The sequence below is a fragment of the Streptomyces goshikiensis genome (assembly GCF_014650555.1).
GTDB classification, from domain to species: domain Bacteria; phylum Actinomycetota; class Actinomycetes; order Streptomycetales; family Streptomycetaceae; genus Streptomyces; species Streptomyces goshikiensis.
This window is the reverse complement of record NZ_BMVE01000002.1, coordinates 172,743-288,085: the sequence shown is the minus strand read 5'-3', so window position 1 is coordinate 288,085 and position 115,343 is coordinate 172,743. Positions and strand designations below refer to the sequence as shown.

88 protein-coding genes and 1 pseudogene (1 of these 89 only partly in view) are annotated in these 115,343 nt (G+C 71.7%); 39 read left to right on the top strand and 50 right to left on the bottom strand.

Annotated features, from left to right (window positions below; all coding sequences use genetic code 11):
* Nucleotides 1-234 precede the first annotated feature (234 nt).
* The 4 genes from IE248_RS06610 to IE248_RS06595 form a co-directional block, all read right to left on the bottom strand.
* A complete protein-coding gene (locus IE248_RS06610) occupies nt 235-1,503 on the bottom strand; it encodes a sugar ABC transporter permease (protein WP_008742908.1) in 1,269 nt (422 codons plus the stop codon).
* On the bottom strand, nt 1,500-2,288 hold the full coding sequence (locus tag IE248_RS06605; protein ID WP_037794522.1) for an ATP-binding cassette domain-containing protein: 789 nt from the start codon (nt 2,286-2,288) through the stop codon (nt 1,500-1,502). The genes IE248_RS06610 and IE248_RS06605 overlap by 4 nt, the downstream gene beginning before the upstream one ends.
* A 206-nt stretch (nt 2,289-2,494) precedes the next feature.
* Nucleotides 2,495-3,607: a sugar ABC transporter substrate-binding protein gene (locus tag IE248_RS06600; RefSeq protein WP_190030161.1), complete on the bottom strand. Its 1,113-nt coding sequence runs from the start codon at nt 3,605-3,607 to the stop codon at nt 2,495-2,497.
* Between the two features lie 118 nt (nt 3,608-3,725).
* Nucleotides 3,726-4,940 (bottom strand): ROK family transcriptional regulator, encoded by a 1,215-nt coding sequence (locus tag IE248_RS06595; protein ID WP_073796544.1) that lies wholly within the window; start codon nt 4,938-4,940, stop codon nt 3,726-3,728.
* 569 nt (nt 4,941-5,509) lie between these two features.
* On the opposite strand from IE248_RS06595, the gene mgtA reads away from it, so the two are divergent.
* The gene (mgtA, locus tag IE248_RS06590) at nt 5,510-8,230 is read left to right on the top strand and encodes a magnesium-translocating P-type ATPase (RefSeq protein ID WP_190030160.1); all 2,721 of its coding nucleotides are present in this window, start codon (nt 5,510-5,512) and stop codon (nt 8,228-8,230) included.
* Between the two features lie 67 nt (nt 8,231-8,297).
* On the opposite strand, the gene IE248_RS06585 is transcribed toward mgtA, so the two are convergent.
* The 5 genes from IE248_RS06585 to IE248_RS06565 all read right to left on the bottom strand — a co-directional run bounded on the left by IE248_RS06585 (nt 8,298) and on the right by IE248_RS06565 (nt 16,043).
* On the bottom strand, nt 8,298-9,221 hold the full coding sequence (locus IE248_RS06585) for a carbohydrate ABC transporter permease (protein ID WP_190030159.1): 924 nt from the start codon (nt 9,219-9,221) through the stop codon (nt 8,298-8,300).
* Nucleotides 9,222-9,233: 12 nt separating this feature from the next.
* Nucleotides 9,234-10,178 carry a carbohydrate ABC transporter permease gene (locus tag IE248_RS06580; RefSeq protein WP_190030158.1) on the bottom strand — a complete coding sequence of 315 codons (945 nt, stop codon included), beginning with the start codon at nt 10,176-10,178 and terminating at the stop codon, nt 9,234-9,236.
* Nucleotides 10,179-10,198: 20 nt separating this feature from the next.
* Nucleotides 10,199-11,659, bottom strand: coding sequence for an N-acetylglucosamine/diacetylchitobiose ABC transporter substrate-binding protein (ngcE, locus tag IE248_RS06575; protein ID WP_100580492.1), 1,461 nt, complete (start codon nt 11,657-11,659; stop codon nt 10,199-10,201).
* Between the two features lie 344 nt (nt 11,660-12,003).
* On the bottom strand, nt 12,004-14,733 hold the full coding sequence (acnA, locus tag IE248_RS06570) for an aconitate hydratase AcnA (protein WP_073777891.1): 2,730 nt from the start codon (nt 14,731-14,733) through the stop codon (nt 12,004-12,006).
* Nucleotides 14,734-15,023: 290 nt separating this feature from the next.
* Nucleotides 15,024-16,043: a LacI family DNA-binding transcriptional regulator gene (locus IE248_RS06565; RefSeq protein WP_190030157.1), complete on the bottom strand. Its 1,020-nt coding sequence runs from the start codon at nt 16,041-16,043 to the stop codon at nt 15,024-15,026.
* Nucleotides 16,044-16,127: 84 nt separating this feature from the next.
* Here IE248_RS06565 and IE248_RS06560 point away from each other — a divergent pair, with 84 nt between their 5' ends.
* From IE248_RS06560 to IE248_RS06535, 6 genes are all read left to right on the top strand, one after another.
* Nucleotides 16,128-18,068, top strand: a complete 1,941-nt coding sequence (locus tag IE248_RS06560; protein ID WP_229895157.1) for an amidohydrolase — start codon at nt 16,128-16,130, stop codon at nt 18,066-18,068.
* A 125-nt stretch (nt 18,069-18,193) separates the two neighbouring features.
* The gene (locus tag IE248_RS06555) at nt 18,194-19,723 is read left to right on the top strand and encodes a helix-turn-helix domain-containing protein (protein WP_008742896.1); all 1,530 of its coding nucleotides are present in this window, start codon (nt 18,194-18,196) and stop codon (nt 19,721-19,723) included.
* Nucleotides 19,724-20,591: 868 nt separating this feature from the next.
* A complete protein-coding gene (locus IE248_RS38125) occupies nt 20,592-21,410 on the top strand; it encodes a dienelactone hydrolase family protein (RefSeq protein ID WP_008742893.1) in 819 nt (272 codons plus the stop codon).
* 9 nt (nt 21,411-21,419) lie between these two features.
* Entirely contained in the window at nt 21,420-21,908 is a 489-nt protein-coding gene (locus IE248_RS06545) for an NUDIX domain-containing protein (RefSeq protein WP_190030156.1), read from the top strand.
* Nucleotides 21,909-21,989: 81 nt separating this feature from the next.
* Nucleotides 21,990-22,664, top strand: a complete 675-nt coding sequence (locus IE248_RS06540) for an excalibur calcium-binding domain-containing protein (protein ID WP_229895156.1) — start codon at nt 21,990-21,992, stop codon at nt 22,662-22,664.
* 97 nt (nt 22,665-22,761) lie between these two features.
* Complete coding sequence (locus IE248_RS06535) at nt 22,762-24,159, top strand: cytochrome P450 (protein WP_190030155.1); 1,398 nt, start codon at nt 22,762-22,764, stop codon at nt 24,157-24,159.
* A 30-nt stretch (nt 24,160-24,189) separates the two neighbouring features.
* Here IE248_RS06535 and IE248_RS06530 read toward each other — a convergent pair whose 3' ends face one another.
* Nucleotides 24,190-25,671: an MFS transporter gene (locus tag IE248_RS06530; protein ID WP_063781066.1), complete on the bottom strand. Its 1,482-nt coding sequence runs from the start codon at nt 25,669-25,671 to the stop codon at nt 24,190-24,192.
* Between the two features lie 175 nt (nt 25,672-25,846).
* Between IE248_RS06530 and IE248_RS06525 the strand changes: the two genes are divergently transcribed.
* Nucleotides 25,847-27,913, top strand: coding sequence for a S9 family peptidase (locus IE248_RS06525; protein ID WP_190030154.1), 2,067 nt, complete (start codon nt 25,847-25,849; stop codon nt 27,911-27,913).
* Between the two features lie 107 nt (nt 27,914-28,020).
* Here the strand turns inward: IE248_RS06525 and IE248_RS06520 are convergent, their stop codons facing one another.
* The 5 genes from IE248_RS06520 to IE248_RS06500 all read right to left on the bottom strand — a co-directional run bounded on the left by IE248_RS06520 (nt 28,021) and on the right by IE248_RS06500 (nt 33,825).
* Nucleotides 28,021-28,938, bottom strand: a complete 918-nt coding sequence (locus IE248_RS06520) for an ABC transporter ATP-binding protein (protein ID WP_229895219.1) — start codon at nt 28,936-28,938, stop codon at nt 28,021-28,023.
* Nucleotides 28,939-29,030: 92 nt separating this feature from the next.
* Complete coding sequence (locus IE248_RS06515) at nt 29,031-30,119, bottom strand: ABC transporter ATP-binding protein (protein ID WP_190030153.1); 1,089 nt, start codon at nt 30,117-30,119, stop codon at nt 29,031-29,033.
* Entirely contained in the window at nt 30,119-31,105 is a 987-nt protein-coding gene (locus tag IE248_RS06510) for an ABC transporter permease (RefSeq protein WP_073796557.1), read from the bottom strand. The genes IE248_RS06515 and IE248_RS06510 overlap by 1 nt, the downstream gene beginning before the upstream one ends.
* A complete protein-coding gene (locus IE248_RS06505) occupies nt 31,102-32,052 on the bottom strand; it encodes an ABC transporter permease (RefSeq protein WP_008742883.1) in 951 nt (316 codons plus the stop codon). Before IE248_RS06505 ends, IE248_RS06510 begins: the two co-directional genes overlap by 4 nt.
* Before the next feature lie 21 nt (nt 32,053-32,073).
* Nucleotides 32,074-33,825 carry an ABC transporter substrate-binding protein gene (locus IE248_RS06500; protein WP_190030152.1) on the bottom strand — a complete coding sequence of 584 codons (1,752 nt, stop codon included), beginning with the start codon at nt 33,823-33,825 and terminating at the stop codon, nt 32,074-32,076.
* A 318-nt stretch (nt 33,826-34,143) separates the two neighbouring features.
* On the opposite strand from IE248_RS06500, the gene IE248_RS06495 reads away from it, so the two are divergent.
* Nucleotides 34,144-34,671, top strand: a complete 528-nt coding sequence (locus tag IE248_RS06495; RefSeq protein ID WP_073796559.1) for a hypothetical protein — start codon at nt 34,144-34,146, stop codon at nt 34,669-34,671.
* 142 nt (nt 34,672-34,813) lie between these two features.
* Here IE248_RS06495 and IE248_RS06490 read toward each other — a convergent pair whose 3' ends face one another.
* The 9 genes from IE248_RS06490 to IE248_RS06450 all read right to left on the bottom strand — a co-directional run bounded on the left by IE248_RS06490 (nt 34,814) and on the right by IE248_RS06450 (nt 45,035).
* Nucleotides 34,814-35,530 (bottom strand): GntR family transcriptional regulator, encoded by a 717-nt coding sequence (locus IE248_RS06490; RefSeq protein ID WP_037798293.1) that lies wholly within the window; start codon nt 35,528-35,530, stop codon nt 34,814-34,816.
* 54 nt (nt 35,531-35,584) lie between these two features.
* Complete coding sequence (locus IE248_RS06485) at nt 35,585-36,505, bottom strand: ornithine cyclodeaminase family protein (RefSeq protein ID WP_190030469.1); 921 nt, start codon at nt 36,503-36,505, stop codon at nt 35,585-35,587.
* A gap of 23 nt (nt 36,506-36,528) precedes the next feature.
* On the bottom strand, nt 36,529-37,569 hold the full coding sequence (locus tag IE248_RS06480) for a proline racemase family protein (RefSeq protein ID WP_229895155.1): 1,041 nt from the start codon (nt 37,567-37,569) through the stop codon (nt 36,529-36,531).
* Complete coding sequence (locus IE248_RS06475; RefSeq protein ID WP_190030151.1) at nt 37,566-38,570, bottom strand: proline racemase family protein; 1,005 nt, start codon at nt 38,568-38,570, stop codon at nt 37,566-37,568. Before IE248_RS06475 ends, IE248_RS06480 begins: the two co-directional genes overlap by 4 nt.
* 16 nt (nt 38,571-38,586) lie before the next feature.
* Complete coding sequence (locus tag IE248_RS06470) at nt 38,587-39,504, bottom strand: dihydrodipicolinate synthase family protein (protein ID WP_037798287.1); 918 nt, start codon at nt 39,502-39,504, stop codon at nt 38,587-38,589.
* Between the two features lie 76 nt (nt 39,505-39,580).
* On the bottom strand, nt 39,581-41,005 hold the full coding sequence (locus tag IE248_RS06465; protein ID WP_073796562.1) for an FAD/NAD(P)-dependent oxidoreductase: 1,425 nt from the start codon (nt 41,003-41,005) through the stop codon (nt 39,581-39,583).
* Nucleotides 40,986-41,315: a (2Fe-2S)-binding protein gene (locus tag IE248_RS06460; RefSeq protein WP_229895153.1), complete on the bottom strand. Its 330-nt coding sequence runs from the start codon at nt 41,313-41,315 to the stop codon at nt 40,986-40,988. Before IE248_RS06460 ends, IE248_RS06465 begins: the two co-directional genes overlap by 20 nt.
* Before the next feature lie 16 nt (nt 41,316-41,331).
* On the bottom strand, nt 41,332-42,525 hold the full coding sequence (locus IE248_RS06455; RefSeq protein WP_190030150.1) for an NAD(P)/FAD-dependent oxidoreductase: 1,194 nt from the start codon (nt 42,523-42,525) through the stop codon (nt 41,332-41,334).
* Between the two features lie 119 nt (nt 42,526-42,644).
* Complete coding sequence (locus IE248_RS06450; protein ID WP_008743073.1) at nt 42,645-45,035, bottom strand: collagenase; 2,391 nt, start codon at nt 45,033-45,035, stop codon at nt 42,645-42,647.
* Between the two features lie 193 nt (nt 45,036-45,228).
* Here IE248_RS06450 and IE248_RS06445 point away from each other — a divergent pair, with 193 nt between their 5' ends.
* Nucleotides 45,229-46,614: an aminopeptidase P family protein gene (locus tag IE248_RS06445; RefSeq protein ID WP_190030149.1), complete on the top strand. Its 1,386-nt coding sequence runs from the start codon at nt 45,229-45,231 to the stop codon at nt 46,612-46,614.
* Between the two features lie 37 nt (nt 46,615-46,651).
* Here IE248_RS06445 and IE248_RS06440 read toward each other — a convergent pair whose 3' ends face one another.
* From IE248_RS06440 to IE248_RS06430, 3 genes are all read right to left on the bottom strand, one after another.
* On the bottom strand, nt 46,652-47,089 hold the full coding sequence (locus tag IE248_RS06440) for a hypothetical protein (RefSeq protein ID WP_190030148.1): 438 nt from the start codon (nt 47,087-47,089) through the stop codon (nt 46,652-46,654).
* Nucleotides 47,090-47,195: 106 nt separating this feature from the next.
* Nucleotides 47,196-47,594 (bottom strand): RidA family protein, encoded by a 399-nt coding sequence (locus IE248_RS06435; protein WP_008743076.1) that lies wholly within the window; start codon nt 47,592-47,594, stop codon nt 47,196-47,198.
* Entirely contained in the window at nt 47,591-48,715 is a 1,125-nt protein-coding gene (locus IE248_RS06430) for an acyl-CoA dehydrogenase family protein (RefSeq protein WP_037794703.1), read from the bottom strand. The genes IE248_RS06435 and IE248_RS06430 overlap by 4 nt, the downstream gene beginning before the upstream one ends.
* 157 nt (nt 48,716-48,872) lie before the next feature.
* On the opposite strand from IE248_RS06430, the gene IE248_RS06425 reads away from it, so the two are divergent.
* From IE248_RS06425 to IE248_RS06415, 3 genes are all read left to right on the top strand, one after another.
* Complete coding sequence (locus tag IE248_RS06425; RefSeq protein ID WP_190030147.1) at nt 48,873-50,492, top strand: AMP-binding protein; 1,620 nt, start codon at nt 48,873-48,875, stop codon at nt 50,490-50,492.
* 4 nt (nt 50,493-50,496) lie between these two features.
* Nucleotides 50,497-51,300 carry a PaaX family transcriptional regulator gene (locus tag IE248_RS06420; protein ID WP_008743079.1) on the top strand — a complete coding sequence of 268 codons (804 nt, stop codon included), beginning with the start codon at nt 50,497-50,499 and terminating at the stop codon, nt 51,298-51,300.
* 102 nt (nt 51,301-51,402) lie between these two features.
* Nucleotides 51,403-52,248 carry a GNAT family N-acetyltransferase gene (locus IE248_RS06415; protein ID WP_100583358.1) on the top strand — a complete coding sequence of 282 codons (846 nt, stop codon included), beginning with the start codon at nt 51,403-51,405 and terminating at the stop codon, nt 52,246-52,248.
* 13 nt (nt 52,249-52,261) lie between these two features.
* Here IE248_RS06415 and IE248_RS06410 read toward each other — a convergent pair whose 3' ends face one another.
* Nucleotides 52,262-54,571, bottom strand: coding sequence for a bifunctional salicylyl-CoA 5-hydroxylase/oxidoreductase (locus tag IE248_RS06410; protein WP_190030146.1), 2,310 nt, complete (start codon nt 54,569-54,571; stop codon nt 52,262-52,264).
* A 3-nt stretch (nt 54,572-54,574) separates the two neighbouring features.
* Complete coding sequence (locus IE248_RS06405; protein WP_008743082.1) at nt 54,575-55,402, bottom strand: enoyl-CoA hydratase family protein; 828 nt, start codon at nt 55,400-55,402, stop codon at nt 54,575-54,577.
* Nucleotides 55,403-55,551: 149 nt separating this feature from the next.
* Between IE248_RS06405 and IE248_RS06400 the strand changes: the two genes are divergently transcribed.
* Nucleotides 55,552-55,992 carry an ATP-binding protein gene (locus IE248_RS06400; RefSeq protein ID WP_073796569.1) on the top strand — a complete coding sequence of 147 codons (441 nt, stop codon included), beginning with the start codon at nt 55,552-55,554 and terminating at the stop codon, nt 55,990-55,992.
* Nucleotides 55,993-56,015: 23 nt separating this feature from the next.
* Here IE248_RS06400 and argF read toward each other — a convergent pair whose 3' ends face one another.
* The 3 genes from argF to IE248_RS06385 form a co-directional block, all read right to left on the bottom strand.
* On the bottom strand, nt 56,016-57,038 hold the full coding sequence (gene argF / locus IE248_RS06395; RefSeq protein WP_008743084.1) for an ornithine carbamoyltransferase: 1,023 nt from the start codon (nt 57,036-57,038) through the stop codon (nt 56,016-56,018).
* A 133-nt stretch (nt 57,039-57,171) separates the two neighbouring features.
* Nucleotides 57,172-58,398 (bottom strand): arginine deiminase, encoded by a 1,227-nt coding sequence (locus IE248_RS06390; RefSeq protein WP_073777969.1) that lies wholly within the window; start codon nt 58,396-58,398, stop codon nt 57,172-57,174.
* A 45-nt stretch (nt 58,399-58,443) separates the two neighbouring features.
* A complete protein-coding gene (locus IE248_RS06385) occupies nt 58,444-58,956 on the bottom strand; it encodes a hypothetical protein (protein ID WP_008743086.1) in 513 nt (170 codons plus the stop codon).
* Nucleotides 58,957-59,367: 411 nt separating this feature from the next.
* Between IE248_RS06385 and fabV the strand changes: the two genes are divergently transcribed.
* Nucleotides 59,368-60,579 carry an enoyl-[acyl-carrier-protein] reductase FabV gene (gene fabV, locus IE248_RS06380; RefSeq protein ID WP_190030145.1) on the top strand — a complete coding sequence of 404 codons (1,212 nt, stop codon included), beginning with the start codon at nt 59,368-59,370 and terminating at the stop codon, nt 60,577-60,579.
* On the opposite strand, the gene mmuM is transcribed toward fabV, so the two are convergent.
* From mmuM to IE248_RS06350, 6 genes are all read right to left on the bottom strand, one after another.
* Nucleotides 60,569-61,444: a homocysteine S-methyltransferase gene (mmuM, locus tag IE248_RS06375; protein ID WP_190030144.1), complete on the bottom strand. Its 876-nt coding sequence runs from the start codon at nt 61,442-61,444 to the stop codon at nt 60,569-60,571. The genes fabV and mmuM overlap by 11 nt on opposite strands.
* 25 nt (nt 61,445-61,469) lie before the next feature.
* Nucleotides 61,470-62,393 (bottom strand): LLM class F420-dependent oxidoreductase, encoded by a 924-nt coding sequence (locus IE248_RS06370; RefSeq protein ID WP_008743089.1) that lies wholly within the window; start codon nt 62,391-62,393, stop codon nt 61,470-61,472.
* Between the two features lie 104 nt (nt 62,394-62,497).
* Complete coding sequence (locus tag IE248_RS06365; RefSeq protein WP_008743090.1) at nt 62,498-62,983, bottom strand: DUF6099 family protein; 486 nt, start codon at nt 62,981-62,983, stop codon at nt 62,498-62,500.
* Nucleotides 62,984-63,107: 124 nt separating this feature from the next.
* Nucleotides 63,108-63,503: a nucleotide pyrophosphohydrolase gene (locus tag IE248_RS06360; protein ID WP_047960728.1), complete on the bottom strand. Its 396-nt coding sequence runs from the start codon at nt 63,501-63,503 to the stop codon at nt 63,108-63,110.
* Nucleotides 63,500-64,666: an AAA family ATPase gene (locus IE248_RS06355; RefSeq protein ID WP_073796573.1), complete on the bottom strand. Its 1,167-nt coding sequence runs from the start codon at nt 64,664-64,666 to the stop codon at nt 63,500-63,502. The genes IE248_RS06360 and IE248_RS06355 overlap by 4 nt, the downstream gene beginning before the upstream one ends.
* Nucleotides 64,667-64,894: 228 nt before the next feature.
* Nucleotides 64,895-65,290, bottom strand: coding sequence for a cell division protein SepF (locus tag IE248_RS06350; RefSeq protein ID WP_073777979.1), 396 nt, complete (start codon nt 65,288-65,290; stop codon nt 64,895-64,897).
* A 162-nt stretch (nt 65,291-65,452) separates the two neighbouring features.
* On the opposite strand from IE248_RS06350, the gene IE248_RS06345 reads away from it, so the two are divergent.
* On the top strand, nt 65,453-66,172 hold the full coding sequence (locus tag IE248_RS06345; protein WP_100583354.1) for a DUF2470 domain-containing protein: 720 nt from the start codon (nt 65,453-65,455) through the stop codon (nt 66,170-66,172).
* 65 nt (nt 66,173-66,237) lie between these two features.
* Nucleotides 66,238-67,158, top strand: coding sequence for an NADP-dependent oxidoreductase (locus tag IE248_RS06340; protein WP_037794709.1), 921 nt, complete (start codon nt 66,238-66,240; stop codon nt 67,156-67,158).
* 96 nt (nt 67,159-67,254) lie between these two features.
* Here the strand turns inward: IE248_RS06340 and IE248_RS06335 are convergent, their stop codons facing one another.
* The 6 genes from IE248_RS06335 to IE248_RS06310 form a co-directional block, all read right to left on the bottom strand.
* Nucleotides 67,255-68,580 (bottom strand): LLM class flavin-dependent oxidoreductase, encoded by a 1,326-nt coding sequence (locus IE248_RS06335; protein ID WP_073796576.1) that lies wholly within the window; start codon nt 68,578-68,580, stop codon nt 67,255-67,257.
* Nucleotides 68,581-68,773: 193 nt separating this feature from the next.
* Complete coding sequence (locus IE248_RS06330; protein ID WP_229895152.1) at nt 68,774-69,688, bottom strand: ABC transporter permease; 915 nt, start codon at nt 69,686-69,688, stop codon at nt 68,774-68,776.
* A complete protein-coding gene (locus IE248_RS06325) occupies nt 69,685-70,515 on the bottom strand; it encodes an ABC transporter ATP-binding protein (RefSeq protein WP_008743098.1) in 831 nt (276 codons plus the stop codon). The genes IE248_RS06330 and IE248_RS06325 overlap by 4 nt, the downstream gene beginning before the upstream one ends.
* 9 nt (nt 70,516-70,524) lie before the next feature.
* Nucleotides 70,525-71,556, bottom strand: coding sequence for an ABC transporter substrate-binding protein (locus tag IE248_RS06320; protein WP_073796577.1), 1,032 nt, complete (start codon nt 71,554-71,556; stop codon nt 70,525-70,527).
* Nucleotides 71,557-71,591: 35 nt separating this feature from the next.
* A complete protein-coding gene (gene ssuE, locus IE248_RS06315; protein ID WP_008743100.1) occupies nt 71,592-72,149 on the bottom strand; it encodes an NADPH-dependent FMN reductase in 558 nt (185 codons plus the stop codon).
* Between the two features lie 22 nt (nt 72,150-72,171).
* Nucleotides 72,172-73,095: a TauD/TfdA dioxygenase family protein gene (locus IE248_RS06310; protein ID WP_190030143.1), complete on the bottom strand. Its 924-nt coding sequence runs from the start codon at nt 73,093-73,095 to the stop codon at nt 72,172-72,174.
* A 731-nt stretch (nt 73,096-73,826) separates the two neighbouring features.
* Here IE248_RS06310 and IE248_RS06305 point away from each other — a divergent pair.
* The 4 genes from IE248_RS06305 (at nt 73,827) to meaB (ending at nt 80,152) form a co-directional block, all read left to right on the top strand.
* A complete protein-coding gene (locus IE248_RS06305) occupies nt 73,827-74,996 on the top strand; it encodes an ROK family protein (protein ID WP_190030464.1) in 1,170 nt (389 codons plus the stop codon).
* A 62-nt stretch (nt 74,997-75,058) separates the two neighbouring features.
* Nucleotides 75,059-76,969, top strand: coding sequence for a methylmalonyl-CoA mutase family protein (locus tag IE248_RS06300; RefSeq protein ID WP_190030142.1), 1,911 nt, complete (start codon nt 75,059-75,061; stop codon nt 76,967-76,969).
* Complete coding sequence (scpA, locus tag IE248_RS06295) at nt 76,966-79,161, top strand: methylmalonyl-CoA mutase (RefSeq protein WP_190030141.1); 2,196 nt, start codon at nt 76,966-76,968, stop codon at nt 79,159-79,161. Before IE248_RS06300 ends, scpA begins: the two co-directional genes overlap by 4 nt.
* Nucleotides 79,162-79,171: 10 nt before the next feature.
* Nucleotides 79,172-80,152 carry a methylmalonyl Co-A mutase-associated GTPase MeaB gene (meaB, locus tag IE248_RS06290; RefSeq protein ID WP_190030140.1) on the top strand — a complete coding sequence of 327 codons (981 nt, stop codon included), beginning with the start codon at nt 79,172-79,174 and terminating at the stop codon, nt 80,150-80,152.
* Nucleotides 80,153-80,535: 383 nt separating this feature from the next.
* Here meaB and IE248_RS06285 read toward each other — a convergent pair whose 3' ends face one another.
* The gene (locus IE248_RS06285) at nt 80,536-81,537 is read right to left on the bottom strand and encodes an asparaginase (protein WP_073796581.1); all 1,002 of its coding nucleotides are present in this window, start codon (nt 81,535-81,537) and stop codon (nt 80,536-80,538) included.
* A gap of 134 nt (nt 81,538-81,671) precedes the next feature.
* On the opposite strand from IE248_RS06285, the gene IE248_RS06280 reads away from it, so the two are divergent.
* The 10 genes from IE248_RS06280 (at nt 81,672) to IE248_RS38365 (ending at nt 96,865) form a co-directional block, all read left to right on the top strand.
* Nucleotides 81,672-82,127: an Lrp/AsnC family transcriptional regulator gene (locus IE248_RS06280; RefSeq protein ID WP_037798281.1), complete on the top strand. Its 456-nt coding sequence runs from the start codon at nt 81,672-81,674 to the stop codon at nt 82,125-82,127.
* A 147-nt stretch (nt 82,128-82,274) separates the two neighbouring features.
* Nucleotides 82,275-84,368, top strand: a complete 2,094-nt coding sequence (locus IE248_RS06275) for a serine/threonine-protein kinase (RefSeq protein ID WP_190030139.1) — start codon at nt 82,275-82,277, stop codon at nt 84,366-84,368.
* Between the two features lie 251 nt (nt 84,369-84,619).
* Nucleotides 84,620-85,567, top strand: a complete 948-nt coding sequence (locus IE248_RS06270) for a protein kinase family protein (RefSeq protein WP_190030138.1) — start codon at nt 84,620-84,622, stop codon at nt 85,565-85,567.
* Between the two features lie 5 nt (nt 85,568-85,572).
* Complete coding sequence (locus IE248_RS06265; protein ID WP_190030137.1) at nt 85,573-87,729, top strand: serine/threonine-protein kinase; 2,157 nt, start codon at nt 85,573-85,575, stop codon at nt 87,727-87,729.
* 155 nt (nt 87,730-87,884) lie between these two features.
* Entirely contained in the window at nt 87,885-88,172 is a 288-nt protein-coding gene (locus IE248_RS06260) for a hypothetical protein (RefSeq protein ID WP_037793110.1), read from the top strand.
* A 193-nt stretch (nt 88,173-88,365) separates the two neighbouring features.
* The gene (locus IE248_RS06255; protein ID WP_008741310.1) at nt 88,366-88,521 is read left to right on the top strand and encodes a DUF7196 family protein; all 156 of its coding nucleotides are present in this window, start codon (nt 88,366-88,368) and stop codon (nt 88,519-88,521) included.
* A 744-nt stretch (nt 88,522-89,265) separates the two neighbouring features.
* Entirely contained in the window at nt 89,266-94,746 is a 5,481-nt protein-coding gene (locus IE248_RS06250; RefSeq protein WP_190030136.1) for an Ig-like domain repeat protein, read from the top strand.
* Between the two features lie 436 nt (nt 94,747-95,182).
* Nucleotides 95,183-95,335, top strand: coding sequence for a hypothetical protein (locus IE248_RS38375; protein WP_308438130.1), 153 nt, complete (start codon nt 95,183-95,185; stop codon nt 95,333-95,335).
* A gap of 212 nt (nt 95,336-95,547) precedes the next feature.
* On the top strand, nt 95,548-95,823 hold the full coding sequence (locus tag IE248_RS38370; RefSeq protein WP_308438129.1) for a hypothetical protein: 276 nt from the start codon (nt 95,548-95,550) through the stop codon (nt 95,821-95,823).
* 16 nt (nt 95,824-95,839) lie between these two features.
* Nucleotides 95,840-96,865 (top strand): hypothetical protein, encoded by a 1,026-nt coding sequence (locus tag IE248_RS38365; protein WP_308438128.1) that lies wholly within the window; start codon nt 95,840-95,842, stop codon nt 96,863-96,865.
* Nucleotides 96,866-96,923: 58 nt separating this feature from the next.
* Here the strand turns inward: IE248_RS38365 and IE248_RS06240 are convergent, their stop codons facing one another.
* The 3 genes from IE248_RS06240 to IE248_RS06230 form a co-directional block, all read right to left on the bottom strand.
* Nucleotides 96,924-98,144, bottom strand: a complete 1,221-nt coding sequence (locus tag IE248_RS06240) for an McrC family protein (RefSeq protein ID WP_190030135.1) — start codon at nt 98,142-98,144, stop codon at nt 96,924-96,926.
* On the bottom strand, nt 98,141-99,988 hold the full coding sequence (locus tag IE248_RS06235) for a DUF4357 domain-containing protein (protein WP_190030134.1): 1,848 nt from the start codon (nt 99,986-99,988) through the stop codon (nt 98,141-98,143). Before IE248_RS06235 ends, IE248_RS06240 begins: the two co-directional genes overlap by 4 nt.
* Nucleotides 99,989-100,366: 378 nt before the next feature.
* Entirely contained in the window at nt 100,367-100,768 is a 402-nt protein-coding gene (locus tag IE248_RS06230) for a GIY-YIG nuclease family protein (protein ID WP_190030133.1), read from the bottom strand.
* A gap of 207 nt (nt 100,769-100,975) precedes the next feature.
* Between IE248_RS06230 and IE248_RS06225 the strand changes: the two genes are divergently transcribed.
* The 4 genes from IE248_RS06225 to IE248_RS06210 all read left to right on the top strand — a co-directional run bounded on the left by IE248_RS06225 (nt 100,976) and on the right by IE248_RS06210 (nt 111,231).
* A complete protein-coding gene (locus IE248_RS06225) occupies nt 100,976-101,665 on the top strand; it encodes a hypothetical protein (protein WP_190030132.1) in 690 nt (229 codons plus the stop codon).
* Nucleotides 101,666-101,773: 108 nt separating this feature from the next.
* Nucleotides 101,774-103,042: a serine/threonine-protein kinase gene (locus tag IE248_RS06220; protein ID WP_190030131.1), complete on the top strand. Its 1,269-nt coding sequence runs from the start codon at nt 101,774-101,776 to the stop codon at nt 103,040-103,042.
* A 67-nt stretch (nt 103,043-103,109) separates the two neighbouring features.
* Nucleotides 103,110-106,082 carry a DEAD/DEAH box helicase gene (locus tag IE248_RS06215; RefSeq protein WP_190030130.1) on the top strand — a complete coding sequence of 991 codons (2,973 nt, stop codon included), beginning with the start codon at nt 103,110-103,112 and terminating at the stop codon, nt 106,080-106,082.
* Nucleotides 106,083-106,095: 13 nt separating this feature from the next.
* Nucleotides 106,096-111,231, top strand: a complete 5,136-nt coding sequence (locus IE248_RS06210) for a class I SAM-dependent DNA methyltransferase (protein WP_190030129.1) — start codon at nt 106,096-106,098, stop codon at nt 111,229-111,231.
* Nucleotides 111,232-111,321: 90 nt separating this feature from the next.
* Here the strand turns inward: IE248_RS06210 and IE248_RS06205 are convergent, their stop codons facing one another.
* Together IE248_RS06205 and IE248_RS06200 are read right to left on the bottom strand one after the other, a co-directional pair.
* Entirely contained in the window at nt 111,322-111,585 is a 264-nt protein-coding gene (locus tag IE248_RS06205; protein WP_190030128.1) for a DUF397 domain-containing protein, read from the bottom strand.
* Nucleotides 111,582-112,424: pseudogene (locus tag IE248_RS06200) on the bottom strand (helix-turn-helix domain-containing protein). The gene IE248_RS06205 and the pseudogene IE248_RS06200 overlap by 4 nt, the downstream one beginning before the upstream one ends.
* A gap of 148 nt (nt 112,425-112,572) precedes the next feature.
* On the opposite strand from IE248_RS06200, the gene IE248_RS06195 reads away from it, so the two are divergent.
* From IE248_RS06195 to IE248_RS06185, 4 genes are all read left to right on the top strand, one after another.
* Nucleotides 112,573-113,028 (top strand): ATP-binding protein, encoded by a 456-nt coding sequence (locus tag IE248_RS06195; RefSeq protein ID WP_229895151.1) that lies wholly within the window; start codon nt 112,573-112,575, stop codon nt 113,026-113,028.
* A gap of 100 nt (nt 113,029-113,128) precedes the next feature.
* Complete coding sequence (locus IE248_RS06190; protein ID WP_229895150.1) at nt 113,129-113,536, top strand: effector-associated constant component EACC1; 408 nt, start codon at nt 113,129-113,131, stop codon at nt 113,534-113,536.
* Entirely contained in the window at nt 113,533-114,861 is a 1,329-nt protein-coding gene (locus IE248_RS37180) for a caspase family protein (RefSeq protein ID WP_229895149.1), read from the top strand. The genes IE248_RS06190 and IE248_RS37180 overlap by 4 nt, the downstream gene beginning before the upstream one ends.
* Before the next feature lie 21 nt (nt 114,862-114,882).
* On the top strand, nt 114,883-115,343 hold the start of the coding sequence (locus tag IE248_RS06185) for a DEAD/DEAH box helicase (RefSeq protein WP_229895148.1). It continues 2,065 nt past the right edge of the window; 461 of the gene's 2,526 nt are visible here — the first part of the coding sequence; the start codon lies at nt 114,883-114,885; its stop codon lies off the right edge, out of view.

The following is a 115,343-nucleotide window of genomic DNA, read 5'->3' as shown; positions in this document are numbered from 1 at the left end:
CTCCTTGCAGTTGCTTGCTGGTCTGTCGAGTCTAATGTTCCGCCCGCGGCGGCGGTCATCGGGCGGTCCCTGACGGGTCACACCTTCGTCATACATGTACACCCCGCCGCGTGGTCACACATCACAAACGGGCGTATACCCGCACAGCTGTGCGCACACATGTACGCACAGGTGCCCGGCGCCACACGAAGTGGCGCCGGGCACTGTGACCGGTCTTACCGTGCCGGGGCGCCGTCAGGCGCGTCCGGCCGTCTTCTGGGTCTTGCGCGTGACCGAGTCGATCACCACGGTGGCCAGCAGCACCGCACCGGTGATCATGTACTGGATCGGCGTCGCGATTCCCTCCAGAGCCAGACCGTACTGGATCGAGGTGATGACCATGACGCCGAGGAGGGCGTTCCAGGTCCGGCCCCGGCCGCCGAAGAGGCTGGTGCCGCCGATCACGGCCGCCGCGATCACGTTCATCAGCAGGTCGCCGGCGCCGGCGCTCTGGTTGGCCGCCGCGATCTTGGAGGCCCAGAAGAGCCCGCCGATGGCGGCGAAGGTGCCGGAGATCGAGAAGACCGCGATCCGGATCCCGGTGACGTTGATGCCGGCGCGGCGCGAGGCCTCGACGCTGCCGCCGAGGGCGAAGACGTTCCGGCCGAAGGAGGTACGGCGCAGGACGAAGTCGGTGCCGACCAGCACCACCACGAACAGCACGACCGCGAGCGGCAGGCCCTTGTACTGGTTGAACACCGCGGCGGGACCGAAGGTGAACAGCGCGAGCAGGCCGGTGCGCAGCAGGATCTCGCCGAGGGGGCGGGAGGGGACGCCCGCCGCCTGGCGGCGCTTGCTGTCGGAGAAGGAGGCGAGGAAGTACGCCACCACCGCGACGGCCGCGAGGCCGTAGCCGGCCGCCACGTCCGAGAAGTAGTACGTGGTGAGCTTGCCGACCACACCGTCGGAGTCGATGTTGATCGTGCCGTTGCTGCCGAGGATCTGCAGCATCGCGCCGGACCAGAACAGCAGGCCCGACAGGGTGACGGCGAAGGCCGGGGCGCCGATCCGGGCGAAGAAGAAGCCGTGGATGGCGCCGATCAGGGCGCCGCCCGCGACGGCGGCGAGGATGGCCAGCCACTCGTTCACGCCGTGGGTGACGGCGAGGACGGCGACGATCGCGCCGGAGACTCCGCTGACCGAGCCGACCGAGAGGTCGATCTCGCCGAGCAGCAGCACGAAGATGATGCCGACGGCGATCATGCCGGTGGCGACCATCGTGATCGCGATGTTGGTGAGGTTCTCCGGGGAGAGGAAGTTCGAGTTCAGCCCCTGGAAGATGCTCCAGATGACGACCAGACCGATGACGACCGGTATGGAGCCGAGGTCACCGGCCTTCATCTTGCGGCCGAACTCGTTCAGGTAGCCGGAGAAACCCTGCTCGCGCACGAGCAGGCGCGGGTCCACGGCCGGGATCGCGTCGTGGGCGGCGGCCGGGTTGACCGGGTCGATGTGGGTGCTCACTTGTGGGCCTCCCCGGTACGGGCCGCCCGGCGGGTCACGGCGTTTTCCGTGGCACCGGTGATGGCGGAGATGATCTCTTCCTGCGAGGTGTCGGCGACGGTGAAGACGCCGTTGTTGCGGCCCAGCCGCAGGACCGCCACCTTGTCGGCGACGGCCTTCACATCGGCCATGTTGTGGCTGATGAGGATGACGGCGTGGCCGCGCTCCCGCAGCCGCTCCACGAGGTCGAGCACCTGTGCGGTCTGCTCGACGCCGAGGGCGGCGGTGGGCTCGTCGAGGATGACGAGCTGCGGCTCGCCCAGCATGGAGCGGGCGATCGCCACGGTCTGGCGCTGACCGCCGGAGAGCGAGGCGATCGGGATCCGGACGCTGGGGATCCGGATGGACAGGGTGGTCAGGAGCTCGCGGGCGCGGCGCTCCATCTCCACCTCGTCGAGGACACCGCGGCGCTTGAGCTCGCGGCCGAGGAAGAGGTTGCCGACGACATCGATGTTGTCGCACAGCGCGAGGTCCTGGTAGACCGTCGCGATGCCCAGGTTCTGGGCGTCGTGGGGCTTGGTGATCGAGACCGGGCGGCCCTGCCACTCGATGACGCCGTCATCGATGGGGTGCACGCCGGCGATCGTCTTGACCAGCGTGGACTTGCCGGCGCCGTTGTCGCCGACCAGGGCGACCACCTCACCGGAGTGGACCTCGAGTTCTACGTCGGTCAGGGCCTGAACGGCGCCGAACCGCTTCGAGACCCCTCGCAACGCCAGCACGGGCGCAGCGGACACATGAACCATCTCCTTCGCCGCCTGACCGGCGGGGATGTCGTGCAAAAGAGCAGGAGCGGGGCGAATGGGGGGAAGAGCGGGGCTTGACGGAGCAAGCGGGAGAAGCAGGGGAATCGTTTCTGCCCGGCGCCCCGCGGGTGGCGGGGAAGAAAGGGCGGGGCGCCGGGCAGGCGCGGGGGCACCTCACCGAGGGGAGGGCCCTGCTTCGGGGGGCCTTACTTCAGGCCGAGGGTGGCGCAGGCGGCCGCGTACTTGTCGGTGCAGATCTCTTCGACCTTGTAGACGCCGTCCTTGACGACGGTGTCCTTGATGTTGGCCTTGGTCAGGGAGACGACCGGGATCAGCACGGACGGAACGCCCTTGGCGGTCGGGCTGTCGACCTTCTGGTTGATGATGTCGTCGATCTTCTCGCCCTTGGCGAGGGCGACGGCCATCTCGGCCGCGGCGGTGGCCTCCGGCGCGTACGGCTTGTAGACGCTCATGAACTGCTCGCCCGCGACGATGCGCTGCACACCGGCGAGTTCGGCGTCCTGGCCGGTGACCGGCGGCAGGGGGTTCACGCCGGCGGCCTTGAGGGCGGTGATGATGCCGCCCGCCATGCCGTCGTTCGCGGAGTAGACGCCGATGACCTTGTCCTTGCCGAGCGCGGAGAGGGCGCCCGCCATGTTGGTGTTGGCGTTCTCCGGCTTCCACTCGACCGTGTCGTACTCCTTGCCGACGTTCACCTTGCCGTCGAGGACGGAGTGCGCACCGGACTTGAAGAGCTTGGCGTTCGGGTCGGTGACCGAGCCGTTCATCATGACGATCTGGCCGTCCTTGGCCTTCTCGCCGAGCGCCTCCAGGAGCGCCTTGCCCTGGACCTTGCCGACCTCTTCGTTGTCGAAGGAGGTGTAGGCGTCGATCGGGCCCTCGGCCAGGCGGTCGTAGGCCACGACCGGGATGCCGGCGTCCTTGGCCCTCTTGACCGCGCCCGCGATGGCCTTGGAGTCGACCGCGTCCACGATGAGGACGTTCACCTTGTTGGTGATCATCGTGTCGACCTGGGAGTTCTGCGTGGTCGCGTCCTGCTTGGCGTTGGCGTAGATCACCTCGCCCTTGCCGCCGGTGAGGTCGGCGACCTTCTTCTCGATCAGCGGCTTGTCGAACTTCTCGTACCGCGCGGTCTGGTTCTCCGGAAGAAGGAGGCCGACCTTGATCGCGTCACCCTTGGCGGCACCGGACTCCTTGGAGCCGCTGCCGGACTCCTTCGCACTGCCACAAGCGGCGAGCGATACGGCCATGGCACCAGCGGCGACGGCTACGGCGGCTCTACGCATACGCGTGTTCATTACTTGAACCTCCCTGACGAGGCCGCAACGTTGCGGCCGAGGTGGATGTGAGTCAACCCCGGCCGCAAGTTTGTCGTCAAGGAGTGAATCCTTAACGAGATGACAACGGTGCCATCCGTTATCTAACTGAAGACATGACGGCAGGAGCTCGCACCCCACTGCTATTTTCCGCCAAAAGCGTCGAATCGCCCATTTCGCTGAGTACGAGGGCCAGTGCTCCGAGTACCTCCGCGCGGCCGCCCAAAGACCCCGTCAGTACCGACAACTGACGGGCCGCGCTCGGGATCGCGTACCTCCCCACGGATTCACGGATGGGGGCCAGGACGAGTTCACCGGCCTCCGCCAGCGAGCCGCCCAGCACCACCCGGCTCGGGTTCAAGAGGTTGCACAGGCTGGCCACTCCGCTGCCGACGTGACGGCCCACGTCCGCGATGACCCGGCGGCACCCGGGGTCCCCCTCGCGGGCCAGCTCGACCACCCGCTCCATCGTCAACTCCGGCCCGTGGCTGCCCTGGAGGAGCGGCAGGACGTAGCGCGCGGCGGCGAAGGTCTCCAGGCAGCCGCGGTTGCCGCAGCGGCAGACCGGACCCGACTCGTCCAGCGTGATGTGCCCGATCTCCCCGGCGGTGCCGCCCGGTCCCCGGTAGATCTGGCCGTTGATCACCAGGCCCGCGCCGACACCGCTGGCCACCTTGATGTACGCGAGGTCCTTGACCCCCCGGCCGCTCCCCCAGACGAGTTCGCCGAGCGCGCCGAGGTTCGCGTCGTTGTCGACGTAGACGGGCACGCCGAGGCGCTGCGAGAGTTCCTGGCGGGGGTTGATCCCGGCCCAGCCCGGCAGGATCGCGGTCGAGCCCAGGGTTCCGGACTCGACGTCGATCGGGCCGGGGACGCCGAGGCCGACCCCGATGACCTTCTCCCGGCCCACCCCTATGCCCCGGATCAGCCGACCGACCAGGGCTTCCGCCCGGTCGAAGCCGTCCACCCAGGAGGCGTCCACGTCGAGCGGCTCGGACTCCTCCGCGAGGACCTGGTGGGCGAGGTTCCCGACGGCCACCCGCAGATGGGTGTGGCCGAAGTCCACCCCGATCACGATGCCCGCGTCCCCGCTGAGCGAGACGCTGCGCGCCCGGCGCCCGCCGGCCGAGGTGTCGGTGACCTCGACGGTCCCGGCTTCCTTCAGTTCGCGGACGATGTTGGAGACCGTGGCCGCCGACAGTCCGGTGGCGCGGGCGATCTCCGCCTGGGTCAGCGACCCGGCGAGCCGCACGGCGCGTACGACCCGTTCGAGATTCGCACGATGCAGCGAGGACTGCGATCCGGGAGTCTGCACGACTCATCCACTCCTGCCCATTAGCGACGGCTGACCGTCGCCCCCCGGCCGGCCGTCGCGGCTTGGTGCTCCGAGACCCCGGCGTCTCTCCAACTTGTGAACCTTAAGTCGAGCCTTTGGGCCTCCACACGTCAAGAGGCTGACGCAGCACGAATCGGCCTCTATCGCTCATAAGAGGAGAGAAGGACCTCCTGGATCGTGCTACGGTCGCTGAGGCGCCGGTCCTCTGCGGCCTTTCCGGCCGGACCGCGCCGTGTTCTGACGGCGCTATGCAAGGAGGTGTTCGGGATGAGTCCCGATCGAAGTCTTTGCAGCGCTCTCGTTCGCTGATCCGCGCCCGTACTCCGCGCTGACCAGCTGACCTCCGTACGCACGGCCGCGGATCACCGCTGTCTCCGTGCATTTTTCCACTCCTTCCGCATGTCCCGCACCTCGTGACGGGACCTGCGTCTCCATGCCCACCGGCGCAGCCCGCGGCCACCGCGTGCCGCTTTCGCGCCGACCCATGACCACTCCACGTGACCGCGCGGCTCCGCGCTGCCCGGACACCGTGGAGGGAGGTATTCGTCATGACCATGCTCACCCCTCGTACCCCCACGAAACTCGCACCGCCGGGCCGGATCCGCCGCGAGCGCAAGGCCGCCGAGCTGGAGTCCCGTACCCGCCTCGCCGCCGAACGGCTCGCCGGGTACAGCGCGGCACCCGGCTCCGAGGTCCTGCGGGAACTGGCCGTCACCCGGGACGGCCTCAGCCACGCCGAGGCCACGCTGCGCCTGGAGCGGCACGGCGCGAACACCGTCGCCCACGAGCGCGCCCCGCGCTGGTGGACCCAGCTGGCGAAGGCGTACGCGAACCCCTTCATCGCCGTCCTGGTCTTCCTCGCCGCCGTCATGTGGTGGCAGGACCCCTCCGACCCCGGCGTCGTGATCCTCTCCGTGATGGTGGGGGTCAGCGGGCTGCTGCGCTTCTGGCAGGAGTTCCGCTCGGGCCGCGCGGCCGACGCCCTGAAGCGGCTCGTCACCACCACCTGCTCGGTGCGGCGCCGGGCCGGCGGCGGCTCGGCGCCGGCCACCGTCGAGGTCGCGATGGACCGGGTCGTCCCGGGCGACCTGGTCAAACTGGCGGCGGGTGACCTGATCCCCGCCGACCTGCGGATCCTGACCGCCAAGGACCTGATGGTCAGCCAGGCCGCGCTGTCCGGCGAGTCGTTGCCGGTCGCCAAGGCGGACACCCGTACGGAGGACCTCGGCCAGCACGGGACCACGGACCCGGTCGAGGCCGACAACCTGGTCCTGATGGGCACCTCGGTGACCTCCGGGACCGCCACCGGAGTCGTCGTCGCCACCGGCTCCGACACCTACTTCGGTTCGATGGCCGGCTCGCTCGTCGGCGAGCGCCCGCAGACGAACTTCGACACCGGCGTGCGCCGGGTCAGCTTCCTGCTGATCCGCTTCATGCTGGTCATGGTCCCCGTCGTCTTCATGATCAACGGGTTCACCAAGGGCGACTGGAACGAGGCCTTCCTGTTCGGTGTCGCCGTCGCCGTGGGACTGACCCCCGAGATGCTGCCGATGGTGGTCTCCGCCAACCTGGCGCGCGGCGCGGTCGCCATGTCCCGGCACAAGGTGGTCGTCAAGCGGCTCAACGCGATCCAGAACCTCGGCGCGATGGACGTGCTCTGCACGGACAAGACCGGCACCCTCACCGAGGACCGGATCGTCCTGGACCGCTACCTCGACGTGCACGGCGAGGACGACGGCGAGGTCCTGGAGTACGGGTACCTGAACGCGCACTTCCAGACCGGTCTGCGGAACCTGATGGACCAGGCGGTCCTCGACCGCGTGGACGAGGCCGAGGAGGTTGTCGTCGACGCACGGTTCTCGATGGTCGACGAGATCCCCTTCGACTTCGCCCGGCGCCGGATGTCCGTGGTCCTGGACCGCAGGAGCGCGGCGGGCACGGGAGGCCGGCCCGAACACATCATGATCACCAAGGGCGCGGTGGAGGAAGTCCTCGCCCTGTGCACCCACATGAGGGACCGCGGGGAGCGGGTGGAGCTGACCGAGCGGCTGCGGTGGCACGTCACCCGGATCGCCGAGGACAACAACCGGCGGGGCCTGCGGGTGCTGGCCGTCGCCACCCGTACGGTCACCGCGCCGCGCGACACCTACTCCGTGGCGGACGAGGGCGGGCTCACCCTGGTCGGCTTCCTCGCCTTCCTCGACCCGCCGAAGGCCGACGCCGCCCGGGCCCTGCGGGGCCTGGCCGACAAGGGCATCGCGGTGAAGGTGGTCACCGGGGACAACGAACTGGTCGCCGCCCGGGTCTGCGCGGACGTCGGCATCGACGTCGGACACGTGGTCAGCGGCACCGAGATCGACGTCCTCGACGACCCGGCGCTGCGCCGGCTGGCCGCCCGTACGACGGTCTTCGCCAAGGTCAACCCGGTCCAGAAGGCCCGGATCGTACGGGTCCTGCAAGCGGAGGGGCACACCGTCGGCTTCCTCGGCGACGGCATCAACGACGCCGCCGCGCTGCGCGACGCCGATGTCGGCATCTCGGTGGACACCGCCGTGGACATCGCGAAGGAGTCGGCGGACATCATCCTGCTGGAGAAGGACCTGACCGTCCTGGAGCAGGGCGTGGTGCAGGGCCGGACCACCTTCGGCAACACGATCAAGTACATCAAGATGACGGCGTCGTCGAACTTCGGCAATGTCTTCTCGGTGCTGGTGGCGAGCGCGTTCATCCCGTTCCAGCCGATGCTCGCGATCATGCTGCTGGTGCAGAACCTGGTGTACGACATCTCCCAGCTGGCGACGCCGTGGGACCGGATGGACGAGGAGTACCTGCGCAAGCCCCGCAACTGGGACGCCAAGGGCATCGGCCGGTTCATGGTCACCATCGGCCCGGTCAGCTCGGTCTTCGACATCTCGATGTTCCTGATCATGTGGAACGTCTTCGGTGCGGACAGCGAGGCGAGCCAGTCGCTCTTCCAGTCCGGCTGGTTCATCGAGGGCCTGCTCTCGCAGACCCTGATCGTCCACATGATCCGCACCCGGAAGATCCCCTTCATCCAGTCCCGCGCCTCCTGGCCGGTGATGGTGATGACGGTCCTGGCGGTGCTGACCGGGCTGTACCTGCCGTTCTCCCCGCTGGCTCCCTCGCTGGGCTTCGTGGCCCTGCCGGCGAGCTACTTCCCCTGGCTGATCGGCGTACTCCTCGCGTACTGCACGCTCACGCAGTTCGTGAAGACCTGGTACATCCGCCGCTTCGGCACCTGGCTGTGAGCCCGCGGCGCCGATGAGCGCGGCCGCCGCCGGGGGACGGGCGTCCCCCGGCGGCGGCCGCGGCGTGCTACTTGAGGGTGGCGGAGGTGAGGCCCGCCTGGATCTGGCGCTGGAAGGAGAGGTACACCACCAGCATCGGGATCATCGCGATGGTCACGCCGGCGAAGAGGACCGGCAGGTCGGTGGCGTAGCCCTGCTGCTGCTGGAGCTGGATCAGGCCCTGGGTGAGCAGGTAGCGCTCCGGATCGGCGCCCGTCTGCGGCTGCATCAGGACCGACGGCAGGATGTACTGGTTCCACTGGCCGAGGATGTTGAATATCCCGACGCTGATCAGGCCGGGCTTGGCCATCGGCACCATCACCTGGAAGAAGATCCGGGTGTGGGAGGCCCCGTCGATCACCGCCGCCTCGTGGACCGCGGCCGGCAGCGTCCGGAAGAAGGAGTGCATGAAGAAGACGGTGAACGGCATCGAGTAGGCGACGTACACCAGGATCAGGCCCTGGTAGGTGTTCAGCATGTCGAACCGCTTGACCATGAAGAACAGCGGGACCAGCGCCAGGAAGACGGGGAACATCGCCCCGCTGACGAAGAAGTAGTAGATGAACCGGTTCCCCGCGAAGGGGTAGCGGGCCAGTACGTACGCCGCCATCGAGCCGAGCAGCATGGTCAGCGGGACCGAGAACACCATCACGATGAGCGTGTGGGCGAAGTAGTCGCCGATGCCCTTGTCCCAGGCCCGGCCGAACGCGTCGAGGTGCCAGTTCGCGGGCCAGCTCAGCGCCGAGCCGCCGATCTGAGCGTCGGTCTTGAAGGAGCCGAGGGCCAGCCAGATCAGGGGCAGGACGATGAGCACGGCCCAGAGGGCGAGGAAGCCGTGGGAGAAGACGTTGAGGACCATGCCGTCGGAGCCGCGCTTGGCTCCGCCGTCCGGCCGGCCGGCACCGGCGCGCTCGGCTGCCGCCTCGCCCGGTGCCTTGATGACTGTGGTCATGGTGTCTCCCGCTCAGAACTCGATGCGCTCGCGGCGGGTGGCGCGCAGCGTGACGAGGGAAAGGATCATGGTCAGGGCGAGCATGACGACGCCCATGGCGCAGGCGTAGCCGCTCTTGCCGAAGTACAGGAAGTTGCGCATCAGCACCGTCGCCATGACCTCGCTGTGGTGGTCGGGGCCGCCGCCGAACTGGCCCGAGGTCATCGTCGAGACCAGGACGAACATGTCCATCGCGGCGATGCCCAGGTAGACCGCGGAGGTCTGCACGGAGTCCCACAGCAGCGGCAGCGTGACCTTGAAGAAGGTCTGTGCGCGCCCCGCGCCGTCGAGCAGGGCCGCCTCGTAGATGTCCTTGGGGATGGACTGCATGGCGGCGGAGAAGAGGACGAGGTAGAAGCCGACCCCGTGCCAGACGACCACCAGCAGCAGGCACCAGAGAACGAACTTGGGCTCGTTGAGCCATTCGACGGGTTTCTGCGGGTCGACCAGGCCCGCCCGGGTGAGGATCCCGTTGAGGAGGCCGCCGCCGTCGCTGCGGTACACGGCTCCGAAGAGGACCGCGAGGATGGCGAGGGAGAGGACCTGCGGGAAGAAGTAGACGATCTTGTAGAAGGCCGACCCGCGCACGCCCTGCACCCCGCCGGCGCCGCCCCGCCCGCCCGCGTTCACCATGAAGGCGAAGAAGAGGGCGAGCAGGATGGTGACGGTCGGGACGAACACCAGGAGGAGCAGGTTGTGCCACAGGGCGCCGCGGAAGACCTCGTCCTTCATCAGGGCCGCGTAGTTGTCCAGTCCGACGAAGTCGAAGGTCGGTGACTGGCCGCTCCAGTTGGTGAAGGAGTAACCGAACGTCTGCACGTACGGCCAGATGACGAAGGTCAGGTACAGCGCGAGGGGCGCGAAGAGGAAGCCGGCGATGAAGCCGCCCCGCCCCCTGCCCTGGGCTACGTGGCTCATGGTGTCCGTCCCTGGTGGCGTCAGCTGCGACGGTTGTTCTTGGCGTTCGGGTCCTGGGCCGCCTTGTTCACCGCGGCCTGGGCCCGCTTGATCCACTCCTTGGGCTGGATCCGCTTGGCCATGAGCTCATTGGACGCGTCCTGGATGGAGCTGTCCATCTCGCTGTACCAGTCGGGGTACAGGTAGTTGAAGGTGTTCGTACCGGCCTGCTTCAGGGCGGCCACCGCCGACTGGGTGCCGGGCCTGAGCTTCACGCCGGGGTCGACGCCGTCCTTGACCACGGTGAGCGAGTTGGCCTGCTGGGCGAAGATGGTCGACCATTCGCGGGACAGCATCGACCGGATGAACTCCAGGCCGCCGGGCTTGTTGGCGGCCTGCTCCGGGACGATGAACGGCTCGCCGGCGCCGGCCCGGATGGCCTCGAAGGGCAGGGCGCTGTCCGGGAGCAGCGGCATCGGCAGGAACCGCATGTCGAAGTCGTCCGGGGTCTGCTTGATCTGCTCGTTCTCCAGCCAGGAGCCGGAGGGGATGAAGGCCGCCTTGTACTGGTTCCAGGCCGTCTGGGACTCGGTGTGGGTCAGGCCGTTGGTGCCCGGCATCAGCAGGCCCTTCTCGACGACCTCGTAGAGCGCCTCGACGGCGGCGAGCGCGGCCGCGCTGCCCTCGAAGGCGTTGGGCTCCAGGTTGTCGATGGCCTTCATGGCCTCCAGACCGCCCTTCTTGGCGATCAGGTCCATGATGACGACGTTGATGTAGTACGGGAACTTGCCCTGGTGGGCGAGACCGCCGATGCCGGCTTCCTTGGCCTTCGTACAGACGTCGAGGAACTCGTCCCAGGTCTTGGGCGGGGTCCAGCCCTTCTCCTTGAAGAGCTTGCCGGAGTACCAGAAGCCGAAGACGGTGTAGACGTAGTTGAGCGAGACGCATTTGCCGCCCTGCATGCCCTGCTCGACGGTGCCGGGGATGAGCAGGTCCCGGACCTTCTTGTCCGGGGCGTCGAGCGAGGGGGCGTCGAGCACCGGGGTGAGGTCGGCGAGCTGGTTGCTCTTGGCGAGCACGTCCAGCTTGATTCTCTGGGCGCCGGAGTTGTCGACGACGTCCGGCGGGTTGCCGCCGTTGAAGCGGGTCTGGAGCTTTCCGGTGATCTCCGGGGTGCCGAGGTGGGTGCTGCTGGTGCCCCACTTCTTGTCGAAGGCGGCCTCCCAGGCCTTGGCGTAGTCGTCGCCGAAGCCCCCCTTGAAGACGACGACGTCCAGCTTGGTGCCCTTGGCCAGGCCGAAGGGGTTCTCCTTGGTGACGGCCGCCTTGGCGCCGGCCGCCTTGGGGGCGTCGCCGCCGGAGGCGCACGCGGTCAGGAAGCTCATGGTCGGGACGGAAATCAGGCCGAGTGCCGCGGAGCGCTTGATCAGATCGCGGCGGCCGGGTCCGGCGCCGCTGCCGGTGCCGGTGCCGGTCTCGCCGTGGGCGGAGGTGGATCCCATGCTCAAGTCCTCGCCTTCGTCAGGAGTGTGAAGGAGGCAGGACATACCCGGCAGTTGCCGTGCATGCGGGCATCACCGCAGGTCCCCGCCGTCCCCCGGTCCGGGACCGCTGGTGTCGCGGCGGTCCGGACGGCCACAGGTATAGTCCACTTCCGCTCGGGTGAGCAAGATCGTGCACAAGTATCTGCCCCGGCTTTTCCGAGTTGAGACCTCACCGTCACCTGCCTGGCCGATAAGCGCTGCTCCGGATAAGCGGAAGGGCCGTACCCCCTTGTTGGGGGTACGGCCCTATGGTGCCGAAAAGCGGGGCGGAGCCGAATGATTCGGCTCCGCCTGGCGCGCCCTTAGCCTCGGATGAGGTTGCGGAGCACGTACTGCATGATGCCGCCGTTGCGGTAGTAGTCCGCCTCACCGGGGGTGTCGATGCGGACGACCGCGTCGAACTCCACGCCGGTGTCGGTGGTGACCTTGACCGTACGGGGGGTGGTGCCGTTGTTCAGCTCCTCCACACCGGTGAAGGCGAAGGTCTCCTCGCCCGTCAGGCCGAGCGAGGCGGCCGAGGCACCCTCGGGGAACTGCAGGGGCAGGACGCCCATGCCGATCAGGTTGGAGCGGTGGATGCGCTCGTAGGACTCGGCGATGACGGCCTTGACGCCGAGCAGCGCGGTGCCCTTGGCGGCCCAGTCGCGGGACGAGCCCGAGCCGTACTCCTTGCCCGCCAGGATGACCAGCGGGATGCCGGCGGCCTGGTAGTTCTGCGAGGCGTCGTAGATGAAGGCGACCGGCGCGTCCGCGACGGTGAAGTCGCGGGTGAAGCCGCCCTCGGTGCCCGGCGCGATCTGGTTGCGCAGGCGGATGTTGGCGAACGTACCGCGGATCATGACCTCGTGGTTGCCGCGGCGGGAACCGTACGAGTTGAAGTCGCGGCGCTCGACGCCGTGCTCCGTGAGGTACTTGCCGGCCGGGGTGTCGGCCTTGATCGCACCGGCCGGGGAGATGTGGTCGGTGGTGACCGAGTCGCCCAGCTTCGCCAGCACGCGGGCGCCGGCGATGTCGGAGACCGGGGTGGTCTCCATGGTCATGCCCTCGAAGTAAGGGGGCTTGCGCACGTAGGTGGACTGCGGGTCCCACTCGAACGTGTTGCCGGTCGGGATCGAGAGCGCCTGCCACTGGGCGTCGCCCGCGAAGACGTCCTGGTAGGACTTGCTGAACATGTCCTCGCCGATGGCGTTCGCCACGACGTCGTTGACCTCGGCCTCGGAGGGCCAGATGTCCGCGAGGAAGACCGGCTTGCCGTCGGTGTCGGTGCCCAGGGCGTCCTTGGTGATGTCCACCTTCATGGAGCCCGCGATGGCGTACGCGACGACCAGCGGCGGGGAGGCCAGGTAGTTCATCTTGACGTCGGGGTTGATGCGGCCCTCGAAGTTGCGGTTGCCCGAGAGCACCGAGGTGACCGCGAGGTCGGCCTCGTTGATCGCCTTCGAGATCTCCTCGTCCAGCGGACCGGAGTTGCCGATGCAGGTGGTGCAGCCGTACCCGACGAGGTTGAAGCCCATCTTGTCGAGGTACGGGGTCAGGCCGGCCTTGTCGAAGTAGTCGGTGACGACCTTCGAGCCCGGGGCCAGGGTGGTCTTGACCCAGGGCTTGCGGGTCAGGCCCTTCTCGGACGCCTTCTTGGCCACGAGCGCCGCGGCGACCATGACGTAGGGGTTCGAGGTGTTGGTGCAGGAGGTGATCGCGGCGACGGTGACGGCGCCGTGGTCGATCTCGAAGGAGGTGCCGTCGGCCAGGGTCACCAGGGTGGGCTTGGTGGGCACACCGTTGGAGGACGCCGGGGCGTCGGACGCCGGGAAGGACTCCTTGCCGGCCTCCTCGTCATCGCTGACGTAGTTGCGCACGTCCACGGCGAACTGCTCGGCGGCGTTCGCGAGGACGATGCGGTCCTGCGGGCGCTTCGGGCCGGCGATGGAGGGGACGACCGTGGAGAGGTCGAGCTCCAGCTTCTCGGAGAAGTCCGGCTCGGCGGCCGGGTCCAGCCACAGGCCCTGCTCCTTGGCGTACGCCTCGACGAGGGCGACCTGCTGGGCGTCGCGGCCCGTCAGGCGCAGGTACTTCAGGGTCTCGTCGTCGATCGGGAAGATCGCGGCGGTGGAACCGAACTCCGGCGACATGTTGCCGATGGTGGCGCGGTTCGCGAGGGAGGTGGCGGCGACGCCCTCACCGTAGAACTCGACGAACTTGCCGACGACGCCGTGCTTGCGCAGCATCTCGGTGATCGTCAGCACGAGGTCGGTGGCGGTGGTGCCGGTGGGCAGCTCGCCGGTCAGCTTGAAGCCCACGACGCGCGGGATCAGCATGGAGACCGGCTGGCCGAGCATCGCGGCCTCGGCCTCGATGCCGCCGACGCCCCAGCCCAGCACGCCGAGGCCGTTGACCATGGTGGTGTGCGAGTCGGTGCCGACGAGGGTGTCGGGGTACGCCTGGCCGTTACGGACCATGACCGTGCGGGCCAGGTGCTCGATGTTGACCTGGTGGACGATGCCGGTGCCCGGGGGGACGACCTTGAAGTCGTCGAAGGCGGTCTGGCCCCAGCGCAGGAACTGGTAGCGCTCCTTGTTGCGGCCGTACTCCAGCTCGACGTTCTGCGCGAAGGCGTCCTTCGTGCCGAACTTGTCGGCGATGACCGAGTGGTCGATGACCATCTCGGCGGGCGAGAGCGGGTTGATCTTCGCCGGGTCGCCGCCGAGGGCCTTCACGGCCTCGCGCATGGTGGCGAGGTCCACGACGCAGGGAACACCGGTGAAGTCCTGCATGATCACGCGGGCCGGCGTGAACTGGATCTCCTCGCTGGGCTGGGCCTGCGAGTCCCAGTTCCCGAGCGACCGGATGTGGTCGGCGGTGATGTTCGCGCCGTCCTCGGTGCGGAGCAGGTTCTCCAGCAGCACCTTCAGGCTGTAGGGAAGGCGGGCAGCGCCCTCAACCTTGTCCAGCCGGAAGATCTCGTACGACTCGTCGCCCACCTGCAGCGTGCTGCGGGCGTCGAAGCTGTTCGCCGACACGACAGTCTCCTTCATGCATGAAATTCGCGCGTATAACCGCAATCCTGCCGCCACGCCCTGTGGCCAATCCGCTAAGGTAAGGCTAAGTTAGGCAATCCTTACCAGCAGGGGCGGCTGCGGTACGCCTTCGGCAGATATCTCGATGTCGAGATAACTCTAGTGCATGGCCGCGCCTGGGTCATGCACGGCATGGTCCTGCTCTCGTGAACCCCCAGTGAACCCGGCCACGCCGGTGATCGCACGGGGGCGGCCGGGCGCACCCTCGCACAGACCGCCGCGCCCGGCCGTGACCGGGGGCAGCGGCGTTACGGGCGGTGCCCGAAGAGGCCGCCGGAGGACGCCCGCACCGTCAGTCCGGCCGGGACGGTGAGCTCGCCGGGCGGCGCGCCCCGCGGGGACTCCAGCAGGGCGACCAGGGCGGCGACGGCGCTCTCCCCGATCACCGCGGGCCGCAGCGTCACCGTGCTCACCGCCGGATCGCCCTGGGCGTAGGCCGGGTCCTCGCTCGCGCAGACCAGGAGCAGTTCCTCCGGAACCCGCAGGCCGTGCCGCGCCGCGGCGGCCAGGACCTGGCGGGCGCCCGGGTCGTAGAGGCAGTACACGGCGTCGGCAGCGCGCCCGCCGGGGGCGTCGCCGAAGGCGCGGTCGAAGGCGTGGCCGGGGGCGTCGTCCGGCGCGAAGGGGATCAGCAGCGGCGGCCGGCCCCGTTCGGCGCACCACTCCTCGTACGCCCGCGTCACGGCGTACGTGTAGTGCTCGTCCCCGAAACCCCCGTGCAGGGCGATGCGCCGGGCACCGGAGCCGGCGAGGTGGTCGAGCACCTCGCGGGTGGTCGCGGTGTGGTCGTTGTCCACCCAGACGTCCCCGGGGCGCGGGTCGGCGGGCCGGCCGTCGAAGACGACGGGGATGCCGCGGGCGCGCAGCGCGCGCAGCACCGGATCGTCCTTCGGGCTGTCGAGCAGCAGCATCCCGTCGACGGAGAGGGTGTGCCAGGGGGTGCCGGCCCCGCGGTCGGCCGGCAGGGTGGTCAGCGCGTAGCCGCGGGCGTGCGCGGCGGAGGTGGCGGCGGTGAGCCACTGGGAGAAGTAGGAGACCGCCACGAAGTTCCAGGCGGACCCGGCGAAGGTGGTGACGGCCAGGCCCAGCGTGCGGGTGCGCGGAGTGCGGTACGACCCGTACCCGAGGGCGGTCGCGACCTCCCGGACCCGGCGGCGGGTGGACTCGGCGAGCCGGCCGGTGCCGTTGAGGGCGTGCGAGACCGTCGCGGTGGACACCTCCGCGGCGCGTGCTATGTCGGCGATCGTCGGTCCGGACACGCGGCACATCCTACGGATTCCGTCGTCGGCGGCGGGTTCTGGTTAAGGGGTTAATCACACAGTCTCCTCGCCACACCGACGTTTGGAGTGGCCATGACCTCTTCTTCTTCTCCGTTCCCCCTGTCCCGGCGGGGACTTCTGGCGGCGGCCGGGGCCGCCGGTGCGGCGGGCCTGCTGGGGGCGGGCTCCGCGGCGGCGGCGCCCGCCGGCTCCCCGGGCACCGGCACCGGCACTGGCGGCGGGCGCGGCTCGGCCGCGCTGGTGTTCCGGGGCGCCCGGGTCTTCACCGGGCTCCCGGGCCGGGCCCCGGTCACGGCGGTCGCGGTCGGGCGGGACGGAAAGATCCTGGCCACCGGCAGCGACGCGGCGCTGCGCCGGTACGTCGGCCGGGACACCGAGGTGGTCGACGCGCGCGGGAACACCGTGATGAGCGGTGTCCACGACGGCCACGTACACCCGCTGGGCGCCGGGGACCGGTCGCTGCGCCCCTCGCTGGAAGGGGCGGAGACCACCCAGGCGCAACTCCGGGAGATCCTGACCGGGTTCCTCGCCGACACCGGGGGCGCGGGCGCCGAGCCCGACGGCTGGCTGGTGGTGGAGGACTGGAATCCGGTCGGCCTCCTGCCGACCGGGACGGTGCCCCACCACTCCATGCTGGACGCGCTGCCGACGCGGCGGCCGATCGCGCTGGTCGGCGGCGACGGGCACAACCTGTGGGCGAACCGGCGGGCCCTGGAGATCGCGGGCATCACGGCGGCCACGCCCGACCCGGTCGGCGGCAAGATCGTCAGGGACGCGTCCGGGCAGCCGACGGGCGTGCTGAAGGACGACGCGCAGGACCTGCTGACGCGGCACGTCCCGGCGCCCTCGCGGACCGAACTCGTCGCCGCCTGCGCGAAGGTGCTGGAGCTGGCGGCCGCTTCCGGGGTCACCACGATGATGGACGCCCTGGTCGGACGGCACGAGCTGGAGCTCTACCGGGACCTGTCGGCGGCGGGGAAGCTGCCGCAGCGGATCGTCCCGGCCATCCGGCTCGATGTGGAGCAGACCCGCGACCCGGCGGCCGCGCTGGCGTACGCGCGCGGGCTGCGGCGGGAGTTCGACGGCGTACGGGGTCTGCGGTTCGGGATGGTCAAGGTGTTCCTGGACGGGGTCATCGAGTACCCCGCCCAGACGGCCGCGCTGCTGAAGCCCTACCTGGACGGCAACGGCAGACCGACCGCGAACCGGGGCGAGCTGTACACCTCGGCGGCCGACTACGGCAGGCTGAGCGCGGCGTTCAACAAGGCCGGCTGGCAGATGCACGCGCACGGACTCGGAGACCGGGCGGTACGGACCGCTTTGGACGGGTACGCGTACGCCCGTCGGGTGACCGGGCAGCGGGACCCGCGCAACGCCGTCGCCCACTTGCAGATCGTGGACCCGGCGGACCTGCGGCGCTTCGCCCAGCTCGGCGTCGCCGCCTGCATGCAGCTCCAGTGGGCGGCGCGGGACACCTGGACGATGGAGGCGCTGCTCCCGTACATCGGCCCGGAGCGGCACCGGTGGATGTATCCGGCACGCAGCCTGGAGAAGGCGGGCGCGCGGCTGACGGGCGGCTCCGACTGGCCGGTGGACGCGCTCCAGGTGTGGAACCAGCTGCGGACGGCGATCGACCGGCAGGGCGCGTTCGGTGCGGGCGAGCTGTACCGGGAGCTGGAGGGGCTGAGCCGGGACTCGGTGCTGCGGATGCACACGGCCGGGACGGCGTGGCAGCTGCGCCAGGAGGCCCTGACGGGCACGGTGGAGGCGGGCAAGGCGGCCGACCTGGTGCTGCTGGACCGGGATGTGACCCGCTGTCCGGTGGCCGACATCAGCGGAACGGGCGTACGGATGACGCTGGTCGGCGGGCGCGTGGTGCACGACGCGGACTCTGCGGCGGGGCGGGCGGCCGCGGGCCGGGTGGCCCGCGGGGCGGCGGGGCCGCGCCCGGCCTCGTACAGCGCGGTGCACGGCGGACGGCACCGCGCGTGCGGGTGCGCGCAGCAGCACTGACGGACGCGGCGGCGCGGCGACGCGCCGCCGCGGCGGCACTGCCTGGGATGGCGTCTGACGGTCGGTAACACCCATTTGCCCCACCCGACGCAGGCGTCATCTCATATCTGAGATACGGTGCACCCATGGCAGACGACTACCTCGTACGCATCGGCAAGCTCATCCGTGACGCACGTCAGCACCGGGGCTGGACACAGAGTCAGCTCGCGGACGCGCTCGGCACCAGCCAGAGCGCGGTGAACCGGATCGAGCGCGGCAACCAGAACATCAGCCTTGAGATGATCGCCCGAATCGGCGAAGCGCTCGACAGCGAAATCGTCTCTCTGGGCTACGCCGGACCGATGCACCTGCGGGTCGTCGGAGGCCGCCGCCTGTCCGGCGCCATCGACGTCAAGACGAGCAAGAACGCCTGCGTGGCGCTGCTGTGCGCGTCCCTGCTGAACAAGGGCCGTACGGTCCTGCGCCGGGTCGCCCGCATCGAGGAGGTCTACCGCCTCCTCGAAGTCCTGAACTCCATCGGCGTCCGCACCCGCTGGATCAACGACGGCGTCGACCTGGAGATCGTCCCGCCGGCCAGCCTCGACATGGACGCCATGGACGCCGAGGCGGCCCGCCGGACCCGGAGCATCATCATGTTCCTGGGCCCGCTGCTGCACCGGATGGACCAGTTCCGCCTGCCGTACGCCGGCGGCTGCGACCTCGGCACCCGCACCATCGAGCCGCACATGATCGCCCTGCGCCGCTTCGGCCTGGACATCACCGCGACCGAGGGCATCTACCACGCCAAGGTCCTGACCGGGGTCGCCCCCGACCGGCCGATCGTGCTGACCGAGCGCGGGGACACGGTCACCGAGAACGCGCTGCTGGCCGCCGCCCGGCACGACGGCGCGACCGTCATCCGCAACGCGTCCTCCAACTACATGGTCCAGGACCTGTGCTTCTTCCTCGAAGCGCTCGGCGTGCGCGTGGACGGCATCGGCACGACCACCCTGACGGTCCACGGCATCCCGAACATCGACGTGGACGTGGACTACTCCCCCTCCGAGGACCCGGTCGAGGCGATGAGCCTGGTCGCCGCCGCGGTCGTCACGGAGTCGGAGCTGACGATCCGCCGGGTCCCGATCGAGTTCATGGAGATCGAGCTCGCGGTCCTGGAGGAGATGGGCCTCGACCACGACCGCTCGGCGGAGTACGTGGCCGACAACGGCCGCACCCGCCTGGTCGACCTCACGGTCCGCCCGTCGAAGCTCGAAGCCCCGATCGACAAGATCCACCCGATGCCGTTCCCCGGGCTGAACATCGACAACGTCCCCTTCTTCGCGGCGATCGCGGCCACGGCCCAGGGCCAGACCCTGATCCACGACTGGGTGTACGACAACCGCGCCATCTACCTGACGGACCTCAACCGCCTCGGCGGCCGCCTCCAGCTCCTGGACCCGCACCGCGTCCTGGTCGAGGGCCCGACCCGCTGGCGCGCGGCGGAAATGATGTGCCCCCCGGCCCTGCGCCCGGCGGTGGTCGTCCTCCTCGCGATGATGGCGGCGGAGGGCACCTCGGTACTGCGCAACGTCTACGTCATCAACCGCGGCTACGAGGAACTGGCGGAACGCCTCAACTCGGTAGGCGCCCAAATCGAAATCTTCCGCGACATCTAGTCCGGAGCGACAGTGACGGTGGGGCCGGGTGTGACTCGGCCCCACCGTTTTGTTTTGGGGTCTTCCGGACACTGGTACGGGCTTCAACCTTCTGGGTATCTTGATCGGCGTTCAAGGCGCCTTCACCACCCAGGAGTTCCCGATGAACGTTCCGCTCGGCAGCCAGACGAAGACCCTGATACGGAGCTACCGGGGCGCCCTCACCGTCGTCGTCGCCGTCTTGGCGCTCGCCGCGTGTGATCCGGCCGCGCCGGTCAGTACGCCGAGTGCCAGTCCTAGTGCCAGTGTCGGTGTCAGTCCTAGTGCCAGTGCTACTCCGAGTGCCAGTCCGAGTGCTAGCGCCAGTCCTAGTGCCAGTGCCACCGTTGGTGCTGGCAGTGGGCCTTCGGCGGTGGCTGGCAGTGCGAGACCTGGTGGGAGCCCCACCGCGGCGAGGCCGACGGCTACGGCTGCGGCGCGGAGCGTCGCGCCCGCGACCAAGGCCGCGCCCGCTCCGCCGGCTCCCACGCGCAGCCGTACCACGGCGCCTGCCGCCCAGCCCACCAAGGCGAGTACCGACTGCTATCCGCGGTCCAACGCGGGCAACTGCTACAAGGCCGGGCAGATCTGCCGGAAGGCCGACATCGGTACGTCCGGGCGCGATGCCAACGGGCGGGCCATCCAGTGCCGTCGTGACGACAGCGTGGGGCAGCGCTGGGGCTACTGATCGCCCGTACGCCGCGGGCTGCTGCCGCGCATCGACATCGGGGTCGGCTCGATGGAGAATCTCCGCAGCGAGGGCTCCAAGCGCGTTATGGGCGGCGGGCGTTCACCTGGGAGTCCAGCAGGAAGTGCCCCGTCGTGTGGGGGCCGAACGAAAGCAGGGCGTATGAGCGGCACCGCACCGGTTTCCACCCTCGACGGATGGCGCCGGGCGCCGTTCGCCGCCGGGGGGCTCTCGTACGACTGCTACGAGAAGGGCGAAGGCCCCGGGGTGGTGCTGCTGCCCGAGGTGCCCGGGATCACGCCCGAGGTGATCGGTCTCGGCGAGCACCTGGTGGGCGAGGGGTTCACCGTGGTGATGCCCTCGCTGTTCGGGGTGCCGGGCCGACCCGGCACCCTCGGCCGGACGGCGCTCGTCAGCGTGCGCGTCTGCGTCTCGGCCGAGTTCCGGGCCTTCGCGACGAACGCCCGCCGGCCCGTCGCCGACTACCTGCGGGCGCTCGCCCGCGACCTCGCCGGCCGGACCCCCGCCGCCGGGGTCGGGGTCATCGGCCTCTGCTTCACCGGCGGTTTCGCCCTGGCCGCCGCCGTGGACGACGCCGTGCTGGCCCCGGTGATGAGCCAGCCCTCCGTCCCGGTCCCCCTCGGCGCGGCCCGGCGCGCGGACGCGGGAGTCTCGCAGGACGAGCTGCGCCGGGTCGTCGACCGCACCCGGGACGAGGGGCTGTGCGTGCTGGCCCTGCGGTTCAGCGGGGACCCGCTGTCGCCGGAGGACCGGTTCACCACCCTGCGGGCCCGGCTCGGCGACGCCTTCAAGGTCATCCGCCTCGACTCGGGCCCGGGCAACCCCGACGGGTTCGGCCGGCTCGCCCACTCGGTGCTGACCCTGGAGGTCCGTGAGACCGCGGGCCATCGCGCGCTGCGGGCCCGCGAGGACGTGACGGCCTTCCTCCGCGAGCGACTGGGCGGCCGGCCCCAGGGGTAGCGTCCGGGCATGACCGGTACCTGGCTCCCGCCCGGGGAGTACATCAAGACCATTGCCCAGGCGACCAGTTACGCCTGCCTGTACTTCACGGACACCGCCGGACGGCCCGTGCAGCTGCGGGCCACCCGCGCGGTCGAGACCTGGCAGTGGCCCGGCGGGAACATGGACCCCGGCGAGAGCCCCTGGGAGTGCGCGGTCCGCGAGTGCCGGGAGGAGACCGGCATGGCCTTCGAGGGCGAACCGAGGCTGCTCGGCACGCACTTCATCCGGCACCGGGGCGAGGCCTGGCCCGCCAACCACATCGGCTTCATCTTCGACGGCGGCGCCCTCACCGACGACCAGATCGCCGCCTTCGTCCTGGACCCCGCCGAGCACACCGAGGTCCAGGTCCGCTCCCTGGAGGAGTGGCGGGCGATCATGGCGCCCGCCGGCTTCGACCGGCTCCGGGAGATCGACGCCGCCCGGCGGGCGGGCACGGTTTCCTACCTGGAGCGATAACCCGATTTCCGGGGCGCGCGGGCGGCCGGGGGCATATGCTGCGGCGGCTGTGCGCAGTGCTGCTCTTGGGGGGTTGTTTCCATGTTCCACCGTCGGGGATTCGCCGTGGCCGGCGTCATAGGCGCCGTCGTCCTGCTCGGCGCCGGGTGTGAGGACACCGGCGCCACGAAGGCCGACTCGGCCAAGGGCAAGGGCAGCGGCGCCGCCGCCTCCGCATCACCCTCGACCGACGCGTCGGCGTCGGCGTCCGCTTCCGCCTCGCAGGCCGTGATGCCGAAGCTGGTCGGGGAGCGGCTGCTCGACGCCACCGTCCTCGTCAAGAAGGTGACGAGCGCACCCGTCGAGCTGGCGAGCGCGTACCGCGATGTCACGCTGCCCACCGACCCCACCGCGTGGACGGTGTGTTTCCAGACCCCGGCGGCCGACAGCCCCGTCACCCCCGCGACCGCCGTCGAGCTGTCGCTCGTCGCGCCCGGTACGGACTGCCCGGAGCGGGCCGGCGCCGCCCGGCAGGCCTCCAAGGCCCCGGTGCCGGCCGCGTCGCCGACCCCGGCCCGGACCGCGGTTCCGGTCTCCACCCCGGTCCCGCCGAAGCCCAAGAAGCCCCAGACGCCGCCCCCGGCCAACGACGAGCCCGTCTTCTTCAAGAACTGCGACGCGGCGAAGGCCGCCGGCAAGGCCCCCATCCGGCGCGGCCAGCCCGGCTACCGCGACGCCCTGGACCGCGACAAGGACGGCATCGCCTGCGACAAGTAGCTCCGGACCGGCGGCTTCAGGCCATTGAGGGTCCGCTCTGGCCACCGCCGTCGGCCGCCCGGCACAATCGGCCCGTCGGCACGGTCGAGGGGGAGCCATGGCAGTCGGATCACACACAGGGGCCGGTACGGGGATCCCCGAGCTCGCGGGGGTCCCGCTGCTCGGGTCGCTGTTCGACCTGAAGTCGGACTCGCTCGGCACCTATCTGCGGGCCCAGCAGCGGCACGGCGACCTCGTACGGATCACCGCCGGGCCGCCCGGGCTGCGCGCCGAGCTGTACTGCGTGTTCTCCCCGGAGGGCGCCCAGCAGGTGCTCGGTTCGGAGGCGGCCAACTTCCGCAAGGACAACTCCTTCTACCAGGAGGTCCGCGAGTCCTTCGGCAACGGGCTGCTGACCAGCCAGGACGAGGACTACCTGCGCCAGCGCCGGCTGGTCCAGCCGCTGTTCACCAAGCGCCGCGTGGACGGGTACGCCGGGGCGGTCGCCGCCGAGACCGAGCTGACGCTGCGCGCCTGGCGGGAGACCGCGGTCGTCGACGTGTCCGAGGAGATGACGCGCCTTGCGCTGCGCGCGGTGACCCGGATCCTCTTCGGTACCGACGGGGACGCCGCCGCCGGTGTCGTGGACCGGTGCTTTCCGGTCATCACCGAGTACGTGCTGCGCCGCGGCTACTCCCCCGCGAACCTCCCGCGCAGCTGGCCGACCCCGGGCAACAAGCGGGCGGCGGCCGCGCTGGAGGAGCTGTACGCCGTGTGCGACGGGATCGTCGCGGAGCGGCTCGGCGACGGCGGGGGTGATGAAAGCAGGAGCGATGGCAACGGCAGCGATCTGCTGAGCCTGCTCGCCGGTGCCAAGAGCGCGGACGACGCCGAGTTCGACGCCGTCGAGCTGCGCGAGCAGGTGCTGGTCTTCCTGCTCGCCGGCCACGAGACGACCGCCACCTCGCTGGCCTTCGCCCTGCACCTGCTGGCCCGCCACCCCGAGCAGCAGTCCAGGGCCCGCGAGGAGATCTCCCGCGTGCTGGGCGACCGTACGCCGCAGGCCGCGGACCTCGACCGGCTCCCGTACCTCACCCAGGTGCTCAAGGAGGCGATGCGGCTCTACCCGGCCGCTCCGGTCATCGGCCGGCAGGCCGTAGCCGACGCCCGGGTCGGCGGGCACACCATCCCGGCGGGCGCGGACGTGATCGTCGCCCCGTGGGTGACGCACCGCCACCCGGGCCACTGGCCGGACCCGGACCGCTTCGACCCGGACCGTTTCACCCCGGAGGCCGAGGCCGCCCGCCCGCGCTACGCCTGGTTCCCCTTCGGCGGCGGCCCGCGCGCCTGCATCGGCCAGCACTTCTCGATGCTGGAGTCGGTGATCGCGCTGGCGATGATCCTGCGGGCGTACGAGTTCGAGGCCGTCGACGAGGAGGTCCCGGTCAGCACCGGCATCACCCTGCGGGCGACCGGCCCGGCACGCTGCCGGCTGCGGAGCCTGGCCGCCGGGTAGGAGTGCGGGGGGCGGGCGGGCGGCCGCGGATCAGACCGCCGTCGGGGCGTGGTTGCCCTGGAGGCGGGCGAGGTCGGAGGGGCGGACCTGGATGACGAACAGCGCGATCAGCGCGCAGACCAGGGTGAACGCGGCCGCCGCGACGAAGGAGGCGCTGACGCCCGAGGTGAGGACCTGATCGCTCCACGGCTTCGGGAACTGATGGGTCTTGGTGAAGAGCAGCTTCTGCGCCGGGGTGGCGGAGCTCAGGAAGGGGCCGATCTGTTCCTTGGCCTCGTTGCGGCTGGCCGTGCCGAACACCGTGACCAGGATCGACAGGCCGAGGGAACCGCCGACCTGCTGCATCGAGTTCAGCAGGCCGGAGGCCGCGCCGGACTCCCGGTCGGGGACGTTCGAGAGGGCCATCAGGGTCAGCGAGACGAACTGCATGCCCATGCCCGCGCTGAACAGCAGCATCGGGCCCAGGATGCTGCCCAGGTACGTCGAGCCGATGTCGGTCTGGGTGAGCCAGGCGAGCCCCGCGGCCGCGCACAGCGAGCCGACGACCATGAACGGTTTCGGCCCGAACTTCGGCAGCAGCTGGGAGGTGATCCCCGCCATCACCGCGATCATCGCGCTGACCGGCAGGAAGGCGAGGCCGGCTTCGAGCGGGCTGAAGCCGAGCACGTTCTGCACGAACAGGGTCAGGAAGAAGAACATGCCGAAGATCGCGCAGGCGAAGAACAGCATGATGGCGTAGGTCCCGGCCCGGTTGCGGTCGGCGAACATGTGCAGCGGGGTGATCGGCTGCGGCGAGCGGCGCTCGTTCAGGATGAACAGGGTCAGCAGGACCACGGCCACCGCGAAGGAGGTCATGGTCAGCGGGTCGCTCCAGCCCTCCTGGGAGGCGCGGATGAATCCGTAGACGAGGGACACCATGCCGATGGTGGACAGCAGCGCTCCGGCGAGGTCGAAGTGTCCGGGGTGGCGTGCGGACTCGCGGATGACGCGCGGGGTCGCGAGCGCGATCAGCAGGGCGATCGGGACGTTGACGAAGAGCACCCAGCGCCAGTTGAGCCATTCCACGAGGATGCCGCCCAGGAGCAGCCCGATCGCGCCGCCGCCCGCCGAGACGCCGGCGAACACGCCGAAGGCCCGGTTGCGCTCGGGGCCTTCGGGAAAGGTGGTGGTGATCAGGGCGAGGGCGGTCGGGGAGGCGATGGCTCCGCCGACGCCCTGGAGGGCGCGGGCGGCCAGCAACTGGCCCTCGTTCTGGGCGAGTCCGCCCAGCAGCGAGGCCAGGCCGAAGAGCAGGACACCGGACATGAAGACGCGCCGGCGACCGAGGATGTCACCGGATCGGCCACCGAGGAGCAGCAGTCCGCCGAAGGTCAGGGTGTAGGCGCTGACGACCCAGGAGAGGCTCTCGGTGGAGAAGCCGAGGGCGGTCTGGATGTGCGGCAGCGCGATGTTCACGATGGTGATGTCGAGGACGACCATGAGCTGGCAGGAGGCCAGGACGAAGAGGGCCAGCCCTTTGCCGCTTCCTCGGACCTTGCCGTCGGTCCCGTTCCTGGTGGGCGTTGTGTTCGGGTCCACCTTTTCGACGTTAAGCCCGCGCACCGGGGGTCACCACTCGAACGGCCCAGTCCCGGACAGGTGCTTGGGGCATATACAGTGTGGTATTTCACATGTCACACTGCGTATCATGGATGACTTCCTCAGGCTCTCCGCGAGCACCGCCCGCTTCACGTACGGCGCGCCGCGCGCGTTCTCCTTCGGGGACGACGGCCGGCTGCTCTGGTTCCTCCGTTCCACCGGTCCCACCGACGCGTTCGACGGCCTGTGGGTTCTCGACACCGCCACCGGCACCGAAATCCGGCTTGCCGACCCCCGCGAGCTGTGCCCCGAACCCGGCGAGCAGCCCGTCGCCGAGCGGCGGCTGCGCGAGCGGATCCGGCTCGTCGCCGAGGGCATCGGCTCGTACGCGCTCTCCGGCGACGGCCGCACCGCCGTCTTCCCGCTCTACGGGCGGATGTACGCGGTCACCTGCGACGGGAGCGGACGGCCCGCCGGGGAACCCCGGGAGATCCCCGCCGCCGGGCCCGTCTTCGACCCCCGTCCCGACGCCGACGGCGGCCGCGTCGCCTACGTCACCGGCGACGCGCTGCACACCGCGCCCGGCGGCCGGGTCAGCCCCGACGACGGGGCCCGCTGGGGCGTCGCCGAGTTCGCCGCCGCCGAGGAGCTGGGCCGCTCCCGGGGGCACTGGTGGTCCCCCGACGGGACCGCGCTGCTGGCCGCCCGGGTCGACGAATCCGCCCTCCAGCGGCGCCACTTCGCCGATCCGGCGCACCCGGAGCTGCCGCCCGAGGACTTCGCCTACCCCGAGGCCGGCGGCCCCAACGCCGATGTCCAGCTGTGGGTGCTCGGACCCGGCGAGCGGCGGATCCGGCTCGACTGGGACGCCGCGGCCCTCCCGTACGTCTGCGACGCGGGCTGGGAATCGGCCGGGGAGATCCTGCTGACGGTGGCGGACCGGCTCCAGCGCAACGTCGCGCTGCTCAGCGCCGACCCGGCCACCGGGCGCACCCGGGAGCTGTCCCGCACCACGCACCCCCAGTGGGTGGACCCGCTGCCCGGCACCCCGGCCCGGCTCCCCGACGGCCGGATGCTGACCGCGGCCGACGCCCCCGGCGGGACCGCCCGCGCCCTCGCCGTGGACGGGGAGCCGCTCACCGGGGAGGGCATCCAGATCCGCCGCGTCGCCGGGATCCACCAGGGCGCCCTGCTCGTCGAGGCCGGTCAGCGCGACCCCTCCGAGCAGCAGGTGCTCCTGCTGGACCTCGACTCGGGGAAGCCGGCCCCGGTCGCGGACGGGCCCGGGGTGCACTCCGTGTCCGCCTCCGCCGGGGTGCTGCTGCTGACCTCGGCCGACGCCGACGGGATCCGGCGCACCGTACGCACCGCCGACGGGCGGGAGTTCAGCCCGGCGGACCTGAGCGAGCCGCTGCCCTACCGGGTGGTCCCGGTGCTGGAGCGGGTCACCGAGCACGCCATCCCGACCGCGCTCGTCCTGCCCCGCGGCCATGTGCCCGGGCAGCGGCTGCCGGTGCTCATGGACAGCTACGGCGGCCCCGGCATGCAGGACGTCAGCGCCGAGCCGCGCCGCTGGCAGGCCCGCCAGTGGTGGGCCGACCAGGGCTTCGCCGTGGTCACCATCGACAACCGCGGCACCCCGTACGTCTCGCCCGCCTACACCCACGCCATGTACCGCGGGTTCTCCGAGGTCACCCTGGAGGACCAGGTCGCGGCCCTGCGCGCGCTCGGCGAACGCCACCCGGACCTGGACCTCGGGCGGGTCGGCATCCACGGCTGGTCCTACGGCGGCTACCTGTCCGCCCTCGCGGTGCTGCGCCGCCCGGACGTCTTCCACGCCGCGGCCGCCGGAGCCGCGCCGACCGACTTCCGGCAGTACGACACGGCGTACACCGAGCGGTACCTGGGCCTGCCCCAGGACCACCCCGAGGTCTACGAGCGGGACTCCCTACTCCCGGACGCGCCCGCCCTGACCCGGCCGCTGCTGCTGGTCACCGGCCTGGCCGACGACAACGTCCACCCCTCGCACACCCTGCGCCTGTCGCAGGCCCTGACGGACGCGGGCCGCCCGCACCAGCTGCTGGCCCTGCCCGGCGTCACGCACATGACCCCGGGCGGGACGCGGGAGAAGCTGATGGCCCTGGAGCTGGAGTTCTTCCGCCGGGAACTCGCCTGACCGGCGCCTAGCCGACGCCCGGCCGACGCCCGGCCGGACAGCGCGAAGGACCCCGGGGCCGATCGTGTCGGCCCCGGGGTCCTCCTCTTCCTTCCCCTGGATCCCCGTCAGTCACCGGGGAAGTGACATGCCACCTCGCGTGAGGCGGTGACCTGGAGCAGTGGACGCTCCGTGCGGCAGATGGCCTGCGCCTTCGCGCACCTCGGATGGAAGGTGCAGCCCGAGGGCGGGGCGGCCGGGCTCGGCGGGTCGCCGAGCAGCACGATCCGCTCGCGCCGCCGCTCCGCCACCGGATCCGGCAGCGGTACGGCGGACAGCAGCGCCCGGGTGTACGGGTGCTGGGGGTTCTCGTACAGCGACTTCTTGTCGCCGATCTCGACGATCCGGCCGAGGTACATGACGGCGACCCGGTCGCTGACCCGTCTGACGACGGACAGGTCGTGCGCGATGAACACGTAGGCCAGGCCCAGTTCGGCGCGCAGCCGCTCCATCAGGTTGACGATCTGCGCCTGGACGGAGACGTCGAGGGCGGAGACCGGCTCGTCCGCGACGATCAGCCGGGGGCCGGTGGCGAGCGAGCGGGCGATGCCGATGCGCTGCGCCTGGCCGCCGGAGAACTCGTGCGGATAGCGGTCGATGTGCTCGGGGATCAGCCCGACGAGCTCCATCAGCTCGGCGGCCCGGCGGCGGGCGTCCACCGCGCTCGCGCCCTGTACGAGCAGCGGGTCGGAGATGATCCGGGCCACCGTCTGGCGGGGGTTGAGGGAGGAGTGCGGGTCCTGGAACACCATCTGGATGTGCCGGCGCAGCGGCCGCAGGGCGCGCGGGGAGAGCCGGCTGATGTCCCGGCCGTCGAAGCGGACGCTGCCCGAGGTGGGTTCCAGGAGCCGTACCAGCATCCGGCCGGTGGTGGACTTCCCGCAGCCCGACTCCCCGACGAGGCCGAGGGTCTCGCCGGCCGCCAGGTCGAAGGAGACCCCGTCGACCGCGCGTACGGGAGCCGATCGCCTGCCGGCGAAGGTCATGGTGAGGTCCCGCACCCGCAGCAGCGGCTCGGCCGGGTCCGTTCCGGCCCGGTCCGGCCGGGCGCGGGTGTCCGGCGGCCCGGTCTCTACGGTCATGGGGACACCTCCGGGGCGGTCTGTGCGGTCTGTGCGGTCTGTGCGGTCTGTGCGGTCTGTGCGGTCTGGGCGGTCGCCGCGGTGTCGGCCCCCGCGAAATGGCATGCGGCGGAGCGCCGGGCCGCGCCGTACGGCCGCGGCTCGGGACGCTCGGTGGCGCAGCGGCGCCGCTGTTGCGGGGTGGCCGCGGCAGCGACGTGGCAGCGGGGGGCGAACGCGCACCCCGGGGCCGGCGCCAGCAGGGAGGGCGGGGAGCCGGGGATGGCCCGCAGGGGTTCGTCGTCGGCGTCGTCGAGCCGGGGCAGCGAGTCGAGCAGGCCCCGGCTGTAGGGGTGGGCGGGACCGGCGAACAGCTCGTCCACCCCGGCCTGTTCGGCGGCCCGCCCGCCGTACATGACCAGGACGTCGTGGGCGACGCGGGCGACCACCCCCAGGTCGTGGGTGATCATCACGACGCCGAGGCCGCGCTCCTGCTGGAGGCGCGCGATCAGCTCCAGGATCTGCGCCTGCACGGTGACGTCGAGGGCCGTGGTGGGCTCGTCGGCGATCAGCAGGTCGGGCTCGCAGACCAGCGCCATGGCGATCATGACGCGCTGGCGCATGCCGCCGGAGAACTGGTGCGGGTACTCCCCGGCCCGGCGGGCCGGCTCGGGGATGCCGACCTCGCCGAGCATGTCGACGGCCCGTCGGCGCGCGGCGGCCCGGCGGGCCCCGAAGTGGACCCGGACGTGCTCGGCGATCTGCTCGCCGACCGTGTAGTAGGGGTGCAGGCTGCTCAGCGGGTCCTGGAAGATCATGGCCATCTTCCGGCCGCGCAGCCGGCTGAGCTCCCGCTCGGTCAGGCCGGTCAGCTCCTGCCCGGCCAGGGCGATGGAGCCGCCGATCTCGGCGCCCCGGTGCAGGCCCATGACGGCGAGCGAGGTGACGGACTTGCCGGATCCGGATTCCCCGACGATGCCGAGGGTGCGCCCGGCCTCGACGGTGAACCCCAGTGAGTCGACGGCCCGTACGGAGCCGCGCGGGGTGGTGAACGTGACCCGCAGATCGCGTACCTGGAGCAGTGGGGGCTCGGGGAGAGCGGCCATCAGTACCTCACCCTCGGGTCGATGACGGCGTACAGGAGGTCGACGGCGAGGTTGGCGACGACGATGAAGAACGCGGCGAGCAGGGTGACCCCGAGGACGACGGGCTGGTCGGAGCTGACCAGCGCCCCGTAGAACAGCCGCCCGATGCCGGGGAGTCCGAAGATGGACTCGGTGATGACGGCGCCGGCGAGCAGTCCGCCGAGGTCCATGCCGAAGATGGTCAGGATCGGGGTCATCCCGGAGCGCAGCCCGTGTTTGACGACGACGACGCGCTCGGGCATGCCCTTGGCGCGGGCGGTGCGGATGTACGGCTCGGCCATCGCCTCGATCATCGAACCCCGGCTCTGGCGGGCGTACATGGCGGCGTAGAGCAGGGCGAGCGCGGTCCAGGGCAGCAGCAGGTTGGTGGCCCAGCCGAGCGGGTCGCCGCTGAAGGCCTGGTAGGTGGGGTAGGGCAGGAGCCCCGCGATCCGGATGACCCCGTAGATGAGCATCACGGAGGTGAAGTAGACGGGCAGGGAGGCGGCGGCGACGGCGCCGACCATCAGTGCCTTGTCGGTGAGGGTGTCCTTGCGCAGGGCGGCGGTGACCCCGGCGCCGAGGCCGAGGACCAGCCAGAGGACGGCGGCGCCGACGGCGAGGGAGGCGGAGACCGGGAGGCGGTCCATCAGCAGGTCCCAGACGGGCAGGGAGTTCTCGTACGAGTAGCCCAGGCAGGGGAAGTCGCACTGGACGGCGTACTGGCCGCTGCCGAGGGTGCGGCCGGTGAAGATGCCGGTGAGGAAGTCGGCGAACTGGCGCCACAGCGGCTGGTCGAGGCCGAGGTACTCGCGTACGTCGGCCAGCCGTTCGGCGCTGCAGGTCTTGCCGCAGGCGGCGGCCGCCGGGTCGGAGGGCAGGACGTAGAAGATGAGGAAGGTGACGGCGGCGATGGCCAGGAGCACGCCGGCGAGGGCGAGCAGGCGGCGGGCGAGGTAGAGGATCACGTACGGCCGCCCCTCGGGTCGAGGATGTCGCGCAGGGCGTCGCCGAGGAGGGTGAAGGCGAGGACGGAGAGGAAGAGGAAGACGCTCGGGATGAGGAAGTACATGGGGTCGGTCTCGTAGTAGGCCACGGACTCGGCGATCATCTGGCCCCAGGACGGGGTGGGCGGGCGGACGCCGACGCCGAGGTAGCTGAGCGCGGCCTCGGTGCTGATCATGCCGGGGATCAGCAGGGTGGTGTAGGCGATGACGGGGCCGCAGACGCCGGGGAGGACGTCGCGGGTGAGGATCCGCCAGGAGCTCGAACCGCCGACGCGGGCGGCGTCGACGTACTCGCGGTGTCTGAGGGAGAGGGTCTGGCCGCGGACGACGCGGGCGACGCCGGGCCAGCCGAAGACGCCGATGACGGCGGTCATGAGCACGATCCGGTTGACGTCCTTGGCCACCGACAGCATCGCGATCATGAAGATCAGCGAGGGGAAGGACATGGTCAGGTCCATCAGCCGGGACAGGACGGCGTCGGTGCGGCCGCCGAAGTAGCCGGCGGCGATCCCGGCGGCGGTGCCCGTGACGACGACGATGGCGGTGGCGGCGAAGGCGATGAGGAGGGAGACCTGGGCGCCGGTCACGACGCGGGCGAACAGGTCGCGGCCGGTGACGGGTTCGACGCCGAGCCAGTGCTCGGGGCCGATCCCGCCGAAGGAGCCCAGAGGCTGGCCGCCGAGGTAGGGGTCGACGGCGCTCTTGTCGTACTCCTCGGGCGACCAGCCGCCGAGCGCCCCCAGCCAGGGGGCGGTGACGGCCATCAGGACGAGGAGGACGACGACGCAGAGACTGACGCGGACGGCGGGGCGGCGGCGCAGCTCCCGCCGGGCGAGCTGCCAGGGGCTGCTGCCGGTGGCCGGCGCCGCGCTGCCGTCCCGGGCGGCGGCGGGTGCGGTGGTGGTCATGGTGTCGGGGCTCCGGCCGCCTCAGCCCTGGCTCTTCGAGGGGTCCTTGAGGCCGACCGTGCCGTAGTCGATGGTCCCGGTCCACACGGGGTGGCCGAAGGCGCCCGCGATGTTGGGGCCGACGAGCAGCGGCTTGCGCTCCAGCAGGACCGGGATGGAGGGGGACTTCTTCATGATCTCGGCGTCGAGGTCGGTCCAGGCCTGGCCGGCCTGCCGCGCGTCGTCCATGGCGTTGATCTCGTCGATCCGCTTCATGGTCGCCTCGTCGCGGAACTGGCTGTAGTTGCCCTGGTTGCCCTTGTCCTTGACGGTGCGTCCGTCGAAGACGAAGGGGATCCAGGTGGAGCCGGAGGGGTAGTCGGGGCACCAGCCGGTCAGCGTCATGTCGGGGGTGGTGGACAGGTCGCCGATGACGTCGTAGTACGCGCCCGGGTCGACGGTGTCGATGACGACCTCGACGCCGGCCCGGGACAGGCCCTGCTGGATGGCCTCGGCCTTGCCCTTGTCGCCGGTGGAGACGGCGAGGGAGACCTTCAGCTTCTCCTTGCCGGCGGCCTTCAGGAGTTCCTTGGCCCTGGCCGGGTCGCCGGAGGGCGCGATCTTCAGGGTGTCGGCCTGCTTGCCGCCGGTGAGGGCCGGGGGCAGGTAGGCGGTGGCGATCTCGTTGAGGGCCGGGCCGCCTCCCGCGGTGATCACGGCTTCCTTGTCGACGGCGTACTGCATGGCCTCGCGGACCTTGGGGTCGTCGAAGGGGGCGCGGGAGTTGTTCAGGTGGAGCATCTCGGTACAGCCCTGGGACTCGGCGAGCAGACGCGCCTTGATCTCCGGCTTCGGCAGCACCTTGGGGGCGCTCTCGGGGCGCATGTCGGCGTACTGGACGGCGGAGGCGTCGGCTCCGTCGCCGGCGATGATCCGGTCGTCGATCTGGCCGCCCTTGAGGCCCATCACGACGACGAACCTGTCGGGGTAGGCCTTGCGGACGGGGTCGGTGGCGGCGTCCCAGTGCTCGTTGCGGACGAGGACGAGCTTCTTGTCGCGGTCGTACGTCTCGATCTTGTACGGGCCGGAGGAGAACGGGCGGGCGTCGTACTGGGTGCCCTTCTCCTTGGCCTCGGGGACGGGCGCGAAGGTGGGGAGGGTGGCGGTCGCGGAGAACTCGGCGACGGGGCGCTTCAGTTCGAAGACGATCGTGCGGTCGTCCGGGGTCTTCACGGAGTCGAGGTGCTTGCCCTGGAGGGGGCCCTTGTAGCCGTCGGTGCCGGCCAGGTACTGGGCCGCGTAGTCGGGGCCGCCGGTGAGGTCGGGGGCGAAGGAGCGCTCGACGTTGTACTTGACGTCCTGGGACCTGACGGGCGAGCCGTCCTCGTACTTCACGCCCTCCTTGAGGGTGAACGTCCAGGTCCTGCCGCCGTTGGAGGGGGTGCCGAGGTCGGTGGCGAGGTCGGGCACCAGCTCGCTGCCGGCCTTGCCGGGCTCGGCCTTGAAGGTGACGAGGGTGCGGTAGAGGAGGCGGGTGCCGAAGTCCATCGTCGGCATCGTCCAGTTGCGGGCGGGGTCGAGGTGGGAGAAGTCCTGGTTGGACAGGACGGTCAGGGTGCCGCCCTTGACGGGGGTGCCGCCGAGGATCTTGCCGTCGTTGGCGGCGGCGGGGTTGCTCGCGCCGCCGCCCTTGCCCGGGGCGGAGCCCTTCTTGGTGTCGGAGCAGCCGGAGGCACCGAGTGCGAGAGCCACCACCAGGCTTGTGGCGAGGGCGAGTTGGGTGCGCTTGGTCATGGGTCACTCCAGTGAAGGGCCGCGCTTTATGGTGTGTGACCGGTAACATAGTAATGTGAAATTGCACTGACAAGGGGTCGGTACCGCCGTTATCCAGCCGTGTCCGATCCGGCTCCCGGGCGGCAGCCGATCCCACCCCCGGTCGACAGCCTCGGACAACGGCGGGAAAATGGGAGGAGTTGCGGCCCTCGGACGCCGAATGTGAGCGGTGACCCCAGAGGGCAGGCGTGGCTCACCACCACCGCCCGGCCGCGTCCCTGATCGGGGTGGCGACCTCAAGAACGACACCTCCGCGCTCCCGAAAGGGAGGAACGAACGATGAACACACGCATTCGCGTCGCCCTGTTCACCCCCCTCATCGCCTCGTCACTCGCCGTCGGCACGCTGGGCTTCGCCGTGTCCTCCGCGCACGCCGCGCAGAGCGCGGCGCCCACGAAGGCGAGTTGCAGCACCAAAGCCTCGACGAACGGCACCGGCAGGGTCACCGTGAGCGGCACCGGCTTCAGGCCGAGCACCAAGGTGCTCCTGGAGGGCTCGACGGGCAAGACCTTCACGGCCAGCGTCACGGCCAGCGGCGGCTTCGCCGTGGCCAACCTGGAAGACGCGGACTACAGCGCGACGCAGAGCGGCACGGGCGAGATCGCCTGCGGCTCCGCCAAGGCGGCCGAACAGAAGGACGCCAAGGCGCAGTTCAAGGAAGGCTTCTCCCAGGGCTTCGCGCTCGTCAAGGCGGACTGCAAGAAGCTGAACCAGCAGAACAAGAACAACCTGGCCGCGGTCGACCCCAACTTCGAGAAGGGCTTCAAGGCAGGGTCCGAGCTGGCCGCGCAGCGGTTCTGCAAGTAGCAGCGGTTGGCAAGCAGCCGAGCCACTCTCCCCGTGACACCGGAACCGTAGAGCGGCCGGGCCCGAAGTGCCCGGCCGCTCCCCGGCGTCCCGCGCGGGGCGCCGAGGTGTTCCGTGCGGGCCGGCGGGCCCGCGCGGGAGCTCAGTTCTTGGCCGCGCCGCCCAGGCGGGCCGCCGGGCGGCCGACGGGTTCGTCGCGGCCCTGGGCCCAGAGCGACCGGACGTGGCCGAGGTGGCGCGTCATGCACGCCTCGGCCGCCTCCGCGTCGCCGCTCAGCATCAGGTCCAGCAGTTCCACGTGTTCCTCCGCGGAGGAGACCAGCTTGCCCGCCTCGTCCAGCCCGGTCAGTCCGTACAGGCGGGACCGCTTGCGCAGGTCGCCGACGGTTTCGACGAGCCGGTCGTTGCCCGCGAGGGCGAGCAGCGTCAGGTGGAAGCGGCGGTCCGCCTCCAGGTAGCCGATGAGGTTGTGCTCGCGCGCGCTGGTGACGATCTCCTCGGCGATGGGGCGCAGGGCCTCCAGCTGCTCCGGCTTGGCGATCTTCGTGATCCGGCCGATGGTCGGGACCTCGATCATCGTGCGCAGTTCGGTGTACTGGTCCAGGTCGCGCTCGCTGACCTCGGTGATCCGGAAGCCCTTGTTGCGGACCGGTTCCACCAGGCCCTCGCGGGCGAGGTCGAGCATGGCCTCGCGCACGGGCGTGGCCGAGACGCCGAGTTCGGCGGCCAGGCCCGGTGCCGAGTAGACGTTCCCCGGGCGGAGTTCGCCCGCTATCAGGGCTGCTCGAAGGGCATGGCCGACCTGGTCGCGGAGCCGTTCCTGGGCCTTGATGAGACTGTGCTGCTTCAGGTCACCCATTGCTTTTCCTCCGACACCGCACACCACCGACGAGCAGAGGCACAGCGTACAATGTCACGTTTCGCTGTTGTCTCCGCCGGCGGCCCGGAACAGCGCGACCGCCACAGCGAGATCCTCCCAGGCCATGCCCACGCTCTTGAAGAGCTGTGGACAATTCGGCGGCCCGCCCACCGGCAGCCGGCCGGCGACCAGGTCAGCAAGGGTGCCGCTGATATGACCGGGCCCGATGGCCCCTTCCGCCTCCGGCACCAGCAGGTCCCCCGCCTCCCGCAGCGCCGCCGCCCGGGACTCCACGTACACCGCCGCCCGCCGCACCAGCGCCGTGTCCGTCTCCCGCGCGTCGGGCTCGTGCGAGCCGACGGCGACGACGGTGGCGCCCGGGCCGACGAGCCGCCCGTCGAAGAGCGGCTCGCGGGCCGTGGTGCAGCAGACGACCAGATCGGCGCCCGCCACGTCCGCGGCGGTCCCGGTCCGGGCCTCGTAGCCCATCTCCCGCGCGCGGGCGGCGAGTCGGGCCGCGCCCGGGGCCTTGCGCGCCACGACCACGACCTCGGCCGGCTCCCGCACCGCCGCGACCGCTTCGAGGTGTCCGTACGCCTGCGGCCCCGACCCGAACAGCACCAGCCGCGGCGGCGGCCCGGCCGGCGCCAGGTGGCGCAGCGCGAGCGCGGAGACCGCCGGGGTGCGCAGCGTCGTCAGGGCCGCCCCGTCGAGGAGGGCCAGCGGGCGCAGGGTGGGGCCGTCCAGGAGCAGGTACGAGCCGGTGATGCGGGGCAGTGCCCGCCGCGCGTTCCCCGGCGCCACCCCGGCGATCTTCACCCCGGCGTACGCCCCGGTCGCGGCCGGCATCAGCAGCAGCTGCCCGCCGGGGACGTCCAGGGCCGTGCGCGACGGGCAGCCTTCCGGGTCCACCCCGGCGCGCAGGGCGTCGGCCAGCGCGTCGGCCGCGGCGGCCGGGGTGAGGAGCCCGGCCATCTCCTCGGCGGTCAGCTGCGGGATCACAGCAGGAACCCGGTGCCGAGGGCGTCGTGCGGATCGGTCTCGAAGACGTGCTCGCCGGTGCGGTACGCGGTGCCGGTGACCTCCGTGACCAGGCCGCCGTCACCGGCCGGGTCGCCGGGGACCACCCGGCCGGTGAAGACGGTCCCGACGACCGATTCGTGCAGCAGGTCCTCCCCCGGCGCCAGCCGGCCGTCCTCGGCCAGCAGCGCGAGCCGCGCCGAGGTCCCGGAGCCACAGGGCGAGCGGTCGACCTGTCCGTCGGCGAAGACGGTGACGTTGCGCTGGTGCGGCCCGAACGGGGTGTCGGGCAGCTCCTCGTACAGGACCACCCCGTAGACCCCGGAGAGCAGCGGTCCGCCGGGGTGCCAGGTCGCGGGGTGGGTGGCCAGGGCGGTGCGGATCTCCCGCCCGGCCCTGACCAGGGAGGGCAGCGCGGCCCGGGTGACCTCCAGGCCGAGGTCCCGCGCGGAGGCGACGGCGTAACAGGCCCCGGCGTGCGCGATGTCCACCTCGGTGATGCCGAGGGAGGTGGCGACGGGCACCCGGCGGGCGCCCACCCGGGCCGGGACGCCCCGGAAGGTGACCCCGGTGGTGCGGCCCCGGGCGCGGTGCACGGTGGCGGTGACCCGCCCGGACGGTACGTCGATCCGCACCCGGGCGTCCCCGTCGTCGGGGGCGGCGACCCGGCCGGTGTCCACCGCCCAGACGCCGAGGGCCATGGTGCCGTGCCCGCAGGCGGTGGAGTAGCCGTCCTTGTGCCAGAACAGCACTCCGAAGTGGGCCCCGTCGTCGTCCGGGGGCACCACGAACCCCCCGTACATCCCGGCGTGCCCGCGCGGCTCCCGCACCAGGAGCCGTCGTACGTCGTCCAGCGCGCCCGGGCGCGGAGCGGTCCCGGAGCCGCCGGCGCCGATGACGGTGGCGCAGCGCTCGGCGACGGTGTCCCCCGGGACCGGGGGGAGTCCTTCGCAGACGATCCGGAAGGGCTCGCCCGCGGTGTGGTAGTCGGTGGCGCGGACGGCCCGGACGGCGCTCACAGCAGGAACCCCCCGGGGAAGGGGTCGGCCGGGTCGAGGAAGTACTGGGCGGTGCCGGTGATCCAGGCCCGTCCGGTGACGGTGGGGACGACGGCCGGGAGTCCGCCGACGGTGGTCTCGGCGATGAGCCGGCCGGTGAACTCGGTCCCGATGAAGGACTCGTTGACGAAGTCGGCACCGGTTTCCAGCAGGCCGCGGGCGTGCAGCTGGGCCATCCGCGCGCTGGTCCCCGTACCGCAGGGCGAGCGGTCGAACCAGCCGGGGTGGATGGCCATGGCGTGCCGGGAGCGGCGGGCGTCGGAGCCGGGGGCGGCGAGGTAGACGTGCTTGACCCCGGCGATGGAGGGGTCCTCGGGGTGGACGGGCCGGTCGGCGGAGGCGTTGACGGCGTCCATGACCGCGAGCCCGGCGGCGAGCAGGTCGTCCTTGCGGGCCCGGTCGAAGGGCAGTCCGAGGGAGTCGAGTTCGACGAAGGCGTAGAAGTTGCCTCCGTAGGCGAGGTCGTAGGTGACCGTGCCGAGACCGGGCACCTCGGCCTTCAGGTCGAGCCCGGCGCAGAAGGACGGGACGTTGGTGAGGGTGACGGCGCCGGCGGCGCCGTCCTCGACCCGGACGTCCACGCTGACCAGTCCGGCGGGGGTGTCGAGGCGGACGGTGGTGACCGGTTCGACGACGGGCACCATGCCGGTCTCGACGAGGACGGTGGCGACCCCGATGGTTCCGTGGCCGCACATCGGCAGCAGGCCCGACACCTCGATGTAGAGCACGCCGAAGTCGGCGTCGGGCCGGGTGGGGGGTTGCAGGATCGCGCCGCTCATCGCGGCGTGTCCGCGCGGCTCGTACATGAGCAGGGTCCGTACCTGGTCCATGTGCTCGATGAAGTGGAGCCGCTTGTCGGCCATGGTGGCGCCGGGGACCACCCCGACTCCCCCGGTGATCACGCGGGTCGGCATGCCCTCGGTGTGGGAGTCGACCGCGTGGTAGATGTGGCGGGTACGCATTCCGGTTCCCTCGCGACTAGTTGAGGCCCTCGGCGAGGGCCTTCTCGGTGGCGGCGCGGACGGCCGCCTCGGTCTCGCCGGTGAGCGGGAAGCGCGGCGGGCGGGTGGCGCCGCCGGGGCGCCCGGCCAGGTCCATGGAGAGCTTGATGGCCTGGACGAACTCGATCTTGGAGTCCCAGCGCAGCAGCGAGTGCAGGGACTTGTAGAGCGGCAGCGCGGTGTCGAGGTCTCCCGCGACGGCGGCCCGGTAGAGGGTGGCGCAGGCGTTCGGGAGCGCGTTGGGGTAGCCGGCGATCCAGCCGACGGCGCCGGCGAGGGCGAGTTCGAGGAGGACGTCGTCGGCGCCGATGAGCAGGTCGAGGCCCGGGGCGAGTTCGGCGATCTCGTACGCGCGGCGGACGTCCCCGCTGAACTCCTTGACGGCGACGATGCTGCCGTCGCCGTGGAGGCGGGCGAGGAGCGGCGGGGTCAGGTCCACCTTGGTGTCGATGGGGTTGTTGTACGCGACGACGGGCAGCCCGGCCGCGGCGACCTCGGCGTAGTGGGCGCGGACGGCGGCCGCGTCGGCGCGGAAGGCGTTGGGGGGCAGCAGCAGGACGGAGCCGGCGCCGGCCTCGGCGGCCTGCTCGGCCCAGCGGCGGGCCTCGGCGCTGCCGTAGGCGGCGACTCCGGGCATGACGCGGGCGCCGTCGCCGGCCGCCTCGACGGCGGTGCGGACGACCTGGGCGCGTTCCGCGTCGGTGAGCGTCTGGTACTCGCCGAGGGAGCCGTTGGGGACGACGCCGTCGCAGCCGTTGGCGATCAGCCAGGCCACGTGTTCGGCGTACGCGTCGTGGTCGACGCTGAGGTCCTCGCGCAGCGGCAGCGTGGTGGCGACCATGATGCCGTGCCAGGGGCGGGTGCGGGTGGGCGCGGGGGTGGGCGCGTACGTCATGTGAGAGCTCCCTAGAGTGATGTGTGACATTTTACTTGGGGGTGTGAGTCGGCCACAAGGGTCCGGAGGAGCCGGATCAGCCGTCCGTGGCCGGAAGTTCGGCGAGGTGGCGCAGCGGGACCGGGCAGGACAGCGGCCGCCGGTCCGGCGCCGCGCCGCCCGGGGAGGAAGCGCCCTCGCCGGCGAGGGCGGCGACGGCCGGGCCGCACATCCGGCCCTGGCACCAGCCCATGCCGGCGCGGGTGAGCAGTTTGACGGTACGCACGTCCCCCGCGCCCAGGTCTTCGACCGCCTCGCGGACGCACCCGGCCGGGACCTCCTCGCAGCGGCACACCTCGGTGTCGTCCCGGAGCCAGCCCGTCCAGCCGGCCCCGGGACGGTGCGCGGCGCCCATCGCGGCGGCGAAGGCGCGCAGCCGGGCGCGGCGGCGGACCAGCGCGGCCGGGGCGGCCGCCCCGGCGATCGCGCGGGCGGCGAGCTCCCCCTCGGCCAGCGCCAGTTCGGCCCCGCCGATGCCGCCGGTCTCCCCGGCGGACCAGATGCCGGGCACGGAGGTCCGCTGCCGGGCGTCCAGTTCCAGGGCGATCGTGCCGTCGGCGGCGCGCACGGTCGCGCAGCCGAGCCCGGTGGCCAGCTCCAGCTGGGGCACGAGCCCGTGGCCGACGGCGAGCGCGTCGCAGGGGATCCGGCGGGCGGTGCCGGGCAGCGGACGCCAGTCGCGGTCGAGGCGGGCGACCGTCACGGCCTCGACCCGGCCGGTGCCGTGCGCCTCGGTCACGGCGTGCCGGGTGAGCAGCCGGACGCGGTGGCGCAGCAGCGCGCCGCCGTACGTGGCGGCTTCGCCGATCTTGCCGGGGTTGCGGAGCAGGGCGGGGGCCCGCCCGGCGTACCCGGTGTACGAGGCGGCCTCGACGACGGCGGGCACCCGCGCCCCGGCGGCCGCGAGGGATCCGGCGACGGCGAGCAGCAGCGGCCCGCTCCCGGCGACGACCACCCGCCGGCCCGGCAGGACGAGACCGCTCTTGAGCATGGCCTGGGCGCCGCCGGCCCCGACCACGCCGGGCAGGGTCCAGCCGGGGAAGGGGAGCTGGCGCTCGTGGGCCCCGGTGGCGAGCAGGACGGCCCGGGCGCGGACGGCGGCGGCGCGCTCCTCGGGGCCGGCGACGGCGTGCAGGGTCCAGCGCCCGCCGTCCGGGACCACGGTCCAGACGTGGTGCGAGGGCAGGTACGTGATCCGGCCGGCCGACTCGTGGGCGCGCAGGGCGGCTTCGCGGCGGGCGAAGGCGGCCCAGCCGTGGTGCAGGGTCTCGGGGCGCGCGGCGCCGAGGCCGGGCGCCGGGTGGCGGTAGTACTGGCCGCCGGGGCGCTCCCCGGCGTCGAGGACGGTGACGCGCAGCCCGAGGCCGGCGGCGGTGACGGCGGCGGCGAGCCCGGCGGGGCCGGCGCCGACGACGGCGAGGTCCACGGGATCCGCTCCGCGGTCAGACGGCGAGGTCGGCACGGCCGGTTCCCTCCTGGGTGGTGACGGTGTCCCCGGGCAGGGCGGGCACCAGGCAGGCGCGCTGGTTGGGACGCCCGTTGACGGTGACGAGGCAGTCGTAGCAGCTGCCGATCCCGCAGAACGCGCCGCGCGGGGCGCCGGTCTCGCGGGTGGTCCGCCAGGCGAGGATCCCGGCGCCCCACAGCACGGCGGCGATGCTCTGCCCCGCCTGCGCGGACAGCTCCCGCCCGTCGAAGCGCATCGTGTACGTGGCCACGGGCGCCCCGCCCACGAGGGCCCGGGGCGACCGGGTACCCGGACTCTGGCTCATCTGCCGTTCTCCTTCGTCATCGTGTGGCCGCCGTGCCGGAGCCGTCCGGGCCGGAGCCGTCCGGGCCGAAGCGGTCCGGGCCGAAGCGGTCCGGGCGGAACGGGTGTGGGTCCAGCGGGGTTTCGGCGCAGGTGAGGGCGGCGGCGATCAGCTGCCCCGTCGCCGGCGCCAGCCCGATGCCGGCGCCCTCGTGCCCGCACGCGTGCAGCAGCCCCGGCACCCGCGGATCGGCCCCGATCGCCGGAAGGTGGTCCGGCAGGTACGGCCGGAACCCGTGGTACGCCCGCAGCACCCGGACGTCGGCCAGCACCGGGAACAGCGCGGCCGCCTGCACCGCGAGCCGCCGCAGCGCCTCCACCGACAGGCTCCGGTCGAAGCCGACCCGCTCCCGGGTGGCCCCGATCAGCACCGGGCCGGAGGGCGTGCCCTCGACCACCGCCGAGGACTGCAGCGCGGCGGACCCGCTGGCCACGTCCGCGATGTAGTCGGCGGCGTACACCTTGTGCCGCACCACCCGCGGCAGCGGCTCGGTGACCAGGACGAACCCCCGTCGCGGCAGCACCGGCAGCTCCACCCCGGCGAGTTCGGCGATCCGCCCGCCCCAGGTGCCGGCGGCGTTGACCACGGCGGGGGCCCGCAGTTCCCGCCGCCCGGTCCGCACCCCCCGTACCGCCCCGCGCTCCAGCAGGAAGCCCGTCACCTCCTCCCCCAGGTACACCTCGGCGCCCGACGCGGCCAGCAGTCGCGCCGCGGCCTGGGCCGGCTGCACCTGGGAGTCCTGCGGGTAGTGGAAGCCTCCGGCCGGGCCCGGGGCCAGGTGCGGTTCCAGCTCGCGCAGTTCCCCGGCCCCGACCTCGACGGCGTGGACCCCGGCGGCGCGCTGGCCGTCGGCGAAGGTCCGCAGCGCCTTGAGGGTGGTCTCGTCCGGGGCGACGACGAGGCCGCCCTTGGCCTCGTACTCGATGCGTTCCGGGAGCACCTCGGCGAGTTCCCGCCAGAGCCCCGCCGACCACAGCGCGAGGTCGAGTTCCGCTCCCGCCCCCTTGTCGGAGACGAGCAGGTTCCCCTCCCCCGCGCCGGTGGTTCCGCCCGCGACGGGGCCGCGGTCCACGACGGCCACGGTGAGTCCTGCGCGGCCGGCGTAGTAGGCGCACGCGGCGCCGACGACGCCGGCGCCGATGATCACGACGTCCTGGGAGTGTCTGGGCACGGCAGTAATATGTCACATTCTTTAGTCGGTGCCCAGGACCACCCGGGCCGGCCGCGTACCGGCCGGGACGGCCCCGCCCGATCCGGCCGGGGGCGGGCGGGGCCGGCCCGGTCACGGGATCAGCCGCGCAGCGGACCGTCGCAGCTGTAACTCGACGTCCCCGCCTTCCTGGTGTCCCAGATCTCCACCGGACCGAAGGAACAGTTCATGTCGGCCAGGTTGTTGGAGACCGCGCCCGCCCGGTCGAGGATGAAGTAGTCGACCGTCTCGGACATGTCCTTGAAGTTCTGGTCGTCGCTGCGCCAGTTCTTCAGGTTCGCGGTGATCCGGCCCGTACAGACGAACCGGCGCTTGCCGGCCGAGCCGTTCTCCACGCAGTCCGGGGTGTTGTACGTGGCCGCCGCGAAGCTCGACTTCACCGAGGCGAGCGCGGAGTCGCGCAGCCGGGCGTCGGGCGTGAACGTGGTGTTCGGGACGTAGAGCTGGTCCACCTTGGCGATCTGGGCGTCCAGGAAGCGGTTGTAGTCGCGCTGGAGGTAGCTGTCCGCGCCGGTGCGGTGGCGCCAGGCGTCGTACCCGGCGACGTCGTTCGTGCGCAGGTAGCCGTACATCTCGCGCAGCAGGGAGGGCTTCTCGGTCCACAGGAACTCGAAGAAGGTGCCCGCGTAGTTGTAGAAGCGGAACCCGTCCCCGTCGTAGGTGGCGTTCAGCAGCTGCTCGACCGTCATGCGGGGGCCACCGCCGGAGGTGTCCGAGATGATGCCCCGGACCAGGGACTTGCGGACGGCGATGCCGTTGTCGCGGGTGGATCCGTCGAAGAACTCGGCGGTGCCCTCGTCCATGGCGGTGGTGCGGTCGCCCTCGTACCAGGGACCCTCGCCGAAGAAGCCGGGGACGGCGTAACGGCCGTTGAGGTAGTGGGTGTACTCGTGGCGGAAGAGCTCTTCGAGGGTGAGGGAGGAGTCCTGCGGGACGCGGCGCTGGTAGGTGTAGAAGGTGGCGCCGTTCTCGATGTAGATGCCGCCGTTGTTGGTGCCGTAGCCGGTCAGGATCGGGTGGTAGTTCTCGTAGTCGGCGCGGGAGGCGTACAGGACGATGTTGAGGGTGGTGTTGGGGTCCCCGGCGAGCGGCTGCTCGGTGCCCAGGACCCGGTGGTACTGGGCCTTGACCTGCTTGCTCGCGTAGTAGAGCTGGTCGACGGTGGCCTGGTCCAGGGCGGTGCGGACCTTGATGGCGCCGTTGTCGTAGGAGTAGGTGTAGGGGAACAGCTGCTTCTCGATGTCCTCCTTGCACACCCCGTACGGCTTGCAGGCCTCGTAGAAGTTGAGCCAGGAGACGATCTTGGCCCAGGGCTCGCTGCCGTTGCCGAAGCCGGACTTGACCTGCTCCAGCAGGGCGCCGAGGTCGGCGACGGTCTGGTCCTTGAGGGCGTCGACCTGGCCGAAGCGGCCGTACTCGCCGAGGGCGTCGCGGACCGCCCAGGCGTTGGTGGTGCCCTTGAGGTGGGTGTGGCCCGCGAAGGCCTTGAAGGCGGCGCGGTACGAGGCGTCGCCGGCCACCGCCGCGTGGAAGGCGGCGTCCTGGTTGCCGGGGTAGACGCCGAGGTAGTTGACGGACAGGGCGGCGAGGGCCGCGCCGCCCCAGGCGGCGTCCTGGCTGGTCGCGGGGTGCGAGGCGTCCAGGGTGGCCAGGACCTTCTTGATCAGGCCGAGCTGGTGCTGGCGCAGGCCGGGCGCGCTGGCGGCGTAGAGGGCCTCGCGCAGGGTCCGGGCGTTGGAGGCGGTGGCGTCGAAGGTGCGGGCGGCGTCACCGAAGTCGGCGATGGCGCGGCGCATGGCGTCGACAGTGGGGGCGTCGGTGACGTCGATCTCGCCGCGCGAGTAGTCGTGGTAGGCGACGGCGTGCAGGTACGTGAACATCTCCTCCAGGTGGGAGGAGCCCCGGCCGTCGTGGGCGGCGGCCAGGGAGGATATCCGGCGGGAGACGGCCTGGACGTGGGCGTCGGACATGACGGGCGCCAGGCGGGCGTCCCAGGTCCAGATCAGCCCGCGCAGACAGCCGTCGGCGAGGACGGCCTGGTCGCCGAGGAAGTCGGCGAACTGCTCGGGGGAAAGGTTCGTGATCCCGTCAAGGGTGCAGGGGACGCCCGCGGCGACGCTCCGCGCGGTGGGGGCGGCGGCGGCCGCCTTGCGGCTCTTCTCGGACCGTTCGGCGGGTGCGGCGGCGGCCGTTGCGGCGCCGGGCACCTTGGCGTCGGTGACGGCCTTGCCGCCCGGGGCGGGGGCGGGCGCCGGGACGGCCTCCTTGGCGCGGCCGAGGCGGTCGACCTCGTCGAACGGGTTGCCGACCGGCGCGGCGGGGCCCGCGGCGGGGGCGGCGGCCGCGAAGGTGGCGGGAACCGGGGCGCCGTTCTCGGCGGCCTGGGTGACGGCCTGGCCGGCGGAGGCCAGAAGGGTCACCGCGACGGCGGCGGAGAGGAGGGACGTGCGCACAGCTCTGTGCTGGGACACCAAGAACTCCTGGTTGGGAGGGGAGGTGGGGGAAGTGGTGCGTGAACTGCCCCTGGAAGGGGGGAACTGCCCTGCGTCACACGGCGTTTGACGGGGATTAACGTGCCGCGGTGTGACCTGTAACATAGTAATGTGAAATTGCACTGACAAGCCCTGTGCGCCCACCAGTTGTGTCTTCTTGTAGGGAGCCCCGATGACCGACACCCCTTCAGGCCTCACCTCCGGCCTGCACACGGGCAGCCACGACCTGCCCGTATCCCCCGAACTGACCCGCTACATGGCGGGCAACTGGACCGCCTCGCCGCTGCCCGCCACCGACCGGGTCCCGGCCCACGCCGCCACCCCCCGGCGCCGCGAGCGGCTCTCCGCGCACTTCCCGGGCGAGTGGCTGATCATCCCCGCCGGGCAGCTCCAGGTCCGCTCCAACGACGCCGACCACCGCTTCCGCCCGCACAGCGCGTACGCCTGGCTCACGGGCCTGACGGGCGAGGACCAGGCGGGCCACGTCCTGGTGCTGGAGCCCTCCGGCCCGCACGGCCACGAGGCGGTGCTGTACCTGCGGCCGCGCTCGCCGCGCGCCGACGGCAACGAGGAGTTCTACCGGGACCGCCGCTACGGGGAGTTCTGGGTGGGGCGCCGCCCCGACCTGGCCGAGGCCGAGCGCCTGACCGGCCTGCGCTGCGCCCACCTGGACACCCTGGGCTCGCCGAAGGGCCGCGACGCCGCCCGGGACCGGGAGCTGGCCTCCGTCCTGTCGGAGCTGCGCCTGGTGAAGGAGGCCTGGGAGGTCGACCAGCTACAGCTGGCCGTCGACCACACCACGGCCGGGTTCGAGGACGTCGTACGGGCCCTGCCGCAGGCCCTCGCGCACCCGCGCGGCGAGCGCTGGATCGAGGGCGTCTTCGGCCTGCGCGCCCGCGCGGAGGGCAACGGCCTCGGCTACAACACGATCGCGGCCTCGGGCGCCCACGCCTGCATGCTGCACTGGATCCACAACGACGGCCGGCTCGACCCGAACGAACTGCTGCTGCTGGACGCCGGCGTGGAGACGGACACCCTCTACACGGCGGACATCACCCGCACCCTGCCGCTGTCGGGGCGGTTCTCCCCCGTCCAGCGGCAGGTCTACGAACTGGTCCTCGCCGCCCAGGAGGCGGGCATCGCCGCGCTGCGCCCGGGCGCGACCTTCCGGGACTTCCACCGGGCCGGGATGCGGGTCATGGCGGAGGGCCTCGCGCAGTGGGGGGTGCTGAAGAACACCGAGGGCGATCTGCACCGCCGCTACACGCTGTGCGCCAGCGGGCACATGCTGGGCATGGACGTGCACGACTGCGCACAGGCGCGGGCGCAGACGTACCTGGACGGCGTGCTGGAGGAGGGCCAGGTGCTGACCGTGGAGCCGGGCCTGTACCTCCAGCCGGACGACGAGACGCTCCCGGCGGAGCTGCGGGGCATCGGCGTGCGCGTCGAGGACGACCTGGTCATCACGGCGACGGGCGCCCGACTGCTGTCGGGCGCCCTGCCGCGCACGGTCGCGGGCATCGAGGAGTGGATGGGGAACCTGCTGGAGAGCCGCTGACCCCGGCCGTCAGCCGCCGGCCGGCCGCCGGGACGCGTCACCAGCCGCCGTTGTTCCATCCGCCGCGGTCGTTGTTCCAGTTCCCTCGGTCGTTGTTCCAATTGCCGCGATCGTTGTTCCAGTTGCCGTTGTCGTGGTTCCAGTTGCCGCGGTCGTTGTTCCAGTTGCCGCGGTCGTTGTTCCAGCGACTGTCGTTCCAGTTGCCGCGGTTCCAGTTGTGGTTCCGGTTGCCGTTCCAGTACGAGTCGTTGCGGTAGCCGGAGGCGTCCGAGACCTGGTCCCAGCACCATCTGGGCACGTCGCTGCGGTAGCGGTAGTGGGCGCAGCACTCGTTCCAGTTCCCGCGCCATTCATCGGAACAGCGGTAGTTCTGCGGAAGACCCGCTGCGGCGGCGCCACTGACGGGCATCAGGCCGAGCGCGAGGCCGGCGGCCCCCGCCATGGCCGCCACGACGATCCCACGGCGCATGTCCATGCACCTCCGAGTATGGAAAGTGGTACAAAGCGACCATTCCACCCTCCCTCGCCCCCGGCCCACTGTCAAAGCCGGCGGGCCGGGGGCGGGCCCCTCTTGGGGCGCCCTAGTCCACGACGGCGATGCCGTCCAGTTCGACCATCGCCTGCTCGTCCCACAGCCGGACCACACCGATCACCGCCATCGCCGGGAAGTCGCGCCCCGCCAACGCGCGCCAGATCCGGCCCAGTTCGCGGGCGTGTTCCCGGTACGCGGCCACGTCGACGGCGTAGACGGTCACCCGGGCCAGGTCGGCCGGGGCGCCGCCGGCGGCCGCGAGCGCCGTCAACAGGTTGGTCAGCGCCCGCTCGAACTGCTCGGGCAGGGTGTCCCCCACGACCTTGCCCGCGCCGTCGAGCGCGGTCTGGCCGGCGAGGAAGACCAGCCGGCCGCCGGTGGCGGTCACCGCGTGGGAGAAGCCCGTCGGCGGGGAGAGCTCCGCCGGATTGATCCGCTCCGGGCTCATCGCGCGGCCACCCCCCGGTACAGCTCCTTCGCGATGATGGTGCGCTGCACCTCGCTGGCCCCCTCGTAGATGCGCGGCGCCCGTACCTCCCGGTACAGGTGTTCCAGCAGGTGGCCGCGGCGCAGGGCGACCGCGCCGTGCAGCTGGACCGCGTGGTCCACCACGTACTGCGCCGTCTCGGTGGCGAGGAGCTTCGCCATCGCCGCGCGGCGCGGGACGTCCCGGGAGCCGCTGTCGTACGCTCCGGCGGCCGCGTAGACCAGGAGCCGGGCGGCCTCGGTACGGGTGGCCATCTCGGCCACCCGGTGGGCCACGGCCTGGAGGTCGCCGAGCACCCCGCCGAAGGCGGTGCGGCCCGCCGTGTGCGCCAGGGTGGCGTCCAGCGCGGCGCGGGCCATGCCGATCGCGAAGGCGCCGACGCTCGGCCGGAAGAGGTTCAGGGTGTCCATGGCGACCCGGAAGCCGCGCCCCGGTTCGCCCAGCAGGTCCTCGGGGCCGACCGGCACACCGTCGAAGGCGAGCGAGCCGATCGGGTGCGGGGAGAGCATGTCGAGGGGCTCCCCGCTCAGGCCGGGGCGGTCCGCCGGGACGAGGAAGGCCGTCACCCCCTTGGCGCCCGGCCCCTCACCCGTTCGGGCGAACACGGTGTAGAAATCCGCTTCCGGGGCGTTGGAGATCCAGCACTTGTCCCCGGTGAGCCGCCAGCCGGCGCCGTCGCGGCGGGCGTCCAGCGCCAGGGCGGCCGCGTCGGAGCCCGCCCCCGGCTCGCTCAGCGCGAAGGCCGCCACGGTCCGTCCCGAGCGGACGCCGGGCAGCCAGCGCTCGCTCTGGGCGGGGGTCCCCTCGCGCAGGACCGCGTACGATCCCAGCCCTTGCAGGGCCAGCGCGGTCTCGGCCTCCGTACAGCCGTAGGCGAGGGATTCCCGGAGCAGGCAGAGGTCGAGCGCCCCGGAGGTGAAGACCCGTTCCAGCAGGCCCTCGTCGCCGAGCGCGGCCAGCAGCGGCCGGTTGACGCGGCCCGGCTCCCCCTTCTCGGCCAGTGGCCGGAGCCGGTCCGCCGACAGCGCCCGCAGCCGCGCGCACCACTCCTCTTGCTCCGCTCCGAGCGCGAATCCGGTCATCCGAGTGTCCCCGCAATCCATCGAATCCATCGAACTATCGCGTCCTGTTGACTACCGTCACCATCACGATACGCTCGTGGGGCAATCGCACGGCCGGCTCGACCCAATCGGTCCCACGCCTTGGGGCCCGGACCGTCGCAAGGGGGCGCATCCCGCCTTGGAGCTCAAGCCTTCCGCTCACGCCGACACCTTCTCCCGCGACCACCTGCCGCCCCCCGACGCCTGGCCGCAACTCCTCTTCGAGCTGCCCACGCTGGCCTATCCGGACCGGCTGAACTGCGGGGCCGAGCTGGTCGACGGGACCATCGCCCGCTTCGGGCCCGAGCGCCCCGCGTTCCTCGACGGGACCGGCGGGGTGTGGACGTACGGCGCGCTGCGCGAGCGCGTCGACCGCCTCGCGCACGTCCTCACCGCCGATCTGGGGGTGGTCCCCGGCAACCGGGTGCTGCTGCGCGGGCCCACCGGCCCGTGGCTGGCGGCCGCGTGGCTCGCGGTGATGAAGGCGGGCGCGGTGGCCGTGACCGTACTGGCGCAGCAGCGGGCGCAGGAGCTGGCCACGGTGTGCGCGATGGCCCAGGTGCGGCATGCGCTGTGCCATGTGACGGTGCTGGACGATCTGGTCAAGGCCGAGGTGCCGGGGCTGCGGATCACCCCCTACGGCGGCGCCGACCCGGACGACCTGCTGCGCCTCGCCGAGGCCCACCCGGAGCCCTACACCGCCGTCGAGACCTCCGCCGACGACGTCGCCCTGATCGCGTTCACCTCCGGTACCACCGGGCGCCCCAAGGGCTGCATGCACTTCCACCGCGATCTGCTGGCCGTCGCCGACACCTTCTCCCGCGAGGTGCTCAGACCCCGGCCGCAGGACGTCTTCGCCGGCAGCCCCCCGCTGGGGTTCACCTTCGGCCTCGGCGGGCTGGTCGTCTTCCCGCTGCGCGCCGGGGCCTCGGCGCTGCTGCTGGAGCAGGCCACGCCGCGGCTGCTGCTCCCGGCGGTCGCCGAGCACCGGGTCAGCGTGCTGTTCACCGCGCCGACCGCGTACCGGACGATGCTGGACGCGCTGGGCCCGTACGACGTCGGCGCGCACGACCTGTCGTCGCTGCGCCGCTGCGTCTCGGCGGGCGAGAACCTGCCGGAGGCCACCTGGCGGGCCTGGCACGAGCGCACCGGGCTGCGGATCATCAACGGCATCGGCGCCACGGAGCTGCTGCACATCTTCATCTCCGCCTCGGACGAGGACATCCGCCCGGGCACGACCGGGCGGGTGGTCCCGGGCTGGCAGGCCCGGGTGGTGGACCCGGCGGGGCGGCCGGTCGCGGACGGCGAGCCGGGGCTGCTGGCGGTGCGGGGCCCGGTGGGCTGCCGGTACCTGGCCGATCCCCGGCAGGGGGAGTACGTACGGGACGGCTGGAACCTGACCGGCGACACCTACGTGCGCGATCCGCAGGGGTACTTCCGGTACGTCGCCCGGGCCGACGACATGATCATCTCTTCGGGTTACAACATCGCGGGCCCGGAGGTGGAGGAGGCCCTGCTGCGCCACCCGGACGTGGTGGAGGCGGCGGTCGTCGGGCGCCCGGACGAGCGGCGGGGGCAGATCGTGGTCGCGTACACCGTCACGCGTGAGGGCGTGGTGCTGACGGAGGAGACCCTGCGGGCCTTCATGCGGTCCGAGCTGGCCCCGCACAAGTGCCCGCGCTCCTTCGTCTTCGTCCCCGCCCTGCCGAGGACCGCGACCGGGAAACTGCAACGGTTCCGGCTGCGCGATCTAGAGTAGGCCCGTGGCCGAGCAGCACACTCCGCGATCGTTGATCGTCACCTTCTACGGCGCCTACGGGCGGGCCTTCGAGGGCCCCGTACCGGTGTCCGCGCTGGTGCGCCTGCTGGGCGCGGTCGGCGTGGACGCCCCGTCGGTCCGCTCGTCGGTGTCCCGGCTCAAGCGGCGCGGCTTCCTGCTGCCCGCCCGCGCGGCGGACGGCTCGGCGGCGTACGAGCTGTCCGCGGAGGCCCGGCAGCTGCTGGACGACGGCGACCGGCGGATCTACGGGCCCGCCGCCGGCCCCTCGCGGGAGTGGCTCGTCGCGGTGTTCTCCGTCCCGGAGCAGGAGCGCAGCAAGCGGCACCTGCTGCGCTCCCGGCTGGCCCGGCTCGGCTTCGGGAACGTGGCGCCCGGCGTGTGGATCGCCCCGGCCCACATCGCGGAGGAGACCGGGCACACCCTGGACCGGCTGCGTCTGACGGCGTACGTGGAGCTCTTCCGGGGCGCGCACCTCGGCTTCGCCCCGACCGCCGAGGCGGTGGCCCGCTGGTGGGACCTGGCGGCGCTGGCCAAGCAGCACGAGGAGTTCCTCGACCTCCACGAGCCCGCCCTGCGCGCCCTCCAGTCGGGCCCGGAGCCGACGCCGGAGGAGGCCTACCGGGGCTACCTCCCGGCCCTGGACACCTGGCGCCGCCTCCCGTACGCCGACCCGGGCCTGCCGCGCGAACTGCTCCCCGCGGACTGGCCGGGCGACCGCGCGGCGGCGGTCTTCACCGAACTGCACACCCGGCTGCGGGACATCGGGGCGTCCTTCCTCCCGCCGTGACCGACCGCCCCTGACCGACCCCTCGTGCCCCCGTACCCTCCCCCCCCCGTGACCGCCGGAAAAGGGGCTGCGGGCCGAGCCGGGCGGGCACCACCATGGGGCATGACCTGGACCTTCACCTCGGACCTGGCCTCCTATCAGGCCGCCGCCGGTCCGGCCGTGGCCGCCGAGCCGGTCACCAACACCCTGCTGCTGTCCGTGGCCGACGCCCTGGCACGGCGCGGGCCGCAGGCCTTCGGGCCGGGTCCCGCCCCCTTCTTCGGCTGGTGGACCGGGGCCGACGGGTCGGTCGCCGGTGGCGTGGTGTGCACCCCGCCGTTCCCCCTGACGCTCGGCGCGCTGCCCCCGGAGGCCGTCCGGGCACTGGGGGCCGCGCTCGGCACCGAGCCGCTGCTGAGCGGGGTCGGCGCCGTCAACGCCCGCAGGCCTGAGGCGGAGTTGCTGGCCGGAGCCTGGGGCAGGCCCTGGGAGACGGCCGAGGAGACCCGGCTGTACCGGCTCGACGGGCTGCTGGCGCCGGACCCGGCTCCGCAGGGGCGGGCCCGGCGGGCCGTGCCGGCGGATCTGCCGCTGCTGCTGGAGTGGACCGTGGCGTTCAAGCGGGAGGCCGGGGTGCGCGGCGCCGCCTCCGAGGCGGCACTGCGCGACCGGCTCTCCTACGGCGGGCTGCTGCTCTGGGAACACGCCGGAGAGCCGGTCTCCCTGGCCGGGTTCACCCGGCCGATCGGCTCGGCCTCGCGCGTCGGCCCCGTGTACACCCCGCCCGGGCGGCGCGGGCGCGGCTTCGCCGCCGGGGTGACGTACGCGGTGAGCGGGGCGGCCCGGGCGGCCGGGGCGCGCGAGGTGCTCCTCTTCACCGACCTGGCGAATCCCACCAGCAACGGCGTGTACCGACGGCTCGGCTACGCGCCGGTCGAGGACCGGGTCGAGGTGGTCGCCGTCGGCTGAGGGGTGAGGCGGGTCAGCCGCGGCCCGTCGGGGGTTTGCGGCTGCCCGCGCGGTACGGGGCGGGCCAGGGGGCGGCGGGGCCGTCGTAGGACTGGTCGGCGGCCGCGTGCAGGGTCCAGTGGGGGTCGTAGAGGTGCGGGCGGCCGAGGGCGCAGAGGTCGGCGCGGCCCGCCAGGAGCAGGGAGTTGACGTCGTCCCAGGAGGAGATGGCGCCCACCGCGATGACCGGGATGCCGAGGGCGTTGCGGATCCGGTCCGCGTAGGGGGTCTGGTACGAGCGCCCGTACTCCGGGGCCTCCTCGGACACCACCTGGCCGGTGGAGACGTCGATGGCGTCGGCTCCGTGGGCGGCGAAGGCGGCGGCGATCTCCTCGGCGTCCTCGGGCGTGGTGCCGCCGGGCGCCCAGTCGGTGGCGGAGAGGCGGACCGTCATGGGGCGCTCGCCCGGCCAGACCTCGCGGACGGCGTCGAAGACCTCCAGCGGGAAGCGGAGCCGGTTCTCCAGCGGGCCGCCGTACGCGTCCGTGCGCTGGTTGGTCAGCGGGGAGAGGAACCCGGAGAGCAGGTAGCCGTGCGCGCAGTGCAGCTCCAGCAGGTCGAAGCCGCAGTCGGCGGCCCGTACCGCGGCGGCCGCGAAGTCGGAGCGGACCGCCGCGAGGCCGGCCCGCGTCAGGGCGCCCGGGACCGCGGAGACGCCCGGCCGGTACGGCAGCGCCGAGGCGGCGACCAGCGGCCAGTTGCCCTCCGGGAGGGGGTCGTCCATCCCCTCCCACATCAGCCGCGTCGAGCCCTTGCGGCCCGAGTGGCCGAGCTGGACGCCGAGGGCCGTGCCGGGCGCGCTGGTGTGGACGAAGTCGGTGATCCGGCTCCAGGCGGCCGCCTGTTCGGCGGTGTACAGGCCGGTGCAGCCGGGGGTGATGCGGCCGTCGGCGCTGACGCAGACCATCTCGGTCATCACCAGACCGGCCCCGCCCAGCGCCCGCGCGCCGAGGTGCACCAGGTGGAAGTCCCCGGGCAGGCCGTTGCCGCCGCCCGCCGCTTCGCCGGCCGAGTACATGTCCATCGGGGAGACCACGACCCGGTTGCGCAGCGTCAGCCCGCGCAGGGTGAACGGAGTGAACATCGGCGGAGTTCCGTCCTCCGGGCAGCCGAAGTCCCGCTCCACGGCCCGTGTGAACCGTTCGTCGCGCAGCCGCAGGTTGTCGTGGGTGACGCGGCGGCTGCGGGTGAGGAGGTTGAAGGCGAACTGCCGGGCGGGCTGGTCCACGTACCCGGCGATCTCCTCGAACCACCGCATGCTGGCGGCCGCGGCGCGCTGCGTGCTGGCGACGGCCGGGCGCCGCGCCGCCTCGTACGCGGCCAGCGCGGCCGGAACGTCAGGCTCCGCCGCTACCGCCTCGGCGAGCGCGAGGGCGTCCTCGACGGCCAGTTTGGTGCCGGAGCCGATGGAGAAGTGCGCGGTGTGGGCCGCGTCTCCCAGCAGCACCACGTTGCCCTGTGACCAGCGCTCGTTGACGACGGTGCGGAACCGCGTCCACGCCGAGCGGTTGCCCGTCAGCGCCCGCCCGCCCAGGGCTTCGGAGAAGGTCTTGGCGCAGCGGGCCGCCGACTCGCCCTCGTCGCACAGGTCGAAGCCCGCCGCCCGCCACACCTCCTCCCGCATCTCCACGATGACCGTGGAGGCGTCGGCTGAGTACGGGTAGGCGTGCAGCTGCATGACCCCGTGCTCGGTCTCGGCGATCTCGAAGCGGAAGGAGTCGAAGGCGAAGTCGGCGGCGAGCCAGATGTAGCGGCACTGCCCGGCCGTCAGTGTCGGCCGGAAGTGCGCGGCCCCGTGCTCGCGGGTCGCGCTGTGCACCCCGTCGGCGGCGACCACCAGGTCGTGGGAGTCCGCGAGCGCGAAGGCGTCGGGGGCACCGGCGTGGAACCGGAGCCGGACCCCGAGGCCCGCGCAGCGCTCGTGCAGGATCTCCAGCAGGCGGCGGCGGCCGAGGGCGGCGAAGCCGTGGCCGCCGGAGGTCAGCAGCCGGCCCCGGTGTACGACGTCCACGTCGTCCCAGCGGACGAACTCCGCGCAGAGGGCGGCGTAGACGACGGTGTCGGCCCGCTCGATGCCGCCGAGGGTCTCGTCGGAGAGCACCACGCCGAAGCCGAAGGTGTCGTCCGGCGCGTTGCGTTCCCAGACCTCGACGTCGTGCCCCTGGCGGGCCAGCAGCGCGGCGGCGTACAGCCCGCCCGGTCCCCCTCCGACGACGGCGACCCTCATGGCGCTCGTGGTCACGGGCGCCGGCACGGGCACGGACACGGGCATGGGCTCGGACATGGACTACCTGCCCTTCCACTCCGGGGGCCGCTTCGCGGTGAAGGCGGCGTGGAACTCCGCGTAGTCCCGGCCGTTCATCAGCAGTGCCTGGGTGTTGGCGTCCAGCTCCACGGAGGCGGCCAGCGGCATGTCCAGCTCGGCCGTCAGCAGCGCCTTGGTCTGCGCGTACGCGAGGGCCGGACCGGCGGCGAGGTGGGCGGCCAGCTCGGCGGCCCGCGCGTGGGCCTTGCCCTCGTCGGTGACCTCGCTGAGCAGCCCGATGCGCTCCGCCTCGGGCGCGCGGACGGGCTCTCCGAGCATCAGCAGCCGGGTGGCGTGGCCGAGGCCGACGACCCGGGGCAGCAGGTACGCGGCGCCCATGTCCCCGCCGGAGAGGCCGACGCGGGTGAAGAGGAAGGAGAAGCGGGCGGTGGGGTCCGCGATGCGGAAGTCGGCGGCGAGCGCGAGGACGGCCCCGGCGCCCGCGGCCACCCCGTGGACGGCGGCGATCACCGGGAAGGGGCATTCGCGGATCGCGCGGACGACCTGGCCGGTCATCCGGTTGAAGTCGAGGAGCTGGGCGGTGTCCATGGCGAGCGTGGCGCCGATGATCTCGTCCACGTCGCCGCCGGAGCAGAAGCCACGCCCCTCGCCGCCGAGCACGAGGGCGCGCACGGAACGCTCCCGGGACAGTTCGGCGAGCAGATCGCGCAGGTCGGCGTAGGCGCCGAAGGTGAGCGCGTTCAGCTTGTCGGGGCGGTCGAGGGTGACGGTGGCCACGCCGTCCTGCCGGGTCACCCGGAGGTGGCGCCACCGTTCGGTCGCTGGTGTGGAACCGGTGAAGGGGCTCACGTTCCCGACCGTATCACCGACTCGTGACTGCCGTCACAGAAACGCGAGAGCTGCTGGGCCGGGGTGCCCCACGGCGGCGCGCGTGCACTTCGTATGGTTGAAAGCTGGAACTACCAGCCCGGCTCCCCCACCGGAACGGAGGGACCCCCTTGCCCGACGCCCCCGCCTGGCGGATCGCCCTGCCGCACACGGCGGCCGCGGTCCCCATGGCCCGCGCCCTCGTCCGGACGGCGCTGACCGAAGCCGACGCGCCCGCCGACCGGGACACGGCGGAGCTGCTGACGGCCGAGCTGGTCGCCAACGCCGTGGAGCACACGCGGGCCTGCGCCCCGATCGAGCTGGTGGTGGAGCTGCTGGCGGACGGCTGCCAGGTCGAGGTGCACGACGGGGATCCGCGGCCGCCGGGCGATCTCACCGGCCCCCGCGACGACGCGCACCCCGACCCCTGGCAGGAGCACGGCCGTGGCCTGCTGCTGCTGCGCGCCCTGAGCTCCGGCTGCGGCCACCGCCGCACCGAGCGCGGCAAGGCCGTGTGGTTCACCCTGTCGGCCCGGCCGGCGGCGGTTCCCTTGCGAGGACCGGCCGTATGACTATGCGCCGGGCTTCGCGGGGGTCAGGCGGACGGCTGTGCGACGGGCCCCGCGAGCGTCGCGACGAGCACGGCCTTGATGGTGTGCAGCCGGTTCTCCGCCTCGTCGAAGACGACCGAGTGCTCGGACTCGAACACCTCGTCCGTGACCTCCAGCGAGTCCAGGCCGTGCCGCTCGTGGATCTCGCGGCCGACCTTGGTGCCCAGGTCGTGGAAGGCGGGCAGGCAGTGCAGGAACCTGACGTCCGGGTTCCCGGTGGCGCGCAGCACGTCCATGGTGACGGCGTACGGGGCGAGGGCCTCGATCCGCTCGTCCCAGACCTCCTTGGGCTCGCCCATCGACACCCACACGTCGGTGGCGACGAAGTCGGCCTGCGCCACCCCCTCCGCGACCTCCTCCGTCAGCGTGATCCGGGCCCCGCTGGCGGCGGCGAGCCCGCGGGCCCGCTCGACCACGGCCTCGGCCGGCCAGTAGGCCTTCGGCGCGACGATCCGTACGTCCATGCCCAGCAGGGCGCCGGTCACCAGGTAGGAATTGCCCATGTTGAAGCGGGCGTCACCGAGGTAGGCGAAGGCGATCCGGTCCAGCGGCTTGGCGCTGTGCTCGGTCATGGTGAGCACGTCGGCCAGCATCTGGGTGGGGTGCCAGTCGTCGGTGAGGCCGTTGAAGACGGGCACCCCGGAGTACGCGGCGAGCTCCTCCACGGCCTGCTGGCTGTCGCCCCGGTACTCGATCCCGTCGAACATCCGGCCGAGCACCCGGGCGGTGTCCTTGACCGACTCCTTGTGGCCCATCTGGGAGCCGGAGGGATCGAGGTAGGTGGTGTGGGCGCCCTGGTCGGCGGCGGCGACCTCGAAGGCGCAGCGGGTCCGGGTGGAGGTCTTCTCGAAGATCAGGGCGATGCTCTTGCCCTGGAGCCGGCGCTGTTCGATTCCGGCCTTCTTGTCGGCCTTGAGGGCGGCGGCGAGCTCGACGAGGCCGCGGAACTCGGCGGCGGTGAAATCGAGCTCCTTGAGGAAACTGCGGCCGACGAGGTCGGTGGCCATGGGGGCGCTCCAGAGTCGTACTGACAGGGGATTTTGGAAGTCTATACGATCCTCTGTATTGATATACAGACCTGCGGGGCCCCTCGTAGAGAGGCCCCGCTCACACTGTCCCCCGCCGGCCCGGGTCAGCCCGTCACACGGCGTCCCGCTCCACCGGACAGCTCATGCAACGTGGCCCGCCCCGGCCCCGGCCCAGCTCGCTGCCCGGGATCTCGATGACCTCGATGCCCTGCTTGCGCAGGTGGGTGTTGGTCGTGACGTTCCGCTCGTACGCCACCACCACCCCCGGCTCCACGGCCAGCACGTTGCAGCCGTCGTCCCACTGCTCGCGCTCCGCCGCGTGCACGTCCTGCGTCGGGGTCAGCACCCGGATCGCATCGAGGCCGAGGGCCGCCGCGATCGCCCGGTGCATGTGGTCCGGCGCGTGGTCGGTCACCTTCAGCTCGCTCGCCCCGCTGCCCGGCTCGATCGTGTAGGAGCGCAGCATGCCGAGCCCCGCGTACTGAGTAAACGTATCTCCATCCACCATCGTCATCACCGTGTCCAGGTGCATGAACGCCCGGCGCTTCGGCATGTCCAGCGCCACGATGCTGGTCGCGGACCCGGCGGCGAACAGGCCCCGGGCGAGCATCTCCACCGCCTGCGGGGTGGTCCGCTCGCTCATTCCCATGAGCACCGCGCCGTTGCCGATGACCAGGACGTCCCCGCCCTCGATGGTCGAGGGGTAGTCGGCCTGCCCCTGCGACCAGTAGTGGAAGGCGCCCGAGGTGGTGAAGAGCGGGTGGTGCCGGTAGATCGCCTCGAAGTGCACGGTCTCGCGCTGCCGGGCCGGCCAGCGCATGGCGTTGATGGAGACCCCGTCGTAGATCCAGGCGGAGGTGTCCCGGGTGAAGAGGTGGTTGGGCAGCGGCCCGACCAGGAAGTCGTCCAGCTCCATGGCGTGGAAGCGGACCGACACCGGCTCGGCGTGCCGCGCCAGGTACTCCCGCTTGGTCATCCCGCCGACCAGGGCCTCGGCGAGGTCGGCCGAGGGCAGTGCGTCGAACACGGCGCGCAGGTGGTCGGTGGCGAGCGGCCCGTACTCCTTCTCGTCGAACACCCGGTCCAGGACGAGGTGTCTCGCCTCCGGGATGTCGAGGGTCTCGGTGAGCAGGTCGCCGAAGAGGTGCACTTCCACGCCCCGGTCGCGCAGCACGTCCGCGAATCCGTCGTGCTCCTGGCGGGCCCGGCGGACCCACAGCACGTCGTCGAAGAGGAGGGTGTCCTTATTGGTTGGTGTGAGCCGCTTCAGCTCCAGATCGGGCCGGTGGAGGATGACGCGGCGCAGCCGCCCGGTCTCGGAGTCGACATGGAATCCCATGCCGTACACGTTCCCAGACCGGACGGCTTTTGACCGGGGGTCCGCTCAGCGCGGGGTACCGAGGCCGAGAAGCGCCGCCGGGGCGCCGATGAGCTCCGGGGTGGTCAGCCCGAGCTTGGGCTTCGTCAGGTTCGGGATCCCGGAGTTGCTCCCGTCCGGCATGGTCAGCGGGGAGCCGACGACCGCGCCGGGGGTACGGGCGAGCAGGGTGGTCGCCGGGGCTTCCAGGGAACCCTCACCGTCCGTCTCCTCCTTGCCGAGCAGGTTCGGCAGGGGGGAGGTCACGAGGGTCCGGCCGAGGTCGGCGCTGACCGGCACCACCGGGAGCAGCGGGGTCGGAAGCATGTCGCCGGTGTGCTGGCGGGGCGCCTCGGGTGCGCCGACCGTCGGCACGGGGACCGCGGTGGCCACGCGCGGCGTGTCCACGCCCAGCGTGGTCTCCACGGCGTCCAGGGGGACACCCACCGGCACCGCGTCGGCCACGGCGGGGGAGGCCGCTCCGGCCGCCGCCATACAGGTCATGAGTACCGCAATGCTGCCGCGCGCGGTCATCTTCATAGGTGACGTTCCGTCCTTCCAGGGTCGCGGACACTCCGCTCCCCTGGATGAACGATCCCGCCGGCGGGTTTCCCGGAGTTCTCCGCGAAAGTTCCCCCATACGACCTAATTCCAGGCCGTACGGGGGCGGCGCCTTTACGGAGCGGAGCCCGCGGCCCGGATCAGGGCCGGGGGCCGACCGGCTCCGACGGGCCCTGGCGCACGGCTCCGGCCGCGCGCACCTCGGCGAGCGCCTGCCGTGGCGACGCAGTCAGAGAGCCATGGCCCCTGGTGGAACCCTCCAACCCCGGCCGGGCATCGTTGTGCCGGGCAAGATCACCGCGTTGATCCGCACGGCCGCAGACTGACTGGACGAGGTGGCCGGGACGGCCGCCTCGTCCTTGTCCGCGACGACACCTGGGGCACCACACCGTGAACGAACGCGTCATCGCGCCCAAGAGCCGGGGCTTCCTGTTCCTCGACTCCCACCCCGGCGGCTGCCGGCAGCTGGTGGAAGAGATGTGGCGGGCCGTCCCCGCCACCCCGGCGCCCGCCGGGGGCGAAGGGCCGGTGGCTCTGGTCATCGGCTCGTCCGCCGGGTACGGCCTGGCCGCCACGATCGCGGGCCTGGCCCGCGTCGGCATCCGTGGCATCGGCGTCTGCTTCGAGAAGGCGCCCGCGCGGCGCACCGGCACCGCCGGCTGGTACCGCACCGCCGCCACCGCCCGGCTCGCCCGGCAGCACGGGCGGGACTTCGTCTTCCTCAACGGCGACGCGTTCAGCGACACGATGAAGGAGCAGGTCGCCGACCTCCTCGTCGAGCGCTTCGGGGGACGGCTCGACTACCTGGTCTACTCGGTGGCCGCGCCCCGCCGCACCGACCCGGACACCGGCACCACGTACGCCTCGGTCCTCAAGCCGATCGGCTCGCCGTACACCACCAAGACCCTCGTCTTCGACGAGCAGGGCGCCCCGGAGGTGAAGGAGGTCACCACCGCGCCGGCCGAGGGCGACGACATCGAGCAGACCGTCGAGGTGATGGGCGGCGCCGACTGGGAGCGCTGGATCACGTTCCTGGCGGAGCGGTCCCTGCTCGCCGAAGGCTTCGCCACCGCCGCCCTGTCCTACATCGGCTCGCCGCTCACCGCGGCGATCTACCGGCAGGGCACCATCGGCGCCGCGAAGTCCCATCTGGAGACCACCGCGCGCGCGTTGGACGAGCGCCTCGGCAAGACCCTGGGCGGCCGGGCCGTGACCTCGGTCAACGCCGCCGCCGTCACCCAGTCCTCCACCGCCATCCCCGGCATCGCCCTGTACGTCGGGCTGCTGCGCGGCGTCCTCGGCGACGCCATGGTGGCCCCGATCGGTCAACTGGTGGAGCTGTGGGACCAGCTGACCGGCGCCCGCCCCCTCGATCTCGACGACGAGGGCCGGGTCCGCCTCGACACCTGGGAACTGGACCCCGCCGTGCAGAGCGCCGTCGCCGACCGCTGGAGCACCGCCACCAGCGACACCATCGACGAACTCGCCGACCTCTCCTGGTTCAGCGACGAAGTCCGCCGCCTCTACGGCTTCTCCGTCCCCGGCGTCGACTACACCGCCGCCGTCGAAACCGAGGTCCCCTGGCCGCCCCTCACCACCTGACCCGCGCGGCCAGCGCGGCGATGCCGGCGGGGCCGATGCGGCAGCAGCCGCCGATGAGGCGGGCGCCGGCCTCCTGCCAGGCCTCGGCGGGCCAGGGGGCGGGGTGCCCGGGGGTGTGCCAGGTCCGGGTGGCGGCCTCCCACACCGAGCCGTCGTTGGGGTAGGCCAGCAGCGGCATGCCGGTGACCCCGGCCGCCGCTTCGAGGGCGGGCAGGACGTCCTCGGGGTCGCAGCAGTTGACGCCGACCGCGATGACCTGCGGGGAGGCGGCCGCGAGGGCGAAGGCCTCGGCGAGGGGCTGCCCGGCGCGGGTGCGGCCGCCCGCCACCGTGTAGCTCAGCCAGGCCGGGGCGCCGGTCTCCGCGAGGATCCCGAGCAGGGCCTCGGCCTCCACCGTGTCCGGGATCGTCTCCAGGGCCAGTACGTCGGGCCCCGCGGCCAGCAGCGCCAGGGCGCGGGGACGGTGGAAGGCCGCCAGCTCGCGCACGCCCAGCCCGTACCGGCCGCGGTACTCGGAGCCGTCCGCGAGCACCGCCCCGTACGGCCCGACCGAGGCGGCCACCCAGACCTCGTGGCCGGCGGCCTCCGCCGCCCCGGCGGCCAGCCGCACGCTCCGCGCGAACAGCTCGGCCGGCGCGGCGGAGCCGAGCTGGTAGCTCGCGGTGATCAGCACCTCGGCCCCGGCCCCTGCGTACGCGGCGTGCGCCCGTGCCACCTGGCCCGGGCGCTCGGTGAGCACCCGGCCCGTCCAGAGGTCGCCGGACAGATCGCAGCCCTGGTCGGCGAGCTGGTTGCTCAGCCCGCCGTCCAGGAGCACGGTCCTGCGGGCCAGGGCCTCGGCGAGCGGGCCGGATGCACGCGGCACGGGGTTCCTCCTTCGTCGGTGGGGCTCAGCCGAGCTGGGACAGCACCTGGGAGGAGATCAGCTCCAGGTGGTCCAGGTCGTCGAGGTCGAGCAGCTGGAGGTAGACGCGCGAGGAGCCGATGGCGCCGTAGGTGCCGATCTTCTCCACGACCTCGGCCGGGGAGCCGGCCAGGCCGTTCGCCTTGAGCTCCTCCACCTCGCGCCCGATGGCGGCGGCCCGGCGGGCCACCTCGGCGTCGTCCTTGCCGACGCACACCACGAGCGCGTTGGAGTAGACGAGCTCGTCCGCCTTGCGCCCGGCCTGCGCGACGGCCTCCCGGACCCGGCCGAACTGGCGCCGGCTGTCCGCGATCGACGCGAACGGCATGTTGAACTCGTCCGCGTACCGGGCGGCGAGGCGCGGGGTGCGCTTCGCGCCGTGCCCGCCGATGAGCACGGGCACCTTGGCCTGGGCCGGCTTGGGCAGCGCCGGCGAGTTCTCCACCTGGTAGTGGGTGCCCGCGTAGTCGAAGGTGGCTCCGGGCGCGGTGGCCCACAGGCCGGTGACGATGGCCAGCTGCTCCTCCAGCCGGGCCATCCGCTCCGCCGGGAAGGGAATCCCGTACGCCTTGTGCTCCTCCTCGAACCAGCCCGCGCCCAGGCCGAGCTCGATGCGGCCGCCGGACATCTGGTCGACCTGCGCCACCTGGATGGCGAGCACGCCGGGCAGCCGGAAGGTACCGGCCGTCATCAGCGTGCCCAGCCGGATCCGCTTGGTCTCGCGGGCCAGGCCCGCGAGGGTGATCCACGCGTCGGTCGGTCCGGGCAGACCGTCCACGGATCCCATCCGCAGATAGTGATCCGACCGGAAGAACGCGTCGAAGCCGAGTTCCTCGGTGGCCTTGGCGACGGTCAGGAGGGTGTCGTAGCTCGCGCCCTGCTGGGGCTCGGTGAAGATACGGAGGTCCATGCCCTCCATCCTGCCTCGCCCGCCCCTGCCGGGTGAATCTCCGTCAACGCGATACCCGCGCAGGTCCCGTCGCGCGCGACGGGACACCACCCCGGACCGAGCCGTCAGACCACTCCGGAAGCGGACCCCCGCTCGCGGACCGTCATCCGGCGCAGGAGCGCCCGCACCCGATCGCTCGACTCGTCAGCCGCGTCGATCGACTCTATGCACTGCCAGTACAAGGTCTCGTCATCCGTCCCGCAGGCCACCCCGACCAGGGCTATGCCCACTTCGCCCAGCAGCGCCTGGAGCCCGAGCAGCGCCTGCCGGACATCCACCACCTCGGCCAGCTGCGCCGCCCGCGGCGGACGGTCGGGCGCGCTGCCCTCTCCGCGCAGGGCCGCTCTGTCGAGCACCCCGCAGCCTCTTCCCCCCGCTTCGCCCAGCCCCCGTGCCTCCGATCTCAGCTCCGGCGGCCCCGTGACCGCCAGCCAGCTCCCGATCCCCTGCGCGAGCGCCTGGGCCTGCCAGGCCTCGCCCACGATGTCCCACGCAGCCCCGCTCTGTGCCAGCGCGTGCCGGCCGGCTGCGATGAGCCGTACCGCATCCATATGCCGTCCCCCGTCCGCACGACATCCTGCCGTTCTCACCACTACCCAGAGTGAAGGCAACGGGCCAGTAAAGCCAGGGGTATTCGGAAATCTCTGGACAGAGACATGGTTGTGGACGACGCCATCACTCCGAAGAGTGACATTTTGCGTCGGGAGCACCCGTCACCGGGAAGCGGAGCTCGTTCCTCTCGATCTTCGCGGCCAGCGCCTCCAGCACGTCCACCCCGAGGACCTCGCAGAACTGCAGGAGGTACGCGAGCACGTCAGCCACCTCGTCGGCCACGCGGTGCGCGGTTTCCGGTTTCTCCATGACCCTCGCCGACTGCTCCGGCGTCAGCCACTGGAAGATCTCGACCAGCTCCGAGGCCTCGACGCTCAGCGCGACCGCCAGGTTCTTCGGCGTGTGGTACTGACCCCAGTCCCGCGCCCGCGCGAACTCGACCAGCCGCCGCTGCAGTTGCCGCAGCCGCTCCTCTCCGGCCGCACCCGTCGCTCCACTCGTGTCACCTACGTCGCTCATGGCGTCAGGTCTACCACCGAGACCCCGGGGATCCGGCGGGCGGCCCCCGCGCACTCCTCCCCCACCGCGGCCACCAGCCGGACGTGACCGCGCCCGCAGGCCATGAGGGCCAGCCGCAGCAGTTCCTCGCCCTGGCGCCGGTCCAGATCGCGGTCGAGGCCGTCGGCGAGCACGGTCAGCGCCTGCCGGGCGGACGGCAGTTCGGTGGCGGGCTCCACCGCCAGCACCCCCGGCCCGGTCAGCAGGACGAGCGCCAGCGCGAGGAAGCGCAGCTCGCCCGCGCCGAGCCGGCCGAGTTCGGTGGCGGGCAGGCCGGGACCGCGGTCGAGCAGCGCGGTGACGGGGCCGTCGGCGGGCGCCCGTACGTCCAGCCCGGCGACCTCGCCCGCACAGCCGGTACGGGCCGCCCGCGCGAGCAGCGCGTGCCGGGTGCCGCACTCGTGGCGGGTCCGGCGCAGTACGTCGGCCAGGTTGGCGCAGTCGCCCAGCAGCCGCCCCTCCCCCGGCGGGACCGGGGCGCGCATCCGGTCCGGGCGGGGATCGCAGGCGAACACCGAGCGCAGGGCGACCACCGCCTGCTCGGCGGCGGCCAGCACCCGGCGCTGCCCGGCGGTGGCCCCCGCCACGCGCAGCGGGAGCAGGGCGGTGCCGAGCCGGTCGTCGGGCAGCGGGGCCCGGGTGACGCCGACGGCCCCGCCGGTCAGCCAGGCGGCCTGGACGGAGCGCCTGCCGGGGTCGCGGAGCGCGGTGCTGAGCAGGACCTCGCCGCCCACGGAGAGGCGTTCGCCGACGACGCGGAGCTCGGGCTCGGCCTGTACCGCCAGGTCGAGCCGGACCGGGCCGACGGGCCCGTCGACCGTGCAGCCGATACGGAATCCGCGGCGCCGGTCGGCGTCAGGGACGGCCCGCTCGGGAACCAGCGCCGACGGATCCGGGAACACCTCCTCCAGGGTGGCCCCGGAACCCAGTGCGGCCAGCGCCTCGTAGGCGCCCAGGACCTGGGACTTGCCGCTGCCGCTGGCCCCGGCGAGCAGGGTGACGGGCCCGAACGAGAAGGCGGCGCGCCGGTGCGAGGCGAAGGCGGAGAGCCGCAGCTCGGTGAGCACGGGCCGCAGAAGGGCCGGACCGGCCGTGGCCGTTGAAGCGTCGGGTTCGTCGTTCAAGACGACGGAGGCATCGAGGGCGTCGGCTAACGCACCGGAGGCGTCGAAGGCGTCGGCTAACGCACCGGAGGCATCGAGGCCGTCGGCTAACGCGCCAGAGGCGTCGAGGGCGTCGGCCAAGCCGGCGGAGGCAGTGGGGGCGGGGGCGGCGAGGGCGTCCATGGGGCGGACGCTACGGGTTCGCCGGGACCGCGTGGACCCGGCGAACCGTTCCCTCGTGCGACCTTCCTACGATCGGGGGACGGCCGCGGCCGCGATCCCCTCGACCTCGGTCCCGACGGGCGCCAGCAGGAAGACGTTCCGGTCCACCCGGTGCATTCCGCTGCCCAGCCCGAAGACCACGCCGCTGCTGAAGTCCAGGATGCGCTTGGCCACTTCACTGTCCGCGCCGGTGAGGTCGAGCAGCACCGGGATCTGCGCGATCAGGTACTCGGCCACCTCCCGCGCGTCCGCGAAGATCTGGACCCGGATCACCACGAAGCGCCGCTGCTCCGCCGCGGACGCCCCCGGCGACGCGGGGATCGTGCGGTGGTCCACCCGGGAGGGCCACTCGTTGCGACTGCGCAGCGGCACCACCTGCGCGAGCCCCTCCCACTGTTCGTCGGTGACGTCGTACCTGCTCACCGGGCCGCCTCGGCCGCGCGCTTCATGTGCATCCCCCCATCCTCTCGTGTTTCACCCGTTCAGCCCAACAACGACACGAGCGGGACGGGGTACACCCCACGGAGGGAATAGGTTAGGTTAGGCATACCTAAGTCACTCGCCCAGGACGATGGAGAGATCCGCATGCGCATGTCCGGCGCCCCTGCCACCCCGGCCGCCGCCGACCGGCCCACCGACGCCGAGCGGGTCCGGTCGATCCTGGCCGCCGCCCACTCCATGACGGTGATCACCGGCGGCTTGCACGCCGAGGTGCGCCACCTCGACGGCACCGACCCGATGGGCCGCGTGCACCTGCACCCCGCCGAGCCCGGCGGGGAGCGCGAGGACCGGCCCGTGATCCGGATGGAGTTCACCGACATCGCGCCGACCCCGGTGCGCGACCGGGTGCGCGCCCGGGTCACCGTGCTGGGCCGGCTGCTCACCCCGTACACCGACGAAGGCTCCGACTCCACCTGCGTGGAGTTCGTCGAGGCCGTCCTGGAGACCGGGGAGGGCCGCTCGTACGTCGGCCTCGAAGAGCTGGACGCGGCCTGCGCCGACCCGCTCGCCCCGTACGAGGCCGGGATGCTCACGCACCTCCTCGACGACCACACCGAACTGGTCACCCTGCTGCTGCGACTGGTCCGGCCGGCGGCCCCCGCGAGCGCCGCCGTCGTCCGCGCGCTGCCGCTGGCCATGGACCGGTACGGGATCACCCTGCGCCTGGAGGAGGCCCGCGGCCACCGTGACGTACGGCTGCCGTTCCCGTCCCCGCTGGACAGCGTGGAGCAGTCGGGGGCCCAGATCCAGGCCCTGTTCAGCGCGGCCCGGCGCCGCTCGCACCACAACACCCTTCCGGCGTAGGCCCTTGCGGAGGCGCGCGCCGGGGCCCCGGAATAGCCCCGGACCGGGCCCGGTTGGAAACGACCATGAAGGCCATCACGTACAGCGCATATGGAACGTCCGACTCCCTCCAGCTCGTTGACGTCGCTCCGCCCAAGGTGGGACCGGGCGAGGTGCTCGTCCGCGTCAAGGCCGCCGGCGTCAACCCGGTGGACTGGAAGATCGCCGCCGGGTACATCGACCCGATCATGGAGGTCCGCTTCCCCGTCATACCCGGCTGGGACGTGTCCGGCGTCGTCGAGGCCATCGGCCCCGACACCTTCGACTACGCCGTCGGCGACGAGGTCTTCGGATACCTCCGCAAGGACTGGGTGCAGTCCGGCACGTACGCCGAGCTGGTGTCGGCCCCCGTCCGGACGCTGGCCCGCAAGCCCCGCGAGCTGACCTTCGAGCAGGCCGCGGGCATCCCGCTGGCCGGGCTGACCGCCTACCAGTCGCTCACCCGCGTGGGCCTCAAGGCCGGCGAGAGCGTCCTCATCCACTCGGCGGCCGGCGGCACCGGCTCCCTCGGCGTGCAGATCGCGGTCGCCCTCGGCCTGCGCGTCATCGGCACGGCCGGGGCCCACAACCACGACTACCTGCGCTCGCTCGGCGCCGAACCGGTGCTGTACGGCGAGGGGTTCGCGGACCGGGTGCGCGCCCTCGCGCCCGAAGGGGTGGACGCCGCCCTCGACTTCTACGGGGACGACGTCATCGCGACGCTCCAGTCGCTGGTCAAGGAGCGCCACCGGGTGGCGTCCATCGCCGACTACAACGCCGCGGCCCAGGGCGCCCACCAGCTGTGGGTCCGCCCGGACACCGCCGACCTGACCTTCCTGGGGGAACTGGCCGACGCCGGCAAGCTCACGGTCAACGTGGAGCACGCGCTGCCGCTCGCCGAGGCCGCGAAGGCCTGGGAGCTGAGCGCGTCGGGCCGGACCCGGGGCAAGATCGTCCTCACGGTCTGACCCGCGCGGCCCCGGCCCCGTACCCCGGCCCCGCACCCCGGCCCCGCACCCCGGGCCGGGGTACGGGGCCCGCTCAAGCGACGGCTGCCGCTACCGCTACCGCTGGGCGTAGCGGTTGGCCGGGCGCGCCAGACCGTAGTTCTCGCGCAGGGTCGCGCCCGTGTACTCGCTGCGGAAGAGGCCGCGCCGCTGGAGGATCGGCACGACGTGGTCGACGAAGGCGGTCAGCCCGGTCGGCAGGACGGGCGCCATGATGTTGAAGCCGTCGGCGGCGCCCTGGGTGAACCACTCCTCCAGCTGGTCGGCGATCTGCTCGGGCGTGCCCGCGAACACCCGGTGGCCCCGCCCGGCGCCGAGGCGGGCGATCAGCTCGCGCAGGGTGAGGCCGTCACGGCGGGCGAGTTCGGCGACGAGGGTGAAGCGGCTCTTGTTGCCGTTGATGTCCCGCTCCTCGGGCAGGTCGGGCAGCGGCCCGTCGAGCGGGAGGCCGGTGAGGTCGGTGCCGAGCATTCCGGAGAGCTGGGCGAGCCCGTACTCGGGCACCTGGAGGTCGGTGAGCTGCTGCTCCAGTGCCTTGGCCTCGGCCTCGGTGGACCCGATGACGGGGGCGATGCCGGGCAGGACGAGCAGGTCGGACTCGGCGCGGCCGTACTTGGCGAGGCGGGACTTGAGGTCCTTGTAGAAGGTCTGCCCGTCGGCGAGGGTCTGCTGGGCGGTGAAGACGGCCTCGGCGTACTGGGCCGCGAACTCCTTCCCGTCCTCGGAGGAGCCGGCCTGTACGAGCAGCGGGTGCCCCTGCGGGGAGCGGGGGACGTTGAGCGGCCCGGCGACGCCGAAGTACTCGCCGCGGTGGGCGGCGGGGTGGAGCTTGTCGGTGTCGGCGTAGATGCCGCGCTCCTTGTCGAGGACGATCGCGTCGTCCTCCCAGCTGTCCCAGAGCTTGGTGGCGACGTCGAGGAACTCGCGGGCGCGGTCGTAGCGGAGGCCGTGCTCCAGGTGTTCCTCCTGGTTGAAGTTGCGGGCCTCGTCGACGGTGCCGGAGGTGACGATGTTCCAGCCGGCGCGGCCGTTGCTGATGTGGTCGAGGGAGGCGAACTTCCGGGCGGTGTGGAAGGGCTCGTTGAAGGTGGTCGAGACGGTGGCGATCAGCCCGATGTGCTCGGTGACGGCGGCGATGGCGGAGAGCAGCGTCAGCGGCTCGAACCCGCCGAGCGCGTTGTAGCGGGCCTTGCCCCACAGGGCGAGGCCGTCGGCGAAGAAGATGGAGTCGAGGCGGCCGCGCTCGGCGGTCCGGGCGAGCTCCTGGAAGTAGCGCAGGTCGGTGACCCGCTCGGGGCTGCTGTCGGGGTGCCGCCAGGCGGCGTCGTGGTGACCGGCGTTCATCAGGAACGCGTTGAGGTGCAGCGTACGGGGTGCGGACATGTCGGTTCCTCGGTCTCGGTGGGGAGCGCGGGACGCTTCGCGTGAGCGGGCGGTCGGGGCGCGCGGGCACTGCCGGGGCAGGGCGCGCGCCGTCACCAGGGGCGCGGAAACGGGCAGGGGTGCGGCAGACGGCAGGGTTTGCGGAGACGGGCAGGGGCGAGGCGGGCGGGCAGGGTGCGCGTCGGGCGACCCCTCAGGCCGGAACGCGCCAGAGGCTCAGACGGCGCTCGATCGTGACGAGCAGCTGGTTGAAGGCCACGCCGATCGCCGAGATCGTGACGATGCCCGCGTACATCTGCGGGATCGCGAAGTTGTACTGCGACGCGTTGATCAGGTATCCGAGCCCGGCCTTGGCGCCGATCATCTCGGCCGCCACCAGCACCAGGATCGACACCGCCCCGGCCAGCCGGATGCCCGTGAAGATGGCCGGCACCGAAGCCGGGAGGATCACCTTCTGGAACAGCCTCGGCGTGGACAGGTCCATCGAGCGGGCCAGTTTCACCAGCGTCGGGTCCGCGTTCCCCACGGCGCTGATGGTGTTCAGCAGGATCGGCCACACGCAGGCGTAGACCACGATCGACACCTTCGAGGTCTCCCCGATGCCGAGCAGCAGGACGAACACCGGCAGCAGCGCGAGCGCCGCCGTGTTGCGGAACACCTCCAGCAGCGGCCCGAGCAGCGCCGCGACCGGGCGGTACCAGCCGATCAGCAGGCCGAGCGGGACGGCGACCACGACCGCGATCCCGAAGCCCCCGAAGGAGCGGATCAGGCTGGCCCCGGTGTGTTCCCCGAGCTGGCCGTCGGCGAGGAGCTCCCACCAGGCCTCGGCGACCTCGCTGACCGGCGGCAGGAAGGTGGCGTCCACCAGCCCCAGCCGGGGAGCGGTCTCCCACAGGGCGAGCAGCGCCAGGATCGCCGCCGAGCGGAGCCCCGCCGCGCGCAGCAGACGGCCCAGCCGGCCGACGGACACGGCCCGCGGGGCCGCAGGCACAGGCGTCGGCTTCGCGGGCGCGGGCGCCGGCGCGGTTTTCCGTACGGCGGGTGCCTCGTCCACGGGCGGGGCCAGGCCCGCCAGGGCGGCGACGGTGGTGTCGGTTCCGGTACTCATACGGAGGCCTCCTCCTTCTCCAGTTGCTGGGCGCGGGCCACCTCGTCGTGGAGCAGGGTCCAGATCTCGTGGCGGTAGCGGGCGAACTCCGGGCTGGAGCGCAGGTCCTCGCCCGTGGCCCCGGCACCGCGCGTGCCGAGGGACACCGGGACGACCTCCTTCACCCGGCCGGGCCGCGAGGTCATGACGGCCACCCGCTGCCCGAGGTACACCGCTTCCTCGATGCCGTGCGTGATGAAGACGACGGTCTTGCCGGTGCGCTGCCAGATCCGCCGCAGCTCGTCCTGCAGGGATTCGCGGGTCTGCGCGTCGAGCGCCGCGAACGGCTCGTCCATCAGCAGGACGTCCGGGTCGTACGCCAGCGACCGGGCGATCGCGACCCGCTGGCGCATTCCGCCGGACAGCTCGTGCGGATGCCGGTCCCCGAATCCGGTCAGGCCGACCAGGTCCAGGAACTCACGGGCCCTGTCCGTCCGTTCACGGCGCGGTACCCCGGTCGCCTCCAGGCCGAATTCGATGTTGCCGAGCGCGGTGCGCCACGGCAGCAGCGCGTACTGCTGGAAGACGATGCCCCGGTCCAGCCCCGGCCCGGTGACGGGCCGGCCGTCGAGCAGGATCCGGCCGGAGGTGGGGCGCGTCAGGCCGCCGAGCAGGTCCAGGAGGGTGGATTTGCCGCAGCCGCTGGGCCCGACGACGACCACGAACTCGCCCGCCTCGATCTCCAGGTCGATCCCGTCGAGCGCGGTGAACTCTTCCCTCCCCCTCCTGTTCTTCCTGTCCTTGGTCGGAAAGGACTTGGTCACGGAGTCGAACACGATCTTCGCCATGGCGGCCGCTCAGCCCTTTCCCTGCGCGTTGAACTCGTTGGTGTACAGATCGCCGGCCTTGAGGCCGCCCTTCTTGATCTCGCCGCGCTCGCCGAGCCAGTCGATCCAGAGCTGGAACTCCTTGTCGGCGATCCGGCCGCCGGTCTCGGCGACCCCGTACGAGTGCCAGTACTGGAGCGTCGAGGTGTCCTCGTTGCGGCCGCGCTTCTTGACGATCTCCGTCATCCGGGCGATGACCTCCTCGCGCGGGGTGGTGCGCGACCACTCGATGGCCTTGGCCACGCCGGTGGTGAAGGTCCGCGCGGTGTCGGGGTTCTCCTTGATGAAGCGCCGCGTCATCACGTACGTGCCCGCACTGAACGCGCCGAGCAGTTCGTGGTCCTTGAACAGCGGGCGTATCCCGCCGGCCGCCAGGGCCTTGTCGCGCAGTACGCCGCTGAGCACGCCGACCTGGATCTGCTTCTGCCGCAAGGCCTGTTCGGTGTTGACGGGCGGGACCACGAGGGGCTCGACCTTGCCCGCGTCGGCCTTGGAGACGCCGTTGCGCTCCAGGTAGATGTCGAGCAGGGCCTGGGCGTGGGCGCCCAGGGTGTTCATGCCGACCTTCTTGCCGATGAGGTCGCGGGCGGAGCGGATCGGGCTGTCCTCCAGGACGTAGTAGCCGAGGTAGGTGTCCTGGTCGGAGCCGTAGTAGGAGACGACGGCCTGGATCTGGGCCTTGCTCGCGGCCAGCTTGACGACGGCGCCGTTGAAGGCCCCGCCGAAGTGGGTCTGGCCGGTGGCCGCGGACTGGATGTCCTGGGGGCCGCTGATGGTGTTGCCGACCCAGTCGAGGGTGAGGTCCTCCAGGTAGCCGAGGTCCGCGGCCAGTTCGGGCAGGGTGACCGAGCCGACCGCGCCCTGGTACTTGAGGGTCTTGAGCTGCTTGCCGGAACCGCCGCCGGCGGTGGCCGTGCCGCAGCTCACCGCGGCCGCCGAGATGCCGAGCAGGGCGAGGAACTGGCGTCGGGAGGTGGGGGTCGAGGTGAACGCTGCGGGCATGACGGTTCCTTGTCAGTACGTACGGGGGTACGGGGTCAGAGCGCGGTGGCGGTCAGGGGGGCGGCCCCGGCGCGCAGGGCTTCGGCGAACTCGTCGACGGCCTGGAACAGGTCCAGCTCGGCCTCGGGCCGCAGCCGGTCGGGGCCGTCCCCGCGCTCGACGGCGGAGTCGAGGATGAACCGGCCGGCGGTGACGTGCCGGGCGCCGAGCGCGGCGAGGACCGGGCGCAGGGCGTAGTCGATGGTCAGGACATGGGCGAGGCTGCCGCCGGTGGCGATCGGCAGAACCGTTTTCCCGGCCAGCCCGTCCTGCGGGAGCAGGTCGAGGAAGGCCTTGAGCAGGCCGGTGTACGAGGCCTTGTAGATCGGGGTCGCGATGACCACCCCGTCGGCCGCGGCGACGGCTTCGACGGCCCGGCGGATCTCCGGTTCGCCGCGGCGGGCGGAGAGCAGGTCGGCGGCGGGGAGGTCCCGTACGGCGAGGTGGGCGGTTTCGAACCCGGCGTGGGAGAGACGACGCAGCACGTGGTCGGCCACGACGGTGGTGCGGGAGTGGACGGAGGGGCTGCCGGTGAGGGCGAGCAGTCGGGGCACGGGACTCTCCTTGGGGAGCGGTTCAGACGGAGACGGTGGAGGCGCCGGAGGGGATCCCGAACGCGGGCTCGGGGACGGCCTCGGGGCTGATCAGCCGGGACGGAACGCCGTCGGGACCGACCGGGACGTCGCCGTCGACGGTCACGCGGCGCAGGGTGCGCTCGTGGTCGTCGGAGTCGTCGACGCCGTAGTGCTGGGTGGCGCGGTTGTCCCAGATCGCGACGTCCCCGGCCCGCCACTGCCAGCGGACGGTGTTCTCGGGGCGCTCCACGTGCGACTGGAAGAGGTCGATGAGCGCGCGGGAGTCCTGCCCGGTGAGGCCCTTGATCCGCTGGACGAAGTTGCCGAGCAGCAGGGTGCGTTCGCCGGTCTCGGGGTGGACGCGGACGACGGGGTGTTCGGTCAGGAACTTCGTGGACGTGAACACCTCGCGGTACTGGGCGAGGGCCTCGGGGAGCGCGTCCGGCTTGAGGGCGGCGTAGTCGTACTCGTTGGTGTGTACGGCGCGCAGGCTGTCGGCGAGGACGCGGAGCGGCTCGGGGAGGTGGGCGTACGCGGTGGCGGTGTTGGCCCAGAGGGTGTTCCCGCCGTACGGGGGGATGGTGACGGCGCGCAGGACCGAGAAGGCGGGGTACGCGGGGACGAAGGTGACGTCGGTGTGCCACTGGTTGGCGCGGGCGCCGTGGTGGGAGTCGATGCCGAGGGCGTATCGGCCGTCGGCGGAGGGGACGGTGGGGTGCGCGACCGGCGCGCCGAGCAGCCGGGCGAAGGCCTCGTGGCCGGCCTCGTCGAGGTGGTCCTGCCCCCGGAAGAAGACGACCTTGTGGGCGAGGAGGGCGCCCCGGATCTCGGCGACGGTGCCGGCGGGCAGGTCACCGGCGAGCCGGATCCCGCCGAGCTCGGCACCGATGCGGCCGCCGAGACGGGTGATGGAGGTGGTGGACACAGAAGCTCCCTGAGGGTTTATTTCCGCAGCGGAAGAAAAAGGCGTAACGAGCACGGCGAAGACCGCGAAAGGAAGACGGGGTGCGCTCAGGCGCAACGAAGGGCCGGACAGCGGCCCTGACACTCGCCCGGGAAGCCGGGGGTGTGGAGCCGCGAGGCGAGGAATGCAATCGCGGACATGCCCCGGAGCCTGGCAGCGGCCCCGCAAGGGGTCAACCCCCACCGAGCCCGGCCGAAGCCGGCCCGGAGGAACCAGCCGAACCCCCCGCCACCTGCGGTTTCGGGCGTTCCCGGCCGACATCCCCCATCTCCACCAGCGGCCGAAAACCGTGGCTGGATTTCACACCCCCGCAACGCCCCCGCCACGCCCCTTCCCGGCCGGGGGCAGGGGTGGGGTGGGGTGTCGTCCGGGACGTAAAACGTGATTTGTGGCGCGCAGGGAGCCGCAAGGCGACAGCGCCCGCCCAGCCGCCATAAATCATGCAGTCCCGGACGACACCCCACCCCACCCCCGCCCCAACGGAACGCCCCACCGAAGGCGCCCCGGCAGAGCACCTGACAGCGCAACCCAACGGACGCCCGCCGAAGGCGCCCCGGCAGACCCAACGAAGCACCCCACCAAGGCAACCCAGCGGAGCGACCCGGCAGAGCCAACGGAACACCCCACCAAAACAACCCAGCGGAGCGAACCGGCATCATCACAACGTGCCCCCCACCACCCCCCACCCCCGCATGGCCGGCGACAGCCGGGCCTCCGCCAACGCCGCCGCCGTACTGCGCGCCGTCCTGGAGCACGGCCCCGTCGCCCGGAGCGGGATCCCCCCGGTGTGCGGGCTCAGCCCCGCCGCCGTGTCGCGCCAGACCACCGGCCTGCTCCGCTCCGGGCTGCTGCGCGAGCTGCCCGGCCCCGCCGGCGGCCTCGGCCGCCCCCTGGTCCCGCTCGACCTCAACACCGGCGCCGTCTCCGGCCCCGTCACCGCCGCCCTGCACATCGGCGTGCCCGCCTCCACCTTCGGCCTCGTCGACCTCCGCGGCCAGGTCCTCGCCCGCCGCGCCCTGCCGCACCACGGCCTGGACCCCGCCACGCTGCCGCAGGCGATCGCGCGCCAACTCCGCGCGTTCCTCGACGAGTACGACACCGGCCGCCCCCTCCTCGGCCTCGGCGCCGCCCTCGGCGGCTGGGTCCGGCCCGACGAGGGGACCGTCGTCCGGCACGAGGCCCTCGGCTGGCGGGACCGCCCCCTGGCCGCCGAGCTGTCCGACGCCCTCGGGCTCCCCGTCCGCCTCGACAACCACGCCCGCGCCGTCGCCGCCGCCGAAATCCTGTTCGGGCACCCCGACGCCCGCCGCAGCCTCGTCCACCTCTTCGTCGGCAACGTCGTCGACGCCGCCTTCGGCATCGAGGGCACCGTCCACCAGGGCCCCGGCGCCGCCGCCGGAGACGTCGCGCACCTGCCCGTCCCCGGCTCCCGCACGCCCTGCCCGTGCGGCCGCACCGGCTGCCTGCAGGCCACCGCCTCCGACACCGCGCTCGGCGCGGAGGCCGTCCACCTCGGCATCGTCCCCGAGCCCTCCGTCAGCCTGCTCGTCGACGCGGCCGCGACCGGCGACCCCCGCGCGGACCGGCTGCTGCGCGAGCGCGCCCGCAACGTCGGCCGGGCCGCCGCCCTCCTGCTGGACGTCTTCAACCCCGCCGTCCTGGTGATCGCGGAACTCTCCAGCCTGCTCCACGAGGGCTACCTGGAGGAGATCCGCGAAGCGGCGGCCGCGACGAAGAACGCCGCGCCCGCGCCACCGGCCCCCCGCATCGTCACCCCGCACGCCGGACCCGCCGTACTCCCCTGCGCCGCGGCGACCGTCCTGCTCGATCCGCTCTTTCGTGACCCCGCCCGTCTCACTTGAGAGGGGGAGATCACATCCGGTGGTTCTGGTCCATCCCAGAGCACCCCCCTAGCATTCGAGCCATGACGGTCCTGCCTGATGACGGGCTTTCCCTGGCCGCCGAGTTCCCTGACGCGACGCATGAGCAGTGGCAGCGCCTGGTTGAAGGCGTACTGCGCAAGTCGGGCAAGGAAGCATCCGGCGAGGCAGCTGAAGACGCGTTGTCCACCCAGCTAGAGGACGGGCTCACCACCCGCCCGCTCTACACCGCGCGCGAAACCGGCGCGAACGCGAACGGCGACACCGGCGCGAACGCCGCGAACACCGCCACCGCCGACGCCGCCGGTTTCCCGGGCTTCGCCCCCTTCACCAGGGGCGGCCGGCCCGAGGGCACCTCCGTCTCCGGCTGGGACGTGCGCCAGCGCCTCGCGGGCACCGACCCCGTACGGGTCAACGAGGCGGCCCTCGCCGACCTGGAGAACGGCACCACCTCGCTGTGGCTCACCGTCGGCCGGACCGGCATCCCCGCCGACGGCCTCGCCCGCGCCCTCGACGGCGTCTACCTCGACCTCGCGCCCGTCACCCTCGACGCCGGCGCCGACTACGCCGAGGCGGCCCGCGCGCTGCTGGCCCTGTACGCCGAGCGGGAGGTGGCCCCCGAGGCCGCCCGCGCCTCGCTCGGCGCGGACCCGCTCGGCCACGAGGCCCGAACGGGTGAAGTCCTGGACCTCGCCGAGGCCGCCGCCCTGGCCCGCGAGACCGCCGCCGCCTGGCCCCACGTACGCGCCCTGACGGTGGACGCCCTGCCGTACCACGAGGCCGGCGGCAGCGCCGCCGAGGAGCTCGGCCTCTCCCTGGCCACGGGCGTCGCCTACCTCCGCGCCCTGGAAGGCGGCGGCCTCGGTGTCGAAGCCGCCCTGGGCCAGCTGGAGTTCCGCTACGCCGCGACGGCGGACCAGTTCCTCACCATCGCCAAGCTCCGCGCCGCCCGCCGCCTGTGGGCCCGCGTCGCCGAGGCCTGCGGGGCCCCCGAGGCTGGCGCCCAGCGCCAGCACGCCGTCACCTCGCCGGTGATGATGACCCGGCGCGACCCGTGGGTGAACATGCTCCGCACCACCGTCGCCTGCATGGCGGCGGGCGTGGGCGGCGCGGACTCCGTCACCGTGCTCCCCTTCGACAACGAGCTCGGCCTGCCGGACGCCTTCGCGCGCCGCATCGCCCGCAACACCTCCACCATCCTGCTGGAGGAATCGCACCTCGCCCGGGTGATCGACCCGGCGGGCGGCTCCTACTACGTGGAGCAGCTCACCACGGAACTGGCCGGGGCCGCCTGGGAGTTCTTCCAGACGGTGGAGAAGGCGGGCGGACTGCCCGGCGCCCTGCGCTCCGGCCTGGTCGCGGAGCGCCTCGCCACCACCTGGGCCGCGCGCTCGAAGAAGCTGGCCAAGCGCCGCGAACCGATCACCGGCGTCAGCGAGTTCCCGCTGCTGTCGGAGAAGCCGGTCGTCCGCGAGCCCGGTCCCGCCGGCCCCACCGGCGGACTGCCGCGCGTCCGGCGCGACGAGGCGTACGAGGCGCTGCGCGCCCGCAGCGACGCCCATCTGACGGCGACCGGGCACCGCCCGCGGGTCTTCCTCGCCGCGCTGGGTCCGGCGGCCGCGCACACGGCGCGGGCCACCTTCGCCTCGAACCTGTTCCAGGCGGGCGGCATCGAGCCCGTCCACGACCCGGTGTCCGTGGACCCGGCGAGCGCCGCCGAGGCGTACGCCGCGAGCGGCGCGGACGGCATGGCCGTGCTGTGCTCCAGCGACGCGCTGTACGAGGAGCAGGCCGGGGCCGTGGCCGCGGCGCTGCGCTCGGCGGGCGCCACGACCCTGTTCCTCGCCGGCAAGCCCGGCACCGCCGAGGGCTCCGTGGACGAGTACGTCTTCGCGGGCTGCGACGCGGTCGCCGTGCTGTCCTCCGTACTCGACCGGATGGGAGTCGCGTCATGAGCGGCACCGCGATCCCCGATTTCTCCGCACTCGCACTGAACGGCTCCGGCGCCCCGGCCGCGTCCGAGGACCAGTGGCGCACGGCGGTGAAGGAGTCCACCGGCTCCGCGGGCGGCGACCTGTCCTGGGAGACCCCGGAGGGCATCGGCGTCAAGCCGCTGTACACCGGGCGGGACCTGGAGGGCCTGGACTTCCTGCGGACGTACCCGGGCGTGGCCCCGTACCTGCGCGGCCCGTATCCGACGATGTACGTCAACCAGCCCTGGACGATCCGGCAGTACGCCGGTTTCTCCACGGCCGAGGAGTCGAACGCCTTCTACCGGCGCAATCTGGCGTCCGGTCAGAAGGGCCTGTCGATCGCCTTCGACCTCCCGACGCACCGCGGCTACGACAGCGACCACCCGCGCGTCACCGGTGACGTCGGCATGGCGGGCGTGGCGATCGACTCGATCTACGACATGCGCCAGCTGTTCGACGGGATCCCGCTGGACAAGATGACGGTGTCGATGACGATGAACGGCGCGGTGCTGCCGGTCCTCGCGCTGTACATCGTGGCGGCGGAGGAGCAGGGCGTCTCCCCCGAGAAGCTCGCCGGGACCATCCAGAACGACATCCTCAAAGAGTTCATGGTCCGCAACACCTACATCTACCCGCCCAAGCCGTCGATGCGGATCATCTCCGACATCTTCGCGTTCACCTCGCAGAAGATGCCCCGGTACAACTCGATCTCCATCTCGGGTTACCACATCCAGGAGGCCGGGGCCACGGCCGACCTGGAGCTGGCCTACACCCTCGCCGACGGCGTGGAGTACCTGCGGGCCGGCCAGGCCGTCGGGCTGGACGTGGACGCCTTCGCGCCGCGCCTGTCGTTCTTCTGGGCGATCGGCATGAACTTCTTCATGGAGGTCGCGAAGCTGCGCGCGGCCCGGCTGCTGTGGGCGCGCCTGGTCAAGCAGTTCGATCCGAAGAACGCCAAGTCCCTTTCCCTGCGCACCCATTCGCAGACCTCGGGCTGGTCCCTGACCGCGCAGGACGTCTTCAACAACGTCACCCGCACCTGTATCGAGGCGATGGCGGCCACCCAGGGCCACACCCAGTCGCTGCACACCAACGCCCTCGACGAGGCGCTCGCGCTGCCGACGGACTTCTCGGCGCGCATCGCCCGCAACACCCAGCTGCTGCTCCAGCAGGAGTCGGGGACCTGCCGTTCGATCGACCCGTGGGGCGGCAGCGCGTACGTGGAGAAGCTGACGTACGACCTGGCGCGGCGGGCCTGGCAGCACATCGAGGAGGTCGAGGCGGCCGGCGGCATGGCGCAGGCCATCGACGCGGGCATCCCGAAGCTGCGCGTGGAGGAGGCCGCGGCTCGTACGCAGGCGCGGATCGACTCGGGCCGCCAGCCGGTGATCGGGGTCAACAAGTACCGCGTGGAGAGCGACGAGCAGATCGACGTCCTCAAGGTCGACAACTCCTCGGTGCGCACGCAGCAGATCGAGAAGCTGCGGCGGCTGCGCGAGGAGCGGGACGAGGCGGTCACCCAGGACACCCTGCGGGCGCTGACGAACGCGGCCGGGCGGGGCGACGGCAACCTGCTGGCCCTGGCCGTGGACGCGGCGCGCGCCAAGGCCACCGTCGGTGAGATCTCCGACGCCCTGGAGAAGGTGTACGGGCGGCACGCGAGCCAGATCCGTACGATCTCGGGTGTGTACCGCACCGAGGCAGGCGAGTCCCCGTCCGTGGAGCGCACCCGTGCGCTCGTCGACCGGTTCGAGGAGGCGGAGGGACGGCGTCCGCGCATCCTGGTCGCCAAGATGGGCCAGGACGGGCACGACCGCGGCCAGAAGGTGATCGCGACGGCCTTCGCCGACCTGGGCTTCGACGTGGACGTCGGCCCGCTGTTCCAGACCCCGGTGGAGGTGGCCCGTCAGGCCGTCGAGGCGGACGTCCACGTGGTGGGCGTGTCCTCGCTGGCGGCCGGTCACCTGACCCTCGTACCGGCGCTGCGGGAGCAGCTGGCGGAGGAGGGCCGCGAGGACATCATGATCGTCGTGGGCGGGGTGATCCCGCCGGCCGATGTCCCGACGCTGCTGGAGATGGGCGCGACGGCGGTGTTCCCGCCGGGCACGGTGATCCCGGACGCGGCCCACGACCTGGTGACGCGGCTGGCCGCGGATCTGGGCCACGAGCTGTAGGCGGCCCCGGGTGCCGAAGATCGACATCGAGGCGTACGCGAAGGGGGTCCTCGACGGGAAGCGGGCGTTCATCGCACGCGCGATCACCCTCGTCGAGTCCACCCTGCCCGCCCACCGGGGGCTCGCGCAGCAGCTGCTGACGGAACTGCTCCCGCACTCGGGGCGGGCGCGCCGGATCGGCATCAGCGGGGTGCCGGGCGTGGGCAAGTCCACGTTCATCGACGCGTTCGGCACGATGCTGACGGGGCTGGGCCACCGGGTGGCGGTCCTCGCCGTCGACCCGTCCTCGACCCGTACGGGCGGCTCCATCCTGGGCGACAAGACCCGGATGGAACGCCTCGCGGTGGACCCGGCGGCGTTCGTGCGCCCTTCCCCCTCGGCGGGCACGCTGGGCGGGGTCGCGAAGGCCACGCGCGAGTCGATGATCGTGATGGAGGCGGCCGGCTACGACGTGGTCCTCGTGGAGACGGTCGGGGTGGGCCAATCGGAGACGACGGTGGCCGGCATGGTGGACTCCTTCCTCCTCCTCTCGCTGGCCCGTACGGGCGACCAGCTCCAGGGCATCAAGAAGGGCGTCCTGGAGCTGGCGGACGTCCTGGCCGTGAACAAGGCGGACGGCCCGCACGAGCGCGACGCGAAGGCGGCGGCGCGGGAGCTGTCGGGCGCCCTGCGCCTGATGCACCCGTCGGACGCGGCCTGGACCCCGCCCGTCCTCACGTGCAGCGCGCGGGAGTCCGCGGGCCTGGACGAGGTCTGGAACCGCCTGGAGCAGCACCGGCTGCTGCTGGACGCGGGCGGGCGGCTGGCGGCGAAGCGGGCCGCGCAGCAGGTGGAGTGGACCTGGTCGATGGTCCGGGACGAGCTCCTGGAACGCCTGCGCTCCAGCCCCGCCGTCCGCGATCTGGCCCCGGCCCTGGAATCCGCCGTCCGCGACGGCACCCTGACCCCCACCCTCGCGGCGGACCGGATCCTGTCCGCCTTCTCCGCCTGACGCGGGCGGCCGCGGGCGGTCGCGAGCGGCCGCCACCACCGTCACGGGCGCGCCCGGGCGGCGTCAGGACGCGGACGCCCGGGCGGCGTCAGGACGCGGATGGTCGCGGGCGGTTACGTCAGGGCGTGGGCAGTTGTGGGCGGGTGCCGCCCAGGGGCATCGGGTGTCGCGCCAGCGGGGCGGCCGGCGCCGTCACGTGCGAACCCGGGCATCGCGGGCGGTCACGTCAGGACGCGGGCGGTGGCCGCCGGTTGCCGCGCCCGGCGGGGCGGTTGGCCTCACCGGCTGGGCGCGGCGGTGTGGGTCCGGGGCCAGGGGCCGGGGCCGGGGGCCGGGGGCCGGCGACGGCGGCGCGCCCCGGAACCCCCGTCTGCCCCGCAGGGTCAGGCGTCGACCAGGACCGGCCCGTCCGAGGAAAGGGCCTGCCGCAGGACCCGCGCCCGCTCGCCCTCCTCGCCGGAGGCGAGCAGCGCGGACAGGACCGCGATCCGCGCCTGCCCCGCCCGCAGCGTCCCGGTGGGAACGGCGCCGGCCGCGACCAGGTCGACCGCCCCGCCGTGGGTGTAGATCTCCGTCACCGGCCCGGCGGCGACCCGCGTGGTCAGCGCGACCAGCACGCCCCGCGCCACCGCCGCCCGGACCGCCTCGACGATCTCCGGGGTCGCGTTCCCCGCGCCCGTCCCGATCAGGACGATCCCCCGCGCCCCCGCCTCGACGGCGGCGTTCAGCAGCACCGGGTCGCCGTCGGCGTGGTGCATCACCATGTCCACCCGGGGCGGCAGCTCCGGCATCGCCGGCAGCGCCAGCGGCTCGGGCCGCCGCGGCGAGCGCAGCATCGTGACCTTGCCGAAGCCGATCTTGCCGAGCAGTTCCTTCGACGGGTCGGCGAACGCGTCCAGCGCCACGGCCTGCGTCTTCACGGTGCCCCGGGCCGCGTGCACCCGCCCGGCGAACGTGATCAGCACCCCGAGCCCCCGGGTGGACGCGGCGGTCAGCAGCGCGTCGTACAGGTTCTCGGGGCCGTCGCCGTCGGCGGTGCCCATGGGGAGCTGCGAGCCGGTGAAGACGACCGTGCGCGGGTCGTGGTGGTGGAGGTCGACGAGGAAGGCCGACTCCTCCAGCGTGTCGGTGCCGTGGGTGACGACGATGCCCTCGACCTCGGGGTCGGCGAGCACCTCGTGCACGGTGCGCAGCAGGGTGAGCTGGTGGGCGGTGGTCAGCCGGGGGCTGTTCACGCTGAACAGGTCGACGACCTCGACGGTGACGCCCTCGGGCAGGGGCGCGGTGGCCATCACCTCGCTGCCGTCGGCGTCCGCCGCGAAGCCGGATCCCTGCCAGCGGCTGGCTATCGTCCCACCGGTGCTGATGACGACGATCCGTCCCATGGCCGCTCTCTCCTTCGCTCACATGCTCGCCACATGCGTACGTACGCTCGAAATGGCAATAATAAGGAAATCTACGCGCAACGCGATTGCCAGTTTCCCCTCACCCGCAACACTCCGCGGGGGATGATTGCGTCATGGATGCCATTGACCGCGCCATCTTGCGCGAGCTCCAGCAGGACGGCCGCCTCAGCAACCAGGAGCTGGCCCAGCGCGTGGGCCTGACCCCCTCCCCCTGCATGCGCCGCGTGCGCCAGCTCGAACAGGACGGGGTGATCCAGGGCTACCGCGCGGTGATCGACCCCGAGGCGGTCGGGCGCGGGTTCGAGGTGCTGGTCTCCGTGGAGGTGCGGCGCGACCGCGAGGCGGTGGAGGCGTTCGAGGCGGCGCTCCAGGACATCCCCGACGTCATCGAGGCGTACCGCCTGTTCGGCAGCCCCGGCTGCCTGCTCCGCATCGCCGTCGCGGACCTGCGCGCGTACGAACGCCTCTGGATCGAGCAGCTCACGGCCCTCTCGGGCGTCACCGAGGTCAACTCCCAGATCATCATGAAGCGCATCAAGGAGCCCACCGGCCTCCCGGTCGACCGCTGAGCGGAAGGGACGACGGGGTCGAGGGGACGACGGGGCCGACGGGGCGCGACGGGGCCGACCGCGGCAGCGGGCCCGGCGGGGTGCCCGCCTAAGATCAACGGGCCCCGGGCCCGAACGGCGGGCCGGCCCGACAGGAAGCGGCACCCCATGGAACCACTCGGCACCGGCGACCCGATCCGGCTCGGTCCCTACCGCGTCGTCGGCGTCCTCGGCGAGGGCGGCATGGGCAAGGTCTACCTGGGCCAGGACCCCGCCGGCCGCCCGGCGGCGGTCAAGGTGCTGCTGCCGGAACTGGCGCACGACCGGCACCTCGCCCAGCGCTTCCTGCGCGAGGCCCACACCGCGCGGGCCGTGAGCAGCTCCGGCGTCGCCCGGGTCCTGGACGCGCGCAGCGAGGGCGACCGGCCCTGGATCGCGACCGAGTTCCTGTCCGGGCCGACCCTCGATCACGCCGTGCGCCGGTACGGGCCGTTCGACGCGGCCGGCGTACGCGCGCTCGCCGCCTCGCTGGCCGCGACCCTGCGGGACGTCCACGCGGCCGGGCTGGTGCACCGGGACCTGAAGCCGGCCAACATCGTGCTGACGGCGGACGGTCCGCGCGTCATCGACTTCGGCATCGCCCGCCCGGAACACGGCCTGACGCTCACCACCACCGGCCAGGTCCCCGTCACCCCCGGGTACGGCGCCCCGGAGCAGGTGCTCGGGCAGCGCGTCGGTCCCGCGGCGGACGTGTTCTCGCTGGGCGCCGTCCTCGCGTACGCGGCGACGGGCCGGCCCGCGTTCGAGGGGACGCACGTGGCCGCCGTGCAGTACGAGGTGGTGCACGGGGAGCCGCGACTGGCCTCCGTACCGGCCGAGTTGGGGTACCTGATCGCCCCCTGCCTCGCGAAGGAGCCCGCGCGCCGCCCCGCTCCCGGTGAGATCGCGGCCGCGTTCGCCCCGCCGCCCGGAGCGGACCGGGCCTGGCGCACCGGGCCGCTGGCCGAGGACATCACCCGCCGGGCCGCCGAGGCCGCGCGGCAGACCGCCCGTACGGAACCCGGCCCGGGCCCCGGGGCCGGCCCCTCGCGTCGCCGGGTGCTGCGCACCGCGCTGGCGGCGGGCGGCGTGGTGGCCGCCGCGGGCGGCGCCGGCGGCGCGTGGTGGCTGCTGCGCGAGGAGCCGGGGGCGGAGCCGCTGAAGGTCGGGCTCGCACGCGGCGCGACACCGCTGCCCGCGTCCGCCGCCACCTCCGGCAAGGCGCCGAAGCCGCTGTGGGGCCCGCTGAAGGTCGCGGCGCAGCCGGTGGACGGCGTGGTCATGACCCCGCTGTCGCTGCGCGACGTGGTCGTCTTCGCCGCGAAGGAGGGCGGGCTGGCGGCCCGTCTGACGTACAGCGGCAAGGAGAAGTGGCGGCTTCCGGACGCCGCCGCGGCCGCCGGGGTCCTGGCCCTGCCCGAGCTCGGCTTCGTGGCGGCGGACAGGTACGGCGCGCTGCTCGCGTACGAGGCCTCGACCGCCAAGCTCGAATGGTCGGTGCCGGACGCCGAGGTGGGCCGCTTCCTGACCGTGGACGAGGACACGGTCTACGTGGTGACCCAGGGCGGCCGGCTGCGCGCCGTGGACCTCGTCCAGCAGCGGATCCGCTGGACCGTCCCGCTGCCCGCGCCGGCCGTGCGGGGCGCCGGGCCGAAGGCCGCGACCTTGCAGGGGCTGCTCGTGGTGTCCGGTGCCGACGGCAGTCTGCTGACGTTCACCACGACGACGGGACTGGCCGTCTGGGAGGTGGAGGGCCAGTCCCGGTCGGCCATCGCGCCCGTCATGTTCAAGGACACGGTCCTGCTGGGCGGTCGGACGCTGTCGGCGCGCCGCATAGTCGGCGGCGACGAGGTGTGGCGGGCCGAGGCCTCCGAGCCCGTCGGGCAGGGCGCGGGCGGCTGGGGCCCGCCGCTGCTGCGGAACGACACCGTGCTCGCCGTGAACGGGACCTCGCTGACGAAGCTGACCACCACGGGCAGTCCCACCCCGCTCGGCAAGGCCACCCGCGGCCCGCTCCCGCACACCCCGCTGGTGGTCGAGGGCGGCGCGGTCTGGGCGGTGGAGGCGGACGGCCGGGGCGTCGGCGCGTACTCCCTGCAGAACGGCACCCGACTGTGGACCTGGGCCCCCGGGGCAAACGGCCCCTGGGCCCTCTCCGGCGCCGGCAACCGCGTCTACCTCGTCAACGCCGGAACCCTCACCGCGATGCCCACAACGCCCTGACCACACCGCCCCCGGCTCCCTTCCGCCGGCCCCCCGACGAGTCCGGGGCAGCTTCCCGACGGCCCCGAACAGCTTTCCCAACGGGGCAACGGGTGCTTCGCGGCGGCTCCCGGGTCGGGCCCAGGACAGCCTCCCGACGGGTCCGGGCGCGGCTCCCGGCGGGTGCCGGCGGGTGCTCACCCGGTGCCTCCCGTGGCGCGGCCAGCGCATAGGCTCGGGGCTCCCGCTGCCGACCCCGGGGGACCTCGCGCATGGAGCGCCTTCGACATGACGACCCGCCGCGCCTGGGCCCGTACCTGACGCTCGCTCGGCTCGACGCCGACTCCACCGACGGCGGCGCGTTGCCCGAGCGGCGCTACCTCGCGCGCACCGCCGACGGGGAGCGCACCGTACTGCTCTGCGCACCCCTGCCCGACGCGGCGGCCCCGGCCGCGTGGGCGATGGAGGCCGAGCTCGCGTCGCGGCTGTCCGTACCGCGCTTCCTGCGCCCCGCGTCGCAGGGCTCCGAGGCCGGACTGCCCTGGTACGCCGTCCCGTACACCCCGGTGCTGCCGCTGCCGGCGGCGCTCGCCGCGCACGGGGGCCCGCTGCCCGAGGACCTCGTCCGCCGGCTCGGCGCCGCGCTAGCGGCGGGGCTGGCCGCCGCACACGCCCGGGGCCAGGCGCACGCGGGGGTGTCACCGGCCGCCGTGCTGCTCGGCGCCGCCGGCCCGCTGCTGGGCTGCTTCGGCGCGGTGCGTTCCGCCGCCCCCGGGGGGCGGCCCGGGCTCGACCCGGGCTGCCTGGCCCCGGAGCTGCGGTCGGTCGGGCGGCCGGAGCCGCTCGGGGACGTGTTCGCGCTGGGCGCCGTACTGGCGTACGCGGCGAGCGGGCACACCGTACCCGAGCAGAGCGAACTCCCCCCGGGGCTGCGCCGGCTGCTGGCATCCTGCCTGGCGCGCGACCCGGCGGACCGGCCGTCGGCACCGCAGGTGCTGCACGCGCTGTCCACGACCGGGCCCGCGCGGACACCGGCTCCGGCTCCGGCTCCGGCTCCGGCTCCGGCCGCGACGCCGGCCGCGACGGTCCTCGACGAGCAGGCTCCGCCGCCGCTGCCGGGCCGGGTGGTGGCCGCACTCGCCGCCCAGTCCGCCGAGCTGCTCGCCTCGGAACTCCCCGCCGCCCCGCCCGCCCGGCCCGCTCCCCAGAAGGTGCACTGACCCCGATGCCCCCGCGCTCCCCGCTCGCCCCGCTCACCCACACCGACCCCGAGCGGCTCGGCGAGCACCGGCTGCTCGCCCGCCTCGGCAGCGGCGGCATGGGCACCGTGTACCTGGCCCGTTCGGCGGCCGGGCGCGTGGTCGCGCTCAAGACCGTGCACGCCCGGATCGCCGCCGACGCCTCCTTCCGCAGCCGGTTCCGGCTGGAGGCCGACGCCGCCCGGGTCATCGGCGACCGCTACGGCGCCCGCGTGTTCGGCGCGGACCCGCTGGCCGGGACGCCGTGGCTGGCCACCGAGTACGTGATCGGGCCGCAGCTCGACGAGGCCGTCCGCCTCGGCGGACCGCTGCCCGAGCCGGCGGTACGGGAGCTGGGCGCCGATCTCGCGCGGGCGCTCGGCCAGTTGCACCGTTCGGAGGTGGTGCACCGCGACCTCAAGCCGTCCAACATCCTGATCACCGCGACGGGGCCCAAGGTCATCGACTTCGGGATCGCGCGCGCCCTCGGCGACGAGCGGCTGACCCGCGTCGGCTCCGCCGCGGGCACCCCGGCGTTCATGTCCCCCGAACAGGCCGGCGGCCTCGAACACACCCCGGCGGGCGATGTGTTCGCGCTGGCGGGCGTCCTCGTCTTCGCGGCCTCCGGACACGCCCCGTTCGGCGGCGGCCAGGCCGCGGACCTCCTCTACCGGGTGCGGTACGCGGAGCCCGACCTGACCGGTGTACCGGAGGGACTGGCGCCGCTGCTCGCCCGCTGCCTGGACAAGGACCCGGCGCGGCGGCCCCCGACGGCCGAACTGGCCCGGTGGCTCGCCCCGTCCGGGGACGGCGCGTTCGCGGACGGGCTGCCCGGGCCGGTGCTCGCGGACATCGCCCGGCGCGCCGCGGCGGTCTGGGAGCAGCCCCCGCCCCGGCTCCCGGCTCCGGCGGCGGACCCCGCCGGACCGGCCTCCGCCGAACCGCGCCCCGGGATCTCGCGCCGCCGGCTGCTCACGCTCACCGCCGCCGGGTTCACCGCCACGGCGGCCGCGGCGGGCGGCGCCGTATGGGCCTGGCCGGACGGGAAGCGGTCCGCCGCGGCCGCGCCGCAGGATCCCCCCGCCCCGCTCTGGATCTTCGGCGGCAGGAACCCGGGCCGGGCCGGGTCGCCCGTACGCGTGGGCCCGCACCTCGTCGCGGCCGCCGGCGTCGGGACCTCGGTGATCGACCCGGCGACGGGCCGGAGCCTGGCCGACCCCCACATCGCGTCGAGCGGCCGTCTCACGACCGACGGCAAGGTCCTCTACGGGCTGCGCACGTGGACCACGGGCGTGAAGGACCTCGCCGTCCTGGCCTTCCCCCAGGAGTACGACGGCGATCGTCCGCCGGTCGTGACCCTTGCCGGGTTCGACGCCGCCGAGGACCTGAACGACCTGCTGTGCGCGGCCGGGGGCACGGCGGTCCTCTACGCCAAGTCCGCCTCGGACGGCCGGTGGTTCCTGGTCGCCGCGAGCCTGGCGTCGGGTCGGGAACTGTGGCGCCGCCCGGCCCCGGCCCCGACCGGTCTCGACTCCGCCGCTGTGTGCGTCAAGCCCGTGAAGGGCGGCCTCCTCAGCTGCCTGCGAACGGGCCCTTCGGACACCCTGGCCCTGTCCCTCCACGACCCGGTCTCCGGCGCGGAACGCTGGCAGCGCTCCCTGCCCGTCCCGGGCGCGGTCCCGTACCAGCTGGCCACGGACGAGAACCACGTCTACCTCGGCGCCGACACCCTCCAGGCCCTGCGGCTCTCCGACGGCGCCCCGGCATGGTCCTTCGGCCAGGGCCGCGACATGGGCCCCAAGCCGTACGGCCAGCGCCGCTACGGCGTCCCGGCCGTCCGCGACGGCGTCGTCTACGCCAACGAGGGCGCCCGCGGCCTGGTCGCCGTGGACGCCCTCACCGGCGCCGAACGCTGGTCGGAGATCCCCTTGAAGGACTTCCGCGCCGCCCCCGACACCACCCCGGCGGTGGGCGCCCGGTACGTCTACGCGATGGACATGACGGGCCTGCGCGCCGTCGACCTCCGCACCCACCGCCCCGCCTGGCGCTACCCCACGCCTGCCACCACCCTCACCCCGGACCCGGACAACACCCGCCTCTACGCCCGCGAGGAATCCCGAATGCTCGCCTTCCCCATGGAGTGAGCGGGGTGACCCGGGTGCCCGCCCGGCCTCAGGCGCACTGGAGACCAGCCCGTCGAACCCGCCCGATGGGCTCCGGAATTCCCCGCCGATCCGGCCTCCCGCCGGTTTCGAGGAAACGCGAGTGGGGCGGGAAGCGGAACCCTACGATGAATTCCATGAGTGCGCTGATCTTCCTCCTGTCGCTCGGCACAATCTGTCGCGTCACCCGATTCATCACCAAGGACGTCCTCGCTGCGGGGTTCCGCTCACGGGTCGCCGACCGTTTCGGCGAAGACTCCCACCCGGCGTATCTGATCACCTGCGGATGGTGCGTCAGCATCTGGGTCGCGGGCGCCGTTACCACGCTCGCCCACTGGGCCGGAGGGGAAACGTGGTTCCAGGCGGGCGCAATGACACTCACCCTTTCCTACCTCACCGGCCTGGCGGCCAACTGGCTTGACTGACCGGTCGCGTGGGGAAATCCGCAATGATCGCCGCCATATATAAATATGACTATATGGCGACGAGTGTCAGGGCGCGATAACCCGGGGATAAAAGATAAAGGGAACGAGCCGGGGGCTCGGCCCCGCCCCGGAATTCCCCCGGCCCTCCCCCCTTGACCGGCCGCCGGAGCGGCCGAACCGAAGGAGGAAGACCATGGCATGCAACTGCGGACGCACCGGCCGGTCCACGCTCGTCTACCGGCTGGTCCTCCCTGACGGAGGCACGCGCGACTACCTCACGCGACAGGAGGCCGACGCCGCCAACAGGAGGGCGGGCGGGCGCGGTTCCATCACGGCGGTCCGCAAGTAGGCCCGCTGCCAGCACCGGGAAGCGGCCGGCTTCCGCGGCCACGCGTCCGCGGGGGCGCAACGGACACGTACGGGCCGTACGCCGCACCGCACCACCGCGCCGGTCCCACGACGCGGTACCCGCGGGGCGTCCGGCCCCCACCCCGGCGGACCGCCGGAAGAGCGATGCCCCCGCCAGCAGCCTCTCTGCGTACCGGACAGCCGGTGTACCGAGGGGCCACTGCACCCCGCGACACCTCCGGAATTCCGGATCCCACAGAGGAATGCCGGGGTTCGCCTCGCCGTTAAATCCCCTCCTTTCCGGCCACGAGTCCACCGGACCCTCCCGGGATCGCGACTGCGCCCCGACACAGCCCGGTTACGGACCCGGAGAGACGACGGGAAAGGGAAAAACCTTTTTCCCACCGCAGCCCGGCAGCACACCCAGGAAGGCCGCGGGAAAGGGAAAACCTTTCTCCTCTCGGAAAATGCACCAAGGCGCCGCCCGATCCGGGTTTACCGCATCTCGCGCGCCTGAGTGCGCTGAGCCGAACGAGTGGTGTTCCCTTCACCCATCTAGCCCACGACCTCACTCGGAATGCCTACTGCTGATATCAGCAGGTGATGTGCCCCGACTCCGCGTGGACAAGGGCCCTTTCCGGAACGCCGCACCAGCTCTTTCGCATGCGCTCCGCGCTCCGCCCCACGCCACAGGGGCGAAGGCACATCACCTGCTTTCGCGGGTCATCCGAAAGGGAGCCACACCATGGCCAGTTCGACCACCACCGTGACCTCGGCACCGGATCCATCCGTCTTCGGCCAGGCGGTCACCTTCACCGCCACCGTCCAGCCGGAACTCGCCGGCGGCCCCGCCCTGACCGGCAGCGTCGAGTTCGTCGTCGACGGCGTGTCCGTGACAACGGAGCCGCTCGACCTGAGCGGCCAGGCACAGTACGTGACCAGCGCTCTGGAGGTCGGTCTCCACGGGGTGGAGGCCAACTACTCGGGCGACGCCGAGTACGACCCGTCCACGGGCGCGGACACCCAAGAGGTCAACCTCGCGAACACCACCACCACGCTGGCCTTCGATCCCGAACCCTCCGTCTGCGGCGAGACGGTGACCGTCACCGCACAGGTAACCCCCGTTCCACCAGGCTCGGGAACCCCCACCGGGCTGGTGTCCTTCATCGTCAGCGACGACGGTCCGGTGCTGACCGCCCCCGTGGACATGAGCGGGCAGGCGCAGGTCATCTTCAGCAACCTGGACGTCGGCTTCCACCAGGCAGCCGCCTTCTACTCCGGCGACGCGCACTTCGACGCGTCGAACTCCCCCCTGACGCTGCACGTCGTCAACCAAGCGCCCGTCACGGTCGGCGTCTCGGTGGACCCCGACCCGTCGGTGTGCGGTGAGACGGTGACGCTCTGTGTCACCGTGGCGCCGGTCTCCTTGGGCATCGGCAACCCGTCGGGCTCGGTGACGTTCACCGGTCCCGGCGGGCTCAACGAGACGGTGTCGCTGGATGCGGACGGCATAGCGTGCGTCACCACGACCGTGCTGGAGACCGGCACGGTCACCGTCAGCTACGGCGGCGACGAGTGCTACGCCAGCGCGACCGGGACCGCCGACGTGACGGTCAACCAGGCGGCCAGCATCACCACCGTCTCGGTGGACCCCAGCCCCTCCGTATGCGGCGAAGCCGTGACCGTGTGCGCCACCGTCACGGCAGTCGCACCCGGCAGCGGAACCCCCACCGGAACCATCACCTTCACCGGGGCCGGCGGACTGAACGAGACCGTGACCCTGGACGCGAGCGGCACGGCATGCTTCACCACAACCACCCTGGAAACCGGCACGATCACGGCCGTCTACAACGGCGACACATGTTTCACCGGTTCGACCGGAACCGTCGACGTGACGGTCAACCAGGCGGCCAGCATCACCACCGTGTCGGTGGACCCCGACCCCTCGGTGTGCGGCGAGACCGTGACCGTGTGCGCCAGCGCCACCGCGGTCGACCCCGGCAGCGGAACCCCCACCGGCACCATCACCTTCACCGGGGCCGGACTGAACACCACGGTGCCACTGAACGCCAGCGGCGCGGCATGCTTCACCACGACCACCCTGGAGACCGGCACGATCACAGCCGTCTACAACGGCGACGGATGCTTCTCCTCATCGGCCGAGACCTTCGATGTGACGGTCAACCAGGCGGCCAGCACCACCACCGTGTCGGTGGACCCCGACCCCTCGGTATGCGGCGAAAGCGTGACGGTGTGCGCCACCGTCACCGCAGTCGAACCCGGCAGCGGAACCCCCACCGGAACCATCACCTTCACCGGGGCCGGCGGACTGAACGAGACCGTGACCCTGGACGCGAGCGGCACGGCATGCGTCACCACAACCACCCTGGAAACCGGCACGGTCACGGCCGTCTACAACGGCGACGGATGCTTCTCCTCATCGACCGGCACCGCGCCGGTGACCGTCAACCAGGCGGCCAGCACCGTATCGGTGACCGTCGACCCCACCCCCTCCGTGTGCGGCGAGACCGTGACCGTCTGCGCCACCGTCACGGCAGTCGAACCCGGCAGCGGAACCCCCACCGGCACCATCACCTTCACCGGCCCCGGCGGACTGAACACCACGGTGCCCCTGGACGCCAGCGGCACGGCATGCGTCACCACAACCGCCCTGGAGACCGGCACGGTCACAGCCGTCTACAACGGCGACGGATGCTTCTCCTCATCGACCGGCACCGCGGATGTGGCGGTCAACCCGGCAGCCAGCTCGGTGGCGGTGACGGCGGACCCCAACCCGTCGGTGTGCGGCGAGACCGTGACCGTGTGCGCCACCGTCACCGCAGTCGCACCCGGCAGCGGAACCCCCACCGGCACCATCACCTTCACCGGCCCCGGCGGGCTGAACACCACGGTGCCCCTGGACGCCAGCGGCACGGCATGCGTCACCACGACCACGCTGGAGACCGGCACGATCACAGCCGTCTACAGCGGGAACACCTGCTTCCTGCCCTCGACGGGCTCACTGGACGCGACCGTCAACCAGGCGTCGAGCACGGTGTCGGTGACCGTCGAACCCGACCCCTCCGTATGCGGCGAGACCGTGACCGTCTGCGCCACCGTCACCGCCATCGCCCCCGGAAGCGGCACCCCCACCGGCACCATTACCTTCACCGGGGCCGGACTGAACGAGACCGTGACCCTGGACATGAGCGGCACGGCATGCGTCACCACCAGCAGCCTCACCAACGGCACCGTCACAGCCGTCTACAACGGCAACACCTGCTTCCTGCCCTCGACGGGCTCACTGGACGCGACCGTCAACCAGGCATCGAGCACGGTGTCGGTGACCGTCAACCCCGACCCCTCCGTATGCGGCGAAGCCGTGACCGTCTGCGCCACCGTCACCGCCATCGCACCCGGCAGCGGAACCCCCACCGGCACCATCACCTTCACCGGCCCCGGCGGACTGAACGCGACACTCACGCTGGACGCGGGCGGCACGGCATGCCTGACCACCAGCAGCCTCACCGGCGGCACCTACTCAGCCACCTACAACGGCGACTCCTGCTTCGCCGGCTCCGACGCTCCCTTCGACGTGACGGTCAACCAGGCGGCCAGCACCACCACCGTCTCGGTGGACCCCAGCCCCTCCGTATGCGGCGAAGCCGTGACCGTCTGCGCCACCGTCACCGCAGTCGCACCCGGAAGCGGCACCCCCACCGGAACCGTCACCTTCACCGGGGCCGGCGGACTGAACGAGACCGTGGCTCTGGACACGAGCGGCACGGCATGCGTCACCACGACCGCACTGGAAACCGGCACGGTCACCGTCACCTACAGCGGGGACACCTGCTTCCTGCCGTCGACGGGCTCACTGGACGTGACCGTCAACCAGGCGTCGAGCACGGTGTCAGTGACAGTCGACCCCGACCCCTCCGTATGCGGCCAGACCGTAACCGTCTGTGCCACCGCCACCGCCGTCGCACCCGGAAGTGGCACCCCCACCGGCACCATCACCTTCACCGGGGCCGGACTGAACACCACGGTGCCACTGAACGCGAGCGGCACGGCATGCTTCACCACGACCACCCTGGAAACCGGCACGGTCACGGCCGTCTACAACGGCGACGGATGCTTCTCCTCATCGACCGGCACCGCGCCGGTGACCGTCAACCAGGCGGCCAGCACCGTGTCCGTGACCGTCGACCCCACCCCCTCCGTATGCGGCCAGACCGCAACCGTCTGCGCCACCGTCACCGCCGTCGCACCCGGAAGTGGCACCCCCACCGGAACCGTCACCTTCACCGGAGCGGGCGGACTGAACGAGACCGTGACCCTGGACGCGAGCGGCACGGCATGCTTCACCACAACCACCCTGGAAACCGGCACGGTCACGGCCGTCTACAACGGCGACGGATGCTTCTCCTCATCGACCGGCACCGCGCCCGTGACCGTCAACCAGGCGGCCAGCACCGTGTCCGTGACCGTCGAACCCGACCCCTCCGTATGCGGCGAAGCCGTGACCGTCTGCGCCACCGTCACCGCCGTCGCACCCGGAAGCGGCACCCCCACCGGCACCATCACCTTCACCGGCCCCGGCGGACTGAACGTCACACTCACGCTGGACGCGGGCGGCACGGCATGCCTGACCACCAGCAGCCTCACCGGCGGCACCTACTTGGCCACCTACAACGGCGACTCCTGCTTCGCCGGCTCCGACGCTCCCTTCGACGTGACGGTCAACCAGGCGGCCAGCACCACCACCGTGTCGGTGAGCCCCAACCCCTCGGTGTGCGGCCAGACCGTGACCGTCTGCGCCACCGTCACCGCGGTCGCACCCGGCAGCGGAACCCCCACCGGAACTGTCACCTTCACCGGGGCCGGGCTGAACACCACGGTGCCCGTCAACGCCAGCGGCACAGCATGCGTCACCACCAGCAGCCTCACCAACGGCACCGTCACAGCCGTCTACAACGGCAACGCATGCCTCTCCTCATCGACCGGCACCGCGCCGGTAACCGTCAACCAGGCAGCTAGCACCACCACCGTCTCGGTGAGCCCCAACCCCTCGGTATGCGGCCAGACCGTAACCGTCTGCGCCACCGTCACCACGGTCGCACCCGGAAGCGGAACCCCCACCGGAACCGTCACCTTCACCGGGGCCGGACTCAACACCACGGTGCCCGTCAACGCCAGCGGCACAGCATGCGTCACCACCAACACCCTCACCAACGGCACCGTCACAGCCGTCTACAACGGCAACGCATGCCTCTCCTCATCGACCGGCACCGCGCCGGCAACCGTCAACCAGGCAACCAGCACCACCACCGTCTCGGTGAGCCCCAACCCCTCCGTATGCGGCCAGACCGTGACCGTCTGCGCCACCGTCACCGCCGTCGCACCCGGAAGCGGAACCCCCACCGGAACCATCACCTTCACCGGCCCCGGCGGACTGAACACCACGGTGCCCGTCAACGCCAGCGGCACAGCATGCGTCACCACCAACACCCTCACCAACGGCACCGTCACGGCCGTCTACAACGGCAACGGATGCTTCAAGCCCTCGACGAGCACGAAGGGCGTGACCGTGAACAACGCCCAGACCACGACCGCGCTCACCATCACCCCCAACCCCGCGGGCTGCGGCCAGCCGGTGACGTTCTGCGCCGCAGTCACGACCAACGCGCCGGGCAGCGGCACTCCCGGCGGAACGGTCACCTTCACCGGTCCCGGCGGCTTCAGCCAGACCGTGGCGCTCAACGCGAGCGGCACGGCCTGCGTCACCACCACCGCGGGCACCAGCGGCACGGTAACCGCCGTCTACAACGGAGGCCCCTGCCACAGTCCCTCCGCCGCTGCGGCGAACCTGACCGTGAACCCGACTCCCACGACGCTGACGGCGCCCCCGGCGCAGATCCGCCTGCGGACGAACGGCACGTTCGTCATCCCGTCGATGAGCGCCACGCTCAAGGTCACCTCCAGCGCCGCTCCGCTCCCGGGACAACTGGTCACCTTCAAGGCGAACACGCCGCTCGGGCCCATCACGCTCGGGACCGCGCTCACCAACGCCAGCGGGGTGGCCACACTGGCACCGCCGATGCTGCCGGTTCCCAGCACGATGGTCACGGCGACGAGCTACACCGCGTCCTTCGCGGGGACGAGCTGCTACGCCCCGTCCTCCGTGACGGCGGCGCTGACACTCGTCCTCGTCCCGCTCCTCCCCTGACCGAACTCCGGTCACCGCTCCGGAAGCCACGGGCCGGGGCGGTGCCGGCCGGCCGGGGCGGCAACCGCCGCCCCGGCCAGCTGCGCGGGCAGCGCTGATCGCGGCGGACATCCTCCCGGCCACGCTCACCGCCGCCAGCGCTGCCGCCGGCTCTCTGCCCGTCTCCGCACTGAATCCTCGGATGGCCACGGAACGTAACGGCAGGTCAGCGGCCCTTCTCGACCGGCTCCAGAATCGCGACGCACTCGACGTGGTGCGTCATCGGGAAGACCTCAGGCTCAGAGCTGACGAAGAAGTCTCCAGGTCCTGGGCGTGTGTGAACCATGGAACGGGTCTACTCAGGACCACGTGCGTCAAACGAGCGTCGCCCGTCACCGCCATCGCTCCGACGCTCACTCACGTCTTCACACACATGCGATCCGGTTGAACTAGCGCCATGAGGAACACACTCGGATTCGGCGAGGACGAGCTGCGTCGGCTGGCGGGATCACGGTCGTTCGATCGGGGCCTCGGCTATCTGTCCTCCGTCTATGCACTGGAGATCACGGAGAGGTCGATCACCGCGACCGTCGATGGCACCGATGCCTAAGAGGTCGAGCTGATGCAGCACGAACACGGCCGTGCCGGACGGTGCGACTGCCCTTACGGGCAAGGGGTAACTTCTGCAAACACTGTGTGGCAGTGGGGCCTGACCGTACTGCGCCAGGCGGAACCGGTACCCGCCGGCGGGCTGCCGCCGCATCCCGAGGTCGACAGCTCGACACCTGGCTGGAGTCCCGCAGTCGGGATGAGCTCCTCTCCTTGATACGGGAGCACCTCGCAGGCGACCACGACCTGCGCCACCGGCTCGAACTTCGAGCTGCCACGGCCGGGGACGATCTTGATGCCGTACGCGAGCGCGTCCTGAGTCTGCTCGACACACGCCCCTTCGCCCGGTACGGCTACATCGAGTACGCAAACGCCCGTTCCTACGGGCTCCAGGCCTCCGAGGCCGTATCCGCATTGCGCACCCTGACAGGATCCGGCCACGCCGTGCGAACGGTGGATGTGGCCCGGGAGGCCCATCGCGGCCGTTAGCCGGATCTACTGCGAGGTGGATGACACGGACGGCGCGATCGGCGACGTGGCGAGCGCACTGGCCGAAGCGCATCTGGATGCCTGCCGGGCGGCCTGCCCCGGCCCGGCCCAGACCGCCGACTGGCTGGTGGAACACCTTCTGGGCGACCTGAACAACGCGGCTGACATCGCCCTTTCCGAGTATGAGGACGTACTGGGCAAGGCCGGTCTGGCGCGGGTACACGAACTGGTGGTCACGGCTTGGCGCGCCAACCCGAAGTGCTGGGCGGAGAAACACCTAATGGAGCAGCTGACGAGGGCGGAGGGCAGCCCTGACGCACTGATCGCCGTCCACGCTGCGGATCTCGCCCCATCCGGAGCCACGCACCTGGTGATCGCCCGGGAACTGGAGCGGGCGGGACACCCGGCGGAAGCCCTGGAGTGGGCCGAACGCGGCCTGCGGGAGTCCGATCCCGACCGCGGCCCCGACCAGCACTTGGTGGACTTCGTCTGCGAGCGGTACACCCGGTCCGGCCGCCCGGCCGACGTGGTCGTCGTCCGCCGCGACGTACTACGACGCCGCCGCACCCTGGCCTCGTACCAGGATCTGCGGACGGCGGCGCGCGGGGCTGACCGCTGGGACGAACCCGAGCGGGCACAGGCCCTGAACGTACTGCGTGCTGACAGCCGGCCCCGCAAGTGCCTCGGCCCCTTGGGCTCGGTCCTCGTGGACGCCCTGTTGGACGACGGCGACAACGAAGCAGCGTGGAAGGCGGCGACGGACGGATACGCCGACTACCGCCAGTGGCTCACCCTTGCCGACCGCAGCCGGGACACTCGCCCGGTCGACTCGCTGAGCGTCTACCTGCGCTTGATCGGCCCCCTCCTGACGCGCACCGGCGACGCCGCGTACGAGCAACTGACCGAACTGCTGCTCAGTGTCCGTGCCTGCCACCAAGCCCTGGGCGCGCACGACACCTTCACGGACTACATGGCCTCTCTGCGCACCACCCAGAAGCGCAAGCGCAAGCTGATGGCGCTGCTGGACGGGCACGGCCTGTAGCTCCGCCCATGGCCGATGGCCCATGGCGAAGAGCGCGCCAATGGAACCACGCACTCCGTCACGAAGGGTATGCGCTTGTGCCCGCGACCATACGTCGAGACAGTCCCTGGACTTCCGCCAGCAGCGCCGTCGGCTGCTGGTCCAGGTCCAGAGCGTGCTGGTGCAGCACGGTCCCGGAACGGCGCACTCGGTGACCGGTGTGCGGCTCGCTTCCATTCGCGTACACCAGATGTCCCTCGGGCAGCCCGAGCGCGGTGCAGTAAGCCAGCATCTGATAGAGGTCCTCGTTGGGATAGCCGTTTCGCTTGCGAGCCTTGTACTTGGCATCGGCCACTACGCCCGGCGCCCCCGACGCCGTGTACCACACGAAGTCCGGTCGCAGACGAACGGAATCCCCTTCGTCCATGTGCAGGTTCTTCGCCTGGAGGGCGCTCCGCCCGCCGTAAGGACGCAGCGCTTCCCGCAGCGCCACGCACACGAAGTCCTCGTACACCCGGTTCATGTCGAAGATGAAGCCGTCCATCCGGAGGCCTCCTGGCAGGTGTTCGGCCGACGATCCGGCCAGAACGGCTCCGGCCAGGTGGAGAGCCTGGTGATAGCGGGCGTTGAGGCGAGTGGGGCGCCACGTCGGAATCGGCTGTCCTCGGGTGAACGGTGTGATGTCCGCCAGCCGGGTCCGCTGGTGCAGCAAGCGCGTCCGGACCGCCTCGGGCACTCCCGGAAGGCGCAGGAGGCGATCGCCGGCGGCCCGCAGGATCCGGTTCTCAGCGATGTCGGTGGTGAACTCGTCGTATGTCACCTCCACCGGCAAAGGCATGCCGAATCGGCGCCTGATCTGCTCAGCCTCCCGAACCCGGCCCCGCACGACGAGTGACGACTCCTCGATGGTCCGGTATCCCTGGAGCAGCCCACGCCGGAGAGCCCGGTCCGTCTGACGTTCGACGGCATGGGCGAGAGCGGGAAGAAGCTCGTCGCGCTCCGCGAGATCGACGGTGCCGTCCCGCCACCCGTGCGGGTCACTGCTGTAGCCGAGCAGGAAGAACAGGCGGGCGACCGGAACCTTGGGAGCGATGCGCAGCGTGACCGTCCCGGCATCCGGGACGGCAAGCGCCACGACCCCGACCTTGCTCCCGGCACGCAGCCGCCACATCCCCGGCTCGTACGGATCGGGGGCGGCCTCGTCGAGAATCCTAGTGGCCGCCAGTGCGCGACCCACCTTTTCCGCCAAGGCGAACACCTGCGCAGGGGCGTGCTCGACGAGTGAGATGACCGACGTCACTCCGCGTCGGACCTCTCGCTGGTCTCCTCTTGCCCCGTCCGCCTGGCCACCGCCCGGCGCAGCGCCATCAGCCCGTAGCGGCTCTCGATGTCCACGCCCTCGCCGTAATGGTGCTCCTCCAGCAGCGGAAGGATCTTGGTCCGCCAGGTCCGTTCCAGTCCTTCCTTACGGAAGACTCCCGGCTTCATCAGGTAAGAGGGTCCGATCCGGAAGTCTGCATCTTCGATGCGGGCATTCAGCTCGTCCAGCAGGTCTGCCGGCTCGAGATCCTTCGCACCGAGCCAACGACGCAACAGGCCTCTGGTCGGCTCGATGCGCGGAGAGAGCTCGACGAAGGCAAAGCGGCGCCGCATCGCCGCGTCCACAAGGGCGATCGATCGGTCTGCCGTGTTCATGGTGCCGATGATGAAGAGGTTGGGCGGGAGAGAGAAACTCTCACCTGAGTACGTCAGTTGCACCGAACGATCGCGGTACTCCAGGAGGAAGTACAGCTCACCGAAGACCTTGGCGAGGTTCGCCCGGTTGATCTCATCAATGATCAGAAAATGAGGAACATGCCGGTTTCCCTCCCGGCGGGCCACCTCGGCGAACTCCCTCAGAGGGCCTGCCGTCAAGCGGAAGGCCACCTCGCGCGTCAACCGGTCCTCGCGAGGGCGGAAGCCCTCGAAGAAGTCCTCGTACGCGTAGGAGGGGTGGAACTGGACAAGTTTCACCTGCTCCCGTCCGCCACCGAGGTGCTCGGCGATCTCCTGGGCGAGAAAGGTCTTCCCCGTGCCCGGAGGACCGTAGAAGATCAGCTGTCGTTCGTCCACGAGGAGACCTCTGATCTCCTGCAGCCAGTCCAGACCGTGCACATTGAGTTTCTTCCGCAGCCCCTCCGTGGGCTCGGGCAGCTCCACCTCGCGGCGGGCCAGAACGGCAAGGGGCTCGACGCCGGATTCGGCCCCGTCCTCCGCGGCCTCCTCCACGAGCTCCTCGTCACTGACACCCAGCCCGTCGACAAGGGCCTTGGCCGCCGTCAGGTCGACCACGTCGTGATTCAGCGACAGCCTCTGCCGAAGGTCCTCGGGCAGCCCCTCCAAAGGGAAGCCGTCCCTCCCCCACTCCACGGGACGCCGCAGGTTGCTGCTGCCGTCCGCGGCGATCCGCTGCTCGACGTTGCCCGTGATCTCGCCGACGTACAAACGCGCGTCCGAGACGGTACACACTGTGTCCCCCGGTCGCATCCGGGAGAAGAAGGCATGCAGCTCCTCTACGAGCTGCGCCTTCTCGTTGTACGTCGCCGTCGACTCGTAGTCCTCGTCGACGAAGGTACGGAGCTGCTCCTTGCTGACTCCTTGTGTCACGTCCGGCCGCAGCCTGAGGCCGCCGAGAGTCACCCGGCCCTCAACCAGCCACACACGCTGTACGAGGTCGGGGCCGGCCGGGTGGCCTCCCCTGACGAGCCACGCCCGGCTGGGTCCCGACCAGACCTGTTCGAGGAAGTCGGCGAGCGGTCGGCCATCGTCGGTCTTCCACTCAAGCCACCCGTTGCAGCTGCGGCCCATGAGAATGTCCCCGGCGGCGGAGGGCGAATTGCATTCGACGTCCTGGATCACCTCCAGCCATCCTGGCCAGGTCACGGTCTCGCGTATCGCGCCTTCCGCGATCAGCTTCTCCCGCAGCCGGTGCGAGGAGGGCGTCCTCAACGGGAAGGAAGGCACGACATCCGGACGAGCGGGAGACCCGGCGAGCACGACCATCTTCTGGCTGCCGTTGGTACCCATCTCGGAGAGCAGCCGCCCGCGCGCCGTCGGCCCACCATGCGGCAGCCTCAGCTGAAAGTCCGGGTACTCCTGGGCCATTGCTCTCCTTGTTCGGGCAGTTGCTGTCACGCGCATTTTTGATCTTGCGAAAGGCTACGTTGGCATGCTGGCGCTGTCAGCTGGACGTGCCTCCATGGCGCTCGCCCCCAGGACGTAGCTGAGGGAGCCAGAAAGCGGGACTCGGCTGCACGTGCACCTGCGCTTCGTGCGCCGGAGGGCGCAGTGCCCACGCTCGGGGACACGGCAGGTCCAGTGCCCGCCTGGCAGCGTCCAGCATGGGCTCCGGCAGATCGCGCTCCAGTACGTTGGGGACCAGCGGGTAGCCCTCCGGGGTCCATCCCGGACTCCACGTCCGGGATGCCACCTGGCAATGATCCCGCCTCGAAGATCACGCTCGTACACGCGGCGCCGTCGAGGTCATCCGCCAGCCCCAAGAGGCGATGGCCGGGTGCGAGGCGCTCCCGACCGTTGAGGGCTCCGTTGGCCGCGCTCCGGTCCCGGTTCAGATAGGGCGACGCGGTCCCCCTCCTTCACCAGGTGCCTGCCAGCGGGCTCCCACGCTTCGATCCCGTTCACGGCGAGCACACACGCGCGCACCGTCGCGACAGCTTCCTCCACGGAGACCGAGAAGAACTCCTTACGGGACACCCGACGGTCAGCGAGCTGCTGGTGGACCAGCCGCTCGACCTGCCTCCAGCGCATGGTCAGCGCGCGAAAGGAGACGTCGAACGGGAGCGGCACTCCGGTGGGTTTGGAGAGCTCGTAGGCTCGTTCCTCGGGAAGCTTTGTCGTGAATCCGATCTTCACCAAGTCCTGCATGGCCGCGTGTGCAGGACAGAGACGAAGCCGGTCTCGTGCATGGGCATGGACGCATTGTCAGGCTCGGATGATCCGCTGCGATGGCGGTACACCGTTTTCGGCCACCGAGGGAACCGAGATCTCGTGCTTTCCGACCGTGGATTGCCCTGCTCTGGGAGAGGCGTCCATGATCTACGGCGAGGACACCGTCAGAGCAAGGGGGGAACGGTGGGAATCCACACGCCCAACGACACGGACAAGCTGCGGCACACCGACGAGCTGGTCGCTGCCGTCACCATGACCGCCTCGCAGTTGGCTCAGGCAGTCGGCCGTTTCGACGGCGACAAGGCCGCCATGGTGCTGGCGGCCGTGCGTACGGCTCAGCGTGCCTTCTCAGAACTCGACGCCTGCGACGACGTCATCGACGAGGCGTCGAAGACCGGCCGCAGGATCGCCGACCGACTGAGCGGACTTCTCGCGACGGAGGCGGTGGCGGAGATCCCCGCACAGCTGGACGCGTTGGAAGCAACTTCCGCGGCAGCCCGCAACACGGCCGCGACTCGCACCCTTGTGAACCGGCTCCTCGCGCTTGAGGAACAGACCGAGCGAACGCTGCCGACCGTGCGACGACTCTCCGCCTCCGAGCTTCCGAGCCTGCCCTCTGCCTACAGGGACGACGACGGGTTCGAGGACCTGATGGCGATGGCTGCCCGTGAAGAGGAACTGGCACCGAGATTGCAGGAGGCCCACGCCGCCCGGCTCGCCGTCGTCTCCGAGCACCTGGTCCATGTCGTCCGGCAGGCGGCCGCCTCCGGTTTCGCCGATGAGACGTTCGCCACGGACTCGGTGTACGAGGCCCGCCAGGCGTACGAACTCTGGCTGCAATGCCTCGCGGAGCGCAAACGGGACCTCGGATAGCGCGGGAGCCGTCCCTGACGGTTCTTTCCCCACCGGTTACGGAGCCCCTCCCCAGGTCGATACCGTGACGGAATCGACCACGACACACCTGTCCCGGAAAGGCAGCCCGTGCACATCGCGCCCCTCAGCCCACACGACCCCACCGAGCTGGGCGGCTACGAGCTGCTCGGTCGCATCGGGCACGGCGGTATGGGGCAGGTGTACCTGGGTGAGTCCCCGGGAGGCGAGCCCGCCGCGGTGAAGGTGATCAAGCCCTCGGTCGTGGATTCCGAGACCCGGCAGCGATTCGCCCAGGAAGTGGAGATCCTCAAGACGATCTGGGGCGCCCGGATCGCGGCGCTCCTGGACGCCGACCCAGACGCCGACCGCCCGTGGCTGGCCACCGAGTACATCGAGGGCCTCGATCTGAGCCGGCAGGTGGCGAGCCACGGCCCGCTTCCCTCGCTGCTCACCGCCTCGCTCGGAGCGACCCTCGCCGAGGGGCTGGCGACCGTCCACAAGCAGGGGCTGCTGCACCGTGACCTCAAGCCCGCCAATGTGCTCCTCGGCCCCAACGGGCCAAAGATCATCGACTTCGGCCTGGCGGTCTTCGCCGAATCCAGTGTGTCCCTGACCGCACCGAACACGGTCGTCGGCACTCCCTCCTGCATGCCGCCGGAGCAGGCCAACGGCGAAAAGCCGCTGACCCCGGCCGTCGACGTGTACGCGCTCGGCGCCGTACTTCTCTTCGCCGCCGCCGGCCATCTCCCCTACCAAGCCGCGAACATCCACGTGCTCTTCCACCAGGTCACCGACCCTGGTACGCCTCCCGACCTGTCGGGGGCACCGGACGAGCTCGTCCCCCTGCTGACGCAGATGCTGGCGCACCGGGCCCAGGACCGGCCCGCCCTGGACGACGTCGTACGGCAGTGCCGTGCGCTGATCGAAGCGCAGGGGTTCAAGGTCGCCCAGGCCCGCCGCAGGCTCACGAGCCACACGGCCGCACCCGCGCAGATGCTGGACGCCCTACTCGCCCCGGCCGAGGCACCCACCGTTCCTGTCGTCCCCACCGGCTCCCCGGCCGCCGACCCCGCCACGGCGCCGCCCGCGCAGACCGATCCGGGCACCGGGACGACTCGCGTGCTGCCCTCCGACGACCTCACACCGACCCCTACGCTCATCGACCACCCCGCACAGCGATCCGCACCCCTCGGCACGGAAGACCCGGCCTCCCCCGCGCGCCCGGCCGCGGACCCGCCGACAGGCCTGCTCCCGCCCGCAGACCCTGCGCCCGCCCCCCGGGCGAAGAGCCGCGGGCGCCGCCCACGCGCCTCCGCGCAGGCCCGTATCACCGCCCAGCGCCTGCGCGAGGTCTACGCGGCCGGCGCGACCTTCTGACACGCCGGGACCCGCGATACTGGAGGACCAGCCCCATCCCGCCACGAAACACCACAGGAGGCCACGGGTGACCGTCGTCCAGACCAGCTCCGCGCAAAGCGGCGACGTGCCGCCGGAGCCGGGGCAGGAGCAGTTCCCGGCCGGCGCGCAGGTCCTCGTCCGCGACGAGGTGTGGCTGGTCAAGAGCTCGGTACGGACCAAAGCCGACGGCGCGCGTGTAGAAGTCGTCGGGGTGTCGGACTTCGTGCGCGACCAGGAGGCCGTGTTCTTCACGCGTCTGGACACCATCGAACTGATCGACCCCCGGGACACCCGGCTGATCGCGGACGACTCCCCGAACTACCGCCGTTCCCGTCTCTTCCTGGAAGCCGTCCTGCGCCGCACGGCGCTGCCCCAGTCGGAGCGCCGGCTGGCCCTCGCGGACTCGTTCCTGATGGATCCGCTGCCCTACCAGCGCCGCCCGGCCGAGCTCGCCCTCTCCGGCGCCAACCTGCGCCCTCGTCTGCTCATCGCGGATGTGGTGGGGCTGGGCAAGACCCTGGAGATCGGCCTCACCCTCGCCGAGCTGATCCGTCGCGGTCGCGGTGAGCGGATTCTCGTCGTCACCCCGCAGCACGTGCTGGAGCAGTTCCAGCACGAACTGTGGACCAGGTTCTCGATCCCCCTCGTACGGCTGGACTCGGTCGGCATCGAACGGATCCAGCGGGAGATCCCGGCAGGCCGCAACCCGTTCACCTACTTCAAGCGTGTGATCGTCTCCATCGACACCCTCAAGAACACCGACCAGTACCGCCACCACCTGGAGCAGATCCGCTGGGACGCGGTCGTCATCGACGAGTCCCACAACCTGATCAACCGCGGCTCGCTCCGCAACCAGCTCGCCCAGACCCTGGCCCCGCGCACGGACGCCCTGATCCTTGCCTCGGCGACCCCGCACAACGGCGACGCCAAGTCGTTCGCCGAGCTCATCGGCCTGCTGGACCCGGCGGCGATCCGCGACCCGGAGAACTACCGGGCCGAGGACATCGAGCACCTCTTCATCCGTCGGACGAAGGTCAGCACCGAGGTCCGCGAGCAGATGAAGGGCCAGTGGGCGGACCGCGGCCCCTCCGAGGCGGTGCACTGTGCGGCCACCCCCGCCGAGGAGAAGATCTTCGAGGAGCTCGCCGCCTCCTGGCTGCCGACCGACGGCGGCGCTTCCGTGAGCGCGGTGCCGCTCTTCCCGTACACCCTCCTGAAGTCCTTCCTGTCCTCCCACGCGGCGCTGAAGGCCACGGTCTCCGCCCGTATCAAGACTCTGGAGAAGAAGGACGACCCGCGGAGCACCGCGGCGGAACTCTCCGCCCTGCACCGCCTGGCGGAGCTGGCCGCCGACCTCACCGAGGCGGATTCGGCGAAGTTCGGCGCGCTCGTGGAGCAGTTGAAGGGCATTGGTGTCGGCCCCTCCGCCGACACCCGCGTCGTCGTCTTCTCCGAGCGCGTCCAGACCCTGGAATGGCTCTCCACCATCCTGCCCGCCGCCCTCGGTTTCCGGGGCCGTTCCGCGAGCGCCTCCACCCGTGTCATGCACGGCGGCCTCTCCGACGAACAGCAGATGGCCGTCGTGGAGGAGTTCGGGCTCGCCGGTGCTCCCGTACGCATCCTGCTGACCGGCGACGTGGCCTCCGAGGGCGTCAACCTGCACCGCCAGTGCCATCAGCTCGTGCACTACGACGTCCCCTGGTCGCTGATCCGCATCGAGCAGCGCAACGGCCGTATCGACCGCTACGGGCAGGCCCACCAGCCCCAGTTCCGCGCGCTGATCCTGACCAGCACGGTGGAAGGCGCCAAGGACGACACCCTGGTCGCGGAACGCCTCCTGGACCGCGAGGACCAGGCGCACCGCTCCCTCGGCACCGCCGAGGCCGTCACCGGCCTGTACCGCGCGGAGGCCGAGGAGAAGTCCCTCGTCCAGGACCTGCTGCGCGGCAAGACCGTGGACGAGTCCCTGGATTCCGCACGGTCCGGCGCCGAAACGGACGCGGCCGTGATGGACGACTTCCTCGCGGACTTCTTCGGCTCGGTCGGCGAGGAGCCCTCGGAAGCCGAGGCCGACACCACGGAGGACTCCTCGCAGGAGTCTGCCACCCGTTCCGCAGCGGAGATCCGAGGCGGTGGGGCAGTCACAGGCGGCGCCGTACTCCCCCGCCTCTTCGACTCGACCGCGCACTTCCTCGACGAAGCATTGCGCGAGGTGTTCCCTGACGCCCGCGAACGGCTGGACCTCGACCGCGACGAGCAGTCGGGGCTGCTGTCCTTCCGTCCGCCCACCGACCTGCTCCACCGGCTCAAGGCACTTCCCGTGGACTACCTCCGGGAACAGGGACTGCGCGAGCGCCTGCTCGTCACCTTCAACCGGCGCCTCGCCCAGCACTCCCTCCAGCGGGCCCGCGAGGCGGACTCCACGTCGAGCTGGCCGGAGATCTCGCTGCTCACCGACCTCCACCCGGTGGTCGAGTGGCTGACCGACAAGGTGCTGGTCCGGCTCGGCCGCCAGGAAGCTCCGATGATCACAGCAGGTGTCGCGGAGCCCACGTTCCTTGTCCAGGGCGTGTACTCGAACAGCCTCGGCAGGCCCACCGTCGTGAAGTGGATGGGAGTGACGAGGAGCGGAACCGTGGACGCGGACATGGTGTCCCTGCTGCGCCGCGCCGGAGTCGTCCCGACCATGGCGAACAAGCTCCGCTACCGCGACCCAGGGCCGTTGAAGGCCGCCATCCCCGAGGTGCTGACCGCGGCCGAATCCTTCATGGAGGAGCACCGCGACGCCTGGGACCTGCCGCTGCGCGAGTCGATCAGGCAGTACAAGGAGCGGCTCGGCCACTGGGAGCAGCCCACCCTCTCCGGGGAACACACCAAGAAGCGGCTAGCCGACCTCGCCGACGACCTGCTGACGACCGGGCAGGGCCCGATGCTGCGCGTCCTCGCGGTCCTGCTCCCCGACCCGGACGCGCCACCCGCCGCGCCCGCGTCCCTGCCCGCCGCGCCCGCCGCACTGTGAGAAGAGCCCTGTCATGACGTACGACTCCCTCGTCAACCGCGGCGACTACTTCTCCGCCCACTATCTCGCCGAGGTCCTGCCCAAGGACCTCAAGTCGGGCCTGCTCCAGACCTGGAAGGAACGGGAGGAAGCCGCCAAGCCCCCGGCGGACGCACCCGGGGACGCGACCACCGACGACCTGGACCCGGTCCGCGAACCGAAGGGCGTGGCGCTCCCCGTCACCCCGCGCGCGGGACTGCGGTCCCTGCGCCGTGACTACTTCCGCGCCCGGGCCTTCTTCGCCCTCCCGGAAGACGCCGACGGCTCCGCCTCCACCCCCGACACCGAGGACAACTCGGCTACGTACGGCTCGCCCGCCTGGCGAGAGCGCGTCCAGGCCCTCAACTCCGACGTCCTGCGCTCCCTCGGCTACGACGCCAAGCCGCGCGCCCTCACGGTGGAGCGAGCAGGCCAGACCTACGAGATCCAGGTCTCGCACGCCGAGAAGGGCCTAATCGCGGTCGACTGCGGCTGGGCGGCCGAACCGGACGCAGCCCTGGACCCCGACGGCCCCGGCCGGCTCCTGGAACCGGTGACCCTCGACGGCTCCCACACCCTGGCGACAGGCTCGAAGCTGGCCTCGTTCCTCTTCGCCTGCGAGGACGCCCCGCGCTACGTCCTCCTCCTCGTCGGCGGCGTCATCGTCCTGGCCGACCGCGTCGTCTGGGGTGAGGGCCGCTACCTGGCCGTCTCCCTCGACATCGCCCTCCAGCGCAACGACAGCCGGGCGGGCGGTGAACTCGACACGGTAGCGGCCCTGTTCGGAGCGGACTCACTGCGCACGCCGGAGGAAGGCGGCGAGAACCCCCTCGCCGAGCTGGTCGGCAAGTCCACGAAGCACGCTGTGGGTGTCTCCAGCGAACTGCGCGACGGCCTGCGCACGAGCGTCGAACTGATCGCCAACGAGGTGCTGGAGCGCCTGTACGAGCAGGGCGTCCGCCCGGAGGACATCGGCGAACTCCCCGACCTCGGCAAGCAACTGACCCGAGAATCCCTCCGCTACCTCTACCGCATCCTGTTCCTCCTGTACGCGGAGGCCCGCCCGGAGCTGGGCATCCTGCCGTCCGACTATCCCGAGTACCAGCTGGGATACGGCCTCGGCCGGCTCGGCGACCTCGTGGCGGAGCGGGACCTCATCGACGAGAAGTCCCGCAAGGGGTTCTACCTCTACGAGTCGCTCGACCTGCTCTTCCGCAAGGTCCAGGACGGCTACCGCTCGCGCCGCACCCACGGAGCGGCGGCCGAGGCGCTCGACGCGAAGACCAGCGAGGACCTGGGCCTGCGCTTCGAGCCCCTGCACTCGAAGCTGTTCGAGCGGGAGTCGATCCGCCTGATCGGCGCGGACACCGTCCGCGACCCGCGCCACGACGCGGACGAGGCCCTGGCCCGGGGCGAGGCGGTCCGCTACCTGGACACCCGCCTGCGCAACGCCACCCTCTACGAGGTCCTGCATAAGCTCATGCTCACGAAGGGCAAGAAGGGCGAGCGCGGCGGCTTCATCTCGTACGCGCAGCTGGGCATCAACCAGTTGGGCGCGGTGTACGAGGGCCTGATGTCCTACAGCGGCTTCATCGCCGGCGAAGAGCTGTACGAGGTCGCCAAGGCCGGAGACCCGAAGGACGGCTCCTGGCTGGTCCCGAAGTCGAAGACTCCCGAGTACGAGGACGCGGTCTTCGTCAAGCGACCGGACAGGAACACCGGCGAGGAACTGCGGGTCCGGTACGCCCCGGGCTCGTTCGTGTACCGCCTCTCGGGCCGCGACCGCCAGACCTCGGCCTCGTACTACACCCCGGAGTCGCTGACGAAGGTCACCGTGCAGCTCGCGCTCCAGCACCGCCTGGACCAGGACGGCACGACCACCGAGGCGCGGGAGCTGCTCGACTGGAAGATCTGCGAACCGGCCCTCGGCTCGGGCGCGTTCCTGAACGAGGCGATCAACCAGGTCGCGGCGGAGTACCTGCGCCGCAGGCAGCAGGAATTGAATCGATACATCGACACGGAGCAGTACGCGGTCGAGTTCCAGAAGGCCAAGGCGTACATCGCCCTGCACAACTCGTACGGCGTGGACCTCAACGAGACCGCGGTGGAGCTCGCCGAGGTCTCCCTGTGGCTCAACACCATGCACCCGGGCATGGAAGCCCCCTGGTTCGGCCTGCACCTCCGCCGCGGCAACTCCCTGATCGGCGGCCGGCGTGAGGTGTACGGGCCCGAGCGCCTGGCGAAGGGCGGCTGGCTGGGCGCCACACCGGAGCGCTACCCGCTGACAGATGCGCAGTCGGGCATCCCGCTTCCGGAAGGCTCCGTCCACCACTTCCTCCTCCCGGCGAAGGAGTGGGGCGCGGTCGCCGCCGAGAAGGAGGCGAAGGCCCTGGCGCCAGAGCAGGCGAAGGCTCTGGCTGCCTGGCGCAAGGCGATCACGAAGTCCCCGAACCCGAAGCAAACCGCCCGCCTCCAGGGCCTGGCCCGACGGGCCGAGTACCTGTGGGACTTGGTCGTGCAGCGGCTGACGATCTCCGAGCGGGAGATCTCGCGGCGCGTCGACGTGTGGGAGACGGAGGAGGAATGGCTCCGCTCCCCGAAGGAAGCAGTGCCCAGAGAAAAGGTGCTTGCGGACCTACATGCAGTGGACACCCCGTACTGGCGACTGAAGAAGGTCATGGACGCGTGGTGCGCACTGTGGTTCTGGCCAGTACAGGAGACGCGGCTCCTTAACGGGTCGGACGGACGGTACGCACAGGCGGAGGACGTCGCCGATCCAGGTCCCGAGGCCACCGACGCAAGCGAGGTGATCCGTAGGTACGAGGAGCTCGACCTCCTCGGAAACGTCACGATCAAGGAGGTCAAGCGCGGCGACATCAACAAGCGCCGGAAGGGCACCCGCAAGGCTGAGCAAGCATTCGCTGAGCAACGCCGCGATGTCATCCCGCTAGCGGACCTCTACGACTGGCTGGACTTCGCGGAGGCACTGCTCGGCACACACGACGTCCCGACGGAGTCACTGGTCTCGTCCTTCGACTCACTTGACGCACTGGAGCAATACGAGGACGAACTGCCTGACTGGATGGGCATGGACCGCTCGTACTGGTTGGAAAACCGGTTCCCGTGGGTGGCCGTTGCTAGTGACGTGGCAGGTCGGCAGGGCTTCTTCCATTGGGAGCTGGAATTCGCCCAGGTCTTCGGGGAGCAGGGTGGGTTCGACCTTCAGGTGGGAAATCCGCCCTGGGTAAAGCCCCAATGGCATGAGGGCCAAGTCCTAGCAGAGCTAGAACCCTGGTTCATGCTGGTTGAGAAGCCGAGCGCAGTCGAGTGGCGACTCCGCAGACAGGAACCACTCGAGTCGAATACCAGCAACCTCAGCTATTTCCTAGGCGAGTTGGCAGTGAACACCGGGGTCGTTGCCACCCTAAGCAGCCCGGCCGTCTACCCACTCCTAGTGGGGACAAAGGGTGATCTCTACCGAGGCTTCATGGCACAGGTATGGCAGCATCTGGCACCACACGGCAGCGCAGGAATGATCCACCCCGACACACATTTTGGCGGTGTACACGAGGGCGCCATCAGAGCGTCCGCATATCGACATCTCAGGGTGCACGGACACTTCGTTAACTCAGCAAATTGGGCGTTCGAAGACCTCTCCCGTTCTCAAGAATTCGCCCTACACATCTACGGCACGTCACGAGATCCCGATTTTCTGCACGTCAGCCAGCTCCGCGGTGCAGATGTACTCACCGGATCGATGATGCACGATGGGCACGGCCCAACGCCAGGGATCAAACACAACGGCGCCTGGGACACCAGGCCGCACCGCGAGCGGGTAGTGCACGTAGACGCGGCCTTGCTGACCAGTTGGCACACCCTGACGAGTGCCGCCGGGGGTGCTACTCAGACCCCTTTGCTATATCCGGTGCTTATCAGCGAGCAGGGCGCGATTGAGGCGCTTGCTTCCCACCGCAACAGCCTTGACCATTACTGCCCGTTGATTACGACCGGATACGACGAAGCAAGCTCCAAGAAAGACGGCCTTATCAGCTGGGGAAACCATGCCGTCTCTGAACTCACAGATGTCATCCTGCAAGGTCCACACTTCTCATGCGCGAACCCCTTCTCAAAGCAGCCACTTATCCCCTGCCGGAACCAGCGGCATTGGGAGTCACTCTCGCCTATGGAGCTGTCAGAGAGTCACGTCCCAGTCACGAACTACGTGAGGCGCACCGACCCAGGGACGTACCTGACAGCTCAGGACTCCTGGCTGGGTAGCCCATCTACTTCTTTTTTCCGGCTCGTCTGGCGGCGGATGATCCCCTTCAACACCAGCCGTAGCCTGCAGGCTGCCCTAATGCCTCCTGGTCCTGCCCATGTCCACACAGTGCAATCCATGGCGTTTGCAAGCAGTCGACTAACCGCGCTCAATGCGGGATTCTGGGCGGCGCTCCCGCTGGACTACTTGCTGCGGATCACAGCCCGCCCCGACCTCCAGACCAGCGAAGCCCGCAAGATGCCAGCCCCAGACCCAGAGCATCCGCTCGCCTCCGCCCTGCTCCTCCGCACCCTCCGCTTGAACGCACTCACCGTCCACTACTCCCCTCTCTGGACGGAACTATTCGACCCACAATGGGCGGGATACGAAGATTGGGCCAACCCTCATTGGCCCAATCTGCAACCCCTCACCGCGAATCTCACGCCGACCTGGGAACCCACGACCTCTCTTCGTACAGAACATGAACGGCGAGCTGCCCTTGTAGAGCTCGACGCGCTGGTCGCAGTTTGGCTTGGCATCACTTCGGACCAGCTTGTGGCAATTTTCAGGTCTCGCTTCCCTCAGCTTTACGACTACGAGTCTGCGACCTACTTCGACGTCAACGGCCGCAAGGTCGCAGCCGACTTCAATACATTCGGCCACGGCCAGATCAAGCAGGACTACCTCGACCTACTCGCCCACCTAGAGGACCCCGCCAACGTCCTCCCCCCCGCTGGCTACACCGCGCCCTTCTACAAGGCCGACCGAGAGGCCGAGATGCGGGCGGCGCATGCACATTTCCAAGCGCGGCTGGACGCGGAGATCGCTGGTGGCCGTTGGGTGCCTCCGTCTCTCAAATCGGCAGAGGCATGAGCTGGGAGCGAGAGTCGGCCTAGCTACTAGAGCGGGGCTGCCTCGGACCCTGACGAGTCCGAGGCAGCCCCTTGACCGCTTTGAGCGTGTCTACCGGGTCGCGAAGCCCACGAATGCGGTCCACGCGAATGCTCCGAGCGTGATGCCCGGACGGTTCGCGTCCTTGGAGTCGCGCACGTGGATGGCCTGGGGGCATGCGGCCACCTCAAGGCACTCACCCCCGGAACCAGTGCTGTGGCTCGACTTCCGCCACTCCACGGCAACCTCGACGCAATCCCCGCCGTCTCCGGCGCTGTAGCTGCTCTTGAACCAGGCAAGTACGTCGGTCTCATGCCTCGACTGCTTCACGATCATGACTCTCCCAGCAACTTCTCGATCAGTGCCTGCGACTCCCGCGGGGTGAGAGCCTGAGCCCGCAGGGTGCCATAGGTGGCTTCCAGCTCACGGACCCTGCCCCGCTCGGTGTGCAAACGGCTGTCGCTCTGCACCTCCGTGTAGGCAATCCTCCGACCATCCTTCATCTCCATCAAGGTGAAGGGGCCGGCAAGTCCCGCGTGCTCTTCGCGATCTAGCGGCATCACCTGAACACCCACGTGGCGTGCCTGGCCGATCAGCAGGATCTGTTCCAGCTGACCTCTCCAGACCGACGTGCCGCCGAGGCGCTTGCGAAGCGCCGCCTCTTCGATGACGAAGCTCAGGTGCGGGTGCGGACGCCTGGTGAAGATCTCTTGCCGGGCCAAACGAGCTGCGATCCGTTGCTCGATGGTCTCGTCGTCCAGCAGGGGGCGCCACATCCGGAACACCGCACGGGCATAGTCCTCGGTCTGCATCAGCCCCTTCACCACGTGCGCGTCATAGGCATGCAGTTCGACCGCCTCCGCCTCCAGCTTCGCCGCGCCCCGGAAGAACGCCGGGAACTGTGCCCGCGCGACCTCCTCCTTCATCTCCATCAGGACGCCGCCCGCGTCCAGCACCTCGTCCGCCTGGTCGATGGCCTCCGGGGGCGGGACCCGCCGACCCTGCTCGTACGCGGCGATCGTCGAGACCGAGTAGCCCAACCGGGCGCCGAACTAAGGGCGTTCCATGCCGGCCCGTAGCCGGAAGCGTTTGAGCTGGCGGCCGAAGACCCGCAGCATCCCCGAGTCAGGGTCGGGTCCCGCTTCCTCGTCGGCCGATTGCGTCGGTTCTCTCATGCCCGGCATCACCTCCACTGGCGAACGCCGCTCCGCGTCACCCGTCACGCTCCGCCCCGCCTACACGCGCAGACCTGCCGCCTACCGCTACCGCCCGTAAGCGCGCCGTCTCTGTCCACGGTAGGGGCCCGGCGGAAGCGTGTACCGCATGAACAGCGAAACTTCCCCCGCCCTGGCCTCAGACCCGGCCGAAGGTCACGAGTTGTCGATGCGCTTCACCTCCTCGCCCCGCGGCGCCCGCCTCGCCCGGCGGCTCATATCCCACCGGCTCGACACCTGGGGGCACCCGTACGCCTCCCCCGCCAACCAGACCCTGACCCTCATCACCGCCGAGCTCACCGCCAACGCCATCCGCCATGGCCACGTACCCGGGACGGACTTCCACCTCCGGCTGACCGGCTCCGCCGGCACCCTGCTCATCGAGGTCTCCGACACCCGCACCGAGCGCGTCCCCCTCCTCACCCACCACTCAACGCCCGGTGACGCCGAGTCGGGCCGCGGACTGCTCGTCGTGGCCCGGCTGGCGAACCGTTGGGCGGTGTCGCCGCGCACCGACGCACCCGGTAAGACCGTATGGGCGGAGCTATCCGTTTCACGCCATTGACCAGCGGCTTCCGGCTACCCACAGGGCTGGCGTCGGCCATCAGCGATAGGATCGTCGGTCCGTGTGTACACCGCACGGAGAATCCAGGGGGACAGAGAACGTGAGCGCCATCCACTCAGGCCCGGCCGGCTTCCGCATCTCCATCGTCGACGAGGACCCACTGCGCGCCCGGCGCGAGGTACGCGAGCTACTCGCCGAGATCGCGGACACCGATCCGCAGGCCGCGCTCGACGTCCCCCGCCCGCAGACCGCCGCCCAGGGCACCGACAAGGGCGGCCCCGTCACCGACCTGATCGGCCTGGTGTTCGGCGGCGGTTCCATGGTCGCCGCCGGTATCCAGATCTGGCTGGCCCGCGTACCGCAGCGGACCATCATCGTCACCCGGCCTGACGGGGCCACGCTGAGCATTTCCGGCAGGCAGGCCCGCGCCGACGACGAGCAGATCCAGCGGTTCCTCGCCGGTGGCACCGAGGGCGGCGGCCACGAGGACGGACCGGGCGCGGCGTGAGTGACAACGACCGGTACGCCATGCTCATCGGCGTATCCACGTACGAAAGCGAGCGCTACCACGACCTCCCCGCCGTCCGGGCCGACCTGCACTACATGCAGGCGGTACTGGAGAGCACCGAGATCGGCATGTACAACGACTGCGCGATGGTCCCCGAGCCGACCCGCGCCGAGATGCTGCACGCTATCGAGACCTATCTGGAAGAGCGGCAGCCCAGCGAGACCGCCCTCCTCTACTTCAGCGGTCACGGGGAGTTCTGCGAAACCGACGGCCAGTTGTACTTCCTCACCCGGGACACCGACCCGGACGACCTGCCGGGCACCGCGGTGGCCGCCGAGTCCCTGGAGCGCATGCTCAAGTCCTGCCGGGCCTCCTCGAAGGTCGTCCTGCTCGACTGCTGCTCCAGCGGTTCGGTCGTGCAGGGCTGGACCTCCAAGGGCGCCGGCGACACGAACGCCCGGCCCGCACCCAGCACCCTGCTGCACCCGACGGGCGTGTACTTCATCACCGCCTCCGACGCCCTCCAGGCCGCCTCGGCGATGGCTCCGGCCGGGTCCACCCTCGGCACCTCCCGGTTCACCGGCGAGATTGTCGAGGGGCTTCGCAGCGGGCGGATCAAGGACAGCGGCTGGATCACCCCGGACGACCTCTTCGAGTACCTGACCGCGCAGATGGTGCGCAGCGGCGTACCCCAGGAGCAGCGGCCGACCAAGTCCACGATCCGGGCGATGCACTCCCTGCCCCTGGCACGGTCCGTGGCTCGCTCCATCAACCTCCCCGCTCCTCCCCGCGACGCCGCCGGCGCAGCCCAGCCCGCCGCCCTGCTGAAGGCGCGGGCGCTGGCCGAACTCGACGCCCGGGACGGGATCGACTCGCAGCAGCTATTGCGCTACTACGTGCACTGCCTGAGTGCGCAGGCGGCCTCCGGTATGCTGCCCGATCGCGACAGCGGACGCGGCAAGGCGTACTTCCTGCTCAGCCAGGGGTCCGAGAGCATCCAGTCGGGACTCGGGCCCACCCTCCCCGCCCCTCCTCAGCTGCCGAAGGCGAAGAGCGGGGGCACCCAGGCGGACGGGGTCGGGCTACAGGAGTACTGGTACGGCTATCCGGCGATCACCCTCCCCGAGCGGGGCGGAGACGGGCGGCGCCGCGCCGCCGTACGGATCGCGCCGCTGCTGATCCAGTCGATGGAGCTGGCCCCCGACGAGGAAGGCCGCGACAGGCTGCGCCCGAACGGTGTCCCTTCCCTGCACACCGGGCTGGTCACGGAACTCCTGGCGGACGACGACGCCGCCGACCTCCTAGCCCGCTGGCAGCCGACCTAGCAGGAGGGCAACGGCACGCAGATGGTGCGGGCCGTACGGGAACTCCTGACGGAGCTCGGCATTCCCGAACTGGAGCCCCTCGACCTGTCCGCGCTCAGCGACCGCTCCGTGATGGACTCGCTGCGGCCGGGAGCCCACAACGCCGCCGTCCTCCTCGCGCCCTCGGGGCTGGAGCGGGTCGCGAGCGAGGGCCTCGTGGACAACCTGCTCCAGATGTCCGCCCGCACCGGCCAGATCCCCGGCACCGCGCTGGCGGCGCTCCTGACCGGCGGAACGGACCAGGGCGACGAGGACCCGGTCGGCGAAGCGCCGTTCGTCGTCGCCCCGGGGCCGTGCAACGAGAGCCAGGAGCTGGTGATCCGGTCGGCGATGACCCGGCCGCTGACCGTGGCCACCGGTCCGCCCGGTACCGGCAAGAGCGAGGTCGTGACCGCCGTGGTCACGACCGCCGTCGCCGCCGGCCAGACCGTGCTCGTGGCGTC

Excerpts from the sequence above, each read along its gene's own strand:
- IE248_RS06370 (WP_008743089.1), bottom strand. The coding sequence starts at position 62,393 with ATGGACCTCCGTATCTTCACCGAGCCCCAGCAGGGCGCGAGCTACGAC.
- IE248_RS06605 (WP_037794522.1), bottom strand. The coding sequence starts at position 2,288 with ATGGTTCATGTGTCCGCTGCGCCCGTGCTGGCGTTGCGAGGGGTCTCG.
- IE248_RS38375 (WP_308438130.1), top strand. The coding sequence starts at position 95,183 with ATGAGGAACACACTCGGATTCGGCGAGGACGAGCTGCGTCGGCTGGCG.
- IE248_RS06505 (WP_008742883.1), bottom strand. The coding sequence starts at position 32,052 with ATGACCACCACCGCACCCGCCGCCGCCCGGGACGGCAGCGCGGCGCCG.
- argF (WP_008743084.1), bottom strand. The coding sequence starts at position 57,038 with ATGGCCACCGACCTCGTCGGCCGCAGTTTCCTCAAGGAGCTCGATTTC.
- IE248_RS06275 (WP_190030139.1), top strand. The coding sequence starts at position 82,275 with ATGGAACCACTCGGCACCGGCGACCCGATCCGGCTCGGTCCCTACCGC.
- IE248_RS06445 (WP_190030149.1), top strand. The coding sequence starts at position 45,229 with ATGACCGACACCCCTTCAGGCCTCACCTCCGGCCTGCACACGGGCAGC.
- IE248_RS06545 (WP_190030156.1), top strand. The coding sequence starts at position 21,420 with ATGACCGGTACCTGGCTCCCGCCCGGGGAGTACATCAAGACCATTGCC.
- IE248_RS06345 (WP_100583354.1), top strand. The coding sequence starts at position 65,453 with ATGCGCATGTCCGGCGCCCCTGCCACCCCGGCCGCCGCCGACCGGCCC.
- IE248_RS06250 (WP_190030136.1), top strand. The coding sequence starts at position 89,266 with ATGGCCAGTTCGACCACCACCGTGACCTCGGCACCGGATCCATCCGTC.
- IE248_RS38125 (WP_008742893.1), top strand. The coding sequence starts at position 20,592 with ATGAGCGGCACCGCACCGGTTTCCACCCTCGACGGATGGCGCCGGGCG.
- ngcE (WP_100580492.1), bottom strand. The coding sequence starts at position 11,659 with ATGGGATCCACCTCCGCCCACGGCGAGACCGGCACCGGCACCGGCAGC.
- IE248_RS06535 (WP_190030155.1), top strand. The coding sequence starts at position 22,762 with ATGGCAGTCGGATCACACACAGGGGCCGGTACGGGGATCCCCGAGCTC.
- IE248_RS06285 (WP_073796581.1), bottom strand. The coding sequence starts at position 81,537 with ATGGGACGGATCGTCGTCATCAGCACCGGTGGGACGATAGCCAGCCGC.
- IE248_RS06540 (WP_229895156.1), top strand. The coding sequence starts at position 21,990 with ATGTTCCACCGTCGGGGATTCGCCGTGGCCGGCGTCATAGGCGCCGTC.
- IE248_RS06600 (WP_190030161.1), bottom strand. The coding sequence starts at position 3,607 with ATGAACACGCGTATGCGTAGAGCCGCCGTAGCCGTCGCCGCTGGTGCC.
- IE248_RS06230 (WP_190030133.1), bottom strand. The coding sequence starts at position 100,768 with ATGCAGGACTTGGTGAAGATCGGATTCACGACAAAGCTTCCCGAGGAA.
- IE248_RS06485 (WP_190030469.1), bottom strand. The coding sequence starts at position 36,505 with ATGGCCGGGCTCCTCACCCCGGCCGCCGCGGCCGACGCGCTGGCCGAC.
- IE248_RS06435 (WP_008743076.1), bottom strand. The coding sequence starts at position 47,594 with ATGAGCCCGGAGCGGATCAATCCGGCGGAGCTCTCCCCGCCGACGGGC.
- IE248_RS06515 (WP_190030153.1), bottom strand. The coding sequence starts at position 30,119 with ATGGCCGCTCTCCCCGAGCCCCCACTGCTCCAGGTACGCGATCTGCGG.
- IE248_RS06270 (WP_190030138.1), top strand. The coding sequence starts at position 84,620 with ATGGAGCGCCTTCGACATGACGACCCGCCGCGCCTGGGCCCGTACCTG.
- IE248_RS06330 (WP_229895152.1), bottom strand. The coding sequence starts at position 69,688 with ATGAGTACCGGAACCGACACCACCGTCGCCGCCCTGGCGGGCCTGGCC.
- acnA (WP_073777891.1), bottom strand. The coding sequence starts at position 14,733 with ATGAAGGAGACTGTCGTGTCGGCGAACAGCTTCGACGCCCGCAGCACG.
- IE248_RS06560 (WP_229895157.1), top strand. The coding sequence starts at position 16,128 with ATGACCTCTTCTTCTTCTCCGTTCCCCCTGTCCCGGCGGGGACTTCTG.
- IE248_RS06385 (WP_008743086.1), bottom strand. The coding sequence starts at position 58,956 with ATGAAGATGACCGCGCGCGGCAGCATTGCGGTACTCATGACCTGTATG.
- IE248_RS06300 (WP_190030142.1), top strand. The coding sequence starts at position 75,059 with ATGACGGTCCTGCCTGATGACGGGCTTTCCCTGGCCGCCGAGTTCCCT.
- IE248_RS06415 (WP_100583358.1), top strand. The coding sequence starts at position 51,403 with ATGACCTGGACCTTCACCTCGGACCTGGCCTCCTATCAGGCCGCCGCC.
- IE248_RS06195 (WP_229895151.1), top strand. The coding sequence starts at position 112,573 with ATGAACAGCGAAACTTCCCCCGCCCTGGCCTCAGACCCGGCCGAAGGT.
- IE248_RS06470 (WP_037798287.1), bottom strand. The coding sequence starts at position 39,504 with ATGACGTACGCGCCCACCCCCGCGCCCACCCGCACCCGCCCCTGGCAC.
- IE248_RS06365 (WP_008743090.1), bottom strand. The coding sequence starts at position 62,983 with ATGGATGCGGTACGGCTCATCGCAGCCGGCCGGCACGCGCTGGCACAG.
- mgtA (WP_190030160.1), top strand. The coding sequence starts at position 5,510 with ATGACCATGCTCACCCCTCGTACCCCCACGAAACTCGCACCGCCGGGC.
- IE248_RS06410 (WP_190030146.1), bottom strand. The coding sequence starts at position 54,571 with ATGTCCGAGCCCATGCCCGTGTCCGTGCCCGTGCCGGCGCCCGTGACC.
- IE248_RS06500 (WP_190030152.1), bottom strand. The coding sequence starts at position 33,825 with ATGACCAAGCGCACCCAACTCGCCCTCGCCACAAGCCTGGTGGTGGCT.
- IE248_RS06210 (WP_190030129.1), top strand. The coding sequence starts at position 106,096 with ATGACGTACGACTCCCTCGTCAACCGCGGCGACTACTTCTCCGCCCAC.
- IE248_RS06525 (WP_190030154.1), top strand. The coding sequence starts at position 25,847 with ATGGATGACTTCCTCAGGCTCTCCGCGAGCACCGCCCGCTTCACGTAC.
- IE248_RS06305 (WP_190030464.1), top strand. The coding sequence starts at position 73,827 with ATGGCCGGCGACAGCCGGGCCTCCGCCAACGCCGCCGCCGTACTGCGC.
- scpA (WP_190030141.1), top strand. The coding sequence starts at position 76,966 with ATGAGCGGCACCGCGATCCCCGATTTCTCCGCACTCGCACTGAACGGC.
- IE248_RS06235 (WP_190030134.1), bottom strand. The coding sequence starts at position 99,988 with ATGGCCCAGGAGTACCCGGACTTTCAGCTGAGGCTGCCGCATGGTGGG.
- IE248_RS06475 (WP_190030151.1), bottom strand. The coding sequence starts at position 38,570 with ATGCGTACCCGCCACATCTACCACGCGGTCGACTCCCACACCGAGGGC.
- IE248_RS06360 (WP_047960728.1), bottom strand. The coding sequence starts at position 63,503 with ATGAGCGACGTAGGTGACACGAGTGGAGCGACGGGTGCGGCCGGAGAG.
- IE248_RS06430 (WP_037794703.1), bottom strand. The coding sequence starts at position 48,715 with ATGACCGGATTCGCGCTCGGAGCGGAGCAAGAGGAGTGGTGCGCGCGG.
- IE248_RS06565 (WP_190030157.1), bottom strand. The coding sequence starts at position 16,043 with ATGTGCCGCGTGTCCGGACCGACGATCGCCGACATAGCACGCGCCGCG.
- IE248_RS06325 (WP_008743098.1), bottom strand. The coding sequence starts at position 70,515 with ATGGCGAAGATCGTGTTCGACTCCGTGACCAAGTCCTTTCCGACCAAG.
- IE248_RS06460 (WP_229895153.1), bottom strand. The coding sequence starts at position 41,315 with ATGAGCCAGAGTCCGGGTACCCGGTCGCCCCGGGCCCTCGTGGGCGGG.
- IE248_RS06265 (WP_190030137.1), top strand. The coding sequence starts at position 85,573 with ATGCCCCCGCGCTCCCCGCTCGCCCCGCTCACCCACACCGACCCCGAG.
- IE248_RS06280 (WP_037798281.1), top strand. The coding sequence starts at position 81,672 with ATGGATGCCATTGACCGCGCCATCTTGCGCGAGCTCCAGCAGGACGGC.
- IE248_RS06205 (WP_190030128.1), bottom strand. The coding sequence starts at position 111,585 with ATGATCGTGAAGCAGTCGAGGCATGAGACCGACGTACTTGCCTGGTTC.
- IE248_RS06340 (WP_037794709.1), top strand. The coding sequence starts at position 66,238 with ATGAAGGCCATCACGTACAGCGCATATGGAACGTCCGACTCCCTCCAG.
- IE248_RS06335 (WP_073796576.1), bottom strand. The coding sequence starts at position 68,580 with ATGTCCGCACCCCGTACGCTGCACCTCAACGCGTTCCTGATGAACGCC.
- IE248_RS06490 (WP_037798293.1), bottom strand. The coding sequence starts at position 35,530 with ATGGGTGACCTGAAGCAGCACAGTCTCATCAAGGCCCAGGAACGGCTC.
- IE248_RS06255 (WP_008741310.1), top strand. The coding sequence starts at position 88,366 with ATGGCATGCAACTGCGGACGCACCGGCCGGTCCACGCTCGTCTACCGG.
- IE248_RS06440 (WP_190030148.1), bottom strand. The coding sequence starts at position 47,089 with ATGGACATGCGCCGTGGGATCGTCGTGGCGGCCATGGCGGGGGCCGCC.
- IE248_RS06495 (WP_073796559.1), top strand. The coding sequence starts at position 34,144 with ATGAACACACGCATTCGCGTCGCCCTGTTCACCCCCCTCATCGCCTCG.
- IE248_RS06580 (WP_190030158.1), bottom strand. The coding sequence starts at position 10,178 with ATGAGCCACGTAGCCCAGGGCAGGGGGCGGGGCGGCTTCATCGCCGGC.
- IE248_RS06320 (WP_073796577.1), bottom strand. The coding sequence starts at position 71,556 with ATGCCCGCAGCGTTCACCTCGACCCCCACCTCCCGACGCCAGTTCCTC.
- IE248_RS06390 (WP_073777969.1), bottom strand. The coding sequence starts at position 58,398 with ATGGGATTCCATGTCGACTCCGAGACCGGGCGGCTGCGCCGCGTCATC.
- IE248_RS06555 (WP_008742896.1), top strand. The coding sequence starts at position 18,194 with ATGGCAGACGACTACCTCGTACGCATCGGCAAGCTCATCCGTGACGCA.
- IE248_RS06520 (WP_229895219.1), bottom strand. The coding sequence starts at position 28,938 with ATGACCTTCGCCGGCAGGCGATCGGCTCCCGTACGCGCGGTCGACGGG.
- IE248_RS06260 (WP_037793110.1), top strand. The coding sequence starts at position 87,885 with ATGAGTGCGCTGATCTTCCTCCTGTCGCTCGGCACAATCTGTCGCGTC.
- IE248_RS06585 (WP_190030159.1), bottom strand. The coding sequence starts at position 9,221 with ATGACCACAGTCATCAAGGCACCGGGCGAGGCGGCAGCCGAGCGCGCC.